This window comes from Lentzea sp. NBRC 105346 (genome assembly GCF_030269605.1).
Lineage (GTDB): Bacteria > Actinomycetota > Actinomycetes > Mycobacteriales > Pseudonocardiaceae > Lentzea.
Genome location: NZ_BSTQ01000013.1, coordinates 1 through 115,343 on the forward strand (window position 1 = coordinate 1; position 115,343 = coordinate 115,343).

Genomic DNA, 115,343 nt, shown 5'->3' on the forward strand with positions numbered 1-115,343 from the left:
GGCCCACCACGCCGCGAGGGGCCCCAAGTCAAGCCCCAATCGCGGCGCCGAAGGCGCCCCCGGAAGACGCAGCGCCCCACGACACCGGCAGCCAACAAAAGAACAACCACGCACGGCACCGGCAGCCGACAAAGGGCGACCACGTACGGAACCGGCAGCCAAGCGACCACCGCGCAAAGGCGACCAGGCACCGGACCGGCACCCAAAGACCAACCCCAAGCCAGAGTCAGGCCTGAAGCCAAGCCCGCTGCTCCTCCGTGTCCGGCACCGGAAACCCGCGAGCATCGGTAATGAGCTCCCACGCCCGCTCCGGCGTCTCCCCATCCAGCACAAGCACAGAAGCCGCGAGCAGCGACGACCGCCCAATCCCGGCCCAGCAGTGAAAGACGATATGTCGACCCGCGCGGTACTCCCCCGTCAGATGCGCGATGGCGGACGCGATCTCCGCACGGTTCGGCACGGTGCGGTCCGGGATCGGAATCTCGACGAACTGAAGGCCGGCCTCAAGAGCCGCCTTCTCCTCATCGCCCAGCCCCCACCGCAACCGCTCGTCGAGCGTCATCGCGGACACCAGGATGTCGACGCCCATCTCGCGGAGAGCAGTCATGTCTCCGGCCAGCCACCGGTTCGAACGCGGCTTGCCCATGGTGCTGATCGTGCCGGCGCCGGGGCGCTGGACCGTGTAGATGGTCGGACGCAAATTTCTTCACCCTGTTTCACGTGAAACGGCGCACCGATTTGGCATCGGCCACCGTCTGTCCGTCATGATGGTGCCCTGGCATTCGCCAGCTCACTCCACCGGCCGCCGGAACCTGCAGAGCCGCCGCGTGGTTTCACGTGAAACGCCACGGACGGAGAACATGGCCGGGGAGTTGCCCGACAGCGCGAAGCTTGTCTTTGGGGACCGGACCGAGCTCGCTCGCGAGTTCGCCGACATGCTCAGGGAGCACGGGGTCGAGCGCGGGCTCATCGGGCCGCGCGAGATCGACCGGATCTGGGAGCGCCATGTCCTCAATTCTGCGGTCATCGCGGAGTTGCTCCCACGGGAGTGTCGGTGTGTGGACGTAGGCTCAGGGGCAGGCTTGCCGGGTATCCCGCTGGCGATCGCGCGGCCCGACATCACGCTCACTCTGCTCGAGCCGATGGCCCGGCGGGTGGCTTGGCTCGAAGAGGTTGTCGACCGGCTGCAGCTCGATTCGGTCACGGTCGTGCGAGGGCGCGCTGAGGAGGGACCCGTGCGCGAGAGGCTCAAGAACAGTGACGTCGTCACCGCACGCGCGGTCGCGCCGCTGGAGAAGCTCGCTCGGTGGTGTCTCCCGCTCGTCAAGCCGGGCGGTCAGCTCGTGGCGCTCAAGGGTGAGAGCGCACAAGAAGAACTTGAACGCGATGCGCAGGCGGTGCGGAAGGCCGGTGGGACCGCCGGGCGCGTTGCGGTGTGTGGGGCAGACGTACTCGACCAGCCGACGACGGTCATCCTGATCGATCGGCAGACCAGGCAAACCAGGAGGGATCGGTGACCGTGTACCCGGAGTTCCAGTCCGCCGATGTTCCACGTGAAACCGAACCCCCGAAGACCGAAACCCAGAAGCCAGTAGCGAGCAGCAACGGAGGCGGCGCTGTGGTGTGGACCCCGATCGCAGAGGAAGCGGCTCGCGCGGCAAGCGTGCTGCACCCGGACGAAGGCATGCTGCCGAAGCCCACACATCGGCGCGTCATCACCGTCGCGAACCAGAAGGGTGGCGTCGGTAAGACGACGAGCACGGTGAACCTCGCCGCCGCGCTCGCCATCCACGGTCTCAAGGTGCTCGTCATCGACCTCGACCCCCAGGGCAACGCCAGCACCGCGCTCGCCGTCGAGCACCGCAGCGGCACGCCGTCCGTCTACGAAGTCCTCATCGGCGAGATCTCCATCGCCGAGGCGGCTCAGGTCAGCCCGACGTCGCCGAACCTCTACTGCGTGCCCGCCACGATCGACCTCGCAGGTGCCGAGATCGAGCTCGTCTCCATGGTCGCCCGCGAGAGCCGGCTCAAGGAGGCGCTCAGCCCCGAGGCGCTCGACCAGCTCCAGCCGGACTACGTGTTCATCGACTGCCCGCCGAGCCTTGGCCTGCTGACCGTCAACGCGATGGTCGCGGCCCAGGAGGTGCTCATCCCGATCCAGTGCGAGTACTACGCGCTGGAGGGACTCAGCCAGCTGCTGCGCAACATCGAGCTGGTGCAGCAGCACCTCAACCCGGACCTCGCCATCTCCACGATCCTGCTGACGATGTACGACGGCCGCACCAAGCTTGCCGACCAGGTGACCAGCGAGGTGCGCGGCCACTTCGGCGAAACCGTCCTCAAGACCGTCATTCCACGCAGCGTGAAGGTCAGTGAGGCACCAGGATTCGGGCAGACGGTGCTGACGTACGACCCCGGTTCACGCGGGTCGATGAGCTATCTCGACGCGGCCAAGGAGATCGCGGTGCGCGGGGCACGGGAGGAGTCCGCATGACGGAACAGCGCAAGGGTGGGCTCGGCCGCGGCCTCGCCGCCTTGATCCCGGCCGGTCCTCCGCCCGGTGCGCCCAGCACCATCCGGCCCGCCGCGGCCGGCAACGGCGCCGCCGCCCGGCCTGCCGCCCCCAGTGGCGAGGTCGCCGGCGCGGTGTACCGGGAGATCCCGGTGACGGCGATCCGGACGAACCCGAAGCAGCCGCGGCAGGTGTTCGATGAGGAAGCCCTCAACGAGCTCACCCACTCGATCCGCGAGTTCGGGCTCATGCAGCCGATCGTCGTGCGCGAGCTCAGCGCGAACAGCTACGAGCTCGTCATGGGCGAGCGCCGCTGGCGCGCCACCCAGCAGGTCGGGCTGAAGACGATCCCGGCGATCGTCCGGCAGACCGCCGACGACGTGATGCTGCGCGACGCGCTGCTGGAGAACATCCACCGCGTCCAGCTCAACCCGCTCGAAGAGGCGGCCGCGTACCAGCAGCTCCTGCAGGAGTTCGGCGTCACGCACGAGGAGCTCGCCGACCGCATCGGCCGTAGCCGCCCCGTCGTCACGAACACGATCCGCCTGCTGAAGCTCCCCCTCCCCGTTCAGCGCCGCGTGGCAGCCGGCGTTCTCTCGGCCGGGCACGCCCGCGCGTTGCTCGGTCTTGATGATGTCAACGCGCAGGAGGAGCTGGCGGCTCGGATCGTCGCCGAGGGAATGTCGGTCCGCGCGACCGAGGAAGCGGTCACGCTCGCGAAGAACGAGGCGCCGGCCAAGGCCAAGCCCGCTCCCCGCAAGCCGATGCACGCGCCCGGTCTCCAGGAGCTCGCCGAGCGGCTGAGCGACAGCTTCGACACCCGAGTGAAGGTCGAACTCGGGCAGCGAAAGGGCCGGATCGTCGTCGAATTCGGGTCAGTTGATGATCTCGAAAGGATCATCGGACTGATGAACCTGGAAGCGACAAATCGGACATCGGAGTAGGACCAAGGGGTTACCCCAGGGACTAATGTCACGGTGACGATGACGCCCCGCAACATCAAAGTTGCGGGGCGTCACCTATGTTCAACGTGAAACAGCGCGCTCGATCAGGCCGGCGTAGATGTCGCCGAGCGACTGTCCGGCCGCCTCGACCGCCATCGGCAGCAGCGAGGTCTCGGTGAGACCGGGCGACACATTCACTTCGAGGAAGTGAACCGTCCCGTCGGCGGCGACGATCGCGTCCGTCCGCGAGACGTCGCGCAGACCGAGCAGCCGGTGGGCGGAGACGGCCAACTCGCCGACCGCCTTGGCCGCGGCGTCGTCGAGCCGGGCCGGCGCGTGGAAGTCGGTCAGCCCGGCGGTGTACCGAGCCGTGTAGTCGTACACGCCGCTCTCGGGCACGATCTCGACCGCCGGCAGGGCGTACGGACCGTCGGGTCCGTCGACGACCGTCACGGCCACCTCGACGCCCTCGATGAACTGCTCCGCCAGCACGGTCTCGCCGTACGCCAGGCACCCGACCATCGCGGCCGGCAGCTGCGACGCATCCCGGACGACCTGAGCGCCCAGCGCCGAGCCACCCTGGTCCGGCTTGAGCATCAACGGCAGGCCGAGCGTGTCGACCATCGCGTCGAGCACCGGCTGGGCGCCCAGCTCGCGGAACGTCGCGTGCGGCAGAACGACCCACTCCGGCGTCGAGAGGCCCGCACGGGCGAGCTCAGCCTTCGCGGTCGGCTTGTCCCACGCCCGGCGGCAGGCCCGTGAGTCGGTGCCCACGTACGGCACGCCGAGCATCTCCAGCACGGACTGGACGGAGCCGTTCTCGCCCTCGCCACCGTGCAGAGCCACCACGACGGCGTCGGGCCGGTTGGAGCGCAGCCGCGACAGCAACGACGCGTCCGCGTCCCACTCCTCCACGGTCAGGCCGACCGACCGCAGTGCGGCCGACAGTCTGCGGCCCGACCGCAACGAGACCTCGCGCTCGTGGGAAAGCCCACCGGACAGAACAGCGACCCAGCGGTCAGCCACAGAAGTACTCCTGATCAGGCGGTGTCGGGCGACGGGGTCTGCGGCCCGGACAGCTCACGGCCCGGCGTTGCCCCGAACGTCGCGTGGAGCTGCATCTCGTCCTCGATGACGTTCGCCAGCCGCCTGATGCCCTCGCGGATGCGCTCGGGCGTCGGGTAGCAGTACGAGATGCGGAGCTGCTGGCTGCCGAACTTGTCGGCGTAGAAACCAGTACCAGAGGCGTAGGCGACGCGCTGTGTGACGGCACGCGGCAGCATCGCCTTGGTGTCGATCCCAGGCGGCACGGTGAGCCACACGTAGAACCCGCCTTCGGGCTTGTTCCACGTGGAACCTTGCGGCATGTGCTGCTCGAGTGCCGAGATCGCGGCGTCCCGCCGTTCGCGGTAGGCCTCGCGGTAGGTCTTGATCTGCCCCTTCCAGTCCTGCGTCGACAGGTACCGGGAGACGATCATCTGGTTCAGCGTGGGCGGGCACAGCGTCGCGGACTCCGCGGCCAGCACGAGCTTCTCGCGCACAGCGTGTGGCGCGAGCACCCAGCCCACGCGCAGACCTGCGGCGAACGTCTTCGAGAACGACCCGAGGTACACGACGTTGTCCGGGTCCATCGACCGCAGCGCCGGGTACGTCTGGCCGTCGAACCCGAGCAGTCCGTACGGGTTGTCCTCCACGACCAGCACGCCGTATTGGCGACAAATCTCCAGAACCTCGGCGCGACGAGAAACGGCCAGCGTGACGCCGGCCGGGTTGTGGAAGTTCGGGATCGTGTAGAGGAACTTGACCCGCTGACCAGCACGTTTGCACGATTCCAGCGCCTCGCGCAGCAAACCGGGGACCAGGCCGTCCGCGTCCATCGCCACGTGCACGACCTGCGCCTGGTACGCGGTGAACGAGCCCAGCGCGCCGACATAGGACGGGCCCTCGGCGATCACCACGTCACCGGGGTCGCAGAAGATCCGGGTGACCATGTCGAGACCCATCTGGGAGCCGACGGTCACGACGACGTCGTCCGGGTGCCCGTTGATGCCCTCGAGCGCCATCACGTCGCAGATCTGCTCACGCAGCAACGGAATCCCGTGCGCCGAGCCGTACTGCAGCGCCACCAGCCCGTCGGAGGCGATCAGGTCGCCGATCTCCGTGGACAGGTTGTCGAGCGGCAACGCGGCCAGGTGCGGCATGCCGCCGGCCAGCGATACGACCTCGGGGCGTGATGCGACCGCGAAAAGTGCCCGGATCTCCGATGCCGTCATGCCCGCTGTGCGCGCTGCGTAACGACGCAGGTGCGGGTCGAGGCTTCTGGGGCCCTGCTTGGCAGGCTGTCCGGGTACGGTCATGGGGCGCTCCTGAAGGGGGATTGTCCCGAGCGAGTGTAACTGTCGTCCCGTTCAGGGCATGTGCCTTCCGGGTTCCGTCACATCCGTCTACCCTCGTATGGGTTCATTGCGCTGCAAGGGGAGGTCGGGGTGTCGCGACGCGTCGTGGGCGTCACGCTGGACAACCTGGAGCACCTCTCCAAGCATTGCCGCACGTGCGTGTACTGGGAGCTCGCCCCGCATCTGCGCGAGCAGGCCGAGGAGTTCGGCGACACCGAGTTCGAGAAGGAAGCCTGGGTCTCCAGCGTCCTGCTGGAGTGGGGTTCCTGCGGCCGGCTCATCTACTGCGACGGCATCCCGGCCGGTTCGGTCTTCTACGCACCTCCGGCCGCCGTGCCCAGGTCAGCGGCCTTCCCCACATCTCCGGTGAGCCCGGACGCGGTCCTCATGACCTCACTGGAGGTCCTGCCGGAGTTCCGCGGCGGTGGGCTGGGTCGGGTGCTCGTCCAGGCCGTGGCGAAGGACCTCACACGTCGTGGCGTGAAGGCTGTCGAGGCGTTCGGCGACATGCGGCCGGACGACGAGGAGCGCAGCTGCGTCACGCCCGCCGAGTTCCTGCTGCAGGTGGGCTTCAAGACCGTGCGGCCGCACCCCCGCTGGCCCCGGTTGCGCCTCGAGCTGCGTAGCGCCATCACGTGGAAAGAGGACGTTGAGGCGGCGCTGGAGCGGCTGCTGAACTCGGTCACGGTGTCCACGGCCGAGCCCAGCTTCCGTCCCGTCTGAGCGCTTCTGAGGGGCTGGATCAGCCCTTCGCGACCTCGTACCGCAGCAGGTCGTCGAACGTGAACGTGCCCGTCGGCTGGTCGTCCTTGCCGAGCAGGTACAGCCGCTTCACCGCGACGAGGATGCCCTCGGCCACGACATCACGGAATCCGGGAGTCGCGAGCCGGGCCCGGTCGTCGGCGTTGGTCAGGTAACCGACCTCGACGCGGACCGCGGTGCACCGGGTGAGCCGCAGCAGGTCCCACGACTTCGGGTGCGAGCCGCAGTTCCGCATGCCCGTGCGGGCGGCCAGCTCGCGCTGGATGAAGCCCGCGAGCGCCTCGCCCACGGTCGAGGACGTGCCGTTTCCGGTGCCGTAGTGGAACGTGGCGATGCCCTGGGCGTGCGGCGAGCCGTTGCCGTCGGTGTGCAGCGACAGGATCAGGTCCGCGCCCGCCTCGTTGGCGAACCGGGCCCGCGACGTCTCGTCCGGGCAGTTCGCCGGGCCACGCGTGAGCAGCGCCTCCATACCTGTGGCGGCCATCTTGCCCTCGAGCCTGCGCGCGAGGTCCAGCATCAGGTCGGCCTCGGACAGCCCGTCGACCACGATGCCGCGGTCCTGGCCGCCGTGACCGGGGTCGATGATGATCCGCTTGCCGGTCAACCGGGACCCGGCCATGCGCACGCGTTCCTGCTCGCGCAACAGCACGGGACGGCCGCCGCGGACCTTCGGCTGCAGCTGGCGCAGCGCGCGGACCGTGTCCGGGCCGCACATGCCGTCGACGATCAGGCCGTAGTCGCGCTGGAAGTTCCGCAGCGCCTGCTCGGTCTGCTGACCGAACACGCCCGTCGCGCGGCCGGCGTCGTAGCCGAGCTCCAGCAGGCGCTCCTGCAGCATCAGGACGTCGTCGCCGGTCGTCGGCTGCGACATCAGGAACGCGAGCGGGCGGTCGCCGAGACGGTACGTCGCGTCCCGCAGCGCACGGTACGTGGCCGGGCCGACGATGCCGTCGATGATGAGCCCCCGCTGCTGTTGGAACGCGCGCACGGCGTGTTCGACGGTCTGGTCGAACACCGGCGGCGCCTGGGGGTCGGCCGGGGGCAGCAGTCCGAGCCTGGTCAGGGTCGACCGGATCTCGGCTACCTCGGTCCCCACGTCCCCGCGGCGGAGTAGCGGCATGCACCCTCGCTCGTCTAAGGCGCCGGCTTTCTCCAGCCGGCGCGAAACGTGACGTCCTATTGTGCCCTGCGGCAGAGAGTGATCGATGCAGGGCTACTTACCGTGGTACCAAGACCACCTTCGCGTGACGAACAAACGTGACCCGTCCGTCTTATCGGAAGACGGACGGGTCACGTTGCGCGTTGCACCCGATTTTGTCAGGCGAGTACGTCCTGCAGGTCGTTCAGCAGCGCGGCCTTCGGCTTCGCGCCGACGATCTGCTTCACCGGCTGGCCACCCTGGAACAGGATCAGGGTCGGCACGGACATGATCTGGTAGTCGCGAGCGATACCGGGGTTCGCGTCGATGTCGACCTTCGCGACGGTGATCTTGGAGCTGTGCTCCGCCGCGATCTCCTCGAGGACCGGCGCGACCATCTTGCACGGTCCGCACCAGGTCGCCCAGAAGTCGACCAGGACGGGCTTGTCGCTGGTCAGAACGTCGTCCACGAACGACTTGTCGGTCACCGTGACGGTGGCGCCGGCCATGTTCTCTCCCTTGATGTAGATCTTCAGTTGCCCTTGCCGTAACCGCCGCCGACCGCTTCGGCGGCGATCTCCGCGTGCTCCTCGCCGTGCTCGGCGAGCCAGCGTTCGGCGTCGATCGCCGCGGAGCATCCCGATCCGGCGGCGGTGATGGCCTGGCGGTACGTGTGGTCGACGAGGTCGCCCGCGGCGAACACGCCGTCCAGGTTCGTGTAGGTGGTGCGGCCCTGCGTGACGACGTAACCCTCGTCGTCGAGGTCGACCTGGCCGCGCACGAGCTCGCTGCGCGGGTCGTGGCCGATCGCCATGAACAGACCCGTCACCGGCAGCTCGGACACCTCGCCGGTGTTGGTGTTCTTCAGCTTCACCGCGGACACGGTGCCGTCACCCAGCACCTCGGTGACCTGCGAGTTCAGCTGCCACTTGATCTTGTCGTTGTTCCGCGCGCGCTCCAGCATGATCTTGGAGGCGCGGAACTCCTCACGGCGGTGGACGATCGTGACGGACTTGGCGAACTTGGTGAGGAACGTCGCCTCCTCCATCGCCGAGTCACCGCCGCCGACCACGGCGATGTCGTGGTCGCGGAAGAAGAACCCGTCACAGGTGGCACACGAGGACACGCCGCGGCCGAGCAGCTCCTGCTCGCCGGGCACGTAGAGGTAGCGCGGCGCGGCGCCCATGGCGAGGATCACGGCCTTGGCCTCGTACTCCACGCCGTTCGCGGTGACCTTCTTCACGGCACCGGTCAGGTCGACGGAGTCGACGTCCTCGGCGCGCAGCTCGGCGCCGAAGCGCTGGGCCTGCTCGCGCATCTGTTCCATGAGCTCGGGGCCCATGATGCCCTCGCGGAAACCGGGGTAGTTCTCGACCTCGGTGGTGGTCATCAGGGCGCCGCCGTACTGCGAGCCCTCGAACACCAGCGGTTCGAGCTGGGCACGAGCGGCGTAGACGGCGGCCGTGTACCCGGCCGGACCTGATCCGATGATGATCACGTTGCGCACGCTCACGGCTCCAGCAACTCCTCGATCTCGTTGTCTGTCTCGCTCAACGCGATCGTAGGTGGCGCTAATTCCGTGAGATGCGCGACTACCTCGTGGGCTTGATGGTGGTGTCCGCTATGACGCCCTGCGGGTTGTCCGGGCCGCACGTGTCCGGGTCCAGCACGACGATCCGGAACTGGCCGGGCGCGCCACCGGGCAGGATGGCCATCACCGCGGTCTTGCCCTTCAGGCTCACCGGGCTGATGCCGAGCGGCTTCGCCGTGCTGGTGATGCCGCCGCCCTTCAGACAGCCGGCCAGGCGGTCCTGGTTGTCCAGCGGACCGTAGTTCTGCGCCTTCAGCACCTCGGGGACAGCCGCGGCGAACTCGCCCTCCTTGACCGCCAGGGGCGGCCCGCTGACGGGCTTGTCCGACGTCTGGGTCTGCTGTGCACCCGGCGGCTGGTCGGCGGTGTTGTTCTGGGGCGCGACCACCAGGGCGATGCCGATCGCCGCCGCGGCCGCCGCCAGCACGCCACCGCCGAGGCCCAGCCTGCGGTTCCGGCGCTTGCGGGCCTCGTCGAGCGACACGACCGGCGCTGCGGGCCTGGCTTCGGCCGCGAGCGCCGCGTCGATCCGGTCCGCCACCTCACGCGGCATCGGGATCGGCGGCAGGTTGTGCAGGTCCATCACCGTGGCGTCGAGCGCCTCGAGTACCGCCCGCGCGTCCGGGTCGGCCATCACCCTCGGTCGCAGCTCGGCTTCGGTCCGTTCGTCGAGAACGCCCGCATGCAGGTCCGCGAGAAGGTCCAACGACCAGGGCGGATCAAGAGGCGTCCGCTCGGTGCCGGTCATCGGTCCTCCCACTGACGTCGCGGTTGCGCTTGCACATTCACACCGTCAGCTGGGACGTTCGCATCTGCGATCTGGTTCCGAAGGTGTCCGAGAACTTTCGCGAGCTTCGCGCGGCCCCGTGCGCAACGGCTCTTGACCGTGCCTTCCGCGATGCCGAGCAGCTGGGCGGTCTCGGCGACCGAGTACCCCTCGACGTCCACGAGGACGATCGGCGCGCGCTGCTCCTCGGGCAGTTCGGCCAGCGCGTCCTGCACCATCAACCGCGTCTCCCGCTCGGACATCGCGTCACGCGGCGCGACCGGCTCTCCCGGACCCGCCTCGGGCAGGGGAACTGTTGGTCTTGTTTGTCGTCTCCTCATCCGGTCGAGGCACGCGTTGACCACGATCCGGTGAAGCCACGTGGTGACCTGTGACTCTGCGCGGAACGACGATGCCGCGCGGAAGGCCGAGATGAACGCCTCCTGCAGCGCGTCGGCCGCCTCCTCCGGATCCCGGAGGGTCCGCAGCGCCACCGCCCACATCCGGTCGCGGTGGCGTTTCACCAGCTCCGAGAACGCGTAGGGGTCACCTGCGGCGTGGGCCGAGATGAGGTCGGCGTCGGAACTGGCTGCGGCAGTCACGACGGGAGGATAACGCTCGTGATCATGCCGTATCGGATGGGTCTAACCCGATCAGGTCACTGAGCTCGGGTGTAGAGGATCTCGCGGATTTCGGACTGGTTCTCGCCCGTGCCCTTGTTCGACAGCTGTGTGATCCAGATCAGCACGTGCTGCGTCGGCTCGTAGTCGCCGAGCTGGATCTGCGTCTGCCCCGCCGACAGCTCGGCCGACGCGATCACCTTCGTCTCCTCCAGCGGCGCGTCCGCGGCGGAGGCGACCCGGATCTCGACCTTGGTGCCCTTCGAGGGCGAGGTGATCGTGATCGACGCCAGCCGGGCCGGCTCCGCGAACGACGCCATCAGCCCGATGCCGGGCTTCATCGCCGGGAACGGCTGGAAGTAGTTGTCGGTCCGCCAGAACGTATTGCCGTTGTTGTCGACGGCGCGGTTGGCGTCCCGCTGGTTGTCGGGCTGGTTGGTGACGTCGTAGACGCCGATCGACGCGGGCTGCGCGGGACCGGCCGGCGTGGGCGCCTCGGCGCTGCTCTGGCCGCTCGGCACGGTCTGGCCGATCACGACCGTCGGGCCGCCGCCCTTGGACGGCTCGTCGCTGAAGAAGCCGACGATCTGCACCGCGAGCCACACGATCACGCCCAGCGTCGCCAACGCCAGCACGCCGACGCTGATCAGCAGCTTCTTGCGCTGCTCCTTGTTCTGTACGGGACGCTGGGTCGTCCACACCACGTCGTCGTCGGCGTCCTTGGACACCGCCGGGATGAGCGCGGTCTCGGCCTCCTCGGCCGCGATCTGGTCCAGCACCTGCAGGATCGCCGCGGACGTCCGGATGCCGCCGACGCTGGTGTCCTCCAGCGATCGCACGGCCACCGACGACAACTCGTGCGGCAGGTACGGGTGCAGCGTGCTCGGTGCGACGACGGAGCCGTCCGGGCCGGTGGGCGCCGGCTGGATGTCCGTCGGGCCGCCCGGCAGCGCCCAGCGGCCGGTGAGCAGCAGGTACAGGATCGCGCCCAGGCCCTTGACGTCGTCGCGCGCGATGGCGTCCGGGCGCGGGCCGGGGAACGCCAGGCGCAGGCGGCCGTCCGACGTGACGCGGATGCGCTGGGGGTGGTCCGCGCCGAGCACCAGGCCGGCGTGGTGGGCGCCCTCGATGGCGGCGCCCAGCGGCTCCAGCAGCCGGGTCGCGGCGCCCGCCGGCAGCGGGCCCTCCGCGATGAGGTCCATCAGGTCCGTGCCCTGCGTCCACTCCGCGACGACCATGCCGAGGATGCCCTCGCCCGGCTGGATGCCGTTGCCCGGAGTGAGTACGTCGATCACCCGTGAGACGCCGGGGTGCGTGAACGACGCCGCGTGCATCGCGCGTTCGACGGTTCGGCGGGCGCGGCCCGCGGCCTCGGTGTCCGAGAGGTCGCCGAGCATGATCGTGAGGGCGACGTCGCGGTTGAGCTGACCGTCGCGTGCGCGCCACAGTTCGGCGTGGGATCGGTCGTCGGTTCCGGACTTCGCGAGCAGCCGGTAGCGACCACCACCGATGACGCCGCCTGCCAGAAGGGCGGCGTTCGTTCCGCTACTCACGGGCACGAGGGTACGTCAAGGTCATCACGGGTCTGAGTCACCGCCGCCGTACCAACCGGATGATCTTGTCGACCGCCGGTTTCAGCTCCGGCACACGGAAGACGGCCAGCAAACCGAAGCTGAGACCCAGGACGATCAACGATTCGACGACGACCTTGACCCAGGCCGCGGAGACCGGACTGGTGATCCCGAGCACCGAGATCAGGCCTTTGGCCGCACCCATTGCGACCGCGCAAGCGATTGCGGACGCCACGACGGTGAGGCAGACGGTCCAGACCGTGTAGCCCGTGCGGAGCCTGCCCAGGCGGATCCGCAGCCACACCTGGCCGACGATCGCGCCGACCACGAAGCTCAGCGACATCGCGACGGACACGCCGACCGCCAGCTCGTCGGCCTCCGCGTTGGCGAGGAACCAATAGCAGGCCGCCACGCGGAACGCGACCATGATCGCGTTGATCAGGGTGGGCGTGCGGGAGTCCTTGAGCGCGTAGAAGACGCGCAGCTGCATCATCGTGATCGCGAACGGCACCAGGCCGAACGCCGACAGCGCCAGCGCGATGCCGACCTGCTCGGCCGACGCAGACGAGTTCTTGCCGAACGTGAACAGCACGATGCCGATCGCCGGACCAGCGATGGTCATCAGCGCCGAGATGGGCATCAGCAGCACGGACGACATCCGGTTGCCGAACGCGAGGTCGCGGATGAGCGCGTCGTTGTCGTGGTCTGCAGCCGCCCGGCTCATCCGCGGCATCAACGCGGTCAGCAGCGAGACGCCCAGCACGCCGTACGGCACCTGGGACAGCAGCCACGCGTACGTGAAGATCGAGACGCTGCCCTTGGTGCCCTGGCTGGCGACCTGCAGCGTCACGACCATGCCGACCTGGCTGACGATCGTGTACAGCAGCACCCACATCGCCAGGCCGCCGAACTCGGAGAGCCGCCGGTCCCAGCCCCAGTGCCAGCGGAACCGGAACCCGCTGCGCAGCAGCGACGGCACCATCACAGCCGTCTGGACGGCGACACCGAGCGCGGTGCCGATGCCGAGCACGAGCACCTTGACGTCGCCCATGTGCACGGGGTTCAGCGAGATCTCACCGGGCACGATCATGTACACGGCGATCGTGGCGATCACGACGACGTTGTTCATCACCGGCGCCCACGCGGGCGGTCCGAAGATCTCCTTGGCGTTCAGCACCGCGCCCAGCAGTGCCGACAGCCCGTAGAAGATGATGCCCGGCAGGATCAGGTAGGCGAACAGAGTCGCCAGCTCGGCGTTCGCCGTGGTGTCGTCCATGTAGAGCCGGGTCAGCGCGGGGGCCAGCGCCACCGACACGGCCGTCGCGACGGCCAGCAGGACGGTGCCCATGGTGATCATCCACTGGGCGTACGACTCGCCGCGGTCCTCGTCTTCCTTCTGCGCGCGCACCAGCAACGGAATCGCGATGCTGGTCAGCACGCCACCGAGCAGCAGCTCGTTGATCACCGTGGGCAGCGTGTTCGCCACCGTGTAGGAGTCGAGCGCTTCACCGATCGCGAGCGCGGACGCCAGCATCAGCTTGGCCAGCAGGCCGGTGACTCGGCTGACGATGGTCGCGATCGCCATTCCCCCGCTGGCGCGGGCGACGGACTTGGGCTGCTGTTCCGGCGTGGTGACCGTCTCGCTGCTCAACTGGTGCTCGACTTCTCCGGTGTGACGGACTCGATTTCGGGTGCCTCACGGGCCTCGCGGGCGGTGCGCACGCGGCGGTAGATGCGCCGTCCCGAGAGCAGCACCAGCGCGATCGCCGCGGTGGCGGTGATGACCACGGTGATGGTGCCGTAGGCCGAGGAGGACACCTCAAGCTTGACGGTGTCACCGAGCGCGACGCCGTCCGGGGTGGTGAGCCGGACGTTCACGCTGAACCGCCCGGAGCGCAGCACGTCGACGGGCACGCGGACGAGGCGTTCACCGCGCGCGGGCATCACCTGGTCGTTGAGCTCGCGCGGGCGGATGCCCGGCGTGTCCGCGACGACGATGCGCACGGTGATCCGCACGTCGAGCTTGTTGGTGATGGTCACCGGGATCGGGCTGTCGCCGGAGCCCAGCAGGATCGGGCTGTTCTGCGGGGTGATCGTCACCTGGCTCTGCAGCGTGTCGATCTCGTTCAGGCTGATGTCCGCGGCACTGCGCGCGCCGGCCTCGTTGGACCGCCACGCGCCGGAGACGGCCCGCAGCAGGGCGAGTCGCAGCGGCTGGACCAGGTCGTCGGGCTTGGACGACCCGCTGTCCGCCTGCTCCATCTGCTTGCGCATGCCCTCCAACGTCGCCCACTGGCGGGAGACGGAGCTGACGACCGTCGGGGAGATCTCCCGAGCGCCGGCCTCGACCGGGTAGCTGACCTTGCCGCCCTGCGCCGCCGGCGGGGTCGTGAACAGCTCGCTGAGGCTCGTCTGCACGGCGTATCCGCCGGTGAAGAGCTTCTGGGCGGTGCCGAGGAACTCGGTCATCTCCGTGACCGGCGCGTTCCACCGGCGCGGCGGCGCGATGACGACGTTGCGGCCGTCGCCCTGGAACCCGGTCCGGAAGACGAGCGCGGCCAGCGCGTTCTGCACCGACACCGGCTGGTTCTCCACGGGCGTGGTGACCCCGCCGAGCGTGCGCGACCGGTCGACGCCGCCCTGCAGTGCGTCGGACACCATCGCGTCCAGCCGGGTCGCGGTCACCTTCTTGACCGAGTCGAGCGTCACGGGCGCGGTGCCCGGCGTGTCGGTGAGCCCGGACGGATCCAGGATCAGCGACTTCACGTCCTGGGTGATGAGCGTGTCGTAGGTCTGCTGGTCGATCACGCCGTCCTCGGGCCACGCGACGTCCGGCAGCGGCTGCGTCTCCAGCACCTCGCGCACGACGTCCGCGCCCTTGACCGCGAGCTTGCCGAGGTCGGTGAGCTTCGCCCGGGACAACGCGACGAGGTCCGCGTCGGCGTCCGGCAGTGCGATCACGCAGCGGCCCGACGTGGCGACCTTGAGGCGGTCCAGCCACAGGGCGGCCTCGTCCTTGCCCTTGCCCTCCGCGCCGTTGACCTCGTATCCGGTGCTCATCGCCTTGACCGTGCGCAGCAGGTCCGGGTCGACCGCGAGGCACAGCGACGTGCTCATCGACTGCGCCGCGGACTCGTAGGCCTGCAGCAGGCTGTAGAGGCGGCCGCCGACCGAGAGCGACCCGGTCAGCTCGTCGTCCACGAGCTCCGAGGAACCCTTGGCGCCGGCGTGCTCCATGCGCGGCCGGTCGGCGAGCGGCCACAGCACGGTGACCTTGGCGGGCGTGGCGGGCTTGTCCTTCGACGCGGCACCGGGCACGCCCAGCACCGGCAGCAGCGTGCTCAGCGCGGCGAGCCGCGCCTGACCGCCGAAGTCCGGCTTGCCGTTGACGTTGGCGAGGATCGGGTAGATGCCCGGCTCGTCGATCGCCAGCGACGTCGACTCCGGCCCGCGCAGCGGCACCTCGAGGCTGAAGCTCCTGCTGTCACCGGGCTGCAGCACGTCCGCGATCTGCGTGAACTTCGGCTGGATGAACTCCGCGGCGGCCGGCTCGCGCAACGCGTTGCGCACGTCCTCCTCGGTCTTCAGCGCCTCCCCGCGCTCCAGCCGCAGCACCACGTTGTCGATCTTGCGATCGCCGACGTTGACGACCTTGCCGGAGATGGTGATCGTCGGTGCGGAGTCGCTGAGCACGACCCGCTGACTGAGTGTGGCCACCTCGAGCCGGAGGAACTGCGGCGGCTGCTGGCCGGGTTGCGCGGAGGCCTGACGGGTCGCCCAGACCTGAGTCGCGGGCACGGGTGTGAACGGGAGCCCGTCGGATTCCGGCTGGGCGAACCCGGCGGCTGTCGCCGGAGCGACGGTCCAGAAGAGGAACCCCGCGACCGCGGCCGTGCTGAGCAGTTTCCTGCTGGACAGCTTCCTCACGCCAACTCCGCTCCGTTCGGGGAACGGTCGGCGAGCAGTTCGGCGGCTCGGCGGACCAGGCGGCGCTCGTCGGCATACGCGAGTCGCTCGTCCAGCTCGCCGAGTGGCACCCACGCCACCTCGGTGACCTCCACGTCTTCGTCGGAAAGCTCTCCGCCCAGCGCCTCGAGGAGGAAGTGATGGACGGTCTTGTGCACCCTGCGGTCGTCCGCGACGAACCAGTAGTCGATGGACCCGAGCGGGTGAAGGACCCTGCTATGAATACCGGTCTCCTCGGCGACCTCGCGCACCGCGGTCTCCTCGGCCGTCTCACCAGCCTCGATGTGACCCTTGGGCAACGACCACAGCAGCTTGCCCCTGCGGTCGAGCCGGCCGATCACGGCTGCCCGCTGATCGGCGTCGAGGACGAGACCACCCGCGGAGGTCTCGTCCACCGTCTTCAGCCTGCGACCCCGGCGCCTCTTGCGGCGCCCCGGCTTGGTACCTCCAGAACGACCGGCTGACGGGGGCATACGGCCGATCGTACTTACGGCAGGTAAGTACGCTGGCTTCTCGTGTCTCGATCGACCCACCAGAATGCGGTAGTGGAACTCCCCGGCATCTCCCCCGTCGCCGACGAGCTCGCCGAACGGTTCGCCTCGGCGCAACGACGGTTGTACCTGGTCGGAGGGAGTGTCCGCGACGCCGTGCTCGGCCGGTCGAGCAACGATCTCGACTTCACCACCGACGCGCGGCCCGAGGAGATTCAGCGTCTGCTGAAGGGCTGGGCCGACGCGATCTGGGACACCGGTATCGCCTTCGGCACCGTCGGCGCCACCAAGAACGGCGTGACTGTCGAGATCACCACGTTCCGCGCGGACGTCTACGACGGCGTCACGCGCAATCCCGAGGTGACGTTCGGCGACACCATCGAGGGCGACCTCGTCCGCCGCGACTTCACGGTCAACGCGATGGCCTACGACGTGGCCAAGCGCGAGTTCGTCGACCCGACCGGCGGCATGGCGGCCCTGGAGGCACGCGTGCTGGACACGCCGGCGACCCCGCAGCAGTCGTTCGGCGACGACCCGTTGCGCATGCTGCGCGCCGCGCGGTTCGTGGCGCAGCTGGGCTTCACCGCGGCACCGCGCGTGGTCGAGGCCATGCGGTCCATGGCGCCACAGCTCACGCGCATCACGCCGGAGCGCGTGCAGGCGGAGCTGTCCAAGCTGCTCTGCGCCGCGCACCCGCGTCAGGGGATCGAGCTCATGGTCGACACGGGTCTCGCGGACATCGTGCTGCCCGAGCTCACGGCCATGAAGCTGGAAATCGACGAACACCATCAGCACAAGGACGTCTTCCATCACTCGCTGGTTGTCCTCGACCAAGCAATTGATCTTGAAGATGATGATCTTTCACCCGATCTGGTGTTGCGGCTCGCGGCCCTGCTGCACGACATCGGCAAGCCCGCCACCAGGCGGTTCGAGTCCGGGGGCGGCGTCTCGTTCCACCACCACGAGGTGGTCGGCGCGAAGATGGTCCGCAAGCGGTTGCGCGCCCTGCGGTACTCGAAGGAGATCATCGAGGACGTCGCCAAGCTCGTGTACCTGCACCTGCGGTTCCACGGCTACGGCAACGGCGAGTGGACGGACTCGGCGGTGCGCCGCTACGTCACCGACGCCGGGCACCTGCTGACCCGGTTGCACAAGCTCGTCCGCGCCGACTGCACGACCCGCAACAAGCGCAAGGCCAACGCGTTGCAGCGCACCTACGACTCGCTCGAGGAGCGCATCGCCCGGCTCGCCGCCGAGGAGGACCTGGCGCGCGTGCGGCCGGACCTCGACGGCAACGAGATCATGAAGCTGCTGGGCCTGCCGCCGGGGCCGCAGGTCGGCGCCGCGTGGAAGTTCCTCAAGGAGCTCCGGCTGGACCGCGGGCCGCTCGAACACGACGAGGCCGTGGCCGAACTTCGCGAGTGGGCGCGCATTCAGGGGATCACGCCGCCGGCCCTGTGACGCATCGTGGCCGGATGAAATCCTGGCGTTAGCGAAGTGACAGCGGGTTGCGCGACTATGACTGTGCGCTGTGGGCAGATTGCTCGGCGCACGGGGGTGGTTGCGATGAGCGGATGGGGGCTTTCCGCTGGTCCAGGGGCACATGAGCTCACCGAGCTCACGGAGCGGCAACGGGGAGTGCTGCGGTGTCTGGCGAGGGGGCTCGCGGATCACGAGATTGCACGGGTACTGGGGATGAACATGGGGGATGTAGCTGACGAAGTGGCCGAGATCCTGCGACGACTCGACCTATCCGACCGGATGGCCGCGGTCGTCTTCGCCCATGAGACCGGGATGCTGCGGCTGCCGTTGCCGCGCTAGGAGAACCACGTAGGCCGCTAGTCCGATCAGGTAGAAACCGGTCGCGGTGAGGACGAGTCCGTGCGAACGGCCGTCCAGAGGGGCCACCGCGGCCGCGGCGGTCACGGCCGCCACCTGGGTGATGTTGAACAACGTGTCGTACAGCGCGAACACCCGGCCACGAACCTCGTCGCCGACGTCGTGCTGCACGGCCGCGTCCACGTTCAGCTTCACGACCTGGCCGGAGTAGGTGATCACGAACGACGCGACCAGGATCGTGGGCAGCAGCATCGGCAGGCCCAGCGCGACCTGGCAGGCGGCGGCGATCAGCAGTGCGCCGATGATCGTCTGACGGGTGCCGAGGCGGTCCACGATCCGGTCCGTCGTGAGACCGGCCAGCAGGATTCCGGCACCGCCGGCGATGGCGACCTCGCCGAGCCCGGCGATGCCGGCCTTCAGCAGGCCCATGTCGTGGAAGCTGTAGCGCATCAGCAGCAGCGTGATCAGCAACGAGATGCCGAACGCCGCGCGGTGCGCGAGCAACGCGGCCAGCGCCGCGCGCACCGTCGGGGTGTGCCATGCCGCCTTCGCGCCGTCCCACAGGCCGTGCGCGACGGCGGTGACGGCGCGGTTCGGCTCGTTCACTTCGTCCGGACCGAGGACGCCCGGCTTGAACTTGCTCGCGACCCATGCGCAGAGCAGCGACCCGACGACGGCGACGCTGGTCGTCAACGCGGAACCGCCGTCACCGGCGCCGAGCAGCTGGCGCAGCCCGATCGCGCAGCCGCCGCCGAACACCGCGATCAGCGCGCCGAGGGTCGCGGCCAGCGCGTTCGCCTCGACCAGGTGGTCTTCGTCGACGACGTGCGGCAGCGCCGCGGACAGACCGGCGCCGAGGAACCGGCTGAAGCCCGTGACGACGAGCGCTGAGACGTAGAGCGGCAACCCGCTGAGCCCGAGCCCGACCGCCGCGGCGGTGAGCAGGATGAACGCGCCTCTCGTGAGGCTCGCGATCAGCACGACCCGGCGTCTGTCCCAGCGGTCGAGGAAGGCGCCGGCGAACGGTCCGATCAGTGAGTACGGCCCGAGCAGCACGGCGAACCCGGCCGCGATGGCGAGCGGGTCGGCCTGGCGTTCGGGGTTGAAGAGCACCGCGCCGGCGAGACCGGCCTGGAAGAGGCCGTCGCCCCACTGCGACACCAGCCTGGTGGCCAGCAGGCGGCGGAACTCGGGGATGCCGAGGAACCGCTTCGAGCCCCAGTGGTGCTTGGCAACGACCGTCGTCACCGGGACAGCCTAGGCCCAAAAACCAGAGAAACCGGACCCTCGCAGGTCCGGCTCCCGTGGATCGGATGCCCGGTCGCCTCACGGCGATTGGCACGACACGGCTCCAGCCGAACGGTATTCCGTGAAGGCGGTTGTCTGTTGAGCCCGGGGGACACGAAGACATCCGACAAGACCTACAACGAGGCGTGGCCCTGAGTTGTTCCGGCGATCTCGGATGAAATCATGGTGACGTGCGTCCCGATGCCGAAGTCTCGCCAGGCTCGCTGCTCGTTGCCGCGCCGAGCCTCACGGACTCGAACTTCCGGCGCACGGTCGTCTACGTGATCGACCACCGCGCCGAGGGCACATTGGGGGTCGTGCTCAACCGTCCGTCCGAGGTCGCGGTGCACGACGTGCTGCCGGGCTGGGGTCCACACGCGACCAAGCCACAGGCCATCTACATCGGCGGACCGGTCGAGCAGAAGACCGCGTTGTGCCTGGCCGCGCTGCGCGCCGGTCTCGACCCCGAGGACGTCGACGGGCTGGTCGGGGTGCAGGGACCGATCGCGTTGATCGACCTGGACTCGGACCCGGACGAGCTGGCGTCCAAGGTGCGCGGGCTCCGGGTGTTCGCGGGTTACTCGGGGTGGGGCGAGGACCAGTTGGCCGGTGAGATCGAGCGGGGCGACTGGATCGTGGTGTCCGGACTGGCCGACGACGTGCTGACCGGTGCGAACGTCGATCTCTGGGGTCGCGTGCTGCGCCGTCAGGGCATGCCGTTGGCGCTGCTCTCGACGTTCCCGCTGGACGTCAGGTTGAACTGACGCCTGGTTTCACGTGAATCAGAGACCGGCGAGCGGTGAACAGCCGCCGCCGCCACACGCGCAGCCGCCGCAACCCTTGGGCTGCTCGGGAACCGGCAACGCCTCGGCGGCCCGGTGCCCGAGCACGCCGCCGGCTACTGCGATACCGAGAGCGCCCACCAGCCCGATCACCGCGACCGTGACGTTCGGCGCGATGATCGTCGCGAGTCCCGCGCCGAGCGCCACGACGCCGGCCACGAGGTTGGGCAGCCCGGCGACCCGGTTCGCGAGGAGGAACGTCTCGTCGTCCCGCAGCGACGCGGCCGTCCGCACACCGACGAAGCGGTTGCGGCGGAGCCTGCCCTGCAGACCCAGGATTCCGACGGCCGCGAGGACGACGCCGAGCAGGCCGAGCACGACAGGCAGCACGATGTTCACGCGTTCGAGGGTAGGCGCGGCCGCGGTCCCAGCGTGAATCGGGCCCGGTCAGATGTGCGCAAAGCCATCCTCGAGCATTGCTCTTGCGGCCCGCTGATACCGTTGGGACATGAGCACGGCCCGCCTGCTCCTTAGTTAGCCGCGCAGACCTGATCGAAAGACGGTCGGCGCGGCAGCCCCTCATGCCTGTTCTTGGCTGAGGGGTTTCGTCATGTCAGGGGCAGGTACCGATGGAGAGGGACGTTCGATGAGCACCGACGCGGCGGAGATTCCCGCCCACCGCTACACCGCCGAGCTGGCCGGCCAGATCGAGCGGCGGTGGCAGCAGTACTGGGAAGAGCACGGCACCTACCACGCGCCGAACCCGGTCGGCCCGCTCAAGGGCGACGTCCCGGACGACAAGCTGTTCGTCCAGGACATGTTCCCGTACCCCAGTGGCGCGGGCCTGCACGTCGGGCACCCGCTGGGCTTCATCGGCACGGACGTCTTCGCCCGGTACCACCGGATGAACGGCCGCAACGTGCTGCACACGATGGGCTTCGACGCGTTCGGCCTGCCCGCGGAGCAGTACGCGGTGCAGACCGGCCAGCACCCGCGCAAGACCACCGAGGACAACATCCAGACGTACCTGCGGCAGATCCGCAGGCTGGGCCTGGGCCACGACGAGCGGCGCCGCATCTCCACGATCGACCCCGGCTACTACAAGTGGACCCAGTGGATCTTCCTGCAGATCTTCAACTCCTGGTACGACGAGCGTGTTGAGACGGCCCGGCCCATCTCCGAGCTGGAAAAGGAGTTCGCCGAGGGCAAAAGGTCCACGTCGGACGGTCGCGGCTGGTGCGAGCTGACCAAAAAGGAACAGCAGCAGGAGCTGGGCAGGTACCGTCTGGCGTACCTGTCCGAGGCCCCGGTGAACTGGTGCCCCGGCCTGGGTACTGTGCTGGCGAACGAAGAGGTCACGGCCGACGGCCGCAGTGAGCGCGGGAACTTCCCGGTGTTCCGCCGCAACCTGCGGCAGTGGATGATGCGCATCACGGCGTACTCGGACCGGCTGATCGACGACCTGGACCGGCTGGACTGGCCGGACAAAGTCAAGGCCATGCAGCGCAACTGGATCGGGCGCTCGCATGGTGCCCGTGTCCGTTTCGCGGTGGGAGACGAGAATATTGAGGTCTTCACGACCCGCCCGGACACGCTGTTCGGCGCGACCTACATGGTCCTGGCACCGGAACACCAGCTGGTGGACCAGATTGCGACGCCCGATCGCGTGGCAGACATCGCGGCGTACCGACGGGCTGCGTCCCTGAAGTCCGAACTGGACCGTCAGGAGAACAAGGAGAAGACCGGCGTCTTCACCGGCGCCTACGCGGTGAACCCGGTGAACGGCAAGGAAATCCCGGTTTACGTCGCGGACTACGTGCTGATGGGCTACGGCACCGGCGCGATCATGGCCGTTCCCGGCCAGGACCAGCGTGACTGGGACTTCGCGAAGAAGTTCGACCTGCCCATCATCCGGACCGTGCAGCCGTCCGAGGGCTTCGAGGGCGAGGCCTACACGGGCGAAGGCCCGGCGATCAACAGTGGGTTCCTGGACGGTCTGGGCATCGACGAGGCCAAGAAGACGATCATCGCGTGGCTGGAGGAGCACGGCCACGGCGAGGGCACCGTCCAGTTCAAGCTGCGCGACTGGCTGTTCTCCCGCCAGCGCTACTGGGGCGAGCCGTTCCCGATCGTCTACGACGAGGACGGCACGCCGATCGCGCTGCCCGAGTCGATGCTGCCGATCGAGCTGCCCGAGGTCGACGACTACTCGCCGCGCACCTTCGACCCGGAGGACGCGAACAGCGAGCCGTCGCCGCCGCTGTCGCGTGCCACCGAGTGGACCGAGGTCGAGCTGGACCTGGGCGACGGCCGCAAGAAGTACCGCCGCGACACCAACACGATGCCCAACTGGGCGGGTTCGTGCTGGTACCAGCTGCGCTACGTCGACCCGACCGAGACCGAGCGGTTCGTCAACGCGGAGAACGAGCGCTACTGGCTGGGCCCGCGCACCGAGCAGCACGGCTCGAACGACCCCGGCGGTGTCGACCTGTACATCGGCGGTGTCGAGCACGCGGTGCTGCACCTGCTGTACTCGCGCTTCTGGCAGAAGGTGCTGTTCGACCTGGGCCACCTGTCCGGTGACGAGCCGTACCGCCGCCTGTTCAACCAGGGCTACATCCAGGCGTACGCGTACACCGACGCGCGCGGCGCCTATGTGCCTGCCGAGCAGGTTGAAGAGGTCGACGGGAAGTACTTCTTCCAGGGCGAAGAGGTCAACCGCGAGTACGGCAAGATGGGCAAGTCGCTGAAGAACGTCGTGACGCCGGACGAGATGTGCGACACGTACGGCGCGGACGTCTTCCGGTTCTACGAGATGTCCATGGGCCCGATGGACGTGTCCCGTCCGTGGGCGACCAAGGACGTCGTGGGCGCGCAGCGGTTCGTCCAGCGCCTGTGGCGCAACCTGGTCGACGAGAACACCGGCTCGTGCCGCGTGGTCGAGGACACGCCGTCCGAGGAAGCCCTGCGGCTGCTGCACAAGACCATCGCCGGCGTGCACGACGACTACGCGAACCTGCGCTACAACACGGCGGGCGCGAAGCTGATCGAGCTGAACAACTTCGTCACCAAGCACTACCCGGCAGGCACGCCCCGCGCGCTGGCCGAGCCGCTGGCCCTGATGCTGGCTCCCCTGTCGCCGCACGTGGCGGAGGAGCTGTGGGCGAAGCTGGGCCACGACGAGTCGCTGGCGAAGGGGCCGTTCCCGGTCGCCGACGAGAAGTACCTGGTCGAGGACACGGTCGAGTACCCGATCCAGGTCAACGGCAAGGTGCGCTCGCGTGTCGTCGTGCCCGCCTCGTTCGGTCAGGACGAGGTCAAGGCCGCCGCGCTGGCCGAGGAGAAGATCGCCGAGCTGGTCGCCGGCGGCACGCCGAAGAAGGTCATCGTCGTGCCGGGCCGACTGGTGAACGTCGTCCTGTAGTGCGCTAGTCCCGGAAGCCGATGTCCGACAGCATTTGATCAACCATGCGGTCGAACATCGGCTCCGGGTTGGACACTGCGAACGGGAAGCGTCCGAACACCTCGAGCGCGACGTGCCCGTACAGCCGCACCCATGACTGAACGATCTGGTAGATCGCCCCGAGGCTGAGCTCCGCCGCGCTCACCTCGCATCCGTGCGACGCCACGGCCCTGATCAGCACGTCCTGGAACGCCGCCAGGTCCCCGTGCAGCGCCGAAGGCACGTCGTCGTGATCGTGTTCGGGCGCGGGATGGCTGGCGATCAGCTGCGCCGCCACCTCCAGGAAGACTGACCCGAACTGGTCGCCGGGCGCCAGCGCGTCGATCGGCGAGGCGAACACCAGCGAGAACTCCTGCGGGTGCGCCAACGCCCACGCCCGGAACCCGTGGCACACCGCCCGCACCTGCTCGCGGACCTGGTCCGACGAGATCCCGGCCAGATGCGTCTGCAGCTCGCGCGACATGTCCTGGCAGATGTCGTCGCACAGCTGTCGCAGCAGGTCCTCGTGCGAGGCGTAGTACCGGTACAGCGCCGGAGCCGTAATCCCCAGCTCGCGAGCGATAGCACGGAGCGTGACCGCTTCTCTGCCCTGCGTCACCAACAGCGTGCGCGCGGCCTGTCGAATCTCACGTTCGGTCTCAGCGCGTAGCCGTTCGCGACGAGTGGCCTCGGTCATATGTCACTCCATCGGGTTGTACGCACCATCCTCGAACACGTACGGTTCAGTGAACGGTGTTTACAAAGTTGACGCCTGTAACTCAACGGTAACCCAGGGAGGACGACAATGTTCGCGAAGTGGGGGTCGCTGGCATATCGCCGCCGCTGGGTGGTGCTCGTCGCGACGGTACTGCTCGCCATCCTCGGCGGGGTGTGGGGCCTGGGCGTGTTCGACAGACTCAGCCAGGGTGGCTACGAAGCGCCGACCAGTGAGGCGGCTCGCGCCAACGAGGTCGCGAACCAGACGTTCGGCAGGCAGGGCGGGGACGTCTTCGTCATCTACGAGGGCGACCTCAAGGACCCGGCCAACCTGAAGAAGATCAAGGACCACGTCAGCGGCCTCTCCCGCGACGTCATCTCCAAGGCGACGGACCCGATCCCCGCGCCGGACCAGCACAAGGCGCTCGTCGCGATCACGCTGAACTCGGGTGACTCCAACACCCAGATCAAGCAGTTCGACGAGCTGAAGCCCGACCTCCACATCGACGGCTTCACCGAACAGGTCGGCGGGCTCGTGCCGACCCAGAAGGCCATCAGCGCGATGTCCAAGGACGACCTCACCAAGGCCGAGGCCGTCTCGTTGCCGCTGGTGCTGATCCTGCTGGTCATCATCTTCGGCGGACTCGTCGCCGCGTCGCTGCCGGTGGTCGTCGGCGGACTCGCGATCATGGGGTCGCTCGGCGTGCTGCACGCCATCTCGCTCGGCTTCGAGGTCAACTCGTTCGCGGTCAACGTGGCCAGCATGCTCGGCCTCGGCATGGCGATCGACTACGGGCTCTTCATGGTCGGCCGGTTCCGCGAGGAGCTCGCCGCCGGTCGCAGCACCGAGCAGGCCGTCATCCGCACGGTCAGCTCGGCCGGTCGCACGGTCGTGTTCTCCGCGACGCTGCTGGTGATCGCGCTCGCCGGGCTTCTCCTGTTCCCGCAGGGCTTCCTGAAGTCGCTGAGCTACGGCGGCATGTCCGCGGTCGGCATCGCGATGATCGTGTCGCTGACGCTGCTGCCCGCGTTGCTCGCCATCCTCGGCCACCGCATTGACAAGCTCTCCGTGCCATGGCGCAAGAACAAGCAGCCCAGCGAGCGCGGATGGCGCTGGTTCGCGGCCAAGGTGATGAAGCGGCCCGTGCTGTTCGCGCTGCCGATCATCGCCCTGCTGCTGGGACTCGGCGCGCCGTTCCTGAACATCCAGTTCGGCCAGGTCACCGAGAAGGTGCTGCCCGCGGACAACTCCGCGCGCATCGCCACCGAGGCGCTCAACCGCGACTTCGCCGCGTTGTCCAGCAACGGCTTCAAGATCGTGCTCAAGGACGTCGAGCCGGCGGACGCGCAGCAGTTCATCGCGAAGATCGCGGACGTCAAGGGCGTCGGTGACGTGAAGCCGCTCGCCGAGCCGAAGGACCGCACCTGGCTGGTGTCAGCCGGTCTGGAGAACGACCCGCTGAGCGACGCCGCCAAGCAGTCGTTGAAGGACGTTCGCGCGCTGACGCCGCCGAGTGGCTCGCAGATGCTCGTCGGCGGTGTCACCGCTCAGGTGAGCGACAGCCTCGACGCGATCGCCGCCAAGCTGCCGTGGATGATCGGCCTGCTGGTCGGGGCGACGTTCGTGCTGATGTTCCTGGCGTTCGGCTCGTTGTTGTTGCCGCTGAAGGCGGTCGTGATGAGCGCGCTGAGCCTCTCGGCGACGTTCGGCGTGCTGGTCTGGATCTTCCAGGAGGGTCACGGCGCCTCGTGGCTCGGCGTGACGCCGGCGCCGCTCGAGTCCGGAATCGTCGTGCTGATGGCCGCTGTCGTGTTCGGACTGTCGACGGACTACGAGGTGTTCCTGTTGTCCCGCATGGTCGAGGCGCGCGGCAAGGGCGCATCGACCGAGGAGGCGGTGACGACGGGTCTCGCCAAGACCGGTCGCGTGATCACCGCCGCGGCGCTGCTGCTGATCGTGGTGACGGGTGCGTTCGCGTTCTCGCAGATCACGATGATGCGGTTCGTCGGCGTCGGCATGATCCTCGCGCTGGCGCTGGACGCCACGGTCGTGCGCATGCTGCTCGTGCCCGCGGTGCTGAAGCTGCTCGGCAACGCCGCGTGGTGGGCGCCCGGGCCGTTGCGCCGCGTCCAGGAGCGCATGGCGATCCACGAGGAGGGCGACGACCCGGACGAGGAGCTCGCGCGTCTGACGCGGGAGCCCGAGCCCGTCCGCTGACCCTGGTTTTCCGTCACGCGGGAGCCCCGCGATGCGTGTCATGCATCGCGGGGCTCCCGCGTGACTCTCAGCCAGTGGGCGCGAAGGCGATCATCGTCGCGTCGAAGTCGCGGCCGCGGGGACCGGCGAACCCGGTGGCGCTCAACGAGATGGTCCGCAGGACGGCGTCGTCGGCGCTGTCCAGGACCGTCGTCGTGGAGCCCGTCGCCAGGAAGATCCGCCGGTCCCCCGGCGCCGTCGCGAGGCCGGGGGCCTCGATCGGCAACGTCCGGCGCACGGTCCGGGTCGCGGTGTCGATCACGGCCACCGCGCGTTCCTTCGGCAGCGCCACGTAGACCGTCGCGCCGTCGGGCGTCACCGCGAGGCTGCCGGTGCCCTTGCCGACCGGGATCGAGCCGACCACCTCGTTGTGAGCGGTGTCGATGACGGTCACCGTGCCGGGCGTCTGCGCCCCCAGCTTCATGCCGCTGACGTACAGGAACGCGCCGTCGGGTGACAACGCGACCTGCTGCGGCAGGCCGCCCACCTTGATCGTCCGGATCTGGAACGCGATCTCGGTGTCGACGACGCTGATCGTGCCGTCCTGCGCGTTCGCGACGTAAAGGATCTTCCCGTTCGGCGACACCGCGAGTCCCTGCGGCTGACCGCCCACGCGGATCGCCGCGATCAGCCGGAACGTCTGCGGCTCCACGACCGCGACGCTGCCGCTGCCGGTCACGTACAGCCGCTCGCCGTCCGGGCGCATCGCCGCCTGGGCGAGCTGCACCTGGGTGTGCATGCGGTCGAGGACCGCGCCGGTGCGCGGGTCGACGACCGCGATGGAGCCCGACCAGCCGTTGACCACATACAGGCGCGTTCCGTCGGGCGACACCGCGACGCCGGTCGCGCGACCCGTCGTGTCCGCAGTGGACAGCACGGTGCCGTGCTCGGTGTCGATCACCTGCACCAGACCGGTCCGGCCCACGACGTACGCGCGGCCCGCGTGATGTCCCGACACCCGAGTCACCGAAGTCTGCGTGGGAATCCCCACTGCCGCGGCGGCCGCCGACAGCGCCAGCAACACGGCCACCAGGCGTGCACTTGCCATGGCGCGAATGGGAACACTTCCGGGTGCTTTCGATCTACTTCCTTCACCCTGAGGGGTGAAATAATTCGCCCGTCAAAGTAAGCACCGGCGCCGATCGCTCGGGGGGCGAAACGACCGACGCCGGGCCCCTCCCGGCGTTGCGCGACGCCGGGGAGTGCGTCCCTCCAACAAGAGTGACGCACGAATCACCACTTTGGATCCTTACGAATGCGTGTCGGTGGAGATTTTTCGGCTCGCCACCAGCTTGGCGTAGCGGGTTCCGGCCGTGAGCAGCACCAATCCGGCACCCAGGAACGCCGCGACCCGTGCCATTCCATCCAGCGCGGCCATGTCGAACAACAAAAGCTTCAACACCGCCGCACCCACGAGCACGAGACCCGCGACCCGCAACGGCAGGACGTCGATCCCGCGCACGAGCAGCACGAGCGCCGCGATCGTCCACGACACCGTCACCACCGAGTGACCGAACAGGAACCCGGTCTCGTCCGGCGACATCAGCAGCGCCCCGCAGAGCACGAACCCCGCCGCGCCGTACAGCAGCACCAGCCCGGAGGCGAACCACGGCACCGGGTGCTTTCCGGGCTCCCGCAACACGTTCAGCCGCGTCGCCGCCCACGGCAGCACGCCCGCGAATACGCCGAGCACCAGCGCGGTGATCATCCCGGCGACCAGGTCACCGGGCACCGAGCCGCGCGGTTCCTCCAGCAGCAGGCGTGGCGGAACGGCCTCGCCCACGGTCATCAGCAGGCCGATCAGCCCGAAGACGGCGGAGGCCACGAGCGGGGTGCGCCGGTCGAGCCGCACCGCCACGTATGCCAGCAGCACGGCCTCGGCGAGCACGGTCGCCGTCCGGGCGGTCCCGTCCAGCGCGATCACCGTGGTCTGGAACAACGCCAGCATGCCGACCGCGCCCGCGGCCGTGGTGAACGGCTTGGGCAGGTCCGGCACCATCCACAGGGCGAGCAGCAGGGCCGCGACCACCCCGGCGAGCGTGCTCGACATCGGGCGCTCCAGCAGTGAGGTCGCGATCAACGCCGGGAAGGCCGAACCCGCGACCAGCGCGATCGCCACCGGGTCCTCCGGGCGGCGGCGCACCGTGACGATCGCGACGCCGGCGCCGAGCACCCACGTGGCCACGGCGACGCCGACCGTCGTCCACGCCTCGTCGGTGCCCACGTGCGCACCGGTCGCCGCGATCGACGCCAGGATCGGCGGCACGCCACCGGCGATCGCCAGCGCGGGCCAGCTGCGCTGCAACTGGATCGGCGTGCTCGTCATCTTCAACACCAGCAGGAACGCCACGAGCAACGGCGTGAACCCGCTCGTCAGCACCGGCGCGCACACCGCGCACGCGACGACCACGCCGGTCGCCAGAGTCTGGGAGTCCCAGCGCATCGCGAGCGCCAGCCCGCCGCCGGCGACGGCCAGCCCGACGAGCAGGCCCGCCCACGACGGCAGGAACTCGTACAACGAGGTCGCCGCGATCACGTCCAGGTACAGCCCGGCGATACCGGTCGCGGCCAGCGCGAACGCACCTGTGCGCGAGGTGGGATTGCGGTGCAGCCACATGCCGATGCCGACCAGGACACCGCTGAAGATCGCGCCCACGATCACGCGCGGCAGCGGTCCGAGGTAGCCGCGCTGGATGGCCAGGACCAGCAACAGCACCACACCCAGGACGGTGATCGCGCCACCGACCCAGGCCAGGATCTTGCTGCCCGCGCCGTCCTTGCCGAGCTTCTCCAGCACGGTCTCCCGCGGCTGCATCGGCTGCGGCGGTTGCCATTGCGGCTGCGGCGGCGGGTAGTAGGCCTGCTGAGGCGCAGGCGGCGGGACCGGCACGGCGGCCGGCGCCGGCAGGGGCATGCGCAGCTCCGCACTGATCGCGACAAGGCGCTGCCCGATGGCGGCGAGCTCGTCGGCATAGCGGTCCTGACCAGTCATGACGACATGGTGGGGCCATGACCGCCGGGTGGCATCCGTACACCTACTCATTAACCTCGGATGCGTGCTCTTGGTACTGGGATCAGCCAACGCGGACCTCGTCGTCGAAGTCTCCCGTCGCCCCGGCGCGGGCGAGACCGTGCTCGGCGGCGACACCGCCGTCATTCCGGGCGGGAAGGGAGCCAACACCGCGGTCGCCGCCGCCCGGCTCGGCGCTTCGGTGTCGTTGCTCGGCGCGCTCGGCGACGACGGGTACGGGTCGCTGCTGCGGTCATCGCTGCACGACTCGGGCGTCGACACGACGCTGGTCGCCACCTCGTCGCGGCCGACCGGGATCGCCTACATCACGGTGACCCCGGACGGCGAGAACTCGATCGTGGTGTCCCCCGGCGCGAACTCGGCCGTCACACCGTCCGATGTGGACGCGGTCGACTGGTCCCAAGTGCGCGTTCTCGTTTGTTCGCTGGAAGTGCCGCTGGAGACCGTCGCGCACGGCGTGCGAGCCGCGGCCGAGGCGGGCGTGCGGCCGGTGCTGAACCTGTCACCGGTGGCGCAGCTGCCCGAGGAGACGCTGGCCGCGCTGGACCCGTTGATCGTGAACGAACACGAGGCCGCTCAGCTGGCGCCGTCGTTCGACAAGCTGCTGGACCTCGGCCCCAAGTCCGTCGTGGTGACGCTCGGCGCGCGGGGTGCCGCGGTCGTGACGCCGTCGGGTGTGACCGAGGTGCCCGCGCCGTCCGTCGAGGTCGTCGACACGACCGGAGCCGGTGACGCGTTCGCCGGAGCGCTGTCGGCCCGGCTCGCCGCGGGCGACGACCTCACCGCGGCGGCCGCGTACGCCGCGAAGGTCGCGGCCCTCTCCGTCACGAAGGCGGGCGCGCAGCCGTCGTACCCGAGCGCTAGCGAAGTGGCGGGATGATCGGCAGCGGCGCGCCGGACCCGGTGAAGTCGAAGATCGCGAAGTCCTCCTGGCCGCCCAGCCGGGCCTCGAGCCGGCGCAGTTTGCCGTCGGCGTCGACCCAGTAGCGCAGCCGCGAGTCCTTCCCGTTCTGTCCCGGTCCTTCCAGCACGTCGACTTCGACGTCTTCGTACCGGTCGGTGCGCAGCCAGCGGGCCGAGCTCTGCAGCAACAGCTGGGCGTTGTCCGGCCGGTCCGCGCCGAGGTTGACCAGCAGCCGCAGCGCGCCGTCCAGCTCGGAGCCCTTCTCCTGCAGGTCGCGGACCTGCCAGCCGTTCTGCGGCAACGGTTCCACGGGCTTGGTCGCATCCGTCATCGCGTACGCCAGGCGCTTGAGGTTCCACTGCAGCAGCCCGCGGGAGAACTCGTCGGACCGGCCCTCGGTCTGCATCCCGGCGTACCCGAGGTGGTTGACGAAGTCGACCCGGCCGTCGAGCAGGAGCTTGCCGCCCGCCGACGGCACCGCCGCGGTGAACCCGGTGACGCCGGTCGAGTAGTTGGAGAACCGGACGAGCGCGAGCCGTTCCGCCTCACCGGTGGTCAGTGCCCGCGGACTCGGAGCACAGGCGGCGAGAACGAGCGCGAGGACCAGGAGCCGCTTCACAGCTGCACCGCCGCTCGGTCTGCCAGCAGGTCCGCGGAGGGCACAGAGTACGAGTCGACGTGCGGGTCCCTGGCCGGGGCCGCCTCCGGTGGCATGTCCGGCTGCGGCGGTGGTGCCGCGACCTGGTTGAACGGGATGCCGCGCGGTGCCGCGGCCTTGGGCAGCACGACACCGGGACCGCTGTAGCAGCGGCCGTCGTCGAAGCAGTTGCCCGAACCGGGCGCTCGTGCGGATGCCGCGTAGACGATGTCCGTGCCGTTGTTGGTGATCACGTTGCCGGTGAACCGGTTCTCCAGTGGCGCCAGGTCCTCCGCGCTGCCCAGCGCGAGACCCATGCCGGGGTTCATCGTGATCAGGTTGCGCGCCAGCAGGTTCTTCGTGCCGCCCGCGACGCCGACGCCGAGTCCGAACGCGCCGTCCGCCTGTGCGGGCGTCAACGCCTGCGCGTTCGCCGCGACCAGGTTGCCGACGAACGTGGCGTCGGCCTGCGGGACGAACGCCTCCTGGTAGTCCGAGTTGGACGTCATGCCGACCCGGTTGCCGACGAACCGGTTGCCCAGCACGAACATCTGGCCGGACGCGTTCGTGCCCTCGTACCCGACGGCGTTGCGCTCGGCGACGTTCTGCCGCACCACGATGTCGCACGGCTTGCACTGACCGACGTAGAACCCGGAGTCCGCGCTGCCCGACGCGTAGCTCTGCTCGATCACGCCATGCTGCGCGTCGAACGCGTAGATGCCATAGAGCGCGTTGTTGCTGGCCGTCACGTACGCGACGCGGAACCCCTGCAGCGGCGGGAACTTCTCCGGGTTGAGCTTCTGGTAGCCGGCGCTGCCGCGGCCCATGCCGCCACCTTCGGTGAGTCCGGTGACGAGCACGCCGTTGAGCGTGTGGTTGCGCACGGTCAGGTTCTCGACCGTCACGTTCGGCGCGGTGACCACGATGCCGTTGGCACGCTTGACCTCCCCGTCGATGATCACCTCGTTGCGGGAGGTGCCGCGCAGCACCACGCCAGGTGTCTTGATCTGCACCGACTCCTGGTAGACGCCGGGCGAGACCAGCACGGTCGCGCCGTCGGCCGCCCGGTCGACGGCTTCCTGGATCGTCCCGGCGTCCTGCGGAACACGAACCGTCGGGCCGATTCGATCCGCGCCCGCGAAGGCACAACCGGCGGTAAGCACAACGACGAAAACAGCGGTCAACGCACGCACAGCCGGTGACCGTACTGCGCCGAACGGCCCAGTCCCGCATGCCGTCACCCGCCCGAGTGACTGTCAGACTGGGCCGGTGAGCCCACTCTCGCGCCGCCGTCTGCTGTACGGCGCTGCGGCGCTCGGACTACTCGGCGGCTGTGGATCGCCTGCCCGGCAGGCGGGGGTCGCCACGCCGCAGCAGCTCCACTGCGACGTCTCCGTGTGGGACGCCGCGGAGATCCCGAAGGTGCCGGTCAGCGAGGCGGTGACGGTCACCGTCGGGCACGGGATCGACGGGCTGCCCGAGTTCCCCGGTGATCGCGTTTCCGGGCTCTGTCGTGGAGGCTCGTTGTTCTTGCAGATCTGTTCCGACGATCCGGACGCCGTGCGCGACGCGGCAGTTCGACTGTCGCCTCCTTCGGGCCTGCGGTGGCGGGAGCAGGGGTTTCGCCGCGCCGACAATCGCAACACCCTCGGGTTCGTCGACGGCATCGTGGTGCCGAAGACGCCGGAGGAGCTCGACCAGGAGGTGTGGCTGCCGGACGGGTCGACGATCGCGGTCGTGCGGCGGATCGAGCTGGACGTCGCAGCGTTCACCGCGTTGCCCGTCGGTGAGCAGGAACGGATCTTCGGCAGGCACCGCGACACGGCCGACCCGCTGTCCGGTCCCGGCGAGGTCGACCTGATGGCGAAGACGCCGGACGGCGAGTACGTGATCCCGGCCGACGCGCACGTCCGCCGGGCGAACCCGCTGATGTCCGGGTCGGGCCTCATGCTGCGCCGCTCGTACAACTACGCGGGCGGTCTGCTCTTCATCTCGTTCCAGCGCGAGCTGAAGACGTTTGTGAACACGATGTTTCGGATGATCGACGGCGACGCGCTCCTGCGCTACGCCACGACGACGAGTTCGGCGGCGTTCCGCATTCCGCCGGTTTCTTAGTCACACTGGACGTCCCCTGTCATCTGTCGAAGGGTATGGTCTAGACCATGTCGAGCGCGCGGCTGAACGGTGTCGGTGTCAGTTCTGGCCGGGCCTCCGGCCCTGTCGTCCGGGTGGCGGAGTCGCTGCCGGAGCCACCGCTGGGCCCGCGCCCGACGGATCCCAAGTCCGAGGCCGCCCGAATCCGGCCGGCGACCGAGGTCGTCGCCCAACGCCTGACCGATCGTGCGAAGCACGCGTCCGGTGACGCGAAGGCCGTTCTCGAGACGACCGCCGCGATGGCCAACGACCCGTCGTTGATCAAGCAGGCCGAGAAGCTCGTCATCGACGACGGCCTGACCGCGGCACGCGCCGTCTACCAGGCGGCCGGCAAGTTCGTGACCGCGCTGCAGGCCGCGGGCGGCTACATGGCCGAACGCGCCCGCGACGTGCAGGACGTGCGCGACCGCGTGGTCGCCGAGCTGCTCGGCATCGCCCCGCCCGGCATCCCGGACCTCGCCTCGCCGAGCGTCCTGGTCGCCCGCGACCTGGCCCCGGCCGACACCGCCGGCCTCGACCCGTCGAAGGTGCTGGCGCTGGTCACCGAGGAGGGCGGCCCGACGTCGCACACCGCGATCCTCGCCCGCTCACTCGGCATCCCGGCCGTCGTCGCGTGCCGCGGCGTGCTCGAGCTGCTTGTGGAGGGGCTCGACGTCGATGGCGACACGGGCGTCGTGCGTGCGTCCGACGGCACGGTCCGCGCCGCCGCGACCGGCAAGAAGGCCGTGTGGAACGGCGTCGGCATCCTGAAGGACGGCCACCGGGTCAAGGTGCTCGGCAACGTCGGCTCCCCCGCGGACGCTGCCGCGGCGGCCGCGGCGGGTGCCGAGGGCGTCGGCCTGTTCCGCACCGAGTTCTGCTTCCTGGACGCCGCCGAGGAACCGTCGGTCGCCGCGCAGACCGAGGCCTACGCGGCCGTGCTGGCGCCGTTCGCCGGCAAACCGGTAGTCGTCCGCACCCTCGACGCGGGCGCCGACAAGCCGCTGGCGTTCCTCAACCCCGACCCCGAGCCCAACCCGGCGCTGGGCGTGCGCGGCCTGCGAGTCGCGTTCGACCGTCCCGAAGTGCTCGACCGCCAGCTCACCGCCATCGCCGCCGCGGCGGCGCAGACCGGTGCCGACGTGTCCGTGATGGCCCCGATGGTCGCCCTGGCCTCCGAGGCGGCGTGGTTCGTCTCGCGCGCCCGTGCCGCGGGCATCCAGCGCGCCGGCGTGATGGTCGAGGTGCCTTCGGCCGCTCTGGCCGCGCGGGAGATCCTGCAGGTCGTGGACTTCGTGTCGATCGGCACGAACGACCTGGCGCAGTACGTCTTCGCGGCCGACCGCCAGCTCGGCGGAGTCGCGGCGTTGAACGACCCGTGGCAGCCGCCGTTGCTTCGTTTGATCGCACTGGTCGGCGAGGCGGGCACGGCGCTGGGCAAGCCGGTCGGCGTGTGCGGTGAGGCGGCGGCCGACCCGCTGCTCGCGTGCGTGCTGATCGGGCTCGGCATCACGAGCCTGTCGATGAACCACACCGCGCTGGCCGATGTCGGCGCCAGGCTGGCGACGTCGAGCCTGGACATCTGCCAGCTGGCGGCACGTGGCGCGCTCGCGGCCCCGGACCCCGGCACGGCCAAGCTAGCGGCCCGCGCTCCGCACTAGCCGAAAAACGCAGCCCCCCGATCCACGGTCTCACGCGACCCCGACAAGATCGCCGACCCGGCTCGGGGAACCCCCAAATTCAATTCTCCCAGGCCGCACCGACAAGATCGCGAACCCGCTCGGGGCTGTCATGGGCACCTGGCAGGATTGATTCGGGGGCTGCTCAAAACGTGTCAGGCGCCGCCGCCCGCACGAGCTCGTCCCGCACCAGCTTGATCAAAGGGCGCTCCTCGCTACCCCGGCGGACAGCGGCGAACACCCGGCGCAGCGGCACGTTGCCCCGCACCGGTGTGCCGGGCAACGCGTTGCGCGGCACCAACGCCACCCCGGCACCCGCGGCGACCAGCGCGCCGATGGCCCGGAAGTCGTCCGAAGTGTGGGTGATCCGCGGCGCGAAGCCCGCCTCCGAGCAGGCCAGCTCGACCACGTCACGCACCGGGTTGCCGGGCAGCGTCGCCACCCAGTCCTCTTCGGACAACTCCCGGAGCGACACGTCCGCACCGGCCAGCCGATGCCCCGGCGGCAGCACGACGTCGAACGGCTCGGAGTAGAGCGGGAACCGCGTCAGCCGCCGGTCGGGTCCCACCGACCGGTACTCCTCGGTGATCGCGAGATCGATCTCCCCGTCGAGCAGCAACGGCAACGAAGCGTGCCCCTCGGCGTCGCGCACGACCACTGAAACGGATGGCGCCGACGAACGCAGAGCCAGGATCATCGGCGCGACGACCAGGGTGATCGCCGAAGCGAAGCTGGCGATCTCCACGCGTCCGGAGGCGCCGGACGAGAACGAGTCGAGGGTGGCCTGGGCCCGTTCCAGCTCGGCGGCCACGGCGTTCGCGTGCTCCACCAGGAGCTCCCCGGCGGCGGTCAGCGACACGCGCCGGCCGCGCCGGCGGAGCAGGGCGTGCCCCGCCTCGGACTCCAGGGCGGCCAGCTGTTGCGACACCGCCGACGGCGTCAGGTGCAGGGCGTGCGCCGCCGCGGTCACCGTGCCGTGGTCGGCGAGCGCGCTGAGCACCCGCAGCCGTCGTGGGTCGATCACCTGCTCATGATGACCGGGGAATCGAGCGGTCCGTTGACCGGCACACCGGCAGGCAGCTGCGGCGTCTTGTTGGTCATCTCGAGCGCCGTGTACTTCTCCGACCGCACGACCGTCCCGGCGGGCAGGCCGGCCTGCGGCTCCAACAGCACGCGGCGCAGCTCGACCGCGGCCAGCGTGCGCGGATCGATCACCAGCTGCTGCTCGGTCACCTTGAACTGCTCGAACGGACCGGCCCCGAAGCCGAGCGTCGACGCGTCGACCTGGCGGACGCCGGGCAGGGTCTTCAGCAACGCGATGGCCGCGGCACGGGTCTCGCGGCGCACCGGCAGTGCGGGCAGCCGCGACACGCGGTCCAGGAGGCCGCGCTGCATGACCGACTCGTCGGACTTCTCGTCCCGCAGGATCTGCTCCATCGCCTCGCGCAGCGCGGCCGGTTCACCGGGCAACGCGCGCAGCTGGTCGTAGTCCAGCGTGCGGCCACCGATCAGCTCGACCCCGTGGCTGTACCACCCGCTCACGGCCGGCTTCAGCGGACCGACCCGCAGCGAGAACCCCGAGGTGTCGACCATCGGCACCGTCTCGGGTTTCCCGGCCTGCTGCCACTTGGTGACGTCGTCCGGTGTCCACGGACGTACTTGTCCGTTGAGCTGCTTGATCTCGGCGCCTCGCGCCTCGGGGCTGACGTCGACCCACCGCTCGCTGTCGGACTCGACGACCATCACGTACGGGGCGTCGGCGGAACCGACCGGGACGAGCTTCAGCTCGTGCTGCGCGGCGTGCCAGTACCGGTCGGTGGCGGCCACCTCGACGTTGCTCGACGGCAGGACGACCAGCGTCCCAATGAGCAGCGCGACGGCGAACGACGCGGCCAGGATCGGCGCCGACCAGCGGCGGAACGACGCGGCGCCCATCCAGCTGCGCGGCGGTTCGGGACGCGGCATGGACGTGATGCGGGTGAGGTCCAGCTCCATGCGCACGGGGTCGACCTCGGGCGCGGGCGGTTTCGCCTTCGCCAGCTCCTTCATCAGGTCCACGTCTTCTCCTTCGCAGCCACCCGCGGTCGGGACTGAGAGAAGGCACGCTTCAGCCGCCCGCGGGCGCGGTGCAGCCGGACGAAGAACGTCGCCGTGGAACAGTCGAGCACCTGTGCGGCCTCGGCCGAGGACAGCCCGTGCCACGCGACGAGCGTGAGCACCTCGCGGTCGCTTTCGGACAGTCCGTTCAGCGCGTCGAGCAGCTCGACGACCCCGGTGGAGTCGGGCTCGGCAACCTCGGGCAGTTCCTGCCACACCACCTCCCGGTGCGACTGGCGCACCAGGTTGCGGGCGATGCCGAGCAACCACGGCAGCGCGTTCGCCGGCATGTCGCCGAGCTTGCGCCACGCGATCGTGAAGGTCTCGCTGGTGACGTCCTCCGCGGGCGCGCGACCCACGCGGCTCGCCGCGTAGGCGAGCACGCGCGGGTAGCACTCCAGGTAGACGGCCTGGAACCGCTCGCGGTCGGTCGACACCCCCAGATCCCCTTCTCTCACCGGGTAGTGCGGTAAGAGTAGAAGTTCTTACAGCCCTGAGACGCGGGTCACATGCGTTCGCGCGCGGCGACGAAGGCGTCCACGGCGCGGTTCACGTCGTCCAGCGAGTGGGCGGCTGACATCTGCGTGCGGATCCGTGCCTTGCCGTGCGGCACCACCGGGTAGGAGAAGCCGATCACGTAGATGCCCTGCTCCAGCAGCAGGTCCGCCATCCGCGACGCCTCGGCCGCGTCACCGATCATCACCGGGATGATCGGGTGCTCGCCGGGCAGCAGGTCGAAGCCCTCCTCGGTCATCCGCTTCCGGAACAGTTCGGTGTTCGCGCGCAGCTGGTCCAAAAGAGACGTGGAGGAGCTCAGCAGGTCCAGCGCGGCGATCGAGGCGGCCGTGATGGACGGCGCCAGCGAGTTCGAGAACAGGTACGGCCGCGACCGCTGCCGCAGCATCTCGATGATCTCCGCGCGGCCGGACGTGTAGCCGCCGGACGCACCGCCGAGCGCCTTGCCCAGCGTGCCGGTCACGATGTCCACCCGGTCCTGCACGCCGAACAGCTCGGGCGTGCCGCGGCCGGTCGGGCCGGTGAACCCGACGGCGTGCGAGTCGTCGACCATCACCAGCGCGTCGTACTGCTCGGCCAGCGCGCAGATCTCGTCCAACGGCGCGAGGTAGCCGTCCATCGAGAACACGCCGTCGGTCGCGATCAGGCGGTACCGGGCGTCGGACGCGTCCTTGAGCTGGCGCTCCAGGTCGGCCATGTCGCGGTTCTTGTAGCGGTACCGGCGCGCCTTGCACAGCCGCACGCCATCGATGATCGAGGCGTGGTTCAGCTCGTCGGAGATGACCGCGTCCTCGGCGCCGAGCAGCGTCTCGAACAGGCCGCCGTTGGCGTCGAAGCACGAGCTGTAGAGGATCGTGTCGTCGGTGCCGAGGAACTGGGCGATCTTCGCCTCCAGCTCCTTGTGCGGTTCCTGCGTGCCGCAGATGAACCGCACCGACGCCATCCCGAAGCCCCACTTGTCGAGCGCGCCCTTGGCCGCCTCGATCAGCTTCGGGTGGTCGGCCAGGCCGAGGTAGTTGTTGGCGCAGAAGTTGAGCACCTCGTCGCCCGAACCGACCCGCACCGCGGCGTTCTGCGGGGTGCCGATCACGCGCTCGGCCTTGTACAGGCCCGCCGCGCGGATTTCGTCCAGTCCCTTGCGCAGGTCGTCGCGCATCGCCCCGTACATCAGGCTCCCGTCCAGTCGAGGATGACCTTGCCGCACTTGCCTTCGCGCGCGGTGGCGAACGCCTCCGCGTGCTGCGTGTAGTCGTACCGGTGGGTGATCACCGGCGAGAGGTCGAGTCCGCGCTGCAGCAGCACGGTCATCGAGTACCAGGTCTCGAACATCTCCCGGCCGTAGATCCCCTTGATGTGCAGCATCTTCAGCACGACGCTGCTCCAGTCGACGGGGAACTCCTCGGCGGGCAGGCCGAGCATCGCGATCCGGCCGCCGTGTGCCATGTTCGCGACCATCTCGCGCAGCGCGACCGGCTTGCCGGACATCTCCATGCCGACGTCGAAGCCCTCGGCCATGCCGAGCTCGGCCTGCGCGTCCGCGATCGTCTTGTCGCCGACGTTCACCGCGAGGTCGACGCCGACCTTGCGGGCCAGCTCCAGGCGGTGCTCGCTGATGTCGGTGATCACGACGTTGCGCGCACCGGCGTGTTTCGCGACGGCCGCGGCCATGATGCCGATCGGACCGGCTCCGGTGATGATCACGTCCTCGCCGATCACCGGGAAGCTGAGCGCGGTGTGCACCGCGTTGCCGAACGGGTCGAAGATCGCGGCCACGTCCAGGTCGACCGGCGCGCGATGCACCCAGGTGTTCAGCTCGGGCAGCACGACGTACTGCGCGAACGCGCCGTTGCTGTGCACGCCGAGGCCGCGCGTGTTCGCGCACAGGTGCCTGCGGCCGGCCTTGCAGTTGCGGCAGTGCCCGCAGACCAGGTGGCCCTCGCCGCTGACCAGGTCACCGACCTTCACGTCGGCGACGGACGCGCCGATCTCGACGACCTCGCCCACGAACTCGTGCCCCAGCACGAGCGGCGGCTTGATGTTCGCCGCCGCCCAGTCGTCCCACGAGTCGATGTGCAGGTCGGTACCGCAGATCCCGGTGCGCAGGACGCGCACGACCACGTCGGTGGGGCCCGGCTTGGGGTCGGGGACGTCGGTGAGTTCGAGTCCCGGCCCGGCCGCGAGCTTGACCAGTGCCTTCATGCCCCGAAGTGTCGTCCCGCACCCTTGTGCAGTCCATCGGGACTTTCTGAAGGTGCTTGTTAGTTCACCTGAAAAGATGGCGCTTGCGCTTGACCAGCACCGACCCGGCGCGCACGGACCCCGTCAGCACGAAGTGCGGCGTGCCGTGGCCGTCGCCGACCTTGTCCTTCACGTCGCCCGCGGCCACCTCGACGGCGTCGTGGTTGCACGTCGCGCCCTCGGGGACGAGGAGCTTCACCGAACCCGCGGTGACGTTCAGCTCGATGTTCACCACCGGCGGCACGTCGGCCTCGGTGAAGTCGAGGTCGGTGGACCCCATCCGGTTGTTGATGACGAGCTCGGCCGGCACGGACCAGCGGCCCTTGCGCGTGGTCGTCGACATCGTGTTCTTCAGCTCGACGCGGCCCGCGGCGGGCATGATCTCGGTGTTGACCATGCCGGGCAGGTCGATGAGCACCGAGTTCAGGTCGGCGCGGGTGACTGCGGCCAGTGCGGTGTCCGTCCGCGCGGTGAACTCGTCGAGGGTGATCATCCCCCGGCCGACCGCCTTGTTCAGCAGGCTGACGACGTGCTCACGCTCCGCGTCGGACACGCGTAAGTCTCTGGGTTCGGTCATCGTTCTGCCTCCGGTTCGCTGTCGAGACCGTGTTCTATTGCATAACGTGCGAGCTCCACCCGGTTGTGCAGTTGAAGTTTGCGCAAAGTCGATTGAACGTGGTTTTCGACCGTCCGGTGCGAGATGACCAGGCGGTTCGCGATCTGCCGCGCGGTGAGTCCCTTGGCGACGAGCCGCAGCACCTCGGTCTCCCGCTCGGTGAGCTGCGGCTTGTCCTCGGCGTCGTCCGGGGCCGCGGCCATTCGTCGGTACTCGCCGAGCACCAGGCCGGCGAGCCCCGCGGTGAACACAGCGTCGCCCGCGGCCGTCCGGTTCACGGCTTCGACGAGCTCCTCGGCGGAAGCCGACTTCACCAGGTAACCGGACGCGCCCGCCTTCACGGCCTGCAGCACGTCGTCGTGCTCGCCGCTCGCGGATAGCACGAGCACCCTGGTCTCCGGCAGCTCGCCGGTGATCATCAACGTCGCGTCGACACCCGACAGTTCGCCGAGGTTGAGGTCCATGAGCACCACGTTCGGCCGCACGGCCTTCGCGATCCGGACCGCGGACGCCGCGTCGCCGGCCGTCGCGACGACCTCGAAACCGCGTTCGGTCAGGTCCCTCGCGACGCCCTCGCGCCACATCGGGTGGTCGTCGACGACCATCACCGAAACCGTCACGTGAGCGCCCCTTTCCTGAACACCCGAACCTCCCACTCCGTGCCCTCGCCGGGCCCGGTCTGGAGCTCGAGCGTGCCGCCGAGCGAGGCCACCCGGCCCCTGATCGACTGCGCGATGCCCATCCGTCCCTCCGCCTCGGCGTCGGCGATCCGGCCGTCCGGAATTCCAGGTCCATCGTCCCGGACACTCAGCACGACCTCGTCGCCGAGGTCCTCCAACAGCACCCACGCGCGGGCTTCAGAGCCTGCGTGCTTGTCCACATTGGACAACGCCTCGCGCACGAGCGACGTCAGCTCGGTCGCGACACCGGACTTCATCATCACCTGTGTGGCCGGTGTGGACACCTGGACCTTGGGCGTGGCCAGCAACTGCAGACCCGGTCGCAGATCCACCTCGCCGTCCACAGTGGACTCGGTCGGTGCCGCCGCGACCAGCGCGCGCAACGCGACCTCCTGCTCACCGGCCATCTGGGCCAGCTCGGCGGCCTCGCCACCGACCTCGAGCCCACGCTTGCGAACGCGCGCGAGCACCTGCAGCACGCTGTCGTGAATCGACCGGGCGAGCCGCTCGCGTTCGGCGGTGGCGGCCTCGGTGCGCAACGCCTGCGCCAGCCGAACCGCGGACAGCCGCGCGGTAGTGGCGGCCATGCCCACGACGAGGCCGGCGCCGGCGAGCAGCGTGATGTCGCGCATCAGGTCGACGCTCATCTGCCCCTTGGAGAGATATGTCGACAAGCCGACCACGAGACCGCCGGTGAACCCCCACCGCTTACCGCCGACAACGCCCGCGGCGACGGCGGCCACGCTGGCCCAGATCGTCGTGATCAGCGGCGTGTTCCACTCGAGCAGCTGCTTGTCGCTCAGGATCAGCGGCGACAACGACATCAACCCGCAGGTCAGGAGCAGGTCGACTATCACGATCCAGTGCTTGCGACCCTTGTCCGTGCTGTAGAGGCGACTCGTCACAGCGGACCACACCGCCATCGCGCCCAGCACGGTCCACGCCAGCCACGCACGTTCGTACTCGTCCTGCTGGACGATCACCGCGCCGGCGGCGAAGAGGAATGTGACTATGCGTAGCGCCACCACCCCGCGCCACAGGGGCGCGACGGGGTCGTCGATCACCTTGGTCCCCGGAACGGCAGGCTCAGCAGGCACTGTGTGCTCCTTTCGGACACCATCCTGCCGCGTGAACGTGTGCTGACTAACCCCCAGGTGGCCGTCTTCTGCCGAACGGCCGAATGTGCGACGCTTGCGCGGTCCGGTGAGCGCTCCCGTTTCCGGGGGAGGGCAGAGAGTGCGCGACTGGCCATTGTGGACGTTGCGCACGCCCGCGCTGTGCTACTGGCTCGTCATCGACGCACTCGCACTGGCCGTCATCAGCTACGTCATCGCGGCCTCCGCGACCCCCACGCCCAGCGAGGTGGGCCGGTTCGCCGCCATCGCGGGCACCGCCGGTGCCGTGATCATCGGCAGCTCGATCTACAGCCACCGCCTGCGTGAAACCGAGCGCAACCCGTGGGCCGCGCACCTCTGCTACCTGACCGCGGGCATCTGCGCGCTACCGCCGAACCTGCTGGTCCTGCTGCTGTTCGGCCCGGCCCTGCACTGCGTCCTGGCGCAACGCCCGGAGACCTACCGCTGGATCTTCACGCTGTCGGCGACCGCGCTAGCGATCTTCGGCACCCGCTACCTCATCGGCTGGGCACACCCGATGATGGAAATCGGGATCATGCTCTGTGGTGCCGTGGTCGTCCTCGTGATCCGCGCGGGCCTGATCGCACTCGGCCTGAAGCTCCGCCGCCCCTCCGCGACGTTCGAGGAGAACGTCGGCGAGCCGATCGACGCCGTACTCGGCATCGTCGCCGTGAGCCTCGGTGGCCTGATGGGCTGCGTGGTGATGAACAACCCCGTGCACGCCCTGATCGCGGCCCCGTCGATGGCCCTGCTCGAACGCGCCGCGCAGCTCCCCCAGTGGCGCCGCTCAGCCCAGCGCGACGCGAAGACCGGCCTCGCCAACGCCGTGCACTGGGACAGCCGCGCCCGCTACGAACTCGCCAAGGGCCGCTCGCGCACCCGTCCCATGGCCGTGATGCTGCTGGACCTCGACCACTTCAAACGGGTCAACGACGAGGTCGGCCACCTCGCCGGCGACGCCGCGCTCGGCGCCATCGCTCTGCTGCTCAGCGCCACCGTGCGCCGGGGCGACCTGGTCGGGCGCTTCGGCGGCGAGGAGTTCGTCGTCCTGCTCCCCGAGGCCGAACCCGACGAGGCCGAGGGCGTCGCGGAACGCGTCCGGCAGGCCGTTGCGGCCCTGTGCGTCCCGACGATGGCCACTGACGGCCGCCCGCACGAGCTGAGTGGGCTGACCGTCAGCATCGGGGTCGCCACGACCGAGCGGTTCGGGTATGAGCTGCCCGATCTGCTGGTGGCGGCCGACGCCGCGCTGCTGGCGGCGAAGGGGTTCGGCCGCAACCTGGTCGAGATGGCCTGACCCGGCTGCCACCTGGTCAAGATGGCCTGCCCCCTCGGCTGCCACGTGGTCGAAACCGCGTTCCCCGCGGTCGCACGAGCAACCGCGCCGCCTGCGGTCACACCAGCAACCGCGCCGCCTGTCCCCTGGGCCTCCGGCTAGCACCTCCGCTGCCGGATTCGCCCGCACCTCGCAGCTGCCGCGCCGCCTGCGATCGCTCGTCCCGCTCCGGCTGCCGGATCCGCTCCTGCCACCCGGCTGCCACATCGCCCGCGGCCGCTCGTCCCGCTCCGGCTGCCGCATCCGCCCTGCCACCCGACTGCCACATCGCATGTGGTCGCTCGTGTGCCCGCGCGCTTCCTTATGCGCTCAAAGCGTACCGCCGCGGTCTGACAATTTTCCGGCTCCGCCCCTGGTCGCCGATTTATCGGTGTTCGACTTTTTCAAGTTCCCACGACCGAGGGTAGAGACGAGGTCTGACACTCCTAAGACTCCCCGAGCTCCTCCACCCGCTCACTCGTATCGTCCGAAGGCGCGGTATCCGCGGGTTTCAGCACGTCGATCTGCCGAGGATCGACGTTGGCATCGGACTCCGACACCAGCGACCGGATCCCGGAGTTCAGCACCGCCAGCAGCGGCACCGCCAGCAGCGCCCCCGCGATCCCACCCACGACCAACCCGGCGGCGATCGCCAGCACGACGGCCAGCGGGTGCAGCTTCACCGCACGGCCGAGCAGCAGCGGCTGCAGCACGTGCGACTCGAGCTGCATCACGCCGATCAGCACGGCGAGCACGATCAGTGCGGCCAGCGGCCCCTTGGCGACCAGGGCGATCAACACGGCCACCGCACCGGTCACCACGGCACCGATGATCGGGATGAACGCGCCGAGGAACACCAGGGTGGACAGCGGCACGACCAGCGGCACGCCGATGATCGCCAGACCGATGCCGACACCGACGGCGTCGACCACGGCGACCGCGGCCGTCGCGCGCACATAGGAAACGAGTGACGCGAAGCCGCGACGGCCGGCGACGTCGGCGCGGTCCCGGACGTCACCAGGAACCGCCCGCATCATGAAGCGCCAGATGCCGTCGCCGTCGTGCAGGAAGAAGATCAGCGTGAACAGGGCGAGCAGGAAACCGGTGAGCGCCTCGCCGATGGTCGCGAACGTGGTCAGCGCGCCGGACGTGATCGCGGACTGGTTCTCCTTGATGGTCTTCACGACGTTGTCGAGGTAGCTCTGCAGCTGTACGTCGCTGAGCTGCAGCGGGCCGTCGTGCAGCCACTTCTGGATCTGGTCCAGCGAGGCCGCCACCTGCGTCTGCAGTTCCGGCAGACCACGGGTGAACTCGGTGATGACGAACGTCAGCACGCCGCCGACGATCCCCAGCCCGCCGATCAGCACGATCGTGGTCGCGACACCGCGCGGCACGCGCCAGTCGGTCAGCTGTTGCACCGCCGGGGACAGCAGTGCCGCGAGCAGCAACGCGATCGCGACCGGGATCACGATCGTCGCCAGGTACCCGAGCACGTACGCCACCACGTACAACGCCGCGATGACGACCACAAAACGCCAGCTCAACGCGGCACTGACGCGCAGCAGCCGCGGAACCCTGTTGCTGATGTCCGAATCCGTCGCGCTCACGCGATCACCGTAACCGTTGAACCACTGGCCAACGTGGTTGTCGGGATGATCGGATTAAGGAGCCATGGGGGGAGGGACCGTGATCAAGCCCGACGAGTTCACCGAACTCGAACGACACGTCGCCGCCGCGTTCGCCGGTGGACGCGAGCTGGACCTCGACGGCGGGACGATTCGCGGCGAGATCCTCACCGGGTTGCTGACCGGTCTCTACCGCCTGCCGCGCGGTGGACTGCCCGCGGTGAAGCTGCGCAACGCCCGCATCTCCGGGCCGTTCTCCGTCGAAGGCGCGCGCGTCGCTTACGTGCTCGACCTCTACCACTGCGTCTTCCAGCAGACGCCGGACTTCCGGATGGCGACCCTGGTCGGCCTGCGCCTGCGCGGTTGCCGCCTGCCCGGACTCTCCGGGCGCAACATGCGGGTCACCAGCGACCTCGTCCTCGAGGCCGGGTTCACCAGCGACGGCACGGTCGACCTCACCGACGCCTCCGTCGAGGGCACGCTGCGACTTGCCGGCGCCGTATTAAGAGGTAACGCCGCGCACGCGCTGCTGGGCGCACGGCTGCGCGTGTCCGGGTCGGTCCAGGCGATCGCCATGCGGGCCTACGGCGAGGTGCGGCTGCGCGGCTCGAACGTCGGCGGCAGCGTGCACCTCGGCGGCGCGCGCCTGATGAACCCCGGCGCGGACGCGCTGGAGGCGTCCGGGATCGTCGTGGCGGGGAACCTCTTCTGCAACGCCGAAGGGGGTCGGTTCACCACCGACGGCCGGCTCCTGCTCGACGGCGCCCGGATCGGCGGCAACCTCGAGTTCACCGGTGCCCGGCTGCACTCCAACCAGGGCGTCAACGACCGCGTGCTCGTCATTCCGCACGGCCTGGCCGACGAGGCCGCGACACTCGTCGCCGACCGCGTCCGGGTCGAGGGCAACCTGGAGCTCGACAACGGCTTCACCAGCACCGGCACGGTCCGCCTGCCCAACGCCGTGGTCGGCGGCTACCTGCGCCTGTCCGGCGCCGAGATCGGGCCGAAGGAGATCGCCGAGGAGGTCGACGGCGACGTCACCAACCGCATCCCGGTGGCGTTGCACGCCGACGGGCTGCAGGTTCGCGGCGACGTCGAGGCCCGCGGCACGCCCAACGGCGACGGCAAACGTTCGCGGCCCCTGCACACCTACGGCCAGGTCCGGTTGTCCAACGCGCACATCCGCGGCAGCGCCAGCATGTCCGGGGTTGTGCTGCACGGGCCGGGCATCGACGTGCTGTTCGCCGACCGCATCCAGGTCGGCGGCACGCTGTTCCTGCGCGGGATCCAGGTCAAGGGATCGATCCGGCTGCAGAACGCGAACATCGGCTCCACCCTGGACTGTTCGGGCGCCCAGCTGACCATGCCGCGCCTGCGTCCGAACGGCACGCTCAAACCGTCGCTGGACGCGCGCGTCACCACGATCGGCAAGGACCTCCTGTGCAGCCGCGGCTTCCGCGCGGTCGGCGGAGTCCGGATCCGATTGGGCGAGGTCGGCAAGATGGCCACGTTCAGCGACTCGAAGCTCGGCGGGCCGGACACCGAGATCGCTCTCAACATGTACGGCCTCACCGTCCACCAGCTCCGCCTGCACATGGCGGACGAGAACACGCCACAGGGCCGGGTCATCCTCGGCCGGCTCAAAGCCACGTCCGTCACCGACGGGCCGGGTCTGTGGGCCGCGACCGGTGGAGTCGAGGTCAACGACTTCACGTTCCAGGGCATCAACGCCGAGCCCGAGGTGCCGGTGAGCACCCGGCTCGAGTGGCTGCTGAAGATCCAGCCCGACTTCGCGCCGGGACCGTACGAGCAGCTCGCCGCCATGTACCGCGACGGCGGCGAGGAGGAGCTCGCCCAGCAGGTCCAGCTGGAGAAGCAGCGCCGGCGCTACTCGGAGCTCGGCCGCGCCGGCCGGGTGTGGGGCTTCCTGCAGCGCTGGACCGTGGGGTACGGCTACCGGCCGTGGCTCGCGATCCTCTGGCTGGGCATCTTCTGGCTCGGCGGATCGCTGTGGTTCCTCACGCACCCGATGACGCGGCTGAACACCGACCAGCTGCCGGTGTGGAACCCGTGGCTGGTCTCGCTGGACCTGCTCATCCCGATCATCGACTTCGGGCAGGACGGCCGATGGCAGTTCACCGGAGCGTCCCAGTGGATCTCCGCGCTGCTCGTGGCAATCGGATGGATCCTCGCCTCCACCGCGGCGGCCGGTGCTGCGCGCGTGCTCAAGCGGGCCTGATTACGAAACGTAAGATCGACTTACACGCTGTGTTCGTCACACGATGTAGTTAACCGGGTGCTTTTAGCGTGCATCCAGGGAGGCGTGACTGGCAGGCTCACGCCATCGACTTGATCACTTTGATCGTCGATCCCCCCTGAAAGTCGTTGAGAGGCACCAAAAGTTGTCTGCTGAGAGCATGCGAGCGAAGACGGGAGTGGCCGGCATCCGCCGGTTCGCCACCCGTGCTCTCGTCGCTCTCGGTGGCGCGATGGCCGGCACGGCCATCGCCTGGGCCCTCAGCACCTCCTCGGCCAGTGCCCAGGAGGCTCCGCAGATCGACTTCGTGACCAAGGTCGTCTCCATCGACGGCGCGGTCCCGACGATCGACCCCGCGAAGAAGTTCGTCGACGGTGTCGACGAGACCCTGCGCGCCGAGCAGCAGAAGGCTCGCGCCGCTCTCCCGGCGGGCGAGGTCCGCGACGTGGTCGGCAAGGTCGCCGACATCGTCCAGCCCCGCCTCATCGCGGTCGTCCCGACCGAGCAGCTGCTCGGTGCACAGACGACCAAGGTGCCCACGCCGAACACCACGACCACCGACAAGGCTTCGGCCGAGCCGGTCGTCGTGGCACCGCAGTCCGCCGGTCTCTCCGGCGCCCAGTGGACGAAACTGCTCGAGTCGCACCACGCAGTGGTGAGCGACGAACAGCACCCGTCCCTTCCCGCCGACCCGTCTCCGAAGCTCCCCGCTCCCGCACCGGGTCCGGTGCAGTGCGGTTGCTCCTCGGGCGGTTCGGGTTCTGCAGGCGGCAGCAACTCCGCTGCTCAGGCTGCGCTCGGCAACGCGTACGACACCGCTGTGGCACGTGCTCTCATGCTGTCCACCGACGTCGTCACCGTGATGCCCGGCAAGCAGCCCGGTATCACCCCCGACTGATTTCAGCGCGCGGTCCGCGGCAGCTCTTCGACGCTGCCCGGTAATCGACCGACGCGCTTTTTCTCATGCGCTCCTTCCGGTCGAGACGCCGCGCTTCTTCCCCCGGTGACGCACATCTGCGTCCGACCCACCCCCTAAAGCCCCCTTGACTACAAGGGAAATTGGAAGGAGACCCAATGCACACCTGGGCAAAGCGCGGAATCCAGACCGCGTTTGTCACTGGTGGTTTGCTGATGCTCGGTACGGGCATCGCTTCTGCCCAGGAGAACGTCAACCCCGACGCCCCGCCGTCGCCGGTTGACGCGGGCGTCAGCGTTCCGATCAAGGTCGACCAGAACAACCTGGGCACCCCGGTCAAGAACGTCGACGTTCCCAAGATCGAACGGACCATCAGCACGGACCGCGTCACCAGCGCGGTGCCGACCCGGACGGCCGCGCCGGCCGCCAACCCGCTGGTCCGCAACGCGAGTGAGCGCCTGCAGCACAGCGCCGTGAGCGGCGTGTTCCGTGGCAACACGATCCAGGCTCACTGGGACATCCCGATCAACATCTGCGGCAACGCGATCGCGGTCTTCGGTGACGCCTACGCCGCTGGTGACTGCTCGCAGAGCTCGCACCGCGAGACGCCGATCGTCACCGACGGCTCCGGCCAGGCGCTGGCGGGCAACATCGTCGCCGTCGACTGGGTGTCGCCGTTCCAGATCACCGGCAACGCCATCGCCGCGGCCGGCAACGCCGAGACCGACACCCACGCGACGCAGGACTCCTACACCGGTGGTGACCGGGAGACCTCGGGCGAGCAGGGCGCGATCTCCGGCAACATCCTCGCCGGTCAGTGGGCCACGCCGTTCCAGATCACCGGCAACGGTGTGGGCGGCGCCGGCATCGCGAACGCCAAGTCGGACGCCGACACCACGGCCGTCTCCGACGGCTCGCTGAAGACGTCCGGTGACAAGAGCACGCTCAGCGGCAACGTCGGCGGTGTGCCGCTGGCCCCGCTGTTCGAGGTCAACGGCAACTCCGTCGCCGGCGCCGGCAACGCGAGCACCGACTCGCGTCAGGCCGGCAAGGCCGTCGCGGGTGGCACGCACACCGGCATCAACGACATCGCCACCTGGGTCGAGACCACCGGCGACCCCGCCACCGGCGCGGGCAACGTGGTCCAGCCGCAGCTCGCGGGCCCGATCTCGGTGGACGACAACGCCGGTGCGGTCGGCGGTAACTCGGACGCCTCGTCCGACACCATGAACGACGCCACCGCCGGTGGCTTCACCAGCACCACTGGTGAGGGCTCCACGGCGTCCGGCAACATCGCCGACGCGCCGATCGCGCTCCCCGTCTCGGGTGCGGGCGACTCGGCCGCGGTCATCGGCAACGCCACGACCGACCACACGAACGACTCGACCACCGAAGCGGGTTCGGGCACCTACACCAACGGTGACAACTCGGTCCTCTCGGCCAACACCGCCTCGGTGCCGCCGGCCACGTCCGTCGACGTGTGCGGCGACAGCGCTGCGGGTGGCGGTCAGGCGACCGGCACCTGCACCAACGACGTCGAGTCCACGGCCGGTGGCTACAACGGCACGACCGGCAACGAGAGCGTCGGCTCGGGCAACATCGGCACGGTTCCGGTTGCTGTTCCGGTCGAGACCTACGGCGTCACCGCCGCGGGTGCGGGCTCCGGCACGGCCACCGCGACCGAGGAGAAGGACGTCCGCTCCAGCGGCACGCCCAACACCGAGGACGACAAGGGCACGGTCTCGAGCAACATCGCGACCGCCCCGACCGCGGCCGCGCCGCAGGTCATCGGCAACACCGCCGGTCTGGTGGCCAACACCACGACCGACACCACGCAGGACACCTCGGTCACCGCGGGCGGCAACCCGCACGCGACCGGCAAGAAGAGCTCGCTGTCGGGCAACATCGCCCAGGTCCCGACCTCCACGCCTGCTCAGGTGTTCGGCACCGGTGCCACCGGTGTCGGCAACAACGACGTGGCGGCGGACAACTCCACCGACATGAAGGCCGGCGGCGACGCCTCCTCCACGGGTGAGAAGGGCTCGCTCACCGGCAACATCGTCTCGGTCCCGGCGGGCACCGGCACGCAGGTGCAGGGTCAGTCGGTCGGTGCGGGCGGCAACGTCGACTCCGACTCGTCCAACGACCTCAACTCCGTCGCGGGTGGCAGCTCCGCCACCAACGGTGACGAGGGTTCGGTCGCAGGCAACGTGATCAGCGCGGACACCGCGGACTTCGCCCACACGCCGGGCAACTCGGTGTCGGGCGCGGGCATCACCGGCTCCGACGCGACCAGCGCCACGAACGTGGTCGCCGGTGGCGACGAGCAGACCTCGGGCCAGGACGCCTCGGTGTCCGGCAACCTGATCGGTGTCCCGAACAACACCTACCCCGGTGTGTTCGGTGACGCGGTCGCCTCGCTCGGCTCGGCGGAGACCAACACCGACAGCGTGAACTACACGCAGGCCGGTGGCGCCACCGAGACCGACGGCTCCGGTCCGCTCACGGGTCGCGAGATCCAGGCTCCGGTCGAGGCCGCGGCCAAGGTCAAGGACGTTCCGGCCGAGGTCGTCGGCCAGGCGGTCGCCAACACCACCGAGGACAGCACGCAGGTCACCGGTGACGAGGGCGAGGGCGTTCGCGCCGACAAGAACCTCAAGGGCATCGAGCTCCCCAAGGGTGTCGACCACCTGATGGGCGCCACCGAGATGCCGAGCTTCTCGGGCCTGGACAAGCTGCCGGTCAACCAGACGCCGGACCCCGAGAAGCTCGCGGGCCTCGCGGGCGAGCTGCCCACCCAGGGTGTGCCCGCTCTGCCCCAGGAGCGTTCCTCGATTCCGGTGGGTGGCAGTGCCGCCAACCTGAACCCGAACGTGCAGGGTGTGCCGCTGCAGGAGGTGCTCGGCCTGGCCGGCACCCTGGTCCCCGGTGCGCAGCAGCGGTCGCTCCCGACCGTGCCCTCGCTGCCGTTCACGGCTCCGGCCCTGCCGATGACGCTCCCCGCGGTGCCGCTGGCCACCCAGCGTTCCGCGACGGACCTGCCCGCTCTCCCGCTGGAGGCTCCGACCTCGCTCAGCGGCGTGAGCCTGAACCCGGCTTCCAGCCTGGCGCAGGAGGAGCGCACGCTCCCCGCGGGTCCGGCCCTGAACGTGGTCGACACCAAGACGGTCTTCGCGCCGGTCTCGGGTCTGCTGTAAGGACCACTTTCCTCCGGTAAGAAGCTGAGCCCTGGCGACACGACGGTGTCGCCGGGGCTCAGTGCTGTTCCGGCCTGTGTCTATTCAGGGAAGTGCAGCATGTCCTCTGTGGACGTATCCCCGTCGCTGGTCACCCAGTGAATGTGCGCATTCGGCGCCAAGTCCCTGACCAGCTCCGCGATCGGTTCGCCGTCGCCGAAGTCGTGTTCGGCGATCACCGCGAGCAGAGTTTCCCGGTACCGGGCCACCGTGAAGTCCGGCCGCAACCCGCTTCTCAGGTTCGAGGCCACCTCGATCAGCGCGTCGTCGACCTCGACCAGGACGAGCGACACCAGGGTCCCTCTGGTCTTCGCCCTGATCAACGCCTGCTCGAGGCGGTCGAGGAGCAACGCGTGGCCGGGCAGACCGGTCAGCGGATCGTGCAGCACACGGCTATACCTAGCTGACCAGCCGGTCAAAGACCAGCATGACTCGCGTGGTCACCTTGTTAGGTACGTTCTCACCCTCGTCCGACCGTTCGATGGGGGTGCTTCCGTGCGGCCGATTCTTCTTGCGCTACTAGCCGCAGTGCTCACCGGCTGCGGCACGCCCGCCGCGGCCCCGCAGGCATCCTCGGCTCCGCCGACCACGTCGAAGTCGGTGTGGAAGGGCACGAGTGTCAAGGAGCCGCCGCCGGTCACCGAGACTCCGCTCAAGCTGGGCGCCTACGCCAAGGACCCCTGTGAGGTCATCAAGAAGGACTGGCTCGAGGACTTCGGCCTGTCGAGGCTGGGCACGTCCAAGAACGACAACGGCAAGGTGCGGTGCTGGTGGGACCCGCTCGACAAGGAACGCGGAACCGCCATCGAGGTTGTGTTCCTGCACAACCGCAGCGGCCTCTTCCCCCTGTACCAACGTCCAGTAGACGACTTCAAGTACTTCCGGCCGGGCACGATCTCCGGCTACCCCTCGGTGGAGGCGACCGGTAAAACCGTGGCCGACAACGTCTGTGCGACCCACGTCGTCACCGCCGAGTTCGAGGGCTTCACCGTCTACGCGACCGTGCTCGACCCGAAGGCGGACGAGTACAGCAATCCCTGCACGGCGTCCAACGAGGCCGCGGCGGCCGTCATCGAACGGCTGAAGGCGCCGCGCTGACCATCAGCCCTGCGCGAGGTCCGCGAACCGGCTGTAGTGCAGCTGGTGCGCGACGGTGATCGTCGCCGTGGGGCCCGCACGGTGCTTCGCCAGGATCAGGTCGGCCTCGCCCGCGCGCGGGTCGTCGCGTTCCCACGCGTCCGGGCGGTTGATCAGGATGACCATGTCGGCGTCCTGCTCGAGGGAGCCGGACTCACGCAGGTCGGACAGCTGCGGCCGCTTGTCCGTACGCTGCTCGGGACCACGGTTCAGCTGCGAGATCGCGATGACCGGGACCTCGAGCTCCTTGGCGATCAGCTTGAGGTTTCGGGAGAACTCCGAGACCTCCTGCTGACGGGACTCGGACTTCTTGCCCGACGACATCAGCTGGAGGTAGTCGACGACCATCAGCTTGAGGTCGTGCCGCTGCTTCAGGCGCCGGGCCTTGGCGCGGATCTCCATCATCGTCAGGTTGGGCGAGTCGTCGACGAAGAGCGGGGCCTCGGAGATCTCCGACATGCGCCGCGCCAGGCGCGTCCAGTCGTCGTCGCTCATCTTGCCGCCGCGCATGTCGCCGAGGCGGATGCGGGCCTCGGCGGAGAGCATGCGCATGACGATCTCGGTGCGGCTCATTTCCAGCGAGAAGATGGCGCTGGTCATGCCGTGCTTCACCGAGCACGACCGCGCGAAGTCGAGGCCCAGCGTCGAGTTGTGCGTCGGGATCATCGACGGGCCGGCCAGGTACATGTGGTCGTGGTTGTCGACCTCGACGCACCGCACGGGCACTGACGCGATCGGGCGGATCGACACCATCTCCACGCGGTCGGCGCCCAGAGTCCCGGCGAGCGCTGCGATGTCCTCGCGGAGCCGTGCGAACCGGACGTCGACCGGAAGGTGGGCCAGCAGTTCACGGCGCTGCGACAACGAAGCGCGCAGGTAGGCAAGGGGGATGTGCGGCTCGTCCGCCACTCCCAGCTTCTTCGCCGCGCGCAGTTCGTCGTCGGTCAGTTCCGCGTCGCCCAGGCCGGAGAGGAACAGGCCCAGGGCGCGGGGTGACAGCGGCAGTTCGGACACCGACAGGTCCCACGGCGCCGACATGCGCACGTAGTGGCGGGCGGTGCTCTCGAAGAGCTGCCGGGTCGTGCGGATTCCCCAGAAGCCGCCGGTCTCGCTGCACGACTCGGTCAGCCACTGGTGTTCGGCGTCGGCGACGATCGTCGTGTCGTCGGAGAACTCGACCGCGAAGCACGGACGGCCGGTCATCACCTCGGTCGCCGCGACGACGGAGGTCGGACGGCCGTCGGCCCCGATCAGCTGGTCGCCGACCGCGACCTCACCCATGGTCGTCCAGCCGGACGGCGTGGGCAGCGGCGTGTCCAGCGCCAGGGCCTTACCGACACCGGGGCGTGCGGCGACGATGATCATCTGGCCGGGGTGCAGGCCGTTAGTCAGCTCGTCGAGGTCCGCGAAGCCCGTGGGGATGCCGAGCGACGAGCCGCCACGCGAGGCGATCGCGTCGATCTCGTCCATCGTCGGCTGCAGCAGGTCTTCCAGCGCCACGTAGTCCTCGGACGTGCGGCGGTCGGTGACCTCGTAGATCGCGGCCTGCGCGCGGTCGACTACCTCGTCGACGTCCGCGCCCTCGGCGCCGTTGTAGCCGAGCTGCACGATGCGCGTGCCCGCCTCGACCAGCCTGCGCAGCACCGCCTTCTCGGCGACGATCTCCGCGTAGTAGCCGGCGTTCGCGGCCGTCGGCACCGTCGCGATCAACGTGTGCAGGTACGGCGCGCCGCCGACGCGCAGCAGCTCGCCGCGCCGTTCCAGCTCCGCCGACACCGTGATCGGGTCTGCGGGCTCGCCGCGGCCGTACAGATCGAGGATGCAGTCGTAGATCGCCTGGTGCGCGGGGCGGTAGAAGTCGTTGGGCGCCAACGCCTCGATGACGTCCGCGATCGCGTCCTTGGACAGCAGCATGCCGCCGAGCACCGACTGTTCGGCGGCAAGATCCTGCGGCGGCTGGCGTTCGAAGCCGGGCTCCGCCATACCCCGGTCGTCTACCAGCGCCACCTTGAGATCACCCCATCGCATCGAGCCCGCACACCCCAGGTTTTACCCCGAGGGTCTGACAATTTCGGAGATTTCGGCCCCGCCACGCACAGCTATGGACCGCCCCTCGGGCAGCGACGCTAGAGCGACCCGACCGGAGCAAGCAAACGAGCCTGTGGACAACTCGGTGGACAGCCTGTGGACGGTTGCGCACAGCTGGGTAGAAGGTGGGGACAACCTGGGGACAACCGTGATGGTTGTGCAAGGAAGTGCAGGTCAGCGCCTGTGTACAAGTTGTGGAAAAACAAGTGCGCAACAGCCTCGGCGTGTCGCGAAAAACCGCCTCTTCGGCGTGTCGCGTCGTGGATGTCGCGTTGACTTATCCACAGGCCGGCCGAAGTGAGACGCTACTCCAGACGAGCGAAAGCGCCACTCGATCAGCCCAGCCGACCGAGTGGCGCTTCCGAAACGGATTTACTCCGCGGCCGTCACCACGAGCGGCAGCGAAACGGTGACCTCCGGGTGCAGCCGGACGGTGACCGAGTGCTTGCCGGTCGTCTTGATGTGACCCGGCAGCTCGATGGCGCGCTTGTCCAGGACGAGACCGCCCGCGGACTTCTTGACGGCGGCCGCGATGTCCGAGGTGGTGACCGAACCGAACAGCTTGTTCGAGCCGGCCGCCGCCTTCGCGGTCAGCGTCACGCCACCAAGGCCCTCGAGCTTGGCCTTGATCTCCTTGGCGTGGTCCAGGTCGCGGACGCGGCGCGTGTCCTGCGCGCGCTGGATGACCTGGATCTGCTTCTGCGCACCCTTGGTCGCGACGATCGCGAGACCGCGGGGCAGCAGGTAGTTGCGGCCGTAGCCGTCCTTGACCTCGACGATGTCGCCGGGGGCGCCAAGGCCGGAAACGTCAGCGGTGAGGATGAGCTTCATCGCGGTGTCTCCTTTCCCTTAGCGAGCGGTCGAGGTGTAGGGCAGCAGGGCCATCTCACGGGCGTTCTTCACGGCGACAGCGACGTCGCGCTGGTGCTGCGAGCAGTTGCCGGTGACCCGACGGGCACGGATCTTGCCGCGGTCCGAGATGAACTTCCGGAGCAGCGTCGTGTCCTTGTAGTCGATCAGGTTCGCGCTCTTGTCCTTGCAGAAGGCGCAGACCTTCTTCTTGGGCTTGCGCACAGGCGGCTTGGCCATGTGTCTCTAACTCCTGAATAACGCGGTGAATGAAGTACTGGGTGACCGGTGCGGTCTAGAAGGGGGGCTCGTCGGCGAAGCCGCCACCCGAGCCGGCCGGCGGGGCGGAACCCCACGGGTCGTCGACGGGGGCGCTGCCACCACGAGACGGAGCGCCGCCGCCGAAGCCGCCGCCACCGCCGTCTCCACGGCTGACCTTGTTGACCTTCGCGGTCGCGTAGCGCAGCGAGGGGCCGATCTCGTCGACCTCCAGCTCCACGACAGTGCGCTTCTCGCCTTCCTTCGTCTCGAAGGAACGCTGGCGCAACCGTCCGGAGACGAGCACTCGCGAACCGCGGGTGAGCGACTCGGCCACGTTCTCGGCGACCTGCCGCCACACGTTGCACCGCAGGAACAGCGCTTCGCCGTCCTTCCACTCGCCGGACTGGCGGTCGAAGGTGCGGGGCGTGGAGGCCACCGTGAAGGAGGCCACCGCGGCACCGCTCTGGGTGAAGCGGAGTTCCGGGTCGGCGGTCAGGTTCCCGACCACCGTGATCGTCGTCTCACCAGCCATGATCTTGGGAGCTCCCCTGTTCGAGGTTCGTCAGGCCTTGACGGCCGACTTGGCGGGCTCGCGGCGCAGGACCTTCGTCCGGAGCACCGTCTCCTGCAGACCGAGCTGGCGGTCCAGTTCCTTCACCGCGTCCGGAGTCGAGGTCAGGTCGAGCACCGCGTAGATACCCTCGGTGTTCTTGTTGATCTCGAAGCTCAACCGGCGCTTGCCCCAGACGTCGACCTTCTCAACGTTGCCACCCGCGGTGCGGATGACGTTGAGGAACGTGTCGAGAGACGGCGCGATCGTGCGCTCGTCGAGACTGGGGTCGAGGATGACCATCACTTCGTAATGACGCATGAGGACCACTCACCTCCTGTGGACTCGCGGCCACGGGCTCTCCGTGGCAGGAGGGTCGTCGCGTCAGCAACCGGAGGAGCGTAGCAAGGTGGTGCGACCGGGTTTGATCCGGGTCGTCCGATTCGGGTCGGTCACGCCGGGGTGCGGCGCAACACCCAGGTCCGCACCAGCGCGCCCGTCACGCAGGACAGCATCAGCACCGCCAGCAGCACCGGCATGCCGACCCCGCCCACGCCGCGCAGTCGCGGCAACGCCTGCGCCTGGCCCGCGGTCTGCACCGGGTCGCCGTTGTAGCCCTGGTCGGCGCCCGCACGGGGCACGACCGAGCCGTACCGGACACCCGGCGACGGCGAGTAGACGCCCGGCAGCGCGAACGGCAATGAGCCGTAGCTGAACAGCGGCACGCGGCCGTAGTTGCTGCCCAGCGAGTACAGGCTGAACCCGGTGTTGCTCGCGGCCACGCCGCCGACCGGGGTCGCGCCGGTCTGGTTGCCCGGCGTCGTCCCCGGAGTGGTGCCGGGCTGCGTGCCCGGTGTGCCCGGAGTGGTGCCCGGCGGCGTCGTGGGTGGTGTCTGCCCGGTCCCCTGCTGCGAGGCGTCGGCGATCGCTTTGGACCCGTCCTGGATCGGCGCCGCGACCTGGTTGACGCCGGTGACAGCGACCCCGCACATGCTGGTCAGCGTGGACCGGACGGATCCTGCGAGCGTGCCGATGACCGGCCCGAGCAGCGGCATCGCCTGCAGCTGGGCGACGACCTGGTTCGCGATGGTCGCGCCGGAGATGGTCGTGGTCCCGGTCTGCACGGCGCCGATCGGGATGGGCGGCAGCGCGGTGAACGCCTGCTGGAACGGCGCGGCGAGCGGCGGGCCCAGCACGGGGATCGCGCGGATCAGGTCGGTGATCGGCTGCACGACGGCGGAAGGACTCAGAGATACGGGCTGACCAGGCGTTCCCTGCACGGACGTCGCGCAGCTGCCGACGACGATGGGTTCCGCTGCCACGGCCGTACCGGCACCGACCAAGCCCGATGCCAGAGTCACGAGCAACGCGGCGGTCGCGCTCGCAAGTCTCATGCCTTCCACCTTTCCTACTTACAAGTAACGACCGTAGGTCCAGGTGGTGACGCCGGTCTATGTCTTCTTTTGTCGATTAGGCCTATCGGCGGCGGTCGCAGCGGCGTTGCAGCCGACGACTACCCTCCTTCCCATGCGCATCGGGGCCCACGTCCGCGACAGCGACCCGGTCGACGCCGCGGCGGAACGCGGGGCCGAGGTCGTCCAGTTCTTCCTGTCCGACCCACAGGGCTGGAAGGCGCCGAAGCCGCACCCTCAGACCGAGGCGTTGCTGGCGTCCGACCTCACCGTGTTCATCCACGCTCCGTACATGATCAACATAGCGTCGCTGAACAACAAGATCCGCATCCCGTCCCGCAAGAACGTGCTGCAGCACGCGAAGGCGGCGAAGACGGTCGGCGCGCAGGGCCTGATCGTGCACGGCGGCCACGTCACCAAGGGCGAGGACCCGTCGGAGGGCTTCAAGAACTGGCGCAAGTTCTTCGAGCGGCAGATGGACGAGGGTGGCTTCGACGTCCCGATCCTGATCGAGAACACCGCGGGCGGCGACAACGCCATGGCGCGCAGCTTCGACGCGCTGGCCCGGCTGTGGGACGCGGTCGGCGAGTTCGGCGCGGGCTTCTGCCTCGACACGTGCCACGCGTTCGCGGCCGGTGAGGACCTGGTCGGCATCGTCGACCGGGTGAAAGCGATCACCGGCCGGATCGACCTCGTGCACCTCAACAGCTCGCGCGACGAGTTCGCGTCGTCACGTGACAGGCACGCCAACATCAGTACTGGCACGATCGACCCCGACCAGCTGGTGGCGGTCTGCGCCAGCGCCGAAGCCCCCGTCGTCGTGGAGACACCGGACGAGGGCCAGGCCGACGACATCGCGTTCCTGCGCGACCGGCTCGGCCGGTGAGACTTGTGCACGAGGTGGTGGCGGCCGTGGTTCCCGAGCAGCGTGATGCCGGGCGCCCGACGCGTCACTTCGGCCGGACGGCACTGGCGATCGTCGTCATGCTGTGCGGCCTCACCCTGCTGATCGGCTTCGCGAACAAGGACCGCTGCACCGGTCCGCAGTTCGACCAGTGGGGTCGCACGCAGCCGGACTACGACAAGCGCAACAAGGCCGAGGTCTGCTACTCCGACATCCAGCACCTGTGGATCGGCCGGGACATCGACCGGCACGTCTTCCCGTATGTCGACGGCGGCATCAACGACAAGGGTGTGCTGGTCGGCGGCTCGGTCGAGTACCCGGTGCTCACCGGTGTGCTGATCTGGATCGGCGCGCTGTTCGCGCACAACGACGCGGAGTTCCTCTTCTACAGCGCGATGCTGATGCTGCCGTTCGGGCTGGCGACCGGGTGGATGCTCGGCAAGCTCGGGCGCTGGCGCGCGCTGCTGTGGGCGATCGGGCCACCGCTCGTGCTGTACGCCTTCCACAACTGGGACCTGCCGGTCGTGTTCTGCTCGGTGGCCGCGGTCTACGTCGTGCACAGATGGAACCGGCCGCTGCACGAACGCACGATCGTCGCCTCGATCCTGCTCGCGCTCGGGTTCGCGTTCAAGATCTACTCGGGCATCTTCGTGCTGCCGCTGATGCTGTACGTGCTGACCGGCGGCCGCGACGGCCGGGAGTTGCCGGACGGCAAGAAGTACGACCCGCTCGGCGCGTGCCGGGTGGTCACCGCCGCGATCGCCACCGTGGTGCTGGTCAACCTGCCGTTCGCCGTCGCCGGCTACGACGGCTGGAAGGCGTCGTTCACGTTCCAGCAGCTGCGCCGGGTGGACATCACCACGAACTCGGTCTGGTACTGGGGCCTGCGGCCGTTCATGGACGACAACGAGATGCAGTCGCTGGTCGGACTGCTCTCCCCGGTCACGATCATCATCTCGTTCGCCGTCGCGTGCTGGATCGGCTGGCGGCGCTACCGAGCCGAGGGGACCTATCCCTGGATCCCGGTCTCGGGCGCGATGCTCTGCGGGTTCATGCTGCTGCACAAGGTCCACTCGCCGCAGTACACGCTGTGGCTGGTGCCGATGTTCGTGCTGCTGCGGGTGCCGCTGCGGTGGGCGTTCGCGTACTTCGTCGCGGACCTCGCGATGGGCATCGGCATCTTCCGCTGGTTCTACGCGATCGAGTTCGGCCAGCCGGCCGGGATCTACGACAGCTTCTCCGCGCAGGCCGTGATGATCGGAGTCTGGGGACGCGCCGCGCTGCTCGTCGCCCTGTTCGTGGCCTTCCTCAAGGCCCGCGACGTAGTTTCGGACGATGACGACGACCGCCGGGTACTCGGGAAAACCGCTGCACGTCAAACTCGGCGTCAAGCCGGGCTCCCGCGTGCTTCTGGTGAGTCCGCCTGACGGCTTCACCCTGGAGTGCCCGCACCACACGCGGGCGGGCCGCGACCCGTACGACGTGCTGCTCGTGTTCTGCCCGATGCTCGCCGACCTGCACCGGCAGTGGGACAAGTCCGTCGAACGGATCACCAAGGCGGGCGCGCTGTGGATCGCCTGGCCGAAGAAGTCGTCCGGGTTCGGCTCGGACCTCGACGAGAACCTGGTGCGTGAACACGCGCTCGCGCACGGGCTCGTCGACGTGAAGGTGTGTGCCGTCGACCAGACGTGGTCCGGGTTGAAGCTGGTCTGGCGGCTATCGAACCGTTAGCCCCCGTCCGGCCGATGTGTGACTTGGATCTACGGGGTCATCCTGGGTAGGTGCGCGCGATCGGCTGGCTGGCCGCGGGGGTGGCGTTGCTGCTTCCGCTCAGTGGCGCGTCCGTCGCACAACAACCCGAGGCGCCGCGCTGGGTGCCGACGTGGCACGCCGTGCCGAACGAGCCGGGATGGACGCCGAACCAGACCGTCCGCACCCTGGTGAAGATCACCGCGGGCGGCTCGTCCGTGCGCGTCCGGCTGTCGAACGCGCTGAACCCCCGGCCGCTGCGGGTCGACCATGTCACCGTGGCGCTGGGCAACGGCGGTGCAAACGGGCAGAACGGCTCGATGCGCGAGGTGCGGTTCCGCGGCGCGGGCGCGACCACGATCCGCGCGCGTGGCGCGGCCTACTCCGACCCGATCCCGCTCAACGTCGCCGACCACGAACTGCTGCTCGTCTCGACGTTCGTGCGCTCCTCGACGCCGTGTCACGCGCGAGCGCACCGCACGAACTACGCGGCGCCGGCCGGTGACCACACGACCGACCTCGCCGGCGCGGCGTTCACCGCGACGCACACGTCGGTCTGCCTGGTCGGCGGCGTGGACGTCGCCGGTACCGAGGCGCCGGGCACGGTCGTCGCGCTCGGCGACTCGATCACCGAGGGCGACTCGACCAACTGGCCGGGCTACCTGCGCACGTCCAGCGCGGTGCTGAACTCCGGCATCTCGGGCAACTGCGTGGTGCTGCATGGCGACGCGATGGTCACCCGGCTCTACCGCGACGCGTTGTTCAGCGCACAGGTGCGCACGGTCGTGTTCCTCGGCGGCATCAACGACATCCAGCAGGACGTGCGCGCCGAGGCGATCATCGCGGCCATCCGCACGATCCGGGCCCGCACACAGCTGGCCGGTGTCCGGTTGGTCATCGGCACGATCACGCCGTGGCGCGGCTGGCAGGCGTTCAACGACAAGCGCGAGGCACAGCGCCAGCTGGTCAACGAGTTCATTCGCACGGCCGGGATCTTCGACGGCGTCGTCGACTTCGACGAACTGCTGCGCGACCCGGCCGACCTGCTCAGACTGCGTCCGGAGTTCGACTCCGGTGACCACCTGCATCCGAATGACGCGGCTTACCGTGTGATGGCAGGCGCGGTCCCCGTTTGATCAGAACCCGGTCCGGCGCGTGCTCGAGCACGCCCGCGAGCGGGTCGGGCCCGGCCTGCCGCACGAGGTCGAGCTCGGGCCGGTAGATCTCCCGGATGATCAGCGCACACAGCGCGATGACGGCGGCGTCGCGGACGATCACCGCGCCGAGGAACCAGTCGATCGGCAGACCCTTGTTGTCGACGCCGAGGTAGAAGTACATCCGCGGCGCCCACACCAGCGCGTCCAGCGTCATCCACGCCAGCAGCGGCTTCCAGCGCGGAATGGCCAGCACCGCGAGCGGCACCAGCCACAGCGAGTACTGCGGGCTCCACACCTTGTTCGTCAGCAGGAACGCCGCCACGACCAGGAAGCTCAACTGGGCCAGCCGCGGCCGGGTCGGCGCGGCCAACGCGACGTACCCGATGCCGACGCAGCACAGGATGAACAGCACCGCACTGACCGTGTTCAGCACCTCGGGCGCCTGACCCTGTTGCAGACCCGGATCGAAGCCGGCCCATCCGGTGAACTGACTGACCACGTTGTACAGCGAGTCCGGGTCCACCCCGCGCTCGGTGTTGAGCCGGAAGAACTCCCGCCAACCCGTGTGGGTGTCCGGGTGCAGCGCGATCGGCAGGTTCACCGCGAGCCACGCGAGCACCGCCGACACCGTCGTCGTGAGCCCGGCGCGCATCCGGTTGGACCGCAGGCACAGCAACAACAACGGTCCGAGCAGGAACAACGGGTACAGCTTCGCCGCACCGCCGATCCCCAGCAGCACACCGGCCAGCGCGGGTTTCCGCCGCGCCCACGCCAGCAACCCACCCGCGGCGCACGCCGTCGCGAGCGCGTCGAAGTTCGTGAACGCGTGCACGACCACCAGCGGCGAGATCGCCACCAGCGCCGCGTCCCACACGCGTGCCCTGGCACTGCGTGCCACCGCCCACACCGTCGCCAGCCACGCCAGCGCGAGCCAGAAGGCGGTGACGTTGAAGAACACGATCACTGTCATCGGCAGGCCCGGCACGAGCGCCACGAGTCCCTGCGCCACGCGGGCGTTGAGCCACTGGAACAGGCCCGTGAGCACCGGGTACTCCATGTACCGGACGTGCTCGGTCGGCTTGCCCTCGTCGTCCTTCCAGGACGTCTTGTACGGGAACGACCCCGGCTGGTCGAGCCGCTCGGCCGTGTACAGCGGGACCGTGTCCGAGTAGCACATCGCGGTGAACTGCCTGCTGCCCCGCCAGTCCAGCTGCACCACGCCGTTCTCGTCGACGTACTGCTGGATGCACGGCGACTTCTGCAGCCACCCCAGCGCCAGCGTCAGCACCGCCAGCAGCAGCACCACCCGCAGCGGCGACCAGAACCAGTGCCTGCCGACCTGCGCGTGCCTGCCGAGCGGTCCGCCGAACGGCCGGCTGGCGTGCCGGGCGATCGACTCGGTCCACGTCGGCGGGATCCGTTCCTCGGGAGTGAGGGAGTCGACGTCGTCGGCGGGCAACTCGGCAGGGCTGCTGGGCACGTCGCGGATGCTAACGCCGATCACGTGGTCGCGCGGTCAAACGACGAGGGCGGCACCACCGAGCCCGGTGCTGCCGCCCCCGCGGGTCAGGTACCGCTCACCACCCGCTGGTGATGTGGAACCCCTCGACGTGGTCTTCGAACTTCCAGCCGAAGTACTCGCCGACCGATGCGACGTTGCCGTTCCAGAACTGGATGTCCGCGTCGGCGTTGTGCCACATCGAACCCTCGCGGCACTCGCCGTGCACCTGCCACGACGAGATCCGGTGGTTCCACCAGGTGATCTCCTGGGTGAGGTCCACCGAGTACCCGCTCCGGTCACAGGTGCCGTAGTAGCCGACCCACGTGTACGAACCCCGGCCGGTGTCGAAGTGGCCGTTGTCGTACCAGGTCATCAACGGCGTGCCCGCGGCCGCGGCGGCCTTGAGCTCGGGCGCGTCCGCCGTCGCGGCGCACGTGACCTCCGGCGCCTGTCCCTTGCCGATCAGCCCGACACAGTGCTGCTCGCGCGTCGGTGCGGCCTGCGCCGGCGTGGTGAATCCGGACAGCAGCAAGCCCGCGGCCACGGCCGCGAAGAGAGTCCTTCTCATTGGTATCCCCCAGATAAGAGTTGTACGGCAGGTGCGGCACCACCGAGCCAAGTGATGCCGCCCCTTCGATCATTCAGAAATCACGTGCCTTGCTGTGCGATGTTCCAGTCCAATGACACCTCCTGGGGCTTGCACCCCGGCTGTGTGTCCTGGATGCCATAGGTGTCGATCACCTGCACATTCGCGTTTTCGTCCTTGGAACAATTCGGGAGGCCAAGGGCCAGGGATCCTCCCGTATGGCTGTTCATCAGGCTCACGATCCAGCGTGGGTGCGGATTCTCGTTCCCGGTGAAGCCGTACGTGGTCTCCCACAGCTCGGCGGTGGTGTTGTCGTCCGTGGTGCAACCGCCCATGCTCACGGACGGGAACGCGATCAGGTTCATGCATAGACCGCTGACCCGGTTGACGATCCGGTAGGTGTAGTAATTGATCGTTTGACCACCGCCAGGGGATGGGGCCCGTTTGACTCGGACCAGGCGGAACTCCCAGTTGTCCCCGAACTGGTTGGTGCACGACTTCTGGACCGCGTAGACCTTGCCGCTCGCTCCCGGCTCGCTCTGCGCCACGCACCGGTTGCTGTTCACATTGATGATCTTGGCGATTCGCTCGCCGCCCCAGTTACCCGTGTCGGGTACGAATGCGACCGCGTCGAAAGCGATCTCCTTCTCGTTGGCGTTCGCGTTCCAGTTGCTCACCGAGACCTTCGGTTTGTCGCTGAACTTGAACGTGCCGAGATCCAGCCAGCTGGTCGGCAGGGAGGATTCGTGCGGGTGCGGTGCGGTGACCTGAATGGGGCCATTCGCGGTGTACACCGTGTAGACCAGCGGATCCAGGTTCGGGTTGGTCCGCTTGGGCCGGAACACCCATACCTGGACCGGGGTGTCCAGTTTGCGTCCCAGTTCCCAGGTGGCCTTCATCCTCAGCTTGCGGCCCAGTTCGTCGTCACCGTAGGCGTGCGTGAACCAGAAATGTCCGCCATAGCCACTGGTGGCCTGGTGCAGATCCATGCGCGCCGGTTCCTTGCCGGACGCGTCCTTGCTGAACTCGATGTTGAACTTGCCGTCGCGGTCCAGGTTCAACCGGCGGCACGTCGGGTGCGGCTGCCTGGTGTCGTCGAAGGCGGGAGGCGTGACGGCGTCGACGTCGTCGACCACCAGCGCATCACCCGGCAGGCCCGAGCTCTCGCACTCCGGCCGGGAGCTGATGCCGTCGTCGGGCTCCTTCGAGACCTCCGGGTAGTAGCGGAAGCTCTCGTTGCCGCAGGTCTGCTCGCAGTCCGGCTTCCACACCGCCGGACCGTGCCACCAGCACTTCAGGTCATACTGGCCCGCGGCGTTCGTGTGTCCGCACGGGCCGGCGGGCTCACCGACCACCTCGGGTGCGTTCGGCATGTAGCGCTTGGTCTTGTCGCACTGGTTCTGGTCGGGCTTGCAGAAGGTGTCGATCTCCGGCTTCACGCGCTTCTTGTTGTACCAAGCCGAATCCGGATTCGTGTCGGGCAGTTTGTCGTCGCCGTTCCACGACGCGTTGTTGAAGAACGGCACCTCCTTGGTCGCGTCCTCGAAGGCCGACGGCGGGTTGGCGGCGAAGCCCATCACCTTCTCGGGGTAGGGCCAGTCCTGCGGGTGCGCGAAGTCGTACGGGACGCGCCCGAACTCGTGCCGGTCCGCCGGGTACCGCATGTTGGCGGGGTTGTTGCCCCAGCCGAGTCCGTAGGCGCCGTTCGATCCGGCCTCACCGGGCGGGTGGAAGCCGGAGTTGTAGGCCCAGACGGCGCCGAACCAGTTCTCCAGCCGCCCCACGTCGTTGTTGTTGATCCGGACACCCGCGTCCTGCAGCTGGTTCCACTTCTCCTGCAGGATCTGCAGACCGGCCGCGACGTTCGCCGCGTAGTCCGTGGCGATCATGACCTGGGCACCCCACGGCTTGGCGCGCTCGCCCGGTCGTTCCCGGCCGGCGAGCCGCATGCCGTCCGTCGTCTGGGAGACGCCGTAGCCGCAGTCGGCCTTGGAGAAGTCGATGTTCCAGTCGTCGGCCTCGGTGTTGTTGTAGATGTCGTTGCCGTAGAAGTTGCCGATCAACGGGTTGGCGTACTCACCGGGCAGGACGAGCTTGCTGGCCTGCCAGAGGTTCGACTCCTGCCCGAGGATGCCGAGCAGCACCTGCACCGGAACGGTGTCGGTGGCGTTCTTCATCGGAACCGGGGGGAACATCCCCGCTTCCTGGATCTTGTAGTCGAACGGCAGGCCGTTGTTGTGCCAGCCTGCTGGGCGCTGCGTCATGAGCCCGCCCTTGACCGCCCAGTTGGCGGCCCATTCGACCTGCTTGGGTTTGGGCTGGTAGATCTGCTTGCCCAGGTCGTTGCGCTTGATCGCGCAGGTGGCGGCGGAGTCGCTCATGTCCTGGTTGGCGGTGGCCTGCAGGTCCGACTGTGCGCTCATGCCGCGCTGAGCCGGCTCGCTCGCGGGCTTCGCCGCGGCCGTCGCCGGATCCACGGTGAAGCCGACGTCCTTGCCGGTCTTGGTGCTCTTGGCCTTGATGTGCACCTTCTCGGCCTTGCCGGGCGTCTTCGAGAACACGCCCGGCGTGCCGCCGTCGGCCCGAGCCACCTCGGTCACCACAGCCTCGCCACGCAGCGACAGCTGGGCACCAGCGGGCACGTCCATCCTGCTGACGCTCGCGGGCAGCTTCTCGACCTTGTCGGGCCTGCCGGTGATGACCACCTTGCCGCCGAGCAGGTGCGCGGTCTTGACCTCGCCGGACTTACCCGCGGCCAGGGTGGTGGCCGTGGTCTCCTTGTCGGCATTGGCGGCGACCCGCCGCACGTTGATCGTCTTGTCGTCACCGTCGAGGTACACCACGCCGTGGTCGGCGTCGGGCTTCAGCTCGAACGCCCACCCGGTGGTCTTGGCGATCTTGGTGCGCTTGCCATCGTCCGCGATGCGCTGCACGGACGTGCCGGCGACCGCGACGATGCCCTCGCGAGTCGGCACGGCCGAGGTCACCTGACCGTCCAGCTCGATCCGCTTGCTCAGCGTGCCGGTGGCGGTGTCGAGCTTGATCAGACCCGTCTTGCCCTTGTCCTCGGTCGCGTCCTGGGTGAGGACGGCCGTCTCGTCCAGACCACAGCCGGGGTTGAAGTACGCCAGCGTGGTGCGCACCGGCAGCTTCTTCACCGCGCCGGTGGTGAGATCGACGGTCGCGGTGAACCCACCGCGTGCCATCAACGCTTCCTTGTTCGTGTACGTACGCGGCGCGTACACGACGACCAGCCGGTCACCGGAACCCGTCACGCAGGCGTTGCCGATCCACAGATCGGCCTCCACCGCCGGATGGTTGAGCGTCGCGATCGTCTTCCACGCGTAACCGGACTTCGCCTCCGCGACCATGACATGGAAGCCCGTCTGGTCACCCATCGTGGTCCACAGCCTGTCCTTGGACTGCTGCCAGTCCTTGCCCAGCACCTCGGCCCGCTTCTGCGGCATCACCGACGGCGGGTCGACCGGCTTGGCCTTCTCCGCCTGGATGTTCGGCGCCGGGTCGGGTGCCGCGATCGCGGTGGTCCCCGACACGAATATCAGCGCTGCCGTGCACAACGCTATGCGCCCGAATCTTCTCCGAGCACGTTTCATCAATACCCCCAGGTTATTGATTTGTTCAGCGTCGGCGTTTCCTCGCACGCCGACGACACCGGCCACGACCGCGAGGGACCGCGCCGGAGATCAGTAGCCACTCCACCCGTTCCGTGGCGGATGTGCGGCAAGGGCTTCGCGAGGTTCGTCATGCCGAACCCGTATCGCAGATGCCGTCTGGCGGGCCCTTGCTGTCATCGGTCGGCGTGAGCGCACGTGAGATGGGCTCGACCGGCGGTCAGGTCACGCGGTCGTCAATAGCTCCGGTGGATGCGTGTGCCGGATGAGTTCGATCATCAACTTGCCCCCAGTGCTCAGCCGGTCGTCCCCCAGTGGCCGACAGGCTTCCCGAAGCGGTAGCTAACAGGTCGTTTTCGCCCACGTCAACATGTTGATCGGAAGGGGCGGAACGACTCGCGCCGGTCTGGTCAGCTCACGACTCGCCGGTGCTATGGATCCTCGGCGTCTCGAGCCGAAGTGATCGCTACTGATTGGCAAAGTTGCCGCATCGGCGTGCGGCTGGCGACAATGCGATAGGAACTCCCTTTCGGTAGTGCCGACACAGTGTTTGTCACCGCTACGGCGTCATCGACGTGACGTGATCCAGAACGCCTCGACGGAATCGTTCCAGTCGGTGTAGGGGCTGTGGTCGTTTATGAAATAGACGTCGCCGTCGATACGAATGGATGGTCCTCGCAGGTCGTACGGACGGTCGTAGGCGAAAGTTACCCAGCAATCGCCGTGCACCTTCCATGACGAGATGCGGTTTCTCCATGCCGGGAAGTTGTTGTCGTCGAAGTTGATCCGATAACCGGACTGATCACATGTCCCCGCATAGCCGTACCAGGTCACCGAGCCGTTTCCGGAGTCCCAGTGCCAGTTGTCATACCAGGTCATCAGCGGTGTTGCGGCAGCGGTCGCTGCCTTCAGCTTTGGTGAATCGGCATTGGTGTCACAGGTGGTTCTTACGGTCGCATTTGCTTGTATCACAGCCACGCACTGGTTCGCTTCGGCGGCGTGTATCGGAGGTGTGACATTCAATGCCAACAAGATCGATATTGCAAAAATAAATCTTCTCATCGCTTTCCTCTCATACTCCTTCGTCGCACGCCGAGGAGCGCAGCCGTTGCGGCGGCGAGTATCAATCCCGCGCTCATCAGCCATGGCAGGACGCTTGCTCGCTTTGTTGATGTTTCTGTCAATGCTTTGACGGGGTTCACGACGCCAAACCCGTACTGCGGATCCCGGCCGGCGGGGCCCTTGTCGTCGGCCGTCGACGTGAGCGTTTCGACCACTTCGGACACGGTGAGATTCGGGTGTTTCGCCCGGACGAGCGCCGCGACGCCCGACACGACCGCCGCGGCGAAGCTCGTCCCTGAACCACTCGACGGCGTGACCTCGACGCCGGGCGCGGCGAGTGCCACCTCGGGCCCCTCGACGCTGATGTCGGGCCGGAACTCTCCGGTCCGGTCGACCGCCGAGACGGCGAGCACGCCGGATCCGTTCGCGGGTGCGGTGACACCCTCGTCCGTTCCGGCGTTACCCGCTGCAGCCACCACGACCACGTCGTGTTCGGCCGCGTAGCGCAGACCTTCGTCGTACTGCCCGGTCGCCGAACTGCCGAGCGACAGGTTGACTACGCGGGCACCGTGGTCCACCGCCCATCGGATGGCGGCGTTGGCCTCAACGCTGTTGCCGTTGAGCTTGACCGGAAGGATCTTCGCCTCCGGTGCGACGGTGACGACGAGCTCGGCCACGTCCGTGCCGTGACCGCGCTCGTCGCGCGTCCCGGTGCCGAGCTCGGGGAACTCGGCACCGGGCAGGACCGCGCCGGCGAGCGCGGGGCGGTCCGCGTTCACGCCCGTGTCGACGATCCCGACGACCACCCCGCTGCCGCGAGACAGCTCATGGGCGTGTTCCAGACCGAGCTGTTCGATCGGGAACGGCGAACCGATGAGCATGGTCAGTACGACGAGGAAGCGCAATGCTCTACAGATCCCATCTTGCGTACGGATCGGGCTGGCCTTCTGGACTGTCGGTGCGCAACACCAGCGGTGTTTCGTCCTCGGTTCGATTGTCTAGGACGGAAAGTGTGTAGTAGGGCGGTGATGAGTACAGGGGGACCGATTCGAATGGGCGTTCACTCAGTGGGCCGGAATTGAGCCATTTCGTTTTGTCGGCGCAACCGCGCAGCTCGGTCGGGGCGTTATTCACCAAGGAATCGTTCTTGACAGCAATGCAACTGCCTGTTGCGCGGTGGATCAGATAGAACTCCGTCCAGCTGACGGGCTGTGTTCCGACCTTCTTGATGATCCAGTCGTCGCTGAAGTTGTTGAGACAGGTCGTCTGCACAACTTGAACGCCCGAGCTGCCGTTGCTTGCCGGGTAGACACATTTCCCTGTCTGGTCGTTGACAATCCTCGTCACTCGCCAGGTGGGATCGGGGTCCACCGGATGGTATTGGGTCACCGGATTGAAGGCAATGGCATCGAATGCGACCAACTGGTTCGAGATGCCGTTCGGTGTGATCGAGCTCAGGCTGACCTTCGGCGCGTTGTTGAAGGCGAAGGTGCCCAGATTGAGCCACCCGTTGCGGACCTTCGTTTGGTCGGCTTCGACCTCCTGCACGCCCTGCTCGGTCTCGATCTTGTAGATGGCTCTGGTCGCCTTGTTCGAACCATGCGCGGGAATGTATGCGAGCACCTGCGCTCTGGTGCGCAACTTCTGGTTGAGCTGCCACTCCGCGCGGACGGACGACTTGGCGTCCCAGGTTCCCTCGGCCCTTGTCGTCGTTAGCCAGAAGTGCCCACCGGCGCCGCTGCCGATCTGGTGCAGGTCGACCCAAGCCGCTGGTTTGCCGTCCGTCGGGAACGTCATGGTTCCGGAGGTGGCCAATGGCAAGCACCCGCGCCACGAGTCCGCCCAGTAGTCCACGACCAGCGCACTGCTCGGGCTGGGAAGCCCACGAGGCCGATTCTGGGGGTCCGAGCAGTCCGACGGGAAGCTGTTGCCGTTCGCGGGTTCCGCCGCGTATGCGGGATAGTCGTAGCGGATGAACTGGTAGCCGCAGGTTTCCGCGCAGTTGTCCGGCTTCCATTTGGTCGACGTGTGCCACCAGCACCGCAGATCGTATTGACCGACCGCGTTCTTGTGCGCACAAGGCCCCGTGTCGGCCGCCGGGTCGTCGTCGACCTCGGGGTCGTTGGGCGTGTACCGGGCACCAGGCTCGCAGTTGTTGTCGTTGGTGCAGAACGTGAACACGCCGGGCTTCACGTTCCGGCGGTTGTAAGCGCCGGTGCCGGGCGTCGACGCCGAGCCGTCACCGCCGTTCCACAACGCAGGGCGGAAGAACGGCACCTCGGTGTTCTCGTCTTCCAACCCCCACGGTGTGTTGGCGGCGAAACCCATGACCTTCTCCGGGTACGGCCACAACTGCGGCCTCGCGAAGTCCCTGGGGTCTTCCCCGAACGAGCCTCGATCGGGGTTGTACCGCGGGTTGGCCGGATTGTTGCCCCAGCCGAGGCCGTATGCGCCGTTGGCGTTCTGCTCGCCCGGCCGGTGGTAGCCCGAGTTGTACGCCCATGCGGCGAAGAACCAGTTCTCGATGTTGGCCGGGTCGCCGTCGTGCAGCTTGACTCCCGCCGCCTGAAGTTCGTTCCACTTGGTGGTCAGCAACTGCAGACCCGCGGCGACGTTCGCCGCGTAGTCCGTGGCGATCGCCACCTGGCGGGTGCGGTCCAGCGCGACCTCGTTCTCGCGTTCGCTGCCGGCCTTCCGCATGCCGTCGGTCATTTGGGTGACGCCATAGCCACAGTCGGCCTTGGCGAAGTTGATGTCCCAGTCGTTGGAGATGTCGTCGTCGTACTGCTCGAGACCGTAGTAGTTACCGATCAACGGGTTACCGGTCTCACCGGGCAGCGTGTATTTGCTCGCCTGCCACATGTTCGACTCTTGGCCGATGATGCCGAGCATGACCTGGGCTGGCACATGTCCCCCACCCTGCAGTTGCGCACGCGGGAACAGTTCCTGAGGTTTGTAGCCCACGGACAGGCCGTTGCCCCGCCAGCCGGCGGGTCGCTGGTTGAACAGGTAGCCATAGATGGCCATGTCGACAGCCCACTCGACCTGCTTCGGTTTCGGCTGCAGGACTTGGATGGCCGGATCGTTCCGTGGAACGGCGCATGTGTAGCCGGGCTCCACCTCACGCGGCTTGAGCGCCTCCACGGCGTTGACCGTGAACCCGAGGTCGCGCCCCGTCCGGAGACTCTTCGCCTTGATGTGCCACGCCTGCGGTTCGGCCTTCGTCGGCGAACCGGTGGGACGCAGCTCCGTGATGGCGGCCTCACCCTTGGTGGACATCAGCGCGTTGATCGGCAGATCGACCTTCTTCACCGACTGTGGAAGACCATTGACCTGTTCCGGTTCTCCGGTGATGAACACCTTGCCCGCGGTGCCCGGTGTGACGCCGAGCTTGCCCTGCTTGCCGGTGGCGAGCGTGGTGACGGGACGATCGACACCCGTGGCCCGCTGCACACTCACGGATCCGTTTTCCCGTGCGATGTAGACCACGCCACCTTCGGCGTCCGGCGCCAGGTGTGACGGCGTGCCCTTCGTCCGGGCGAGCCGCTCCTTCTTGCCGTCGCGGGAAACCTTCAGAACGCCCGTGCCGCCGGCCACCGCGAAGCTTTCGCCGAGTGGCACCGCGGAGGTCAGCTGGCCGTCGAGCTCGGTGCGCTGGCTGAGTCTGCCGGTGCCGGCGTCGACCGTCATCAGTCCGGTCTTGCCGAGATCCTCCTCGCCACCCTGGGTGAGCGCGACGATCTCTCCGATTCCGCAACCGGGGTTGAAGTACGCCAATGACGTGGTCACCGGAAGTCGCTGCACGGCACCGGTGCCGAGGTCGACGACCGCCGTGAAGCCACCGCGCGAGAAGAGCTGTTCCTTGTTGGTGAACGTACGCGGCGCATAGACCACAACAGCCTTGTTGCCCGACCCGGTGACACACGCGTTGCCGATCCACTTGTCGGTCTCGACTCCGGGATGGTTGAGCGTTGCGACGGTGCGCCAGGAGTATCCGGTCTTGGCCTCGGCGACCAGGACGTGCAGACCGGTGGCATCACCGGACGTCGTCCACAGCCGGTCAGCTGAGGTCTGCCACCGGAGGCCGAGCAGCTCCTGACGCTTCTCAGCATTGATCACCGGTGGCTCGACTGGTGGCGCGACGGGTTTGTGCTGCGTCGCGTCACCCTTCAGCGGTGGTTGGACAGGTGTCGGTTTGGCCGATGCATCCGGTGCAGGCAATGCCAGCAGCATCGCGACGGCACACAGCACAACCCGCGAACTTCTTCGCATGGATCCTCACTGTGATTGAAGTGGAGCGCGCAGGTCAAAGAGACCCAGGCGGGTGTTATTTTTGATTTCGGGTGAAGCTGTCGAACGGTGTTCAGTTTTTGAGGCGTACCGTGGTTTGGATTGTTCCGTAGAGTGGGACGGTGGTCGGTAATGAAGGAGGGCAATCAACGTCGTGTGCTTCAACGCGTGGAGATCCGTTCCAGCTCGCCTTGAACCGGACACACAGTTGCACCGATACCTGCGCGTAAGTCCCGGCACTACCGGATTGGCCCATGCCGTAGTAAACCGCGTCAATTTCGAACGACTGCTCGGTGGTGCTGCTGTGGAATACTCGACTCCGGTCGATCGAAGTGATCCCGTCGTTGAGTTTTTTCTCGACGTCCTTGTCGTCGCCGGCGATGAGCTCCAACTGCTGACGTCCGCGTTCGGCGCGTGTACGGGCGTCGTCCGCGGCATGGTCGAGGGCAACGTCCTCCGACGAGGCGCAGGCTGCTGCGCTGACCGCCATGACGGTCAGCACAGCAGCTACGGCGAGTACCCGGATCAAAGCCCGTGCTTCCGCAGAGCCTCGGTGAAAACGTCACCGTACAACTGGTGTCCCTCTCTATTCGGGTGGAAACTGGCGGAAGCGACCGGATTGAGGTCGGTAATGGGCTGATCGCCGTCGGTCTTGTCGAGCCTGATGAAGTTGATCCTCTCCGGATCACCGCATGCTCCCTTGCCGGCAAACGCTGCAGTGGGATCGGCGAACACAAGCGGTATGCCGTCGCCGGCTAGCCTCATCGTCAGCGCTTTGTATGCTGCGGTGAGATCGCTCGCGGTCTTGGCGAGCCATGCGATATTTTCCTCGCCGAGCTTCTGGCTACATGGCCAAGCGTCCTCGATCAGCTTGGGATACCCCATCAGTACGATCTTGGCGTTTGGTGCCATCTCGCGAATTGTTCTGATCGTCGTGTCGACCGCCGGCATGACCTTGTTTTCGATCAGCTCGGGCATGGCCTGCTCAAGAGGCTTGTCGCCGACCTCGCTCACGACGTCCTTTTGGCAAGGCGAGACGAAAAGGCAACGCTTGACGACTGGGGTGAAGGAAGCGTCGTTGCCTCCGATGGAAATCGTCACGAGCGTGGTGTTCTCGTCCACGAACCCCCGGTCGAGCTGAGACAGTTCGTAGTACGGCCCGACACCACCGAAGTTCCACGGGTCCCGGGGTCCTTCCCGGCCGTCCGGCATGACCGTCGGAAGCACGTTCCTGGCTCGAGCCCCGCTGCATGCGAGCAGGTGGTAATCCATCGTCGGATCGTTGAAGAAGTCGGCGATCTGGCCGATGGTGGCGCCGCTGTACCGGGCCGGCTTGCCCTGGCGCGACCACGCATGGGGTGAACGGTGGCACGCGTCGCGGCTGCGCTCGATGTCGCCGTCGACGTTGGTCTCCCGGTAGTAGGCCTCGTTGCCGCCGGCCCCTTCACCCGACGAGTAGGAGTCGCCCAGCGCGACGATCATGTTCGCCGGCTTCTCCGCCATGGGCTGGAAGGCGATCGCGTCCCACGCGATGTCTTCGGTTCCCTCGCCTTCCAGCGTCACGGACGACAACCTGACCTTCGGCGTGCCCGAGAACTGCAAGACCCCCAGCGACACCCACTTGTTCTGTTCGGTCCGCTGCAGGATCACCCGGTGCTTGGTGCCCGAACCGGTCTCGATCTCATACCTGGCCTGCCGGGTGTGGGCGCCGTGGTCCGGGATGTGGACCATGACCCGCGCCCAGCCGTTGAGCTGGCGGTTCAATGTCCACGTCCCGGTGACCTTCGCGAAGCCACCCGTGGCGTCGTCCTTGCGGGTGTGCGCGAACCAGAAGTGGTTGTCGAAGCCCGCGCCGATCTGATGAAAATCGATCTTCGCGGACGGGGACGCGAACTCGAGCTGGAACGTGCCCTGGCTGGTCCAGTTTCGCTGGCACCGGCGAGCAGGATCCGCCCACTTCGCGGGTAGCGGCGTCGGTGTCGACTGCAGATCGTCGATGATCAATGCGTTTGCGGGCAGCTTGTCCTGCGAACACTGCGGCGGATAGTTGGTGCCCCAGCCCGGCGACGGATCGGTGTCGTCGAACGTGAAGTTCCAGTTGCCGCACGTGGATTCGCAGTCGTCCTTCCACTTGGCCGGAACGTGCCACCAGCACTTGAGGTCATACTTGCCGGTCGCGGGGTTCTTGTGTGCGCATGGCCCAGCAGGCTCCGGGTCATCACCCGGTTTCGGCAAGACGCTCGGATCGTCCGGAACCCACTTTTGGCCTGGGTAGCAGTCGTTCTCCGGCTTGCAGAACAAGTCGACCGGAGGCTTCACGGCTTCGCGGTATTCGACGTTGTTCCACCATGCGGGCGCGAATCCAGCCCCGGTCTCCGAGTACGGAGTGCCGATCGAATGGGCTGCCCAGCCCATGATCTTCTCCGGATACGGCCAGTACTGCGGGTTCTTGGCATCGCACTGGCACGTTTCGAGGAACGGGTTGCGATTCGTGAGGTAACGAGGGTTGATCGGGTTGTTAGTCCACCCAACGCCCCATGGCGAACCATCGCCCTTGTTCATGTTGAAGCCGGAGTTGTACGCCCAGGCCGCGAAGAACCAGTTCTCGATCTTGCGCGGGTTGCCGTCGTTGACGATCATTCCCGCGCGCCTGGTCTCGTTCCACTTGTTCTGCAGGATGTTCAGACCCTTGGCGATGTTCGTCTTGTGGTCCAAAGCAATCGCGCGCTGCTGCTCCGCGGGCAGCGCGGGAGAGTGCTCACCCTCACGGCCCGCCATCCGCATTCCGTCGGTGACCTGCGTGATGCCGTAGCCGCAGTCCGCCTTGTCCCAGTGGATGTCCCAGTCGTCCCGGTCGTCCTTGTTATAGATCGCCAAACCGAAATAGTTGCCGATCAACGGGTTCGCGCTCACCCCGGGAATCGCGAACCGGGCGGCCTGCCACAGGTTCGACTCCTGGGCCATGATCCCGAGCAGGATCTGCGGTGGGACCTTCTGGCCCCCCTCAATGGGGATCGACGGGAACATCTTCTGTGCACCGTCCGTCTCCTCCAGCTTGCCGAGCACCGCGCGGTCGGCCGCCCATTCCGCCTGCAGCGGCGTCGGCTGGGTCGCCATTTCCGACGCGTCACCGCGCGGGATCGCGCACGTCCGCTCCGCGTCCACCGGATCGGAGAGACTCGTGGCGGACATCTGCTGCTGTACCGCGGCGCCACTGAGTTTCGGGTGGAGTGAACGGCCGGTCGCCGCCCGGTCGCTGACGAGCTCAGCGGGGTCGACGGTGAAGCTGGCATGCTTACCGGTGTCGATGATTTTCAGGTCGACCTTTGTGCGCCGGGCTTCTGTGGATGCCGTCGGTTTGTCGGCCCACTCCGTCTTCTCCACGGCCGTGCGACCTTCGGTGGAGACGGTCGCGTCGCGGGCGATATCGAGCTTGGCGATCGACGGTGGCAGCGCGGCGACGGAGCCGGTCTTGCCGGTGATGAAGACCTTCCCGGCTTTACCCGAGGTCAGGCCCAGGCTCTTCAGCGCGCCGGTGGCCAGCGTAGTGATCTTGGCCTTGGGGTCGCCCGGCAGTGCGCGGCGGGCCCGCGCCTTGTCGCCGAGGCGTTCCAGGAAGACGACGCCGCCGTCACCGTCGGGCCTGAGCAGGAACGGCGTCCCGGTCGCGGCGGCGATACGGGTGCGCACGCCCTTCTCGTCGATCTTCACCAGCGACTCATGGCCGGCGGCGATGATCCCTGCCTTCGTCGGCACCGCCGACGTGACCTGGCCTTCGACCTCGATCCGGCGATCGAGCTTGGCTGCGGCGGCGTCGAGCTTGGTCAAACCAGTCTTGAGAGCGTCGTCGCCTTCCTGCGTGAAAACGGCGCTCTCGCCGGTGCCGCAGCCGGGGTTGAAGTAGGCGAGGCTGGACCTGATCGGCAGCTTCGTGACTGCGCCGGTGTCCAGGTCGACTAGGGCGCTGAAGCCGCCACGGCCGGAGAACTTCTCCTTGTTGGTGAAGATCCGCGGTGCGTACACGACGACCGCGCGCTTGCCCGACTCGGTGACGCAGGCGTTGCCGATCCATTGATCGGCGTCAAAGCCGGCTTCCGACAACGTTGTCGCGGTGCGCCACGTGTAGCCAGTCGACGCGTCGGCGACCAGTATGTGGAAGCCGTCGGCGTCGCCGCTTGTGGTCCAGGCCCGGTCGCCGGACTGCTGCCAACCCAGGCCGAGCAGCTCGTCGCGCTTCTTCGGTTTGGTCGAGTTCGAGGTCGTCCGGTCTGTCGGCGTCACCTGCTGAGGCGATTCTTCAGGCGCCGCAACCGCGGTCGTGGATGACAGCGAGACGACGATGGTCGTCAACAACGCACATGATCTTTTACTGCGCTTTACGCGCATATATCCCCCCTACAGTCGTTCTAGATCACGAGTTGTTCTCATGTTTGATCAGGGCATGGATGACCGGCGCGCTGCCGCGCACACGCAGACTTGGTGCGTTGCCGTCAGACTTGCGCGGACGCCAACAACATGAGGAGACCTGGATCTTCAATCCTGCCCCCGTAGCCGACGGTCGCCCTTCCGGCTGACCGGCCCCCTGACGCGGTAGCTCGCGGTCTGCTCACCAGTCGCTTTGGATCTGGAAGCCCTCGACGTGGTCTTCGAACTGCCAGCCGAACCACTCGCCGACCGACGCGATGTCGCCCTGCCAGAACTGGGTGTCGCCCGATGCGTTGTGCCACATCGAACCGGTGTAGCAGCTGCCGTGCATATGCCAGGACGAGATCCGGTGGTTCCACGAAGGGATCTCCGAAGGGAGATTCACCGAATAACCGTCGTGGTCACAGGTGCCGTAGTAACCGAGCCACGTGTACGAACCCCGACCGGTGTCGTAATGGCCGTTGTCGTACCAGGTCATCAACGGCGTGCCGGCCGCCGCAGCCGCCTTCAGCTCGGGCGCATCGGCTGTGGCGGCACAGGTCACCTTTGGTGCCTGCCCCTTCTGTCCGATCAGACCAACGCAGTGGTCCCCAACCTTCGGTGCGGCCGCAGCCGTGGCGGTGAACGCGGACGCCAGCAAACCCGCGGCCATGGCCGCGAGCAGGATTTTTCGCATGGTGTTCCCCCGGTGATGGCGGCTTCCCCCCTGGATGCCGCTCTACCGGTACGTAGCTAACCCGGTGCGCAGAGTCACGTCAACGGGAATCGGAAAACTAAGAGGCCCGGCGCGCTCGCGCCGGGCCTCTCGTCATGGGCTACGGATTGGGTTGTTGTCCGTTCACCGGATCCGGAGGGTCAGTTGTGGTAGTGGGCGGCTGCGACGGACAGAGCACGCCGCCACACGGACGTGTCGGCTTGGTCTGCGTGGGCTTCGTCGGCTCCGAGGCGTTCGGGTCGGTCGTCCTGGTCGGCGTGTTCGACGGCGTCTGAGACGGTGTGTTCGACGGCGTGATCTTCGGCGGCTCGGACCGGTTCAGCAGGTGGGCTTTCGGGAACTTCTCTACCGGCGTGCCGTTGAGCGCGGCGTCCATGAACTTCTTCCAGATCTGGCCAGGGATACCCGAGCCGAAGATCGGCCCGCCGGTCTTACGGTCGGTGATCGGCAGATTGCCCTGATCCTTGCCGACCCAGACGGAGGCGGACAGCGACGGTGTGTAGCCGACCATCCATGCCTTCGAGTTCTGGTCCTTACTCTCCGGAAGCTCGTGCGTACCGGTCTTTCCCGCGCACTCGCGACCACCCGCACAGGCGATGTTCTTCTTCGGGATCTCCTTCAGGACCTCGGTGACGTTGTCGGCAAGGTCCTGGCTCTTGGTGGGATCCGGGTCGAACGCGGGAACACCCTTCTCGGTGTGCTGGTAGAGCAGTTCCTTGTCCGGGCCCTCGATCTTCGTGATGAAGAAGGGCTTCCGGTAGACGCCGCGCGCGGCGAACGTCGCAAACGCCGACGCCATGTCGAACGGCCGCACCTGGGCGTCGTCCGCACCGATCGCGATACCGGTGTTCGGCTTGCCGCCGTCCTTGCCGACCAGGGTGTTGAACGGCTTGCCCTCGTACATCACCGTCTTCGGGATGCCTGCTTCGTGAGCTGCATCGGCGACGGCGGGTGTACCAGTGTCGTTGGCGACCATGTCGTAGAAGACGGTGTTCAGGGACTCGATCATCGCCTGCTTGATGGGGCATTGCTTGCCGCAGTTGCTCGTGCCGGCGTTGCGAATGACCTGGTTGGCAATCGTGCGCGGCGAGGTGCCGTCGTACGTGTCGCCGATGCCCTTGCCCATCTTCAACGCAGCGATGAGGTCGAACGGCTTGAAGGTTGAGCCGGCCTCCTGGATCGTGCCCTTGGCATAGTCGATGCCCTGCAGGCCGTCCTTGCCCGCGTAGTACGCCTTCACCGCACCAGTGGTCGGGTCGATCGCGCTGAGCGACGTGCGTAGGTCCGGGTCCTGGCCGTTCATCACGGCGTTGACGGCGTCGGTCGCCGCCTGCTGCATGTTCTTGTCGACGGTCGTGTAGATGTCGACGCCGACCTTCTGGGCCTTCTCCATGGTCAGGCCGACGTCGTCGCTGTCGACCTCGTTCTCGATCTGCTGCTGCACGCGGGCCATCGGGCCCTCGAGGCCGCCCGGCCGGGTCTTCTCGAACGGCTGCGGCGTCGGGAACTGCTGGGAGCCGCGGTAGGCCTGGTCGATCCAGCCCTTCTGCTGCATCTGGTCCATCACGAAGTTCCAGCGCTTCTGCGCGTACTCCATGTCCTCGGACCACGACGGCGTCTGGATCATGCCGGCGATCAGCGCCGCCTCGGACGGCGTGAGGTCCTTCATGTCCTTGCCGTAGTAGACCTGCGCCGCGGCCTTCATGCCGTTCGCGCCACGACCGAAGTGCACCGTGTTGAGGTACGCCTCGAGGATCGTGTCGTGGTCCGACTCGTTGGACATCTTGTAGGCCTTGACTAGCTCCGTGAACTTACGGGTGAGCGTCGGCGCCTCGTTGTTCGTGGCCTTCTTGATGTACTGCTGGGTCAGACCCGAACCACCACTGGAACCACCGGTCGCCTGGATCCACACGGCGCGCACGATGGCCTTCGCATCGAAGCCGGGGTTCTCGTAGAAGTTGGCGTCCTCGGCGGCCAGCACGGCCTTGCGGACGTGGTCGGGGACCTCGTCGAGCTTCAACATGCTCAGGTTCTGGCCCGGCTGGGTGATCTTGGCCATCTCCGAGCCGTCGGCCCAGTGCAGCGTGATCGTCTTGTTCTGGCCCGCCGCGACCTCTTCCGGGTGCGGCCAGTTGACCAGCGGGTACGCGATCGCGACCGCGAGGACCGGACCGAGGATCATCAGTCCGAGAGCGACGAACGCGCCGATTCGGACCCTCTTCCAGATCTTCTTCTTACGCAGACGGCGCTCCTCTTCCTCAGTGAGCTCCGGCTCGTCATCGTCGTAGTAGTCGTCGTCGTACAGATCCGGGTCCTCGTCCGGCTCGCGGTGCGTCAGCAGGCCGGGTTCGCGCTGGACCGGGGGTGCGACGTGCGGCATCTGGGTCGTGGCCTCCTCGCCGGGACGGCGAGGAGGCACCGGACGACCAGGGCCACCGGGACCGCCGGGGCCTCCCTGGGGGCCACCGGGCGGACGGCCACCGGGCGGCACGGGACCGCCGCCGGGCGGCATCGGGCGGCGCATGCCGCCGGGAGGTGTGGGCGGACGGCCACCCGGACCGCCGGGAGGGCCGCCTACGGGCGCGCCTGGACCGCCGTTCGGGCCGGGACCACCCGGACCGGGCCGGCGGGGCGGCGGCTGCTGCGGGACGCCACCGGGCGGCGTGCCGCCTTGGGGAGGGCGCGCGAAACCACCGGGCGGGGTGCCCGGTCGCGGCTGATTCGGGGCTTCGCGGCGACCGCCGCCGTCGGGGTCGTCCCCCGTTGGCCACTGCGGCTCGCCGCCACGTTGCCTGTCATCATGCTGGTCGTTCACGTGAAAAGGCCTCCCAGACCGGCGCGCGTCAGCACGCGGTTCGGTGGTCGTACATCGTTCGGAGCAGTGTCACTGCTGTGTCACTCCGCCGCGGTCCTCCTGCGTGGTTTGTCGACTCCACGCGTTCCCAGGACGTATGACTGCACCAGGTGGTTCCAACTGCATGTGCGACACACTTCAACGACGTAGACGGTGAACTCCTCGAAAAGGTTCGCCATCCGCGCAAGTTCCTCGGTCGTCCGCGCCGATCCGGCCGCGTGCTTCAGCTCGTCACCGTAGACCCAGGACACGTGCGTCAGTGCTTCCTTGCGGCAGACCGGGCAGGTCACGTCAGTCGGTGTGCCGTGGAATTTCGCAGCTCGGAGCAGGTACGGACTCGCGTCGCAGACCTCCATGGTGCCCGTCCGGCCAGAGTAGACCTCCGCCAGCAGCGCGCGGCGCTGCAGCGAGTAGTCCACGACCTGCCGTTGGGTCAACACGGGACCAGGGTACGTGGCGACCGTTGCGGGGTGGTGGGCCGTTCAGGGCAGCGCCCGTCGAGGCGATATCACGGTGTGCGACATCCCACAATGACGAGGGGCGAGTGATGTATCGCGGCGATATAATCGTGTCACCTATCGGTGCACGTGCGAGGAGGTGACTCGTGTTCGAGTTCGCGATCCTCGGCCTGCTGCACGAGGCGCCGATGCACGGGTACGAGCTGCGCAAGCGTTTGCACGAGCTGCTCGGCGCGTTCCGTGCGTTCTCGTTCGGGTCGCTGTACCCAACGTTGCGACGACTGCAACGTGCGGGCCTGATCGTGGAGGAAGGGCCGGAGGAGTCTGCCCTTTCTTGGGGACGTCGGGCTCGCAAGGTCTACAAGCTCACACCGGAGGGCAAGGAGCGGTTCGCCGATCTCCTGGCCAACGCGGGGCCGCAGACCTGGGACGACGACTCGTTCGGCGTCCACCTGGCGTTCTTCTCACGCACACCCGCCGACATCAGGATGCGAATCCTGGAAGGCCGGCGGCGCTGCGTCGAGGAACGGCGGGAGGGCCTCCGGGCGAGGCTGGCGAAGACGGGTGAGCAGATCGACCGCTACACCCGCGAGCTGCACCGGATGGGGTTGGAGAGCACGGATCGCGAGGTGCGGTGGCTCAACGAGCTCATCGCGCACGAGCAGGCCGAGCAGGACGAGTAGTACTCACCTTTGTTAAGGAGGACTCGGCAATGGGCGGAAACCGCCGCACCGTTCGAGTGGCCATCGTCGGGGTTGGCAACTGCGCGGCGTCGCTGGTGCAGGGCGTCCACTACTACCGGGACGCCGATCCGAGCACCCGCGTGCCCGGCCTCATGCACGTGCAGTTCGGTGACTACCACGTGCGGGACGTCGAGTTCGTCGCCGCCTTCGACGTGGATGCGAAGAAGGTCGGACAGGACCTGGCCGACGCCATCGTGGCCAGCGAGAACAACACGATCAAGATCGCGGACGTGCCGCCGCTCGGCGTCACGGTCCAGCGCGGGCACACGCTCGACGGTCTCGGCCGGTTCTACCGGGAGACCATCGAGGAGTCCGACGAGGCGCCGGTCGACGTCGTCGCCGCGCTTCGTGCGGCCGAGGTCGACGTGCTGGTGTCCTACCTGCCGGTGGGCTCCGAGGAGGCGGACCGCTTCTACGCGCAGTGCGCCATCGACGCGGGTGTCGCGTTCGTCAACGCGCTGCCGGTGTTCATCGCCTCGGACCCGGAGTGGGCGGAGAAGTTCCGCGCGGCCGGCGTGCCGATCGTCGGTGACGACATCAAGTCCCAGGTCGGCGCGACCATCACGCACCGCGTGCTGGCGAAGCTCTTCGAGGACCGGGGTGTCCGGCTCGACCGCACCATGCAGCTGAACGTGGGCGGCAACATGGACTTCCTGAACATGAAGGAGCTCGAGCGCCTGGAGTCCAAGAAGGTCTCCAAGACGCAGGCCGTCACGTCCCAGGTGGACCGCGATCTCGGCAAGCGCAACGTCCACATCGGACCGTCGGACTACGTGGCGTGGCTCGACGACCGCAAGTGGGCCTACGTGCGCCTGGAGGGCAGTGCGTTCGGCGACGTGCCGCTGAACCTGGAGTACAAGCTCGAGGTGTGGGACTCGCCGAACTCGGCGGGCATCATCATCGACGCCGTGCGGGCCGCGAAGATCGCGCTCGACCGCGGCATCGGCGGCCCGATCCTGTCGGCGTCCTCGTACTTCATGAAGTCGCCGCCCGTGCAGTACTCGGACTCCGAGGCACACGACGCCGTCGAGGCGTTCATCCGCGGCGAGGTCTGAGATTCGCTTGAAAGCCCCCCGGTCGTCCGGTTAGCTGGTCCGGACGACTGGGGGGTCGTTCGGCTCCCCATGTCAACAAACTGGGGAAAAGGACAAATGACAACAAAATTCTGGGGGGTCGCCGCGCTCGCGGCGACTATGACCGCTGGTCTCGCCGCGGTCGCCGCGCCGAGCGCATCGGCGATTCCGTCACTGGCGTGCAAGACGAGATCGCACGTCTTCACGTTGCAGACCGACGGCGACCTGTGGCTGTACGACCACATGTTCGCCGACCGGAACACCTCGACCATCTCCGGCGCGACGCAGATCGGGAGTGGCTGGTCCGGCCGGCTGCTGGTCGGCGGCGACGGCGGCAACGCCAACGACAGCGCCGTTTACAACATCACGCCCGGTGGTGACCTCCGGCAGTACTGGTGGACGTACAACACACAGGGCAGCGGCGGCACGTGGAAGGACAACGCCGCGTTCAAGGTCGTCCGCACGGGCTTCCAGGACTTCCTCGGCGCCCGCCGCGACCTGATCACCGCGGACAAGGACGGCTCGCTGTACTACGTGCGCAATGGGCTGCTCCTGCGCGACACGAGCGACTTCGGCGTCGGCCGCACGATCACCATGGCCGACGGCTTCGACCGGTTCGACCTGATCGTCGCCTCGGGTGGCGTGATCTACGGCCGCACGCCGACCGGCGAGGTCTGGCGCTACCGCTACGACGCGAAGTCGCAGCGGTTCATCGAGCCGACCGGGCCGGCCGCGACCGGCTGGAACGCGTACACGAAGTTCACCGGCCCCGGTGGTGGCGCGATCTACGCGACCGGCAAGGCGGACGGCAAGCTCTACCAGCTTTGGGACGCCTCGGACACCGACGACACCGTCACCTGGGGACCCACCAAGCAGATCGGTGCCGGCCTCGCGTCCGATGTGGACACCGCCGGTGCGCCGACGGACTGCATCCGGACGAGCGACTTCACCATCCCGGCGGCGACGCCGTACCACGCGCCCGACCGTGCGACGGCGATCTTCGACAACTACAACGGGAAGCTGGAGCTGTTCGACACGTCCGACGACAAGCACCTCGTCCGGTTCGTGCAGAACGCCGACGGCACCTTCGCCAAGTCCGTCGAAGGCGCGGCGGTCGACCGCGTCACCGCGGTGCACGGCTACGAGGGCGGCGCGCAGCTCGCGTACGTCGACACCGACGGCCTGGTCCAGGCGCCGTACTCGACGTCGGTGAGCACCAAGCTCAACCCGGACGTGTGGGGTGGCGTGACGGCGCACGCGCCGGCGATCGCCCAGACCGAGAGCGGCCGCACCAGGGCGTTCTTCACCGACGCCAAGGGACAGCTGTGGCAGCGGAACATCGGCGGCCGGACCGGTGAAGGCTGGGACTGGCGGCCGTGGCGCGTCGTGCCGGGCGCGACGATGTTCGCCCGGCCGGTCGCGATCGGGCTCAGCGACGACACCTACGCGGTCGGCACGATCGGCCCGAACAAGCAGTCGGTCACCGTGTGGGTCAACGGCACGAAGTTCAACCTGCCCGCGCCTGGCAGGGTCGAGTCGCAGCCGGCTCTCGTCGAGCACAACGGCGCGGTCCGCGTGTTCTTCACGGACTCCGACGCCGATGTGTACACCGCGACCATCAAGAACGGCGTCGCCTCCGACTGGGCGAAGGTGCCTGGCATCACCAGCAGGTTCTCCGGTGTCAGCGCGACCGTCGCCGGTGGCCACCTCGAGATCGTGGCGAGGCAGTGGGACGACAGCGTCGCGGTGAGCACGGACCTCGGTCCCGCCGTGGTGATCTCCGACGTCAAGGCGGCGAACGCGTCGTCGATCACCACCCGCAAGTCGGGTGAGCGCGTCATCGCCTTCCGCGACTCGTCCGGTTCCACCTACCTCTACCGCTCCACCGCCACCGGCTACACCGGCGGCAAGATCGGCTAATGCCGTCATGGCCACCTTCACGGACCTCGAGTCCGTGAAGGTGGCCATAACGTCAGCGCTTGGAGAGCCGCAGCTTCTGCCACGAGCCGTCGGCGGTCCACCCGCCGTCGACCGGCAGCGCGACGCCGTTGATGAAAGTCGACTTGTCGCTCGCCAGGAACGCGACGGCCTGCGCGATGTCGTCCGGCACGGCGAACCGCCCGGCGGGCACATGGTTCGTGATGTCCTCGTCGACGTAGTACCCGCCGGCCTGCGACTCGACGTCCATCTCGGTCTTGACCCAGCCGGGGCACACGGCGTTGACGCGAACGCCACGCCCGCCCCACTCGACGGACAGCGTGCGGGTCATTCCGATCAGGCCGTGCTTGGTCGTGTTGTACGCGGCCCGGTCCGCGACGCCGCGCAGCCCGGCGACGGACGCGATGTTGACGACCGACCCCGATCCCTGCGCGAGCATGATCTTGCCGAGCGCCTGAGTGAGCAGGAACGGCCCGGTCAGGTTGACCTCGAGCATCCGGTGCCACTGCTCGAGGGTCGTCTCCTCGAACGGCACGATGCCGGCGATGCCCGCGTTGTTGACCAGCACGTCGACCCGCCCGTGGGTGTCGACCACGTGCTTGGTCAGCCGCTCCACGTCGGCGGGCGACGCGACGTTGCCGACGATCCCGTCCTTGCTCTCCTGCAGGTCGAACCCGACGACGGCGAACCCGTCCTCGCGCAGCACGTCCGCGATCCGCAGCCCCATGCCCTGTGCCGCACCGGTGACCACCGCAACTCGTTCCGTCATGAGCGCGAGGCTAGGTGCCCGTCAACGATCAGCGGCAGACTCACTTGGTGGTTCTGGGGCTGAGCATCAGCATTGCTGACAGGCGACGCAGGCATCCCAGTCGAACGGTCGTGAGCCGAGCAGCTGCAGGTACGGGCCGATGCCCTCATGAGACGCATCGAAGTGCCTGCCGATGACCAGACCCACGATTCGGGCGGCGCCCGCGCGACGAAGGGCGACTGCGGCTGACTGCAGGCTTGCTCCGGTCGTCCACGTGTCGTCCACGAGCAAGACGTTCTTGCCCACGACGTCACCGCTGACCGAATAGCGCTCTGGGCGAAACTGCCGTGTGTTCTCTCCTGACGTACTCAGGCTTCTCGTGAAGAGCCTCTTCGTCACCACGTACCGCTCCAGCAACGTCTCGACCGGGGTGTCGCGCCCGCGGGTGCTCGGGACCGCCGTCACGACGTCGATCGGTGCCAGGCAGTTCCAGTGGCGGCTGAGGAAGGTGGCGAGGAGATAGGCGAGTTCGTTCGTGAGTGTGCGCCGCACGTTGTGGATGAGGCTGTTCTTGTATTGCCAGAGCGTGTGCGCGAGCTGCTTGTCCTTGATCGCCAGCGAGATCGGCACAACGAGGTCGGCCAGCTCGACACCGGCTGCCTTGGCGTGCTCGTTGCACTGCCAACAGCGCGACCAGCCGTCGGTGTTCCGGCGACACACCTCGCAGACCACTCCGGAACCGAGCGATGGTGGCGGCACCAGGACGTTGCTGTAACGCTCGATGAAATGGCTGAGCGGACTCACGTCAGAAGTTGATCAAATCCGGGATCTCCGCGCTCAGCTCGTCGAGCACGCGCAGCAGGTGGTCAGGATCTTTCAGGACGGTGGTGTTGGGTCGTTCGGCCATGTCGCGTCCCCAGGTCGTGCCCGCCACTACCTCGGGCAGGAGGAAGACGTGCCGGCCGTGTTCCAGGGCGAGCCGCGCCTGGATCCGGGTACCGCTGTGCTCACCGGCTTCGACGACCACTGTCGCCACGCTGCACCCGCTCATGACGGCGTTGCGCATGGGGAAGTGATGCTTCGCGGGACCGGCGTCCGGCCAGAACTGCGACAGAACGGCGCCGGTTCGTGCGATCTCCTGCTGGAGATCACTGTTGACCGCCGGATAACTGGTGCGAAGGCCCGTGCCCACCACCGAGACCGTTCGGCCACCGGCATCCACGACGGCACGGTGCGCCGCAGTGTCGACGCCGGCGGCGAGGCCGCTGAACACCGTGATCCCCTGCTGAGTCAGTGTTGTCGCGATCTCGCGGGTGATGTGCAGTCCGCGTGCGGAGGCGTTCCTGCTTCCGACGACTGCGACACCGGTCTGGTCGGCGGGATCCAGGAATCCCCGGTAGGTCAGGAACGGTGGACGCTGGTGGACCATCATCAGCTGGGCCGGGTAGTCCTCGTCCAGCACCGTGACGAGCCGAATGCCTTCCTCGCTCCACTCCTTGATCTCGTGCACGACCGAGTCGAGTTGGTCCGAATGGTCACCCGTCGCATGATCGAGCGTCGGCTGGTCGGGCGTGAGAAGTCGCTCCAAAGTGGACAGTGCGGAACCGCTTGCCTCGACCGCATTGGTGACTTCGCCCCAGGGCCGCCCGCTGTCGCGGAGCGCGAGCAGGAGTGCGGCCTGTTCGAGGCGATTCGTCACCGTCACATCCTATCGAACAGAGGTTCGACCTGCGAGTTCATCGGTTCGGCGAGTTTAGGCGGCTCGCCGGCGGGCGCTGGTTTACCCCAGCGCGCCCGGCAGGTCGGTGATCGAGGTCAGCACCGAGACCCTCGCCAGCACCGCGGGGTCCGGCGGGAAGTGCGGGTTCGGCACGGCGAACACGGTCATGCCCGCGGCCAGCGCCGACTTCAGCCCGTTCGTCGAATCCTCGACGGCCGCGCACGCCTCCGGCGAGACCCCGAGCTTCTCCGCGGCCCGCAGGTACACGTCCGGAGCGGGCTTGCCCTTGCCGACCTCTTCACTCGACAACGCCACCGGGACGATCTCCGCCAGCCCGGTACCGTCGAGGAACGACCTGATCAGCACCGGTGGTGACGACGAGGCGATGGCCACGGGATACCGCTCGGCGACCGCACGCACGGTCTCCACCGCGCCCGGCAGAACCGGCGGTCCGTCCGCGTATCGCTCGACCATCCCGTCGATGACGCCGGCCGAGGCGTCCTCGGGCGACAGCCGCACGCCGACCGCGGTCACCAGGTAGGACGCCCACTCCGGCGTGCTCATCCCCTGCATGTCGGTCGTCGCCGTGGGTGTCCATGTGCCGCCGTGCGAGAGCGCAAACGCTTGGCGCACCTCGTCCCACACCTGTTCGGAGTCCACCAGCACGCCGTCGAGGTCGAACACCACCGCTTCCACGAGGCGAACCCTACCTTGTGATCGGCGATACTTAGCTACGCGAAGTAAAAAATGTTAGGGTAGCTAAGTGAACTTGAAAGGACAGCCGAAGCAGGTGTGGATCACCGCGTTCGCCGCGGTCATCGCCTTCATGGGGATCGGACTGGTCGACCCGATCCTGTTGTCGATCGCGGAGGGGCTGCACGCGACGCCCGCGCAGGTCACCCTCCTCTTCTCCAGCTACCTGGGCGTCCAGGTCGTCGCGATGCTGTTCACCGGCGCCGCGACAGCCCGGTTCGGCGCGAAGCGCACGCTGACCGCCGGCCTCACCCTGATCGTGCTCGCGACGCTGGCCTGCGCCGCGGCCGGAAGCATCACCGAACTCGTTGGTCTGCGGGCTGTCTGGGGCCTGGGGAACGCGTTCTTCATCGCGACCGCGCTGTCGGTGATCGTCGGAGCCGCAAGCGGTGGCCAGAAGGCCGCGATCCTGTTGTACGAAGCGGCGCTGGGTCTCGGCCTGAGCGTTGGACCGCTGCTGGGTGCGTTGCTCGGCAGCATCTCGTGGCGCGGCCCGTTCCTGGGCACGTCGATCCTCATGGCGATCGCGCTCGTGCTCTGCGCGATCTTCCTCGCCAAGGACAGTCACGAGGTGCGCCCCAGGATCCGGCTCGTCGACCCGCTCAAGGCGTTGCGGCACCGCGGGCTGCTCAAGACGAGCCTCGGTGCGGCGCTCTATACGGCCGCGTTCTTCACCGTCCTCGCCTGGTCGCCGTTCGTCCTCGAGTACGGCGCCGTCGAGATCGGGCTGATCTTCTTCGGCTGGGGTGTCTGCGTCGCGGTCGCCAGCGTCTTCGGTGCGCCGAAGCTCGCGGGCAGGCTCGGTGAGCGGCACGCGACGATCGTGGCCGTGCTCGCGTTCGCGCTGCTCATGCTGGTGATGGCCGTGCCGAGCAAGCCGTTGCTGGTCGTCGCGGTGATCGTCAGCGGGGTGGTGAGCGGGCTGCTGAACACGTTGTTCACCGGCACCGCGATGAGCATCAGCGACGCGCCGCGTCCGGTGGCGAGCGCGGGCTACAACTTCCTGCGCTGGCTCGGCGGAGCCCTGGCCGCGACGTTCGTCAGCCACCTCGGTCAGCCGTTCGTCGTCGCGGCGGTGTTGTGCGTCGTCGCGGCCGCACTGCTCGTAAGCCACAAACCGGACGAACGCGTAGTGCCAAATGAGGCGGTCCTCGTCGGAGAACTGGCAGGTTGAAACCGCTTGATCACAATACGTAGGCCGTTCGACGGGTGTGGCACGTGTTCGTCTTCCGTTAACTTCGCGGACGGCTGGACATCGGATTGAAAACCTAGGTTCAGCCAGTTCCCAACTGAGCCGAACCCGGAGGCCTGAGTGTCTTCATCCAGCGAACGGGGCCGCCGCCTGTTGCCCCTGCTCCCGACGAACCATCCGCTCGGGCGCGCGGCGGTCACCTGTGAGTTCCGCTGCGGCAACGCGTGTTCCCACGATGCCCCCAACACCTCGGAGAACCAGTACTTCGGCGACGTCGTCCGCGAGGTCGTGAGCCGTCGCGGAATGCTGAAGGCCGGCGCGGTCATCGCCGCCGCCGGCGTCGGCGTGGCGTCCATGTCCGGCGCCGCCGCGGCTGACGTCGAGGCCGATCTCGACATCGATCTGGACCTGAAGTTCGGTCACGACCGCGACGGCCTCAACTTCGAGCCGGTCGCCCCGAACACGCTCGACCAGGTCGTCGTGCCCAAGGGCTACCAGCAGGACGTCGTGATCCGCTGGGGTGACCCGATCCTGCCTGGCGCGAAGGAGTTCAACTTTGACGCCCAGACGCCCGAGGACCAGGCCAAGCAGTTCGGCTTCAACAATGACTTCTGCGGTCTCGTGCCACTGCCCGGCTGGGACCGGTGGCTCATGGTGAGCAACCACGAGTACACGTCCGAGCAGTTCATGTTCAAGGACTGGGCGCCGGACAAGGTCCAGGAGAAGCACGTCCGGATCGCGTGGGAGGCGCACGGCCTGTCCGTCGTGCAGGTCGAGCGCGACCACCGCACCGGCAAGCTGGTGCAGTCCAAGGACAAGCGCAAGTACAACCGTCGCATCACCCTGACCACGCCGTTCGAACTGCGCGGCCCCGCAGCGGGGTCGAAGTACCTCAAGACCTCGGTCGATCCGACCGGTACGAAGGTCTTCGGCACGCAGAACAACTGCTCCGGCGGTGTCACGCCGTGGGGCACGATCCTGTCCGGCGAGGAGAACATCAACCAGTACTTCGCGAACGCCGATCAGGTCACCGACCCGGCCACCAAGGCGAGGCTGGCCCGTTACGGCATCGCCGGCGGAGCGTCCCTGCGCAAGTGGGAGCGGTACGACAAGCGCTTCGACGTCGCGCAGGAGCCGAACGAGCCCAACCGGTTCGGCTACATCGTCGAGATCGACCCGCTCGACCCGACCTCGACGCCGGTGAAGCACACGCACCTCGGCCGGTTCAAGCACGAGGGCGCGAACGTGATCATCGCCCGCGACGGCCGCGTTGTCGCGTACATGGGCGACGACGAGCGCTTCGAGTACATGTACAAGTTCGTCTCCGACGGGCGTTACATCCCGGGCGACAGCAAGCGCGCACGTGAGCACAACAAGCGCCTGCTCGACTCGGGCACGCTCTACGTCGCGAAGTTCACCGGCGACAGCCCGGTGTCCGAGATCGACGGCACCGGCAAGCTGCCGTCAGACGGTGAGTTCGACGGTACCGGCCAGTGGATCCCGCTCGCCAGCGGTAACAAGTCCTTTGTGGACGGCTTCACCGCTGAAGAGGTGTACGTCTTCACCCGCTTGGCCGCGGACAAGGTCGTACCGACCAAGATGGACCGGCCCGAGGACGTCGAGCCGTCGAAGAAGAACCGCCGGATCTACGCGGCTTTGACGAACAACGTCGACCGCGGTGTTAAGCCCGGCAAGGAAGGCGCGACCGAGGTCGCGCCGCGGATCAACAACAAGCACGGTCACGTGCTGGAGATCGAGGAGACGCGCAGCGACAACACCGCGCTGACGTTCTCCTGGAAGCTCCTGCTGGTCTGCGGTGACCCGAAGTCGCCGGACACGTACTTCGGCGGTTACGACAAGACGCAGGTCAGCGCGATCTCCTGCCCGGACAACGTCGCGTTCGACTCGCGCGGCAACCTGTGGATCTCCACCGACGGCAACGCGCTCAAGTCCAACGACGGCCTGTTCGCGGTGCCGGTCGAGGGCAAGCGCCGCGGGTTCGTCCGACAGTTCCTCACGGTGCCGATCGGCGCGGAGACGTGCGGTCCGGTGATCACCGACGACTTCGTCCTGGTGTCCGTGCAGCACCCAGGCGAGGTCGACACCGCGAACGCCAACAACCCGGTGTCGCACTGGCCGGACGGTGGCACCAGCCAGCCGCGGCCGTCGGTCGCGGTGGTGTGGCGCAAGGACCGCGGCCGCGTCTGCGGCTGAGCATGACCTAGCTCACTCACGTGGAATGAACCGGTGCAGTCACCCATTCGTGTGACGGGTGGCTGCACCGCGGACAGCCGGGAACATTGGGTGTCCTATTAGGAGTGAGCTGTGAAGCGCGTTGCTGTTTTCGTTGGTATTGCTGCCATTGCCGGCCTGACGGCCGCCTGCGGATCGGCGACCGCGGCCAACCCGGCCCCGGCCGCCGAGACCGCGGCCCCGGTCGCCGCGGCGGTTCAGGTGCCCGCGGGCAACAAGCTCGTCGGCAGGTACAAAGCCACCGGTGTGCAGGTCTACACATGCACCGGCAACGCCTGGAAGGGCCTCGAGCCCGCGGCGACGTTGGTGGACAAGGACAACAAGCCGGTCATCCTGCACTCGCGGGGCCCGGTATGGGTGTCCACAGTGGATGGAAGCGCGGTCGAGGCGACCCCGGTCGACGGCGCCAAGGCCGACCGTCCGGGCGCGGTGCCGGAGCTGCTGCTGAAGTCCAAGGCGAACCGCGGCGACGGCCTGTTCGCCAAGGTTTCGTACGTCCAGCGCCTGGAAACCGAGGGTGGCGTGGCTCCTTCTGGTGGTTGCGCCCAGGGCGCGCAGACCGCGGTGCCCTACTCCGCGCTGTACACCTTCTTCGCGCCAGAGGCCTGAACCAGCACGGTGATCGCCGCCGCGACCATGCACACGCCGACCACCCAGAGGCCGGTCCTCTGGGTGCCGGTCGCGTCGCGCAGCCACCCGGTGACGTACGGCGCGGCGAACCCGCTGATGTTGCCCAACGAGTTGATCAACGCGATCCCGCCCGCGGCCGCCGTGCCCTTGAGGAAACTAGACGGCAGTGCCCAGAACGTCGGCAGTGCCGCGCAAACCCCGATCGCGCAGATGCTGACCGCGATCATGGCCTGTACGGGGCTGTTCAGGTAGAGCGCGATCGGGATCGCGACCCCGCCGAGCAGCATCGGCACCGCTACGTGCCACTTCCGTTCCCCGGTGCGGTCGCCGTGACGTGCCCACAGCACCATGGCGACCGCACCCAGCACGTACGGAATCGCGTTGATCAGCCCGCGTTCGACGATGCTCGCTTTCGGCGCCAGGCCGGCGATGATCGTCGGCAGGAAGAAGCCGAGCGTGTACAGCCCGTAGACGATTCCGAAGTAGACGAACGACAACGCGTAGACCCTCGGGTTCGCGAGCGCGTTCTTGAGTGGCTGTTCCTCGTGGTTCTGCTGGGGCGGGTCCGGCAGGTAGAACCAGGTGATCACGGCGAGGACGATCGCCGGAATCCCTTCGAGCAGGAACATCGTGCGCCAGTCGGTGGCCTGGATGAGCAATCCGCTGAGCGTCGCCCCGAGCGCAGTCGACACCGGCACGGCCACCATGAACCAGGCGACGATCCGCGCCCGCTGCTCCTCGCCGTAGAACCAGGTCAGGTACAGGATGATGCCGGGAAAGAACCCGGCCTCCGCGACGCCGAGCAGAAACCGCAACCCGATCAGCACGGCCCCGTTCGGCACGAACGCCATGGCCGTGGCGACGATCCCCCAGCTGACCATGATCCGCGCGATCCACCGCCGCGCCCCGAACCGGTGCAGGGCGAGGTTGCTGGGCACCTCGAGGATCAGGTAGCCGATGAAGAACACCCCGGACGCGAACCCGAAGACCGTGGCGGTGAGCCCGAGCTCCTTCGACATCCCGTTCGGCCCGGCGAACCCGATGTTGACGCGGTCCAGGTAGTTCACGAAGTAAAGCAGGCAGAGAAACGGCACCAGCAGCTTCTTGGGCACGTAAGGTTCCCCCATGAGTGATCGGCCGGTCGCCCTCGTCACCGGGGCATCCCGCGGTATCGGTGCGGCGGTTGCACGAAGTCTCGCGCCAACCCACGACCTCCTGCTAGGCGGCCGCGACCGCGACCTGCTGGAGGACCTGGCCGACGAGCTCCCCGGCGCGCGCGCCTGGCCGGTCGACCTGACGTCGGTCTCGTCGAACGACGTCGCGGCCATTTCTTCTCTGGACGTCCTCGTGCACAGCGCCGGCGTCGCCTTCCTGGGACCGCTGGCCGAGGCCACCGTGGACGTGTGGCGCCAGACGTTCGAGATCAACCTCATCGCGGTGGCGTCTTTGACCAGGCTTCTGCTGCCCGCTCTGCGTGCCTCGGGTGGGCACGTCGTTCTGATCAACTCGGGAGCCGGGCTGCAGGCGAACCCCAACTGGGGCGTCTACGCGGCGTCGAAGTTCGCCCTTCGCGCGTTCGGTGACTCGCTGCGGGCCGAGGAGCAGTCGATTCGGGTCACTTCCGTGCACCCTGGGCGCGTTGATACCGACATGCAGCGTGGGGTGCGGGCGCAGGAGGGCGGCGAGTACCAGCCGCAGTACTACCTGGAGGCGGAGTCCGTCGGGCAGGCGGTGCGGACCGCCGTGCTGGCGGGGCCGGACGCGCATTTCACCGAGATCGTGGTGCGGCCGCGCGCCCACTGAGTTATCCACAGACGGCGAGTTATCCATAGACTCGCCAACAACCTGTGGTCAACCCATCACGCTCGGTAGACTGGCGTCGGGCTGTCCCCCCAGGGATGGGTGGGGGCTGTCCGTAGTAGGGTATGGCGCTTGCGCGCATTTCGTCGTCATTGCGACCCCGCGGCCACCAACGTCGCCGTGATGGGTTCGAGCTCCGTGATCAGCTCGTCGAGCTCGGCAGCAGACAGGGCGTCATACGGCGTGGCGGCGAGCTCGTCGGTCAGAGCTTCGATGCGTTCCTGGGTCTCGCGGCCGGCGTCGGTAAACCGGCCGTCGGCATCGACGAGCCCGCGCGAGCGCAAGCCGTCCATGACCGCGGCCAGCCGCGCCTGAGGCAGGTGGTGGATGCGCCCGAACGACTCCGGCGGGTGGATGCCCTGCGCGATCGCGGAAAGCACATGAGCCTCCGTGCCGCCGATGCGCGAGCAGACGAGAGCGGCGATGTGCCCGTCACCGCGGTGCTCGCGCAGCATGGTCGCGGAATGCCACAGCCGGGCGACCGGGTCGCTCGGCACCGGGAGCGTGCGCATCCCGGCGTACATCACTCGGCCTTCCGTGGGCGCACTCGTCGCGGCGAGCGTGGTCAGGTCGGCGGCGCGCACGAGGCCTGGCGAGTCCGCGAGAGCGCCGAGGATCCGGCGCAGGGAGGCGGCGCTGCCCCGCTCCCGCGCCGCGACGGACGCCGAGGGCGGGATCGTCTCCCACGCGCTCGGGATGTGCCGCGCGGCCTCCCCCTCGGCGAAGTTGTAGAACGCCGCGTGCACGACCTGCGCCGGCACCCGCCCCAGCGGCGCGGCGCGGCTGGCGAAGTAGCCGTCCCAGTAGTTGCGGTGGCCGAGTGCGGCCAGCTCCTCGTTGCACTCGTCCGCGAAGAAGGTGACCAGGCAGATCGGCTCCAGGAGCTCGAACATCCGACGGGCGACGTTCATGGCCTCGATCCTGCCAGCGGTCACGCCCCGGTAGCGCCCAATTCCGCTATCCCCGAATGCTCGTCAGAACCGACAAGATCCTGGACGTCGGCGCTGAAGCTAGCGCAGCCGAGCTGACACCGAAGCCACCGCGCGCTGAGCCGCCACCCGGTCCACGAGAGTCGACTCGCCACCGGAAACGACCTGCGACCCGGCCACCCACACGTCGGTCACCCGCCGCGACCCCGACCCCCACACGAGATTCGCCAGCAGCTGGGACGAAGGAGTGTCGAGACCGCAGGCGAACGCCGGGTCGTCGGCCGCGACGTGCACGACGTCGGCCCACCGGCCGCTCTCCAGAGCGCCGATGTCCGACCGTCCCAAAGCCGCAGCGCCCTCACGCGTGGCCATCAACAGGGCACCGGCGGCACCCAGAGCCGATGCGTCCAGAGAGGTGACCCGCGCGTACAGGGCCGCCAGGCGCATCTCCTCGAACAGGTCCAGGTCGTCGTTGGACGCCGGGCCGTCGGTCCCGAGTCCGACGTTCACCCCGGCCTCGCGGAGAGAAACAACGGGAGCGACGCCGGACGCCAGCTTGCCGTTCGAACCGGGGCAGTGCGCGACGCCGACCCCGTGCGACGCGTAGATCTTGATGTCCTCCGGCGACAGGTGCACGGAGTGCGCGGAGAGCACCCGGCCGCCCAGAACCCCGGCGGACGCCAACAAGCGCGGCACCGAGCCGTGGGACTCGCGCTGCGCCAGGTCCTCGTCCTGTGCCTCGGCGACGTGGATCTGCATCAACGCGCCCCGCGCGCGAACCAGATCGGCAATCGAGGCCAAAGCCGAGGGCGACAGCATGTACGCGGAGTGCGGGCCGTAGCCCAGCTCGATCCGCTCGCCGGGTCCGAACCGCAGACCGTCGGCGTCGATCCAGCGGGTGATCGCGTCGGTCATCGAACGCCACGGCATGCCCGGCAGGTCGAGGATCGCGCTGCCGAACACCACCCGCGAGCCCGCCTCCAGCACCGCGGACACCAGTTCCTCGCCGTGGAAGTACATCTCGGCGCTGGTCGTGACGCCGTTGCGCAGCATCTCGACGGCGCCGAGCAGCATGCCCGTGCGCACGTCGGCGGGCGCCAGCCGCGCCTCCGCCGGCCAGATCGCCTCACGCAGCCAGCGCAGCAGCGGCAGGTCGCTGCCGAGGCCGCGCAGCACCGTCATCGGGCTGTGCGCGTGCGTGTTGACCAGGCCGGGAAGCAGGATGCCGGTCAGCCTGCGCACGTCACCGTCGAACGACGGCGCCTCCGACACAGGGCCTACGAACGAAATACGCCCATCAGAGGAGATATCGACCACCGCGTCCCGCAGAACCGTGCAGGACTCGTCACAGGGCAGGACGACCGGAGCATGCAGGCGCAACGACATGCAGTGAATCCTATGTATGTGACCTGAGTCACTTTGATGCATACAAGTGAAAACCGCTGGGAACCCACGCCCCGTGTCGGGTGCGGGCTGACCCCCAGGGCCTGCCCCGACCTCTAACTTCTCCCCAACCGAGGGGCCCGTCGCGATCTTCGCGGCGGGCCCCTCGTGCAACCTCGGGCTGACACGCGCGTCTTCAAGATCGAGATAAGCGAGCAGGAGGTAACGACATGTCGAAGAAGCCCTGCACGAACCGCGGTGATTTCCGGCGTGCGCACAAGCCGTCGACGCCGAAGCCGCCTAAGCGATCGGCAACGAAGCCCTGACGGTCCAGCCGCGGGGCTCCCGCCGCCCCGCGAAGAACGTGCCGCCCAGCAGTTCCACGCGCTCGCGCATGCCGACGATGCCGTAGCCGCCCGATCCGCCCACCGGCGCGTGCGACTGTCCGTCGCCGTCGTCCTCGACGAGAACATGCACGTGTCCGTCCGAAGTAGACAGTGATACATCTACAGAAGACACACCGTGTGCGTGTTTCCGAGAGTTCGTCAGCGACTCCTGTACCAGCCGCAGTACGGAACGGCCCAGCTCCGGCGGTACCTGCACGGAAAGATCGAACGACAGGCGCACCGGCTGGCCGGATTCCTCCGCCAGCCTGCGCACGTCGTCGGCCAGGTCGCTCGGCGGCGCGCCCGTGGGTGAGGCGCCGCGCAGCGTTCCGACCAGGCGGCGCATCGCGGTCAACGCCTCGTTGCCGCTCTGCGTGATGATCGGCAGAACCTGTTGTGCGGCCTGGGCGTTCAGCTGCCCCGCCTGCGAGTGCACGACGATCGCCGTCACGTAGTGCGCGACCACGTCGTGCAGTTCTCGGGCCAGCGCCATGCGTTCCGCGTCCTGCGCGGCGGTGATCTCCCGCTCGACCACGCGGACTCGGTCCCGGTCGCGCGCCCGGAAGTACAGGCCGGTGCCGACCGACAACAACAGCAGGATGGTGCCGCCGAAGTAGTACACGGACAACGGTTCGCTGTACTGCCACCGCTCCAACTGGTAGCTCAGCCGGAGTTTCTCGGCGGCCGCGATTCCGCCGAGGACCGCGGTCGTGCCCAGCACCGCGCGCCACGGCGTCGCTTGACGAACCACGGTCGCGACGATCGCCATCGACGCCGCCACCTCGCTGAACACCGCTCCGCTGATGAACATCTGCGGCGCCGGCGCCACGTGCAGCCACCGCAGCAGGACCGAGCTCGCCACCAGAGCGGCCGCGGCCGCCAGTGCCGCGTCGAACGGCCGTCGCGGCGCGAGAACCGCGATGACGAACAGTGCCACCGAGCCCGGCACCTGCCACCACATGCGACCGTCGTCGAAGTTGCTCGCCTCGAGGCCCATGAACAACAGCAAGGCCGTGGCGAGCGGCCACTGTCGCTTCGCGAGCGCGCGCCACCCCAGGTCCGAGCTCTCCACGGCGATCACCGTAGATCCTCTGGGCCCATCCCGCGTCGTTCTCCGGTCTGGCCGGGCATCAGCCAGAAGGCTGAGTGGCCGACCTGCGGAAACACTCTCCCGGCGGATGCCGGATTACGAGCACATAACTCACTCTGGATGCAGAAGGTCGGGGAACGGAGGACACGATGTTGGGAATTGTGCTCACTTGGGCAGCCGCGGTCGCGGGTCTGGTCGTGCTGGGACTCATGGCGCTTTCGGGCGTGATGATCGACTCGCAGCGATAGGAGTCCGCACGAAAACCGAAGCCAGTGGTTGATGGGGAAGTCAAGCACTGGCCCAGGTACGTCGAACAGCGAACACTCAGGCGCTGGTCGCCTCGGCCAGCGTTTTCTGGCGCAGCAGCTCGGCCAACCGGCCGTGCGGTCGCGTCTCCTCCACGGCACCGGGGCCGAACCGCGCCGGTGAACCGGTACGAGCCCGTTGCGCCGCAACGGGATCCAGCCGGAAGGCGGGCCGTGCCGGCGACGGCTTCTGCCGGGAACGCAGCCAGGCCAACCGGTGCAGCGCCTCGGCGTGGTGGTCGGTGATGGTCACCTGCGCCTTGTCGAACGAGTGCAGCACGGCCCGGTTCAGGTGGACGGTCGCCAGGTCGCGCCACAACGTGCGCTCCGACGAGGTGTCGAGGCCGAGCGCCTGGGCGACTTCGCGGGCGGCACCGTAGGCGCCCTCGTCGGCGAGGCTGCGCGCACCGATCTCGGCGCCGACGAACCACGAGTTGAACGGCGCCGCGGGGTAGTTGATGCCGCCGATGGTGAGCCGCATGTTCGAGATCACCGGCACGGAGTGCCAGCGCAGCCCCAGTTTCCTGAACGCCGGGATGTCCGGGTGCTCAAGCTGAACCTCGTGCACGACCTCGCGCGGCATGGTGAACAACCGCGGTCCCTCGTGCGCGGTCTCCACGACCAGCGGCAGGTAGTCGAACCGCGACCGCCGCTCCGGCGGCACCCAGCCCATGCCCTGCATGGTGTCGGTGAACTGCGCGTAGCGCGGATCGCCCATGCCGTCGGCATATCCGGCGTAGCGGATCAGCTGCTCGTTCCAGATGCACGGACCCGGCGTGCCCGGAGTGTCCGGTGCGAACACCGTGACGAGCGGCCGGATCTCGCCGTCGTTCGTCGCGAGGCGCAGGTGCTCGACGCACTCGCCCGCGACGGCCGCGGCATTGCGGTAACCGCGCAGATCTCGGACTTTCAACCGCCGCCACGGCACACCCGAGGTGCACCAACCGGAATCCCGCAGCGCGATCCGCGCGCCGTACGCGAGTTCGTGGGTGGTGTGGCGGTATGTTCCGGTCTCGGCGACCTCGGCCCGCACCTGCGCGATGCGTGCGCTGACGGAGCCGGCTTCGGAATGCGCGACGTGGAACATGCGGAGGAACTCCTCCGCGACATCGAGGTCAACTGCGGTCACGGCGCGAAACCTATGGCCGGAACGGCTCCACTCGTCACCGCCACTCGGGGCACATCGGGTGATCAACACGTCCCAGTCGATCGGGTGAAATGTCGACCGAGCGTGGTTGCGTCGACCAGCGGAAAGATCGCCTTGATTACACGGTCAGGTGACGTTGTTCCGCTTGAACATCAGATCGTGGCTGATTCGGCCCTCGTCGACCGCCCGCTGCTCGAACTTCGTGACGGGTCGCCAGTCGGGCCGCGGCGCCCACCCGTCGTACATGTTGTCCAGCAACGGAGAGGCCGAGCACACCTCGAGCATCTGGTCCGCGTAGTGCTCCCAGTCCGTCGCCAAGTGCAGCACCGCGCCCGGCGCCAGCCGCGACGCGAGCAGCGCGATGAACGCCGGCTGCACCAACCGTCGCTTGTGGTGCTTCTTCTTCGGCCACGGGTCGGGGAAGAAGATCCGCGCGCCGCCCAACGCCCCCGGCGCGACGTGCTCGGTCAGCAGGTCGACCGCGTCGCCCCGCAGCACCCGGAGGTTGTCCAGCCCGCCGAGGTGCTCGGCCCGCAGCAGCAGCTGCGCGAGACCCGGCTTGTAGACCTCGACGGCCACGTAGTTCAGCTCCGGTGCGGCGGCGACGAGCTGTGCCGTCGTCTCGCCCATGCCGGAACCGATCTCCAGCATGACCGGCGCCTCGCGGCCGAACCACGACGTGAAGTCGAGCGGCCCGTCGGGCAGCGTCTTCACGTCGTGACCGAGCTTCTCCCAGTGCGTGTTCCAGGCACGCTCCTGCCCGACGGTCATGCGCTCGCCGCGCTGAACGAAGCTGACGATGGAACGGTGGTGCTCAGGCCTGGTCACGGCCGTACAGACTAGGCGATGAGCTCGATGTCCTCGATCTGCGCACGCAGGTCGGCCACCGTGAACTCGATGGGCTGGCACAACCCCGGACCGCGATGCGCGGGCAGCAGGTCGATCCAGCCGGGGTGCCGGTCGGTGAACTGGACGGTCGTCGGCTCGGCCGGCCCGTAGACGCCGCTCTCCGACGGGACGAACTCCCAGTAGCCCACCTCGCCCGCGGCCACCCACGGCACGAACACCCAGCCCGGCCGGTTGATCAGCAGGTCGGTGACGTCGTCCTCGATCGCGTACCCCGCCGCGCGGGACGGCAGCTTGCCGCGGGCCAACGCGCGCAACCACCACGGTGCCGGCGGTGCCGGCTCGACCTCGCTCACGGAGCGGTACAGCGCGAGCACCTGCTGTTCGTCGGCTCTGTCGATCCAGGATCGTCGCGCCTGTGCCGGGGTGAGGACCATGTCGGCGGATGTCGACTCGACCGCACTTGCCCATTCGAGCCCGACCATCGGCTCGACCCGAAGTCCATGTTTTCGATCTTGGACCGTCACGGGTTCACCTCCGTGGAGTTTTCGCGACGGGTGTGTACCCCATACCAGCGGTTTACGAACCCGAAGTCATTGTCCAGAGGCCAATTTCACGCGTTGTTAACGACAGTCTTACGAGTGATGTGAGGCCGGGCACGTTGCATCCGGGGCTGGTGCGGCGATGTAGGGAACGTGCCGCTGATGCCCGCCCTCGCCCTCGTGCTGCCCTTGTTGCTCGCGGTGCAGTCGATCGAGGAGCAGGAGTGGCACCTCGACGCGTTGGACGTCTACACGGCGCAGGAGATCAGCAAGGGCGACGGCGTCGTCGTCGCGGTGATCGACTCCGGGGTGGACGCCCAGCATCCCGATCTCGCCGGCCAGGTCCTGCCCGGCACGGGGTTCGGCAGCTCCAAGGGCACCGACGGAACGACCGACACCGACGGCCACGGCACGGGCATGGCGGCGTTGATCGCGGGCAAAGGTGGCCAGGGCGGGGTGCGCGGGATCGCTCCCAGGGCCAAGATCCTGCCGGTCGCGTCCGCCGAGAAGGAGCAGTTCGCACTCGACGTCGTCGCGGACAGCATCCGCTGGGCGACCGACCACGGCGCCCGCGTGATCAACATGTCGCTCGGCTTCACGTCGTCGCTGACGCCTTCGCTCGTCCGCGCCGTGAACTACGCCATCGAGAAGGACGTCGTGCTGGTCGCCGCGACCGGCAACGAGGGCGGTGCCGTCTCCGCGCCCGCCAACATCGGTGGCGTCATCGCCGTCGCGGGCACCAACCGGATGTCCGAGCCGTGGAAGTCGTCCAACACCGGTGAGGACACCGTGCTGGCGGCGCCCGCAGAGGGGGTCGTCACCGCGTCGCCCACGTCCGTCTACTCCACCGGCTACGCCGAGATGGACGGCACGTCGGCCGCGTCCGCGATCGTGTCCGGGGTTGCGGCGCTGGTCCGCGGCCGGTATCCCACGATGTCCGCTCCGGACGTCGTCAACCGCCTGATCCGCACGGCCAAGGACATGGGCGAGCCGGGCCGGGACAAGGCCACCGGCTTCGGCATGGTCGACCCGGTGAATGCGCTGACCGCGGACGTCCCACCGGTGACGCGCAACCCGCTGCTGCCGCCGCCGAAACCGTCCACCACGGCGCCGCCCGCCACCGAACCGGTGCCGGCGATCGCCGCCACGCCGGACGAGAACCGCGTGCCGTTCGTGCTCGGCACGATGCTGGTGGTCGGGTTCATCTGCACGCTGCTGGTCGCGATTCCGGCCACCCGGTCGCGGCGCCGCTACGTGCCGGTGCCTGTGTACGGCGGCTGGACTCCGCCGCCTCCACCGCAACCGGTGTGGCCGACCTCGGAGTGGGCGCCGGTCGAGGATCCGCTGACCCCCGACCCGGTCGCCCCGGACGCGACGGAGTGGGAGATCCCGGATCCGGGTCCCGCCGAGCCGGTCGAACCGTGGGTCGAGGCGGCTCCGGCCGAGTCCGCGCCCACCGAATCGGCCCCTACCGAGTCCACGCCGTCCTCGTCGGACTAGCTGTGCGCGTGGTAGTCCACGGCCTCGCTCGTCAGCTGCATGAACGCCTCCTCGAGCGAACCGCGCTGCGGGCTCAGCTCGTGCAGCACGACGCCCTGCTCCGCGGCCATCTCCCCGATCTCCGCGGCGGACAGCCCGTGCACGACGAGCGCGTGGTCGACGGCGTCCTCGATGACGGTGGCCCGCGCGGCGAGCAGCTCCCGCAGCCGATCGGCCTGCGGTGACCTGACGCGCACGCGGTCCTCGGTGGCGTCGTGGATGAACTGCTCGGTCGTGGTCTGTGCGATCAGCTTCCCGCGCCCGATCACGATCAGGTCCTGCGCGGTCTGCGACATCTCCGACAGCAGGTGCGACGACACGAAGACGGTCCGGCCCTCGTCCGCGAGCCGGTGCATCAGCTGCCGGATCCACAGGATGCCCTCGGGATCGAGGCCGTTCACCGGCTCGTCGAACAGCAGGATCTCCGGGTCGCCGAGCAACGCGCCCGCCACGCCGAGCCGTTGCGACATGCCGAGCGAGAACCCGCCCGCGCGCTTGCCGGCGACCGCGGTGAGCCCGACCATCTCGAGCACGTCGCCGATGCGCGACGTGGGCAGTCCGTTGGAGCGAGCCAGCCATTTCAGGTGTGAGTGGGCGGACCTGTTGGGGTGCACCCACTTCGCGTCGAGCAGCGCGCCGACCTTGCGCAGCGGGTGTTTCAACGACGCGTAGTGCTGACCGTCGATGAGCACGTCACCGCCGTTGGGCCGGTCCAGCCCGAGGATCATCCGCATGGTCGTCGACTTGCCCGCGCCGTTGGGCCCGAGGAAACCGGTGACGCGGCCGGGGCACACGGTGAACGACAGGTCGTCCACGGCGATCGTCCGGCCGTAGTGCTTCTTCAACCGCACCGCTTCGATCACGAGAACCTCCAAGCGCAATGGGGCGCGGACCACACCCCCGACGGGTGGTCCGCGCCCCTCTTCTCAGGCGTCGCGCCGCTTGGCGACGACGAGCGCCACGATCAGCAGGCCGACGGAGACGGCCGCGAAGTAGCCGAGCGATCCCCAGGCCCCGAACGGGTACTTGATCGGGTCCGGTTGCAGTTCCGGACCGCCCGCGGTGAGGAAGTGGTTGCCGTTCACGAAGGGCATCCAGCGCTGAATCTTCTCGCCGATCTTCGGGATGATCCCGATGAGCTGTTCGACGATCAGCGCCCACACCAGCAGGATCGAGACCGCGGCCGCGGTGTGGCGGACCAGGATGCCGACGGCCAGCGCGAGGATCGAGCCGACCAGGAACACCAGGCCGACGCCCGCGACGTTGCGCCACTCCACCGCGCTGTTGATCGCGATGTCGGCGTTCGGCTTGATCAGCTTGCTGATGCCCCACTGTCCGAACGCGACGGCCTCGCCGATCAGGCCCGCCATCACCGCCACCACGGCAGTCTTCGCGACCAGCGCGGAGACCCGGTTCGGCACGGCGAGGAACGTCGCCTTGATCGTGCCGAAGCGGTACTCGGTGGTGACCGCGAGCGCGGCCATGACCAGCACCACGTACATGCCGAACGAGTAGAACGCCTGGGTGAGACCCACGGTCAGCGGGAACTCGGCGCTCGTGTTGGCGGCGATCAGCGCGGCGATGCCGGTCGTGATCACCAGTGCCAGCGCGGCACACCACCACGGCGAACGGGTGGAGAAGAGCTTGATTCTTTCGACTGCCAACAGAGTCATCGGTTCACTTCCCGATCTCGGCGTGGTACTCGACAGCATCGCCGGTCAACTGCATGAACGCCTCTTCGAGCGAGCCGCGCTGCGGGCTCAGCTCGTGCAGGACGAGACCGTGAGCAGCGACGATGTCACCGATCTGGTCACTGGTAGCACCCGTTACGGACAACGACGAATCCCCGTTGTCGCGGACGGTGAAACCCTTGTGCACGAGCAGCGGCGCGACCTGGCCGAGCTGCGGGCTGCGGACCTTCACCGCGGACTCCGACGAACGGTCGACGAACTCCTGCGTTGTGCTCTGCGAGATCAGCTTCCCCTTGCCGATCACGACGAGGTCCGACGCGGTCAGCGCCATCTCCGACAGCAGGTGCGACGACACGAGCACCGTGCGGCCTTCCTTGGCCAGCCCCTGCATGAAGTTGCGGATCCAGAGGATGCCCTCCGGGTCCAGGCCGTTAACCGGCTCGTCGAACAGCAACACCTGCGGGTCGCCCAGCAGCGCCGCGGCGATCCCCAGCCGCTGCGACATGCCGAGCGAGTACCCGCCGGCCCGCTTACCGGCCACCCCGGTCAGCCCCACGGTCTCCAGCACCTCGTCCACACGCCGCGCGGGCAGCCCGTTGGACTTGGCGAGCCACTTCAGGTGCGCCCTGGCGGACCGGTTCGGGTGCACCCACTTCGCGTCCAGCAACGCGCCGACCGTCCGCAGTGGACGGTGCAGCCCGGTGTACGGCTTGCCGTCGATGAGCACCCGGCCCGCCGTGGGGCGGTCGAGACCGAGGATCATCCGCATCGTCGTCGACTTGCCCGCCCCGTTGGGGCCGAGGAAGCCGGTCACCCGGCCGGGCTCGACGGTGAACGACAGGTTGTCGACGGCGACCGTCCTGCCGTATCTCTTGGTGAGGCCGATCGCCTCGATCATGGTTTCTCCCCTGGTCCGGTTCTGGGAGAAAGCCTGGCTTGAAGTGGTGTCAGCACACATCGGTCCCGCGTCGCGTCGGTGCGTCAACTTCCGGCTGGGGAAAGATGGCCTTATGGGTTACACCGATGCTCCTGAAGGCTGGTGGCGCGAGTTCGTGCTGGCCTCGCCCGCGAAGACCGGCAAGCTCGCCGTCACCCGCAAGGACGGCTCACCCCACGTCGCGCCGGTGTGGGTCGACATCGACGGTTCGGACCTGGTCTTCTTGACGCACAAGGACACCATCAAGGGCAAGTCCATCCTGCGCGACGGCCGGGTGGCGCTCTGCTTCGACGACGAACAGCCACCGTTCCACTTCGTCACCATCGCCGGCCGTGCCGTGGTCGACGAGGACCCGGATCAACTTTCGTATTGGGCGGGTCGTACCGCGGCCCGATACATGGGCGCCGACCGCGCCGACGAATACGCCGCGCGCAACGGTGTGCCCGGCGAGATGGTCGTCCGGGTCAAGATCGACAAGATCAGCGCGAAGGTCAACGTCTCCGACTAGTCAGGCGGGGAAGAACCGGGAGAGGACGGTCGCGAGGCCGTCCTCCAGCACGGTGTCCGTGACCGAGTCGGCGACCGCCTGCACGGTCGCCGGCGCCTGGCCCATCGCGACACCGTGCGCCGCCCAGCGCAGCATCTCGACGTCGTTGCGCCCGTCGCCGACCGCCAGCGTGTCCTCGGGTGACACGTTCAGGTGAACGCGCAGCTCCTCCAGCGCCGAGCCCTTCGTGACCCCCAGCGGCACCGCGGTCAGCCACGGCTCCGTGTGGTCGACCGACCACGCGACGTCCGGCAGTTCCAACTCGCGAACGGCGAACGCCAGCTCCTCGGGCGTGTGCCCGATCCAGCGCATCACGAGCCGCGGCGTGTCGATCGCGGCGACCTCGTCGAAATCGCCGAGCGTCAGCACGCCCCACAGGTCGCCGTCGGGGAACCGGCCGAGCGACATGTTCCCGATCCCGGTCTGCTCCACGGCGAACACCGCACCCGGCAGCAGCTCGCGCAGAACCTTGATCGTCGGGCCGGGGGAGAACGTCGTGCGCTTCAGCACCTCACGCGTCTGGTGGTCCCACCAGACGGCGCCGTTGGAACACAGGGAGATCCCGGGCAGCCCGAGCTGGTCGGCGATCGGTGTGGTGCCGATGAGCGAACGCCCGGTGCACAGCACCACGTGCACGTCGTGCGCGGCGACCCGCGTGACGGCCGCGTGCACGGCGGGGGCGATGTCGTTGGTGCCGAGATGGGCAAGCGTGCCGTCGATGTCGAGCGCGACCAGGCGAGGTCTCCAGTTCACTGGCACCACCCTAGGCGAAGGTTAGTGAATTGTGGTTCACTAACGGTGTGGCCCGACCGCGCACCATCACCGACGAGCGCATCCTGGATGCGTTGGCGCAGGTCATCGACCGCAAAGGGCCCGAGTTCACGATCGCGGACGTCGCCGCCGAGGCCGGCGTGAGCGTGGGGGCGGTGGCGAAGCGGTTCGGCTCGAAGAGCGGCCTGCTGCAGGCGTTGACCAAACAGGGCACCGAAGACGTCGTGCGCCGGATGCGCGCGGCCGGCAACGTGCGCGACGCGCTGCTGACGTGGTTCGACCGGCTCGCCGACCCGGAGGTCGCGACGAACAACCTCGCCCAGCTGGGCGTCGACCTGATCGACCCGGAGCTGCGCGCGCTGCTCGCCAAGCACTACGCGGCACTGGAGGACGAGCTGTTCGTCATGTGCCGGCGGGAAGACCTCCCGCCCAACGCGGCGCGGGTGCTGTCCGCGCTGGTGTACGGGATCTCGATGGACTGGTCGGTGCGACCGCGCGGCGACCTGATGGAACGGATGACGGAAGACCTGGACAGCGTGCTGGAGGGGTGGCGCTGATGGCGTCCTGGGCCGAGTTCACCAAGACGGAACCGGAGTTCGCCGAGTTGGTACGGAAGTGCTTCGCCAGGAACAAGCACGCGTTCCTCGCGACCATCCGCCGGGACGGGTCGCCGCGCCTGAGCGGCATCGATCCCGAGTTCACCGGCGGCGAGCTGGTGATCGGCAGCATGACGGGCGCGATGAAGACCCGCGACCTGCTGCGGGACCCGCGCTTCGCGTTGCACAGCACCAGTTCCGACCAGACGATGGCCGAGGGGGACGCGAAGGTGCGCGGCACGATGGTCCGGCGCGAGTCGACGAAGGATGGAGACACCTTCGTCGCGGACATCACCGAAGCCGTGCGGATCACCGTTGAGGGCGACGAACTGGTGATCGTGTCGTGGCACGAGGGAAGGGGAATCTCCCGTGCCGTCAGAAAATGAATGGGGGACCGATGGCGACCTGGCAGGAGTTCGCGGACGAGGAACCGGAGTTCGCCGCCGACGTGCTGGCGCGGCTGACCGCCGGTGGGCACCTGCTGCTCGCGACGTTGCGCAAGGACGGATCGCCGCGCATGGGCGGCCTCGACCCGAGCGTGATCGACGGCGAGCTGTGGCTGGGAATGATGCTGAACTCGTGGAAGGCCCGCGATCTCAAGCGGGACCCGCGGTTCGCCGTGCACACCACACCGGGTGAAGGCACCAACGGCGACGTGCGGATCAGCGGACGCGCCGTGGTGCACGAGGACAAGGAACCGTATCTGCGCGCACTGTTCGAGCGAACCGGCTGGCGGCCGGACGACCTCGACCTGTTCCGCGCTGACATCACCGAAGTCGTCCGGGTCACTCTCGAAGAGGAGATGGTGATCCGGTCGTGGCACGAAGGAAGGGGTTTGACCCGTGCCGTCAGAACCTGATCTGTCCGGGAAGATCGCGGCCGTCACCGGAGCGACGCGCGGCGCCGGACGGGCGATCGCCGTCGAGCTCGGTGCCGCGGGCGCCACGGTGTTCGTCGGCGGACGCACCACCCGCGAGCAGAAGTCCGACATCGGCCGCGACGAGACGATCGAGGAGACCGCGGAGCTGGTGACGAAGGCCGGCGGCAAGGGCATCGCCATCCGGTGCGACTTCACCGTCCCGTCCGATGTGGACAACTTCGCGGCGCAGATCGAGCGGCTCGACATCCTCGTCGACGACGTGTGGGGCGGTGAGAGGCTCGTCGAGTGGGGCAGGTTCTGGGAGCACGACCTGGAACGCCAGCTGAAGATGTGGCGCAACGGGATCGAGTCGCACCTGGTGGCGTTGCACAAGCTCATGCCGATCCTGGTGCGCACCGAGGGCGGGCTGGTCGTCGAGGTCACCGACGGCGAGGACGACGAGCAGTACTACACGAACCTCACCTACGACGCGGTCAAGGCGTCCGTGCGGCGGTTCGGGAAGATCCTCGCCAAGGACCTCAAGGACACCAGCGTCACCGCGGTGTCCGCGACGCCGGGGTTCCTGCGGTCAGAGCACATGCTGGAGCTGTTCGGGGTCACCGAGGCGAACTGGCGTGACGCGATCGCGAAGGTGCCGCACTACGCGATGTCCGAGACGCCGCACTACTTCGGGCGCGGGCTGGCGCACCTCGCGGCGGACCCCGACCGGCACCGGTTCCACGGCCAGTGCCTGTCGTCGTGGCGGCTCATGCGCGAGTACGGGTTCACCGACCTCGACGGTTCGCAGCCCGACTGGGGCAAGTGGTACGAGGAGGTCGTCAAGCCGGGCGTCGATCCGTCCACTGTGGACGCCTCGAAGTACCGCTAGGCGTCGCCCGGCCGCACCAGCCCGGTCTCGTAGGCCAGCACGACGGCCTGCACGCGGTCCCGCAGTTCGAGCTTGGCCAGGATCCGCCCGACGTGCGTCTTCACGGTCGCCTCGGACAGGAAGAGCTTGCGCGCGATCTCCGTGTTGGACAGACCCTTCGCGATGAGCACGAGCACCTCGCGCTCGCGTTCGGTCAGCACGTCCAGCACGGAGGCGTCGCGCAGCTCGCCGCCGCCGTCGCCGAGGAACCGGCCCAGCAGCCGCTTCGTCACCGAGGGCGAGACCACGGCGTCACCAGAGGCGACCGCCCGCAGCGCCGACACGAGGTCGTTCGGCGGCGTGTCCTTCAGCAGGAACCCGCTGGCGCCGTTGCGCAGCGCGGAAAGCGCGTACTCGTCCATGTCGAACGTGGTCATGACGAGCACCTTGGCCGTGCCGGCCTCGGTGATCTGCTTCGTCGCCTCGACACCGTCCATCACGGGCATGCGGACGTCCATCAGCACCACGTCGGGGCGCAGCTGGTCGGCCATCTGCACGGCGTCCAGGCCGTCGGCCGCCTCGCCGACGACGTCCACGTCCTCCTGGGCGCCGAGCACCATGCGGAAGCCCATGCGCATGAGCTCCTGGTCGTCGACGAGCAACACTCTGATCACGGTCATCAAACTATCCCGCCGCAACTGGAAAGACTGCCCGGACCCGCCACCCGCCACCGGGGTTGGGACCGGCCTCCAACGAACCACCGAGCACGTTCGCGCGCTCGCGCATGCCGATCAGGCCGTTTCCGCCGGACACGGCGACCACGTCCGCGGGGGTGCCGAACCCGTCGTCGACGACCTCGAGCCGCACCTCCTCGTCGGCACGGGTCAGCCGGACCACCGCCGACGTCCCGGAGCCGGAGTGCTTCAGCACGTTGGTCAACGCCTCCTGCACGATCCGGTAGAGGCCCAGGCCGACACCGGCGGGCAGGTTGTCCAGGTCGCCGCTGATCTCCAGGCGCACCGGCACGCCCGCCGCACGGGTCTGCTCCGCGAGCTCGACGACACCCCGCGCGTCCGGCTGCGGCGCCCACTGCGTCTCGGCCTCGTCGCTGCGCAGCACGCCCAGCAGGCGGCGCATCTCGGTCAACGCCAGGCGGCCGGTCTCCGCGATGGTGCGGACGGCGTTCTCCGCCTGCTCCGGACTGGATCTGATCGTGTACAGCGCGCCGTCGGCGTGCACGATCATCACGCTCACCGAGTGCGCCACGACGTCGTGCAGTTCGCGCGCGATGCGGGATCGTTCCTCGCCAACCGCCAGCTTCGCGGCCTGGTCGCGTTCGGTCTCCAGCAGCTTGAGGCGCTGGTCCAGCTCGTTGTAGTACGCCCGGCGGGCGCCGACGAACTCGCCCAGCGCCCAGCTGAACGCGAAGATCACGAACACGACGAACAGCGCGGGCAGCGCCTCCAGCGTGCCGACCCGGAACACGGCCCACAGCACCGAGCCGATGACCAGCCACATGGCGTACAGCAGGCCCTGCTGCCTGCCCACGTACGCGACCATCGTGTACAGCGCCACGGCCAGCGCGAAGTCGCCCAGGCGCGCGGGGAACTCGCCGCTCTGGGTGAAGAGCTGGATGAACCCGCCCGCGAGGATCGCGTAGCTCGTGCCCACCGGGTGGTAGCGGCGGAACGGGATCGGCCCGACCAGCAGCAGGCCGACGAGCAGGTAGAGCGACGGTTGTATGTCCGTTGTGCCCGCCATCGAGAACACGCTGATCAGGTCGAACAGCGCGATAGACCCGGCGATCAGGGAGTCCCCGAACACCGGGTGAGCTCGCATCCACAGACTCAACCGCCGCACCGCACAAGATTAGGTACGAACCGAACCTTCGCGCGTCGCGCCACGGGCTGACTCAACGTCCGACTTGAGTTGGACGTTATTGTGTCAAGTGCTCGATACAAACGGGGGTGCGTGGTGTACGGAGTCGACCTGGCGAACGTGATCGTCCTCGGGGTCTTCGGGTTGTTGATCCTGGTCGCGCTGTGGCCGAACGAGCGCAACGGCAGGCGGTTGCTGCTCAAATGGAAGGTGACGGACCCGACGCCGGACGAGGTGGCCGAGGCGGTCCGCTACCTGAAGCGGCGCCGGTTGCTGTACCCGTGGCTGTACCTCGCGGCCGGGCTGCTCACCGGGAAGTCGCAGGGCAACATGGACGCCATCGTGATCACCGTGTTCGTCGGCACGCTGCTCGCGGAGCTGCTCGCCCTGCGCCCGCCGCGGGATCGGCAGCGGGCCGCGTCACTCACTCCGCGCGGCCTGGCGGACATCGCGTCGCCGATCGTGCTCCTCACCTACGTCGTCGGGGTGATCGTCGCGGCGGTGCTGGTCGTGCTGTGGCGCGGCGCGTTCGAGCTGGGGATGCTGCTGGGCTCGGTGGTCGTCGTCGCGGTGATCGTCTGGGCGGCGGTGAACCGGCCGGCGAGCGGTGACGCGCGCGTCGACAACGCGTTGCGCACCCGGAGCATCCACGTGTCGGCCGGCCTGGGCATCACCGTGGCACTCGGGATGGCGGGCGGCTTCGCCGCCCTGGCGGGGATTCTGCTGTGGGTCGCGATGGCCAACACGCCGCCGCGTGAGGATCTGCCGAGGCTCGTGGCGTGAGCGCGCCGCGGATCGTCGTCGACGTCGAGAGTGGCGTCGCGCCGTGGCGTCAGGTGCGCGATCAGCTCGAGCGGTTCATCACCGGTGGCGTGCTGCCGATCGGCACGCGGTTGCCCACGATCCGGCAGCTCGCCGGTGACCTCGGGCTGGCGGCGGGCACGGTCGCGCGGGCGTACCGCGAGCTGGAATCGGTGGGAGTGCTCAGAACAGGGCGAAGGCAGGGCACCGTGGTCGCTGCCCTGCCTTCGCATTCTCCGGATCCGCTCGCCCTCGCCGCGGCGGAGTACGTCGCCGTTGCCAGGTCTCTCGGTGCGAGCGAGCACCAGGCGATCGACGCCGTCCGGTTGGCTTATGAGTAGGGCTGCCGCTGTTCGATCACCTGCGGTTCGGCGATGTGCGAGTGCCGTTCCTCGTAGATGCGGTGCTCCTCGGCCATCTCGTCGGCGAGCTGGCGCTGCAGCTGCCGCTCGCGGATGCGCGAAAGGATCGCCATGGTCACCGCGTGGCACAGAGCCAGCAGGAGCAGGACGACACCGAGCTTGACGACCACGTCCTTGACCGGGTCGCCGGTGTGCACGTCGATGATCGACACCAACGCGAGGAGACCGAGCACCACGAGGTGGAACAGCACGGTCGCGAGCCGCATCATGGCGGCGGCCTCGGCCGGCTCGTACGCCTTGCGTAGGTAACGCTGGCCACTGTGGTAGATCAGCTGGCCATCGACGGCGACCAGGAGCACACCCAGCACCAGGAACGTGACGTAGCTGTCGTCCATGCGCTGTGGCTACCCGCGACCGGGCCGCTGCAAACCGTGGCACGATCAGCCGGTGACCGCGCTGCAGGGACAACAGCTCGCCGGGCCGCTTTCGGCCGCGGTGGCCGGCCTCTGCACGGCACTGCAACCCCAGGTCTCACCGCAGACCGCGGCCGGGTTCGCCGAGGTGCTGCGCCGGTTGCGCGCACCGCTGCAGGTCGCGGTCGCCGGGCGCATCAAGTCCGGAAAGTCCACGCTCGTCAACGCTTTGATCGGCCGCCGGGTCGCGCCGACCGACGTCGGTGAGTGCACCCGGCTCGTCACGCGGTTCCAGTACGGCACGGTCGACCGCATCGAAGTGATCTTCACCGACGGTCGCAGGCAGGTGCTGCCGTTCGACGCCGAGGGCATGATCCCGGCGTCGCTCGGCGTCGACATCGCGTCGGTGTCGCACGTCGAGGCGTACCTGACGAACAACGTCCTGCGCGACTTCACGGTCATCGACACGCCCGGACTCGCGTCACTCGATGCGGCATCGGTGGCGCGCACCGAGGAGCTGCTGGATCCCGTGTCGCGCAACGCGGTCGCGGGTGCGGAGGCCGTTCTCTACGTCGTCACACAGGGCGTGCGCGCCGACGACCACCAGGCGATCGCCGCGTTCACCGCGGCCACCGCGTCGCGGGAGGCCGGTCCGGTCAACGCGATCGCGGTGCTGAACAAGGTCGACGCGGTGGCGCCGGAGACCGTCGAGGGCGCGGACGGCGACGTGTGGCGGGCGGCCGAGATCCTCGCCGAGAAGCAGGCGTCGTTGCTGCGGCCGCGGGTCGCCGACGTGCTGCCGGTGATCAGCCTGCTCGCCGAGTCCGCCGAGACCGGCGCCTTCACCGCGCCGGACGCGGAGTCGTTGCGGCAGCTGGCGAACCTCGACGCGGACACCCGCGAGATGATGCTGATGTCCGGCGACCTCTTCACCAGCTGGGAGTGCGACGTCCCGAGCGGGGTGCGCGTGCGGTTGCTGGAGAAGCTGGACCTCTACGGCATCGGCCAGGCGTTGCGGGCGATCGACGCCGAACCGGCGATCACCGCCGGGGCGTTGCGGCGCAAGCTGCTCGACTCGTCCGGGTTCGCCGAGGTGCGCGGCCGGCTGGACGCCGTGTTCCGCGCTCGCGCGGACGGGATCAAGGCCGCCGCCGCGCTGGCGTCGGTGACCTCGCTGGCGTCCGGAGATCCTGGTGAACGCCGGCGCGTGCACGACGCGATCGAGGTGCTGCTCGCCAAGCCCGAGGCGCACCAGCTGCGGCTGCTGGAGGCGTTGACGCTGGTCGTCTCCGGTGCCGTCGCGCTGCCGACCGACCTCGCCGACGAGGTGCTGCGGGTCGGCAGCACGCCGGACATCCCGGGCAGACTCGGTCTGGTGGGTCGACCGGTACAGGAGCTCACCGCCTACGCACTGGAGCGCGCGGGCTGGTGGCGTTCGTTCGCGTCGTTCGGCGCCACGCCCGCGCAGGGCCGGGTGGCGCACGTCGTGCACCGGGCGTACTTCCTGATGTGGCAACAACTGCGTGCTGGGGGGCACTGATGGGTGGAACCGATCCCATGATCGATCCGTCGGAGAACGACGTGGAGACCATCTCCGACGAGCTGCTGGACCAGGCACTGGCCGAGCGGCGCGCGCTGGTGCAGCTGTGTCTGTACGCGATGGACCGGGCCCGCAGCACGGGTGTCGTGGAACGCCTGGAGGAGGGGCTCGCGGGCATCGGCGTCACCGCGGTGCGCCCGGACGGCCAGCGGTTCGACCCGGCGGTGCACGAGGCCGGTGGCACCGTGCCGACTGACGACCCGTCGCTCGACGGCCTGGTGGCCGAGACCGAGGTCGTCGGCTTCAGCGACCGGGGCCGCCCGCTCCGCGCGCCGATCGTCACGGTGTACACGCAACGGTGAGCACCCTTCCGCAGACCGTCCGCCAGACCAGGGAGAAGCTGACCGCCCTGGTCCGGGAGCTCGACCCCAAGGCCGCCGACTGGCTCGTCCCGCCGGCGACCGTGCCGACCGTCGTGGTGGTCGGTGAGACGAACCGCGGCAAGAGCTCGCTGGTCAACGCCATGCTCGCCACTCCAGGACTGTCCCCTGTGGACGCCGAGGTCGCGACGGCGACCTACCTGGTCTTCCAGCACGGAACGGAGTGGGCCGCGCGCGCGTGCTATCCGGGCCGGCACGAGCCAGTCCCGTTCGAGGTCGGCGAGATCATCAACTGGGTGTCGGCCGCGCACGAGCTGCCGCCGGGCCAGCTGCCGCCGCGCTACGTCGAGGTGGACGCGCCGATCCCGCTGCTGGAACGTATGTCCCTTGTGGACACTCCCGGTGTCGGCGGGCTCGACTCGGTGCACGGTGAGCTCGCCGCGGAGGCCGCGGCATCGGCGACCGCCCTGCTGTTCGTGGTCGACGCGTCGTCGCCGTTCACGCGGGGCGAGCTGACCTTCCTCCAGACCGTCGGCGACCGCGTGGAGACCGTGGTCTTCGCACTGACGAAGACCGACCAGTACCGCGGCTGGCGCCAGGTCCTCGAGGCGAACAAGGCCCTGCTGGCCGAGCACGCGCCGCGGTTCGCCGGCGCGGTCTTCCACCCGGTGTCGTCGCGCCTGTTCGAGATGGCCGCGAAGGCGCCGAACCCGGACGCGGGCGCGATGCTGCGCGAACGGTCGGGCATCGGCGACCTGCAGGCCGCGATGCAGGAACTCGTCGTCGGTCGCGCCGCCATGCTCGGCGAGGCGAACACGTTGCGCGCCTTGGCCACCGTCCTGGCCGAACTGGACGTCCGGCTCGACGCCGAACGCCGCGCGCTCGCCACCGGTGAG

103 protein-coding genes (1 of these 103 running past the window's edge) are annotated in these 115,343 nt (G+C 68.3%); 39 read left to right on the top strand and 64 right to left on the bottom strand.

Annotated features, from left to right (window positions below):
* Positions 1-226: 226 nt before the first annotated feature.
* A complete protein-coding gene (locus QSK35_RS25810; protein WP_285750078.1) occupies positions 227-700 on the bottom strand; it encodes a protein-tyrosine phosphatase family protein in 474 nt (157 codons plus the stop codon).
* Positions 701-860: 160 nt separating this feature from the next.
* Here QSK35_RS25810 and rsmG point away from each other — a divergent pair, with 160 nt between their 5' ends.
* From rsmG to QSK35_RS25825, 3 genes are all read left to right on the top strand, one after another.
* Entirely contained in the window at positions 861-1,517 is a 657-nt protein-coding gene (gene rsmG, locus QSK35_RS25815) for a 16S rRNA (guanine(527)-N(7))-methyltransferase RsmG (RefSeq protein ID WP_285750079.1), read from the top strand.
* A gap of 101 nt (positions 1,518-1,618) precedes the next feature.
* Complete coding sequence (locus QSK35_RS25820) at positions 1,619-2,494, top strand: ParA family protein (RefSeq protein WP_285750353.1); 876 nt, start codon at positions 1,619-1,621, stop codon at positions 2,492-2,494.
* Entirely contained in the window at positions 2,491-3,456 is a 966-nt protein-coding gene (locus tag QSK35_RS25825) for a ParB/RepB/Spo0J family partition protein (RefSeq protein ID WP_285750080.1), read from the top strand. The genes QSK35_RS25820 and QSK35_RS25825 overlap by 4 nt, the downstream gene beginning before the upstream one ends.
* An 81-nt stretch (positions 3,457-3,537) precedes the next feature.
* Here the strand turns inward: QSK35_RS25825 and QSK35_RS25830 are convergent, their stop codons facing one another.
* Positions 3,538-4,482, bottom strand: coding sequence for a D-alanine--D-alanine ligase family protein (locus tag QSK35_RS25830; RefSeq protein ID WP_285750081.1), 945 nt, complete (start codon positions 4,480-4,482; stop codon positions 3,538-3,540).
* 14 nt (positions 4,483-4,496) lie between these two features.
* Complete coding sequence (locus QSK35_RS25835) at positions 4,497-5,813, bottom strand: aminotransferase-like domain-containing protein (protein WP_285750083.1); 1,317 nt, start codon at positions 5,811-5,813, stop codon at positions 4,497-4,499.
* A 129-nt stretch (positions 5,814-5,942) separates the two neighbouring features.
* On the opposite strand from QSK35_RS25835, the gene QSK35_RS25840 reads away from it, so the two are divergent.
* A complete protein-coding gene (locus tag QSK35_RS25840; RefSeq protein ID WP_285750084.1) occupies positions 5,943-6,575 on the top strand; it encodes a GNAT family N-acetyltransferase in 633 nt (210 codons plus the stop codon).
* Between the two features lie 19 nt (positions 6,576-6,594).
* Here the strand turns inward: QSK35_RS25840 and QSK35_RS25845 are convergent, their stop codons facing one another.
* The 9 genes from QSK35_RS25845 to QSK35_RS25885 form a co-directional block, all read right to left on the bottom strand.
* Positions 6,595-7,734: an N-acetylmuramoyl-L-alanine amidase gene (locus tag QSK35_RS25845; protein ID WP_285750085.1), complete on the bottom strand. Its 1,140-nt coding sequence runs from the start codon at positions 7,732-7,734 to the stop codon at positions 6,595-6,597.
* 197 nt (positions 7,735-7,931) lie between these two features.
* Positions 7,932-8,261 (bottom strand): thioredoxin, encoded by a 330-nt coding sequence (gene trxA, locus QSK35_RS25850; protein ID WP_285750086.1) that lies wholly within the window; start codon positions 8,259-8,261, stop codon positions 7,932-7,934.
* Positions 8,262-8,284: 23 nt separating this feature from the next.
* Positions 8,285-9,265, bottom strand: a complete 981-nt coding sequence (gene trxB, locus QSK35_RS25855; protein ID WP_285750087.1) for a thioredoxin-disulfide reductase — start codon at positions 9,263-9,265, stop codon at positions 8,285-8,287.
* A 79-nt stretch (positions 9,266-9,344) separates the two neighbouring features.
* Positions 9,345-10,091, bottom strand: coding sequence for an RsmA family anti-sigma factor (locus tag QSK35_RS25860; protein WP_285750088.1), 747 nt, complete (start codon positions 10,089-10,091; stop codon positions 9,345-9,347).
* Positions 10,088-10,711 (bottom strand): RNA polymerase sigma factor SigM, encoded by a 624-nt coding sequence (gene sigM / locus QSK35_RS25865; protein WP_285750089.1) that lies wholly within the window; start codon positions 10,709-10,711, stop codon positions 10,088-10,090. The genes QSK35_RS25860 and sigM overlap by 4 nt, the downstream gene beginning before the upstream one ends.
* A 56-nt stretch (positions 10,712-10,767) precedes the next feature.
* Positions 10,768-12,282, bottom strand: a complete 1,515-nt coding sequence (locus QSK35_RS25870) for a protein kinase family protein (protein WP_285750090.1) — start codon at positions 12,280-12,282, stop codon at positions 10,768-10,770.
* A gap of 37 nt (positions 12,283-12,319) precedes the next feature.
* A complete protein-coding gene (gene murJ, locus QSK35_RS25875) occupies positions 12,320-13,951 on the bottom strand; it encodes a murein biosynthesis integral membrane protein MurJ (RefSeq protein WP_285750091.1) in 1,632 nt (543 codons plus the stop codon).
* Positions 13,948-16,227, bottom strand: coding sequence for a DUF6049 family protein (locus tag QSK35_RS25880; protein ID WP_285750092.1), 2,280 nt, complete (start codon positions 16,225-16,227; stop codon positions 13,948-13,950). The genes murJ and QSK35_RS25880 overlap by 4 nt, the downstream gene beginning before the upstream one ends.
* A complete protein-coding gene (locus tag QSK35_RS25885; protein WP_285750093.1) occupies positions 16,224-16,739 on the bottom strand; it encodes an NUDIX hydrolase in 516 nt (171 codons plus the stop codon). The genes QSK35_RS25880 and QSK35_RS25885 overlap by 4 nt, the downstream gene beginning before the upstream one ends.
* A gap of 42 nt (positions 16,740-16,781) precedes the next feature.
* On the opposite strand from QSK35_RS25885, the gene QSK35_RS25890 reads away from it, so the two are divergent.
* Positions 16,782-18,218, top strand: coding sequence for a CCA tRNA nucleotidyltransferase (locus QSK35_RS25890; RefSeq protein ID WP_285750094.1), 1,437 nt, complete (start codon positions 16,782-16,784; stop codon positions 18,216-18,218).
* Between the two features lie 105 nt (positions 18,219-18,323).
* Entirely contained in the window at positions 18,324-18,578 is a 255-nt protein-coding gene (locus QSK35_RS42765; RefSeq protein ID WP_352244147.1) for a response regulator transcription factor, read from the top strand.
* Here the strand turns inward: QSK35_RS42765 and QSK35_RS25895 are convergent.
* Complete coding sequence (locus tag QSK35_RS25895) at positions 18,507-19,844, bottom strand: MFS transporter (protein ID WP_285750095.1); 1,338 nt, start codon at positions 19,842-19,844, stop codon at positions 18,507-18,509. The genes QSK35_RS42765 and QSK35_RS25895 overlap by 72 nt on opposite strands.
* A 230-nt stretch (positions 19,845-20,074) precedes the next feature.
* On the opposite strand from QSK35_RS25895, the gene QSK35_RS25900 reads away from it, so the two are divergent.
* Entirely contained in the window at positions 20,075-20,647 is a 573-nt protein-coding gene (locus QSK35_RS25900; RefSeq protein WP_285750097.1) for a YqgE/AlgH family protein, read from the top strand.
* An 18-nt stretch (positions 20,648-20,665) separates the two neighbouring features.
* On the opposite strand, the gene QSK35_RS25905 is transcribed toward QSK35_RS25900, so the two are convergent.
* Positions 20,666-21,064: an SdpI family protein gene (locus QSK35_RS25905; protein ID WP_285750098.1), complete on the bottom strand. Its 399-nt coding sequence runs from the start codon at positions 21,062-21,064 to the stop codon at positions 20,666-20,668.
* A 247-nt stretch (positions 21,065-21,311) separates the two neighbouring features.
* Between QSK35_RS25905 and leuS the strand changes: the two genes are divergently transcribed.
* Positions 21,312-24,089: a leucine--tRNA ligase gene (gene leuS, locus QSK35_RS25910; protein ID WP_285750099.1), complete on the top strand. Its 2,778-nt coding sequence runs from the start codon at positions 21,312-21,314 to the stop codon at positions 24,087-24,089.
* Positions 24,090-24,093: 4 nt separating this feature from the next.
* Here the strand turns inward: leuS and QSK35_RS25915 are convergent, their stop codons facing one another.
* Positions 24,094-24,804, bottom strand: coding sequence for a TetR/AcrR family transcriptional regulator (locus tag QSK35_RS25915; protein ID WP_285750100.1), 711 nt, complete (start codon positions 24,802-24,804; stop codon positions 24,094-24,096).
* A 108-nt stretch (positions 24,805-24,912) separates the two neighbouring features.
* Between QSK35_RS25915 and QSK35_RS25920 the strand changes: the two genes are divergently transcribed.
* Positions 24,913-27,042, top strand: a complete 2,130-nt coding sequence (locus QSK35_RS25920) for an MMPL family transporter (RefSeq protein ID WP_285750101.1) — start codon at positions 24,913-24,915, stop codon at positions 27,040-27,042.
* A 67-nt stretch (positions 27,043-27,109) separates the two neighbouring features.
* Here QSK35_RS25920 and QSK35_RS25925 read toward each other — a convergent pair whose 3' ends face one another.
* Together QSK35_RS25925 and QSK35_RS25930 are read right to left on the bottom strand one after the other, a co-directional pair.
* On the bottom strand, positions 27,110-28,129 hold the full coding sequence (locus tag QSK35_RS25925; RefSeq protein WP_285750102.1) for a cytochrome D1 domain-containing protein: 1,020 nt from the start codon (positions 28,127-28,129) through the stop codon (positions 27,110-27,112).
* Between the two features lie 201 nt (positions 28,130-28,330).
* Positions 28,331-30,073, bottom strand: a complete 1,743-nt coding sequence (locus QSK35_RS25930; RefSeq protein ID WP_285750103.1) for a DUF2339 domain-containing protein — start codon at positions 30,071-30,073, stop codon at positions 28,331-28,333.
* 64 nt (positions 30,074-30,137) lie between these two features.
* On the opposite strand from QSK35_RS25930, the gene QSK35_RS25935 reads away from it, so the two are divergent.
* Positions 30,138-30,992, top strand: a complete 855-nt coding sequence (locus QSK35_RS25935; protein WP_502881718.1) for a ribokinase — start codon at positions 30,138-30,140, stop codon at positions 30,990-30,992.
* Here QSK35_RS25935 and QSK35_RS25940 read toward each other — a convergent pair.
* Together QSK35_RS25940 and QSK35_RS25945 are read right to left on the bottom strand one after the other, a co-directional pair.
* Positions 30,973-31,635, bottom strand: a complete 663-nt coding sequence (locus QSK35_RS25940) for a hypothetical protein (RefSeq protein ID WP_285750106.1) — start codon at positions 31,633-31,635, stop codon at positions 30,973-30,975. The genes QSK35_RS25935 and QSK35_RS25940 overlap by 20 nt on opposite strands.
* Positions 31,632-32,846: a right-handed parallel beta-helix repeat-containing protein gene (locus tag QSK35_RS25945; RefSeq protein WP_285750107.1), complete on the bottom strand. Its 1,215-nt coding sequence runs from the start codon at positions 32,844-32,846 to the stop codon at positions 31,632-31,634. Before QSK35_RS25945 ends, QSK35_RS25940 begins: the two co-directional genes overlap by 4 nt.
* Before the next feature lie 76 nt (positions 32,847-32,922).
* On the opposite strand from QSK35_RS25945, the gene QSK35_RS25950 reads away from it, so the two are divergent.
* Together QSK35_RS25950 and ptsP are read left to right on the top strand one after the other, a co-directional pair.
* Positions 32,923-33,768: a Dyp-type peroxidase gene (locus QSK35_RS25950; protein ID WP_285750108.1), complete on the top strand. Its 846-nt coding sequence runs from the start codon at positions 32,923-32,925 to the stop codon at positions 33,766-33,768.
* Between the two features lie 47 nt (positions 33,769-33,815).
* The gene (gene ptsP / locus QSK35_RS25955) at positions 33,816-35,447 is read left to right on the top strand and encodes a phosphoenolpyruvate--protein phosphotransferase (RefSeq protein WP_285750109.1); all 1,632 of its coding nucleotides are present in this window, start codon (positions 33,816-33,818) and stop codon (positions 35,445-35,447) included.
* A 163-nt stretch (positions 35,448-35,610) separates the two neighbouring features.
* On the opposite strand, the gene QSK35_RS25960 is transcribed toward ptsP, so the two are convergent.
* The 8 genes from QSK35_RS25960 to macS all read right to left on the bottom strand — a co-directional run bounded on the left by QSK35_RS25960 (position 35,611) and on the right by macS (position 42,709).
* Complete coding sequence (locus tag QSK35_RS25960; RefSeq protein ID WP_285750110.1) at positions 35,611-36,489, bottom strand: LysR family transcriptional regulator; 879 nt, start codon at positions 36,487-36,489, stop codon at positions 35,611-35,613.
* Positions 36,486-37,523 (bottom strand): hypothetical protein, encoded by a 1,038-nt coding sequence (locus QSK35_RS25965; protein ID WP_285750111.1) that lies wholly within the window; start codon positions 37,521-37,523, stop codon positions 36,486-36,488. The genes QSK35_RS25960 and QSK35_RS25965 overlap by 4 nt, the downstream gene beginning before the upstream one ends.
* A complete protein-coding gene (locus QSK35_RS25970) occupies positions 37,514-37,999 on the bottom strand; it encodes an RNA polymerase sigma factor (RefSeq protein WP_285750112.1) in 486 nt (161 codons plus the stop codon). The genes QSK35_RS25965 and QSK35_RS25970 overlap by 10 nt, the downstream gene beginning before the upstream one ends.
* Before the next feature lie 68 nt (positions 38,000-38,067).
* Positions 38,068-39,246 carry a glycine C-acetyltransferase gene (locus QSK35_RS25975; RefSeq protein WP_285750113.1) on the bottom strand — a complete coding sequence of 393 codons (1,179 nt, stop codon included), beginning with the start codon at positions 39,244-39,246 and terminating at the stop codon, positions 38,068-38,070.
* Complete coding sequence (gene tdh, locus QSK35_RS25980) at positions 39,246-40,277, bottom strand: L-threonine 3-dehydrogenase (protein ID WP_285750114.1); 1,032 nt, start codon at positions 40,275-40,277, stop codon at positions 39,246-39,248. Before tdh ends, QSK35_RS25975 begins: the two co-directional genes overlap by 1 nt.
* Positions 40,278-40,341: 64 nt before the next feature.
* Complete coding sequence (locus QSK35_RS25985) at positions 40,342-40,893, bottom strand: DUF1707 SHOCT-like domain-containing protein (protein WP_285750115.1); 552 nt, start codon at positions 40,891-40,893, stop codon at positions 40,342-40,344.
* A complete protein-coding gene (locus tag QSK35_RS25990; RefSeq protein ID WP_285750354.1) occupies positions 40,890-41,537 on the bottom strand; it encodes a response regulator in 648 nt (215 codons plus the stop codon). Before QSK35_RS25990 ends, QSK35_RS25985 begins: the two co-directional genes overlap by 4 nt.
* A gap of 11 nt (positions 41,538-41,548) precedes the next feature.
* The gene (gene macS / locus QSK35_RS25995; RefSeq protein WP_285750116.1) at positions 41,549-42,709 is read right to left on the bottom strand and encodes a MacS family sensor histidine kinase; all 1,161 of its coding nucleotides are present in this window, start codon (positions 42,707-42,709) and stop codon (positions 41,549-41,551) included.
* Positions 42,710-42,848: 139 nt separating this feature from the next.
* Here macS and QSK35_RS26000 point away from each other — a divergent pair, with 139 nt between their 5' ends.
* A complete protein-coding gene (locus QSK35_RS26000; protein ID WP_285750117.1) occupies positions 42,849-44,045 on the top strand; it encodes a GGDEF domain-containing protein in 1,197 nt (398 codons plus the stop codon).
* 464 nt (positions 44,046-44,509) lie between these two features.
* Here the strand turns inward: QSK35_RS26000 and QSK35_RS26005 are convergent, their stop codons facing one another.
* A complete protein-coding gene (locus QSK35_RS26005; RefSeq protein WP_285750118.1) occupies positions 44,510-45,670 on the bottom strand; it encodes an AI-2E family transporter in 1,161 nt (386 codons plus the stop codon).
* Between the two features lie 64 nt (positions 45,671-45,734).
* Between QSK35_RS26005 and QSK35_RS26010 the strand changes: the two genes are divergently transcribed.
* The 3 genes from QSK35_RS26010 to QSK35_RS26020 all read left to right on the top strand — a co-directional run bounded on the left by QSK35_RS26010 (position 45,735) and on the right by QSK35_RS26020 (position 52,058).
* Complete coding sequence (locus tag QSK35_RS26010; protein WP_285750119.1) at positions 45,735-47,927, top strand: translocation/assembly module TamB domain-containing protein; 2,193 nt, start codon at positions 45,735-45,737, stop codon at positions 47,925-47,927.
* 178 nt (positions 47,928-48,105) lie between these two features.
* The gene (locus tag QSK35_RS26015) at positions 48,106-48,843 is read left to right on the top strand and encodes a hypothetical protein (RefSeq protein ID WP_285750120.1); all 738 of its coding nucleotides are present in this window, start codon (positions 48,106-48,108) and stop codon (positions 48,841-48,843) included.
* Between the two features lie 176 nt (positions 48,844-49,019).
* A complete protein-coding gene (locus QSK35_RS26020) occupies positions 49,020-52,058 on the top strand; it encodes a beta strand repeat-containing protein (protein WP_285750121.1) in 3,039 nt (1,012 codons plus the stop codon).
* An 80-nt stretch (positions 52,059-52,138) separates the two neighbouring features.
* Here QSK35_RS26020 and QSK35_RS26025 read toward each other — a convergent pair whose 3' ends face one another.
* Positions 52,139-52,486: a diguanylate cyclase domain-containing protein gene (locus QSK35_RS26025; RefSeq protein ID WP_285750123.1), complete on the bottom strand. Its 348-nt coding sequence runs from the start codon at positions 52,484-52,486 to the stop codon at positions 52,139-52,141.
* 106 nt (positions 52,487-52,592) lie between these two features.
* Between QSK35_RS26025 and QSK35_RS26030 the strand changes: the two genes are divergently transcribed.
* Complete coding sequence (locus tag QSK35_RS26030; RefSeq protein ID WP_285750125.1) at positions 52,593-53,195, top strand: DUF3558 family protein; 603 nt, start codon at positions 52,593-52,595, stop codon at positions 53,193-53,195.
* Between the two features lie 3 nt (positions 53,196-53,198).
* Here the strand turns inward: QSK35_RS26030 and dnaB are convergent, their stop codons facing one another.
* The 6 genes from dnaB to QSK35_RS26060 all read right to left on the bottom strand — a co-directional run bounded on the left by dnaB (position 53,199) and on the right by QSK35_RS26060 (position 58,376).
* Positions 53,199-55,262: a replicative DNA helicase gene (gene dnaB / locus QSK35_RS26035; protein ID WP_285750126.1), complete on the bottom strand. Its 2,064-nt coding sequence runs from the start codon at positions 55,260-55,262 to the stop codon at positions 53,199-53,201.
* Positions 55,263-55,694: 432 nt separating this feature from the next.
* Positions 55,695-56,153 carry a 50S ribosomal protein L9 gene (rplI, locus tag QSK35_RS26040; protein ID WP_285750128.1) on the bottom strand — a complete coding sequence of 153 codons (459 nt, stop codon included), beginning with the start codon at positions 56,151-56,153 and terminating at the stop codon, positions 55,695-55,697.
* Positions 56,154-56,171: 18 nt separating this feature from the next.
* Positions 56,172-56,411: a 30S ribosomal protein S18 gene (gene rpsR, locus QSK35_RS26045; protein ID WP_030465683.1), complete on the bottom strand. Its 240-nt coding sequence runs from the start codon at positions 56,409-56,411 to the stop codon at positions 56,172-56,174.
* Positions 56,412-56,466: 55 nt separating this feature from the next.
* On the bottom strand, positions 56,467-56,964 hold the full coding sequence (locus tag QSK35_RS26050) for a single-stranded DNA-binding protein (RefSeq protein ID WP_285750129.1): 498 nt from the start codon (positions 56,962-56,964) through the stop codon (positions 56,467-56,469).
* Between the two features lie 30 nt (positions 56,965-56,994).
* Positions 56,995-57,303, bottom strand: a complete 309-nt coding sequence (gene rpsF, locus QSK35_RS26055; RefSeq protein ID WP_285750130.1) for a 30S ribosomal protein S6 — start codon at positions 57,301-57,303, stop codon at positions 56,995-56,997.
* Positions 57,304-57,434: 131 nt separating this feature from the next.
* Positions 57,435-58,376, bottom strand: coding sequence for a hypothetical protein (locus QSK35_RS26060; RefSeq protein WP_285750131.1), 942 nt, complete (start codon positions 58,374-58,376; stop codon positions 57,435-57,437).
* A gap of 133 nt (positions 58,377-58,509) precedes the next feature.
* On the opposite strand from QSK35_RS26060, the gene QSK35_RS26065 reads away from it, so the two are divergent.
* Genes QSK35_RS26065 through QSK35_RS26080 form a run of 4 tightly spaced genes read left to right on the top strand, consistent with a single transcriptional unit; the run spans position 58,510 to position 62,183 of the window.
* Positions 58,510-59,280 (top strand): deoxyribonuclease IV, encoded by a 771-nt coding sequence (locus QSK35_RS26065; RefSeq protein WP_285750134.1) that lies wholly within the window; start codon positions 58,510-58,512, stop codon positions 59,278-59,280.
* Positions 59,277-60,725: a glycosyltransferase family 87 protein gene (locus QSK35_RS26070; protein WP_285750135.1), complete on the top strand. Its 1,449-nt coding sequence runs from the start codon at positions 59,277-59,279 to the stop codon at positions 60,723-60,725. The genes QSK35_RS26065 and QSK35_RS26070 overlap by 4 nt, the downstream gene beginning before the upstream one ends.
* Entirely contained in the window at positions 60,712-61,029 is a 318-nt protein-coding gene (locus QSK35_RS26075; protein ID WP_285750136.1) for a DUF3052 domain-containing protein, read from the top strand. Before QSK35_RS26070 ends, QSK35_RS26075 begins: the two co-directional genes overlap by 14 nt.
* A 50-nt stretch (positions 61,030-61,079) precedes the next feature.
* Positions 61,080-62,183, top strand: coding sequence for a GDSL-type esterase/lipase family protein (locus QSK35_RS26080; RefSeq protein WP_285750137.1), 1,104 nt, complete (start codon positions 61,080-61,082; stop codon positions 62,181-62,183).
* Here the strand turns inward: QSK35_RS26080 and QSK35_RS26085 are convergent.
* From QSK35_RS26085 to QSK35_RS26135, 11 genes are all read right to left on the bottom strand, one after another.
* Entirely contained in the window at positions 62,095-63,684 is a 1,590-nt protein-coding gene (locus tag QSK35_RS26085) for a glycosyltransferase family 87 protein (protein WP_285750138.1), read from the bottom strand. The two genes, QSK35_RS26080 and QSK35_RS26085, sit on opposite strands and share 89 nt — an antisense overlap.
* A gap of 97 nt (positions 63,685-63,781) precedes the next feature.
* Positions 63,782-64,273 carry a hypothetical protein gene (locus tag QSK35_RS26090; RefSeq protein ID WP_285750139.1) on the bottom strand — a complete coding sequence of 164 codons (492 nt, stop codon included), beginning with the start codon at positions 64,271-64,273 and terminating at the stop codon, positions 63,782-63,784.
* A gap of 80 nt (positions 64,274-64,353) precedes the next feature.
* Entirely contained in the window at positions 64,354-67,845 is a 3,492-nt protein-coding gene (locus QSK35_RS26095) for an RICIN domain-containing protein (protein WP_285750140.1), read from the bottom strand.
* A 645-nt stretch (positions 67,846-68,490) separates the two neighbouring features.
* Positions 68,491-68,985, bottom strand: a complete 495-nt coding sequence (locus QSK35_RS26100; protein WP_285750141.1) for a hypothetical protein — start codon at positions 68,983-68,985, stop codon at positions 68,491-68,493.
* Complete coding sequence (locus QSK35_RS26105; protein ID WP_285750142.1) at positions 68,982-69,890, bottom strand: S8 family serine peptidase; 909 nt, start codon at positions 69,888-69,890, stop codon at positions 68,982-68,984. Before QSK35_RS26105 ends, QSK35_RS26100 begins: the two co-directional genes overlap by 4 nt.
* Before the next feature lie 4 nt (positions 69,891-69,894).
* Positions 69,895-72,879, bottom strand: coding sequence for a golvesin C-terminal-like domain-containing protein (locus QSK35_RS26110; protein WP_285750143.1), 2,985 nt, complete (start codon positions 72,877-72,879; stop codon positions 69,895-69,897).
* A gap of 469 nt (positions 72,880-73,348) precedes the next feature.
* Positions 73,349-73,777, bottom strand: coding sequence for a hypothetical protein (locus tag QSK35_RS26115; protein ID WP_285750144.1), 429 nt, complete (start codon positions 73,775-73,777; stop codon positions 73,349-73,351).
* Between the two features lie 23 nt (positions 73,778-73,800).
* The gene (locus QSK35_RS26120; RefSeq protein WP_285750145.1) at positions 73,801-77,625 is read right to left on the bottom strand and encodes a GDSL-type esterase/lipase family protein; all 3,825 of its coding nucleotides are present in this window, start codon (positions 77,623-77,625) and stop codon (positions 73,801-73,803) included.
* Positions 77,626-77,881: 256 nt separating this feature from the next.
* Positions 77,882-78,376, bottom strand: a complete 495-nt coding sequence (locus QSK35_RS26125) for a hypothetical protein (protein ID WP_285750146.1) — start codon at positions 78,374-78,376, stop codon at positions 77,882-77,884.
* Between the two features lie 139 nt (positions 78,377-78,515).
* Positions 78,516-80,834, bottom strand: a complete 2,319-nt coding sequence (locus QSK35_RS26130; RefSeq protein ID WP_285750147.1) for a transglycosylase domain-containing protein — start codon at positions 80,832-80,834, stop codon at positions 78,516-78,518.
* 476 nt (positions 80,835-81,310) lie between these two features.
* Complete coding sequence (locus QSK35_RS26135; RefSeq protein ID WP_285750148.1) at positions 81,311-81,709, bottom strand: DUF5318 domain-containing protein; 399 nt, start codon at positions 81,707-81,709, stop codon at positions 81,311-81,313.
* A 164-nt stretch (positions 81,710-81,873) separates the two neighbouring features.
* On the opposite strand from QSK35_RS26135, the gene QSK35_RS26140 reads away from it, so the two are divergent.
* From QSK35_RS26140 to QSK35_RS26150, 3 genes are all read left to right on the top strand, one after another.
* Positions 81,874-82,410 carry a PadR family transcriptional regulator gene (locus tag QSK35_RS26140; RefSeq protein ID WP_285750149.1) on the top strand — a complete coding sequence of 179 codons (537 nt, stop codon included), beginning with the start codon at positions 81,874-81,876 and terminating at the stop codon, positions 82,408-82,410.
* Positions 82,411-82,439: 29 nt separating this feature from the next.
* A complete protein-coding gene (locus QSK35_RS26145; protein ID WP_285750150.1) occupies positions 82,440-83,525 on the top strand; it encodes an inositol-3-phosphate synthase in 1,086 nt (361 codons plus the stop codon).
* A gap of 96 nt (positions 83,526-83,621) precedes the next feature.
* Complete coding sequence (locus QSK35_RS26150) at positions 83,622-85,463, top strand: tachylectin-related carbohydrate-binding protein (protein WP_285750151.1); 1,842 nt, start codon at positions 83,622-83,624, stop codon at positions 85,461-85,463.
* 52 nt (positions 85,464-85,515) lie between these two features.
* On the opposite strand, the gene QSK35_RS26155 is transcribed toward QSK35_RS26150, so the two are convergent.
* From QSK35_RS26155 to QSK35_RS26170, 4 genes are all read right to left on the bottom strand, one after another.
* Positions 85,516-86,250, bottom strand: coding sequence for an SDR family NAD(P)-dependent oxidoreductase (locus tag QSK35_RS26155; protein WP_285750152.1), 735 nt, complete (start codon positions 86,248-86,250; stop codon positions 85,516-85,518).
* Positions 86,251-86,316: 66 nt separating this feature from the next.
* Complete coding sequence (locus QSK35_RS26160; protein WP_285750153.1) at positions 86,317-87,033, bottom strand: ComF family protein; 717 nt, start codon at positions 87,031-87,033, stop codon at positions 86,317-86,319.
* 1 nt (position 87,034) lies between these two features.
* Positions 87,035-87,928 (bottom strand): DNA-processing protein DprA, encoded by an 894-nt coding sequence (locus QSK35_RS26165; protein ID WP_285750154.1) that lies wholly within the window; start codon positions 87,926-87,928, stop codon positions 87,035-87,037.
* Between the two features lie 81 nt (positions 87,929-88,009).
* Positions 88,010-88,645, bottom strand: coding sequence for an HAD family hydrolase (locus QSK35_RS26170; RefSeq protein ID WP_285750155.1), 636 nt, complete (start codon positions 88,643-88,645; stop codon positions 88,010-88,012).
* Positions 88,646-88,712: 67 nt separating this feature from the next.
* Between QSK35_RS26170 and QSK35_RS26175 the strand changes: the two genes are divergently transcribed.
* From QSK35_RS26175 to QSK35_RS26185, 3 genes are all read left to right on the top strand, one after another.
* Positions 88,713-89,876: an MFS transporter gene (locus QSK35_RS26175; RefSeq protein WP_285750156.1), complete on the top strand. Its 1,164-nt coding sequence runs from the start codon at positions 88,713-88,715 to the stop codon at positions 89,874-89,876.
* A 138-nt stretch (positions 89,877-90,014) separates the two neighbouring features.
* Positions 90,015-92,108, top strand: coding sequence for a PhoX family protein (locus QSK35_RS26180; protein WP_285750157.1), 2,094 nt, complete (start codon positions 90,015-90,017; stop codon positions 92,106-92,108).
* A gap of 111 nt (positions 92,109-92,219) precedes the next feature.
* Positions 92,220-92,756 carry a DUF3455 domain-containing protein gene (locus QSK35_RS26185; protein WP_285750158.1) on the top strand — a complete coding sequence of 179 codons (537 nt, stop codon included), beginning with the start codon at positions 92,220-92,222 and terminating at the stop codon, positions 92,754-92,756.
* Here the strand turns inward: QSK35_RS26185 and QSK35_RS26190 are convergent.
* Entirely contained in the window at positions 92,717-93,904 is a 1,188-nt protein-coding gene (locus tag QSK35_RS26190; protein ID WP_502881719.1) for an MFS transporter, read from the bottom strand. The genes QSK35_RS26185 and QSK35_RS26190 overlap by 40 nt on opposite strands.
* Here QSK35_RS26190 and QSK35_RS26195 point away from each other — a divergent pair.
* A complete protein-coding gene (locus QSK35_RS26195) occupies positions 93,903-94,580 on the top strand; it encodes an SDR family oxidoreductase (RefSeq protein ID WP_285750161.1) in 678 nt (225 codons plus the stop codon). The genes QSK35_RS26190 and QSK35_RS26195 overlap by 2 nt on opposite strands.
* Positions 94,581-94,726: 146 nt before the next feature.
* Here QSK35_RS26195 and QSK35_RS26200 read toward each other — a convergent pair whose 3' ends face one another.
* The 6 genes from QSK35_RS26200 to QSK35_RS26225 form a co-directional block, all read right to left on the bottom strand.
* Positions 94,727-95,548 (bottom strand): SCO6745 family protein, encoded by an 822-nt coding sequence (locus tag QSK35_RS26200; protein ID WP_285750162.1) that lies wholly within the window; start codon positions 95,546-95,548, stop codon positions 94,727-94,729.
* A gap of 99 nt (positions 95,549-95,647) precedes the next feature.
* Positions 95,648-96,952, bottom strand: coding sequence for an amidohydrolase family protein (locus tag QSK35_RS26205; RefSeq protein ID WP_285750163.1), 1,305 nt, complete (start codon positions 96,950-96,952; stop codon positions 95,648-95,650).
* 297 nt (positions 96,953-97,249) lie between these two features.
* Positions 97,250-98,407, bottom strand: a complete 1,158-nt coding sequence (locus tag QSK35_RS26210; RefSeq protein WP_285750164.1) for a sensor histidine kinase — start codon at positions 98,405-98,407, stop codon at positions 97,250-97,252.
* Between the two features lie 342 nt (positions 98,408-98,749).
* A complete protein-coding gene (locus QSK35_RS26215; RefSeq protein WP_285750165.1) occupies positions 98,750-99,859 on the bottom strand; it encodes a nitric oxide synthase oxygenase in 1,110 nt (369 codons plus the stop codon).
* Positions 99,860-100,003: 144 nt separating this feature from the next.
* Positions 100,004-100,648, bottom strand: coding sequence for a tRNA (guanosine(46)-N7)-methyltransferase TrmB (gene trmB / locus QSK35_RS26220; RefSeq protein ID WP_285750355.1), 645 nt, complete (start codon positions 100,646-100,648; stop codon positions 100,004-100,006).
* A 68-nt stretch (positions 100,649-100,716) separates the two neighbouring features.
* Positions 100,717-101,250, bottom strand: coding sequence for a hypothetical protein (locus QSK35_RS26225; protein WP_285750166.1), 534 nt, complete (start codon positions 101,248-101,250; stop codon positions 100,717-100,719).
* A gap of 177 nt (positions 101,251-101,427) precedes the next feature.
* Here QSK35_RS26225 and mycP point away from each other — a divergent pair, with 177 nt between their 5' ends.
* Positions 101,428-102,765: a type VII secretion-associated serine protease mycosin gene (mycP, locus tag QSK35_RS26230; RefSeq protein WP_285750167.1), complete on the top strand. Its 1,338-nt coding sequence runs from the start codon at positions 101,428-101,430 to the stop codon at positions 102,763-102,765.
* Here the strand turns inward: mycP and QSK35_RS26235 are convergent.
* The 3 genes from QSK35_RS26235 to QSK35_RS26245 form a co-directional block, all read right to left on the bottom strand.
* Positions 102,762-103,667: an ATP-binding cassette domain-containing protein gene (locus QSK35_RS26235; RefSeq protein ID WP_285750168.1), complete on the bottom strand. Its 906-nt coding sequence runs from the start codon at positions 103,665-103,667 to the stop codon at positions 102,762-102,764. The two genes, mycP and QSK35_RS26235, sit on opposite strands and share 4 nt — an antisense overlap.
* A gap of 63 nt (positions 103,668-103,730) precedes the next feature.
* Positions 103,731-104,477 carry a hypothetical protein gene (locus QSK35_RS26240; protein ID WP_285750169.1) on the bottom strand — a complete coding sequence of 249 codons (747 nt, stop codon included), beginning with the start codon at positions 104,475-104,477 and terminating at the stop codon, positions 103,731-103,733.
* Between the two features lie 4 nt (positions 104,478-104,481).
* Complete coding sequence (locus tag QSK35_RS26245) at positions 104,482-105,393, bottom strand: ABC transporter ATP-binding protein (protein ID WP_285750170.1); 912 nt, start codon at positions 105,391-105,393, stop codon at positions 104,482-104,484.
* 112 nt (positions 105,394-105,505) lie between these two features.
* On the opposite strand from QSK35_RS26245, the gene QSK35_RS26250 reads away from it, so the two are divergent.
* Positions 105,506-105,940, top strand: coding sequence for a PPOX class F420-dependent oxidoreductase (locus QSK35_RS26250; protein ID WP_285750171.1), 435 nt, complete (start codon positions 105,506-105,508; stop codon positions 105,938-105,940).
* Here QSK35_RS26250 and QSK35_RS26255 read toward each other — a convergent pair whose 3' ends face one another.
* Complete coding sequence (locus QSK35_RS26255; protein WP_285750172.1) at positions 105,941-106,732, bottom strand: HAD family hydrolase; 792 nt, start codon at positions 106,730-106,732, stop codon at positions 105,941-105,943. It lies immediately after the preceding gene.
* Between the two features lie 47 nt (positions 106,733-106,779).
* Between QSK35_RS26255 and QSK35_RS26260 the strand changes: the two genes are divergently transcribed.
* From QSK35_RS26260 to QSK35_RS26275, 4 genes are read left to right on the top strand one after another with little or no spacing between them, the layout of a single operon-like run.
* Positions 106,780-107,307, top strand: a complete 528-nt coding sequence (locus QSK35_RS26260; RefSeq protein ID WP_285750173.1) for a TetR/AcrR family transcriptional regulator — start codon at positions 106,780-106,782, stop codon at positions 107,305-107,307.
* Complete coding sequence (locus QSK35_RS26265; protein WP_285750174.1) at positions 107,307-107,732, top strand: pyridoxamine 5'-phosphate oxidase family protein; 426 nt, start codon at positions 107,307-107,309, stop codon at positions 107,730-107,732. Before QSK35_RS26260 ends, QSK35_RS26265 begins: the two co-directional genes overlap by 1 nt.
* Positions 107,733-107,743: 11 nt before the next feature.
* Positions 107,744-108,205: a pyridoxamine 5'-phosphate oxidase family protein gene (locus tag QSK35_RS26270; RefSeq protein ID WP_285750175.1), complete on the top strand. Its 462-nt coding sequence runs from the start codon at positions 107,744-107,746 to the stop codon at positions 108,203-108,205.
* Positions 108,189-109,094 (top strand): SDR family oxidoreductase, encoded by a 906-nt coding sequence (locus QSK35_RS26275; protein ID WP_285750176.1) that lies wholly within the window; start codon positions 108,189-108,191, stop codon positions 109,092-109,094. Before QSK35_RS26270 ends, QSK35_RS26275 begins: the two co-directional genes overlap by 17 nt.
* Here the strand turns inward: QSK35_RS26275 and QSK35_RS26280 are convergent.
* Both QSK35_RS26280 and QSK35_RS26285 read right to left on the bottom strand, forming a co-directional pair.
* Entirely contained in the window at positions 109,091-109,747 is a 657-nt protein-coding gene (locus QSK35_RS26280; RefSeq protein WP_285750177.1) for a response regulator, read from the bottom strand. The two genes, QSK35_RS26275 and QSK35_RS26280, sit on opposite strands and share 4 nt — an antisense overlap.
* A 10-nt stretch (positions 109,748-109,757) precedes the next feature.
* Positions 109,758-110,933, bottom strand: a complete 1,176-nt coding sequence (locus QSK35_RS26285; protein WP_502881720.1) for a sensor histidine kinase — start codon at positions 110,931-110,933, stop codon at positions 109,758-109,760.
* Between the two features lie 114 nt (positions 110,934-111,047).
* Here QSK35_RS26285 and QSK35_RS26290 point away from each other — a divergent pair, with 114 nt between their 5' ends.
* Both QSK35_RS26290 and QSK35_RS26295 read left to right on the top strand, forming a co-directional pair.
* Positions 111,048-111,734, top strand: coding sequence for a hypothetical protein (locus QSK35_RS26290; RefSeq protein WP_285750178.1), 687 nt, complete (start codon positions 111,048-111,050; stop codon positions 111,732-111,734).
* Positions 111,731-112,093 (top strand): GntR family transcriptional regulator, encoded by a 363-nt coding sequence (locus tag QSK35_RS26295; RefSeq protein ID WP_285750179.1) that lies wholly within the window; start codon positions 111,731-111,733, stop codon positions 112,091-112,093. Before QSK35_RS26290 ends, QSK35_RS26295 begins: the two co-directional genes overlap by 4 nt.
* Here the strand turns inward: QSK35_RS26295 and QSK35_RS26300 are convergent.
* Positions 112,084-112,509 (bottom strand): hypothetical protein, encoded by a 426-nt coding sequence (locus QSK35_RS26300; RefSeq protein ID WP_285750180.1) that lies wholly within the window; start codon positions 112,507-112,509, stop codon positions 112,084-112,086. The genes QSK35_RS26295 and QSK35_RS26300 overlap by 10 nt on opposite strands.
* A 52-nt stretch (positions 112,510-112,561) precedes the next feature.
* Here QSK35_RS26300 and QSK35_RS26305 point away from each other — a divergent pair, with 52 nt between their 5' ends.
* The 3 genes in view from QSK35_RS26305 to QSK35_RS26315 are tightly spaced (each overlapping or abutting the next) and all read left to right on the top strand, a layout consistent with a single transcriptional unit that may run on beyond the window.
* Positions 112,562-114,067, top strand: coding sequence for a dynamin family protein (locus QSK35_RS26305; RefSeq protein ID WP_285750181.1), 1,506 nt, complete (start codon positions 112,562-112,564; stop codon positions 114,065-114,067).
* Entirely contained in the window at positions 114,037-114,429 is a 393-nt protein-coding gene (grpE, locus tag QSK35_RS26310) for a nucleotide exchange factor GrpE (RefSeq protein ID WP_502881721.1), read from the top strand. Before QSK35_RS26305 ends, grpE begins: the two co-directional genes overlap by 31 nt.
* Positions 114,426-115,343 carry the 5' portion of a dynamin family protein gene (locus QSK35_RS26315; RefSeq protein ID WP_285750182.1) on the top strand. Its footprint extends 897 nt past the window's final position, so the window shows 918 of its 1,815 coding nt (coding positions 1-918); its start codon is at positions 114,426-114,428; its stop codon lies beyond the right edge, outside the window. Before grpE ends, QSK35_RS26315 begins: the two co-directional genes overlap by 4 nt.

Coding starts and splice junctions, on each gene's coding strand:
- QSK35_RS25975 (WP_285750113.1), bottom strand. CDS start 39,246: ATGTACGGGGCGATGCGCGACGACCTGCGCAAGGGACTGGACGAAATC.
- QSK35_RS25930 (WP_285750103.1), bottom strand. CDS start 30,073: ATGACTGGTCAGGACCGCTATGCCGACGAGCTCGCCGCCATCGGGCAG.
- QSK35_RS25825 (WP_285750080.1), top strand. CDS start 2,491: ATGACGGAACAGCGCAAGGGTGGGCTCGGCCGCGGCCTCGCCGCCTTG.
- QSK35_RS26300 (WP_285750180.1), bottom strand. CDS start 112,509: ATGGACGACAGCTACGTCACGTTCCTGGTGCTGGGTGTGCTCCTGGTC.
- QSK35_RS25990 (WP_285750354.1), bottom strand. CDS start 41,537: ATGGTCGTCGACGACCACCCGATGTGGCGCGAGGGCGTCGCGAGGGAC.
- trmB (WP_285750355.1), bottom strand. CDS start 100,648: ATGACCGTCGGGCAGGAGCGTGCCTGGAACACGCACTGGGAGAAGCTC.
- QSK35_RS26250 (WP_285750171.1), top strand. CDS start 105,506: ATGGGTTACACCGATGCTCCTGAAGGCTGGTGGCGCGAGTTCGTGCTG.
- QSK35_RS26010 (WP_285750119.1), top strand. CDS start 45,735: ATGGGGGGAGGGACCGTGATCAAGCCCGACGAGTTCACCGAACTCGAA.
- rpsR (WP_030465683.1), bottom strand. CDS start 56,411: ATGGCCAAGCCGCCTGTGCGCAAGCCCAAGAAGAAGGTCTGCGCCTTC.
- rpsF (WP_285750130.1), bottom strand. CDS start 57,303: ATGCGTCATTACGAAGTGATGGTCATCCTCGACCCCAGTCTCGACGAG.
- QSK35_RS42765 (WP_352244147.1), top strand. CDS start 18,324: ATGAGCGGATGGGGGCTTTCCGCTGGTCCAGGGGCACATGAGCTCACC.
- QSK35_RS25920 (WP_285750101.1), top strand. CDS start 24,913: ATGTTCGCGAAGTGGGGGTCGCTGGCATATCGCCGCCGCTGGGTGGTG.
- QSK35_RS26270 (WP_285750175.1), top strand. CDS start 107,744: ATGGCGACCTGGCAGGAGTTCGCGGACGAGGAACCGGAGTTCGCCGCC.
- QSK35_RS26265 (WP_285750174.1), top strand. CDS start 107,307: ATGGCGTCCTGGGCCGAGTTCACCAAGACGGAACCGGAGTTCGCCGAG.
- QSK35_RS26205 (WP_285750163.1), bottom strand. CDS start 96,952: ATGTCGTTGCGCCTGCATGCTCCGGTCGTCCTGCCCTGTGACGAGTCC.
- QSK35_RS26015 (WP_285750120.1), top strand. CDS start 48,106: ATGCGAGCGAAGACGGGAGTGGCCGGCATCCGCCGGTTCGCCACCCGT.
- QSK35_RS25925 (WP_285750102.1), bottom strand. CDS start 28,129: ATGGCAAGTGCACGCCTGGTGGCCGTGTTGCTGGCGCTGTCGGCGGCC.
- QSK35_RS26195 (WP_285750161.1), top strand. CDS start 93,903: ATGAGTGATCGGCCGGTCGCCCTCGTCACCGGGGCATCCCGCGGTATC.
- trxA (WP_285750086.1), bottom strand. CDS start 8,261: ATGGCCGGCGCCACCGTCACGGTGACCGACAAGTCGTTCGTGGACGAC.
- QSK35_RS26145 (WP_285750150.1), top strand. CDS start 82,440: ATGGGCGGAAACCGCCGCACCGTTCGAGTGGCCATCGTCGGGGTTGGC.
- QSK35_RS26190 (WP_502881719.1), bottom strand. CDS start 93,904: ATGGGGGAACCTTACGTGCCCAAGAAGCTGCTGGTGCCGTTTCTCTGC.
- QSK35_RS26155 (WP_285750152.1), bottom strand. CDS start 86,250: ATGACGGAACGAGTTGCGGTGGTCACCGGTGCGGCACAGGGCATGGGG.
- QSK35_RS25860 (WP_285750088.1), bottom strand. CDS start 10,091: ATGACCGGCACCGAGCGGACGCCTCTTGATCCGCCCTGGTCGTTGGAC.
- QSK35_RS26240 (WP_285750169.1), bottom strand. CDS start 104,477: ATGACTCTGTTGGCAGTCGAAAGAATCAAGCTCTTCTCCACCCGTTCG.
- QSK35_RS26150 (WP_285750151.1), top strand. CDS start 83,622: ATGACAACAAAATTCTGGGGGGTCGCCGCGCTCGCGGCGACTATGACC.
- QSK35_RS26200 (WP_285750162.1), bottom strand. CDS start 95,548: ATGAACGTCGCCCGTCGGATGTTCGAGCTCCTGGAGCCGATCTGCCTG.
- tdh (WP_285750114.1), bottom strand. CDS start 40,277: ATGAAGGCACTGGTCAAGCTCGCGGCCGGGCCGGGACTCGAACTCACC.
- QSK35_RS26125 (WP_285750146.1), bottom strand. CDS start 78,376: ATGCGAAAAATCCTGCTCGCGGCCATGGCCGCGGGTTTGCTGGCGTCC.
- QSK35_RS26245 (WP_285750170.1), bottom strand. CDS start 105,393: ATGATCGAGGCGATCGGCCTCACCAAGAGATACGGCAGGACGGTCGCC.
- QSK35_RS26100 (WP_285750141.1), bottom strand. CDS start 68,985: ATGAGAAGATTTATTTTTGCAATATCGATCTTGTTGGCATTGAATGTC.
- mycP (WP_285750167.1), top strand. CDS start 101,428: ATGCCCGCCCTCGCCCTCGTGCTGCCCTTGTTGCTCGCGGTGCAGTCG.
- rplI (WP_285750128.1), bottom strand. CDS start 56,153: ATGAAGCTCATCCTCACCGCTGACGTTTCCGGCCTTGGCGCCCCCGGC.
- rsmG (WP_285750079.1), top strand. CDS start 861: ATGGCCGGGGAGTTGCCCGACAGCGCGAAGCTTGTCTTTGGGGACCGG.
- QSK35_RS26060 (WP_285750131.1), bottom strand. CDS start 58,376: ATGAGACTTGCGAGCGCGACCGCCGCGTTGCTCGTGACTCTGGCATCG.
- QSK35_RS25915 (WP_285750100.1), bottom strand. CDS start 24,804: ATGACCGAGGCCACTCGTCGCGAACGGCTACGCGCTGAGACCGAACGT.
- QSK35_RS25835 (WP_285750083.1), bottom strand. CDS start 5,813: ATGACCGTACCCGGACAGCCTGCCAAGCAGGGCCCCAGAAGCCTCGAC.
- QSK35_RS26065 (WP_285750134.1), top strand. CDS start 58,510: ATGCGCATCGGGGCCCACGTCCGCGACAGCGACCCGGTCGACGCCGCG.
- leuS (WP_285750099.1), top strand. CDS start 21,312: ATGAGCACCGACGCGGCGGAGATTCCCGCCCACCGCTACACCGCCGAG.
- dnaB (WP_285750126.1), bottom strand. CDS start 55,262: ATGCGATGGGGTGATCTCAAGGTGGCGCTGGTAGACGACCGGGGTATG.
- QSK35_RS25885 (WP_285750093.1), bottom strand. CDS start 16,739: ATGCCCCCGTCAGCCGGTCGTTCTGGAGGTACCAAGCCGGGGCGCCGC.
- QSK35_RS25985 (WP_285750115.1), bottom strand. CDS start 40,893: ATGACCGAACCCAGAGACTTACGCGTGTCCGACGCGGAGCGTGAGCAC.
- QSK35_RS26020 (WP_285750121.1), top strand. CDS start 49,020: ATGCACACCTGGGCAAAGCGCGGAATCCAGACCGCGTTTGTCACTGGT.
- QSK35_RS26090 (WP_285750139.1), bottom strand. CDS start 64,273: ATGAGAAGGACTCTCTTCGCGGCCGTGGCCGCGGGCTTGCTGCTGTCC.
- QSK35_RS25845 (WP_285750085.1), bottom strand. CDS start 7,734: ATGCCGCTACTCCGCCGCGGGGACGTGGGGACCGAGGTAGCCGAGATC.
- QSK35_RS26050 (WP_285750129.1), bottom strand. CDS start 56,964: ATGGCTGGTGAGACGACGATCACGGTGGTCGGGAACCTGACCGCCGAC.
- ptsP (WP_285750109.1), top strand. CDS start 33,816: ATGTCGAGCGCGCGGCTGAACGGTGTCGGTGTCAGTTCTGGCCGGGCC.